This is a genomic window from Scytonema sp. PRP1 (assembly GCF_036697665.2).
GTDB classification, from domain to species: domain Bacteria; phylum Cyanobacteriota; class Cyanobacteriia; order Cyanobacteriales; family Nostocaceae; genus Kalymmatonema; species Kalymmatonema gypsitolerans.
In genome coordinates this window covers 1-93,234 of the sequence record NZ_JBAHYJ020000044.1, presented here as the reverse complement: position 1 = coordinate 93,234, position 93,234 = coordinate 1, and the positions used below count along the sequence as shown (strand labels likewise).

Sequence of the window (93,234 nt, the reverse complement as noted above, 5' to 3'; positions counted from 1 at the left end):
AGACATACCAGCAGCGCTCAAAGAGTAATCCATTCGCCGTTGTGGTTATCTACAGCGGCTGCTCATAAAAAAGTATTAGACCTCTCGGAAAATAAATTTGAGACCATTATGCTGTTTGATCTAAAATCTAATTTCTAGAGAAGTCTATTGGATAAACAGGGGTTACAAGCTGTCGGTTAAAATCTTCCCAAATCTGTACAAAGCTTACAGATGAGATAGTTATTCAGCCAAGTAGTTAATCAATTAATACAGGTTACTCTGCTCTTAACCGTTTCTGCGAATCAGGAACGGTTTTTAGCTTGGATTTCAAGAGCGTTCAATGGAGCTACTACTGGTATAACATTGTTGAATTCCGTATTTTCGGCAATGTTTCAACTAGAACAGTACTCTAGTTCAGAGACATTGCTTTGGTAATAGCGATGTTCAAACTAGCCCTAATTCTTAACCACAGGCGAAGTTTGTCCCCAACCTCCAGTAAATGTATGCGCAAACCGCAGGCACTCTCGGCGCGATTGCACAGGTGCCAGTGCCGGAGGCAATCGCTCTTAAGGCCTTACCCTTGAGTCATTAGTCAAACACCAAGAACAAATGACTGCTGGACGAGTAACTCAGTATTGTTGCTAGGCTATATACAGCTGAAGAAACACAGCAATTTTGATCCAAGTAGAGGGGAACTATGCCGCACACGATTGTTACTGATGTCTGTGAAGGTGTCGCTGATTGCGTAGACGCCTGTCCGGTTGCTTGCATTCATCCTGGTCCTAGCAAAAACGTCAAAGGAACTGATTGGTACTGGATTGACTTTGCCACCTGTATTGACTGTGGTATATGTATCCAAGTTTGTCCAGTAGAAGGCGCGATCGTCCCAGAAGAACGACCCGATTTACAAAAAACACCGTAGATAAGTCGTATAAACGGTTAACATTCGTCAACTACCCACACTAACACTCCGTGTATAGTGTGGGCTTGCAAGAGTCAGCTTTTGAAAAACAGGCATCCTAAAATAAAATCTTGCCTGTTTTTACAGTAATACTACTGGATAAAGATTTAAAAAAGTAACATAAAATATTTATTGTTCGGAAATTGCAGGTGCGTTTACGTATACATAAATATAGCTGTCCTACGTAGGTAAACTCATGCAACGGTTAAGCGTACCCCTGATAGCCAATATCTTAACGTTAAGTCTGGCGACTGTAGCAATGACCCTGACGTCTGCTTACAGCGCTACAGCGGGCACACTGAATCTGAATTTTACAAAGCTACAAAGCGTAATAGATCCTGATTCTGTTCTTACTGGTGTCTACCGTGCCGATCTCTCCAATCTTGGCTCCGATATTAGTTCCATTGCTATCACTGATATCATAGGAACAGCGGGTGCACCTGGGAAATTTAGCGGTTTTGATTTGGATGCCATCAAAATTAGCAACGTCTTGGTTAACAATGCCACAGAAGCCAAAAACTTATCAGGGTTAAATGTCTTCGATTTTTCTAGTCCTTCGGGAACTGTGTTCACCCCAGGAGCCCAGCGTCCTCCGGTCGATCCAGAAGCTTTATTTGGTGTAACTGGCGGTATTGTAAACAACTCACTCGCCACGCTGGACAATTTTGATGCCAAGTCCACAGCTGACGCCAATGCTTTTGGATTCCTCAGTTTAGGTGATGGTGGAAAAATTGTGTTTAACCTCAAAAATCCCATTCCCACAACCAGTTCACTGTACTTATACATTGGAGAGGCAGGTGATAATGGTGAGACAGCCAGCGGTCAAATTACTGTCTCTGACAAACCACGTGAGGTTCCAGAACCTACAAGCTTAGCTGCTGTATCTTTACTCGGAATCTACTTTGCGGTAAGCCGTAGAAAGAAAACAAAAGCTGCTTAATTTCAAATTCACTAGCCATTAACATAAAAGTTAAGACATAAAAGTTAAGACATAGGTTTTTGACCTATGTTTTTTCATTTTGGCGCTGTGTTTGTCTTGGTATATAGTTATATCGTTTAATTTCGAGCAAAATGACTGTATTTTAAAGTAACTATATTTTGAATTTATAATAAAGGACATTATGTCTGATTCGCTCACTCATTCGTCTCCCCTCCTAGAAGTGAAAAACGTCCACGCTGGATACATCAAAGACGTGGATATTCTGCAAGGTGTGAATTTCCGGGTGGAACCGGGAGAATTGGTAACAGTAATTGGTCCTAATGGTGCTGGTAAATCTACCTTAGCGAAAACCATTTTTGGGCTTTTAACCCCACATACAGGCTCAATTACCTTCAAAGACGAGAATATCACTGGGCTAAAGTCGAATCAAATTGTTCAGCGGGGAATGTGCTACATACCGCAAATTGCCAATGTCTTCCCCTCCCTCAGCGTAGAAGAAAATTTAGAAATGGGCGCTTTAGTCCGCAATGTTCCCCTGAAACCGCTCAAAGATAAAATATACACTATGTTCCCCAAGCTTGGCGATCGCCGTCAGCAACGCGCTGGAACCCTCTCAGGTGGTGAACGCCAAATGTTAGCAATGGGCAAAGCTTTGATGTTGGAACCCAGCTTACTGCTTTTAGATGAACCTTCTGCGGCTTTGTCTCCTATCCTAGTGACGCAAGTTTTTGAGCAGATCAAACAAATTAACCAAAGTGGTACAGCGATTGTACTAGTAGAGCAAAACGCCCGTAAAGCTTTGGAAATGGCTCATCGAGGATACGTCCTAGAGTCTGGACGCGATGCTATCTCAGGTCCCGGTTTGGAATTATTGCATGATCCTAAGGTAGGCGAACTGTACTTGGGAGCAGGTAAAGCGCACTAGTCATTAGTCAAAACTCAAAGATTTTTGACTAAGGGATTTCCAAGAAATAAATTATTCAACTTGTGGGGTGGGTATCCTTACCGCCCAGATTATAGGACGGGCGCCAATCCCATCCCACAAGAAAAGTTGGATATTTTTTAATTTGGAAGTCCCTAATGACTAGTGAAAATTAAATGACTCTTAAACCGTGTCCTTGCTCACTCTTGCATCCTTCTCGAGTTTGAGAAGCTGTTGTCACCTGGGTTCCGTTAAGTGAGATAGACTGATGAGTCGAATCAATGGATTTGTAGGGCGTCGTGATTTTTTGAGGCATTGCGTTGCAAAGGTTCCCCTGATGTATACTGCCATGAAGTTTGCAGGTGTGGGAGGCTTTGCAATTGGCGGTAGCCTTCTTTGGCAAAAACAGCAAGCTGTTGCTCTACAAGCCGCAGTTGCTGATGCAAGTCCAGCAAATCCCAATCCAGTCAATGGGGACAAAGCTTTAAAACTATTATTGGATGGAAATCAACGATTTTTACACCAAAAGCGAAAATACCCCGACCAATCGTTAGAACACTTGCGATTGGTTGCTAAAGGTCAATATCCTTTTGCGTCTATACTTGGCTGTGCAGATTCTAGAGTACCAGCGGAAATTATTTTCGACCAGGGACTTGGGGATTTGTTTGTCGTGCGAGTTGCTGGTAATGTCGCCAGTGATATGGTTATAGGTAGCTTGGAATACGCTACAGCAGTATTGGGTTCTCAACTGATTGTGGTTTTGGGTCATAGAAAATGTGGTGCTGTAGCAGAGGCGCTTCAAGAACAACCTGTTCCTGGCAGAATAGGCTTTGTTGTTGAAGGGATCAAACCAGCCGTACAAAGAGTCAAGTTGAGAACAGGCGACATCCAAGACAATGCAGTTATAGCCAACATTCAATATCAGGCAGAAAAATTACAGGAAAGCTCAATGATTTTGGCTAAACTCATCCGCAAAGGTCAACTAAAAATTGTTGGTGCTTGTTACGATATTGAAACTGGTAAAGTGTCTATTCTTACCTAGGGCAACTCCAAAGGAGCATTGAAATTAGAATATCCATTAGAGGTGAACAGGAAGATTAACGGTAGCTTAAACTTGAGGAGCTACACCCTGAAATTCAGATAAGAATAGATTAAGCGTGAGCGGGAAGCAAGTCTACCATTTGACGCAGAGCTAATAAAAGCTGAAGCTCAGAAAAGACTCGCTTAAAAATACGGAAGCTGAGACATGACCAAAGAAGTCGTTGGCTGTAATGATTCCGCTTGAACAAACAGGGTACTTTGGTCGGGAAAAGGTGTCCAATTTTGGTCGGATAACGGTTCAGAGGCAATAGTAACTCGGGTCGGGTGGTTTGCATCATCGCAAGACCAATAAAGAGTAGGGGTTTGTGTGCCGTAAGCGTAGCGACTTGCCGCGATCGCTTGACCATCACTGACAATGACATTGGCACTAAAGCTGGTGTCGTGTTCTTTAGCCAGGTGCGTCAATTTTTGTAGCGTGGCACGTAAGGCTGACAACAGGGTGCTGTTTGGAGACGACTGCCACATTTCCACCAGTAGGGCAAAGATGTGCTCAGAGTCAGTCATGCCCTTAATGAGACGGTATGTGGAATCAGAAAGGCGGTCACGTATCGGTCTATACAGCGTCTGTTGAAAGTTTGTGATCTCGCCATTATGCACAAACAACAGGTTGCCACTGCGAAATGGCTGACAGTTGCTAATATCGAGCGATTCACCCGTTCCAGTGAGTCGGACATAGCCTAGCGCACAAGTAGATTGTACGTAGTGGCTCAACTCTTTCAGGTTCGGGTCGTTCCACATCGGGATAGTGTTCCGGTAAATGAATGGTTTACCCGCTTCATCATACCAGCCTACACCGCTCCCGTCTGCACAAACGACTCCTGACTTTAATTCAAGAGGGTTGTAACTTTGGTTGTACAGGGAATGCTCCTGCTTATAAAGCAACTCATCTAATTGGATGCTATTGCCAAGGTAGCCAACTAATCGACACATAAGAAAAACAGTTCTATTGAGCGGGATACACTCATTACATTAAGGTTCGTACATAAAAGTTTAGCAAACTAAATTTTTTTTAGCTTTCCGACTCTTAAGCAAGGAGCTAACGCACGAGGTTATTTAATGCGTAGATACTATAAGCGGCTGGTCAGTAATTTCTGCGTTTCCTGCATAAGTTCACTTAGATGCCTATTAATCAACTTTCGCAATCCAAAGGTAGAATTTCAACGTATCGTCCCAGATTTATAATTTTATCTGCGTCCATCTACTTCGGCGTCCATCTGCGGTTAAAAATTCTTCATGGTTCTCCAACTCCTCCCAAAACACCTGCAAACCATCTACACCCACGCCGAAACTACCTATCCAGAAGAGTGCTGTGGTATAATACTAGGCAATCTGACAAGCGAGGGCAAAACTGTGGTAGAAGTGATGCCAACAGAAAATGCCTGGAACGCAGAAACAGCGGCAGAGCTTCCAGGAGATGACACATTAGATTACAGTAAAAGGCAAAGGTATGCGATCGCACCTCAAGTCATGTTGCAGGCACAGAAAGAGGCACGCGATCGCAAACTAAATATCATCGGCATTTATCACTCTCATACTGACCATCCAGCGATTCCTTCAGAATATGACCAAAAGCTTGCTTGGCAGGAATACTCTTACATCATTGTTTCGGTACAGAATGGCAAAGCTAGTGACATGAAAAGTTGGACTTTGGATGATAGCCACCAGTTTCAGCAAGAAGCAATTGAAAAGTTAGGTTAAGAACAAGTCATACAAAAAGACACAAAGGGTATTGTTTTTCGGTAGGATTAAAAATCCGCTCTTCCTCATCAAACTGCTATGCTCAATCCTAATCTGGATGAAATCCAGTTAACCAAAGATGATTACGAACGTTACTCCCGCCACCTAATTTTGCCGGAAGTGGGCTTGGAGGGACAAAAACGCCTAAAAGCTGCCAGTGTGCTGTGTATCGGTACGGGTGGTCTAGGTTCACCTCTGCTTCTGTATCTGGCGGCGGCGGGTATCGGACGCATCGGTATTGTTGATTTCGATGTTGTCGATACTTCCAACTTGCAACGTCAAGTCATTCACGGTACATCTTGGGTGGGTAAACCTAAGATTGAATCTGCAAAGAATCGCATTCTAGAGATTAATCCGCATTGCCAGGTTGATTTGTACGAAACTCGCCTGACTTCGGAAAATGCCCTCGACATTATTAGACCTTATGATATCGTAGTGGATGGTACCGATAACTTCCCCACTCGTTATCTAGTCAACGATGCTTGCGTGTTGCTGAACAAGCCCAACGTCTACGGTTCGATTTTCCGTTTTGAAGGGCAAGCCACAGTATTTAACTACGAGGGTGGACCAAACTATCGTGATCTTTACCCCGAACCACCACCACCAGGAATGGTTCCCTCCTGTGCGGAAGGTGGGGTGCTGGGTGTGCTGTGCGGTATTATTGGCACTCTCCAGGCAACGGAAACTGTCAAAATCATTATCGGACAGGGTAACACTTTGAGTGGACGCCTGCTACTGTATGATGCTCTCAATATGAAGTTCCGAGAGTTGAAGCTGCGTCCTAACCCAGTTCGCCCTGTGATTGAAAAGTTGATAGACTACGAACAATTCTGCGGTATCCCACAAGCCAAAGCACAAGAGGAGAAACAGCAGATGGAAATGTCAGAAATCACAGTGCAGGAGTTGAAGCAATTGCTGGATAGTGGTACAGATGATTTTGTGCTGCTAGATGTCCGCAACCCGCACGAGTACGAAATTGCCCAAATTCCTGGTGCAGTCTTGATACCGTTATCGGATATTGAAAACGGTGAAGGCGTCCTTAAGGTGAAGGAATTGGTCAATGGTCATCGCCTAATTGCCCATTGTAAATCGGGTATGCGTTCTGCAAAAGCCCTCGGTATTCTCAAGGAAGCGGGAGTTGATGGCACGAATGTGAAGGGTGGAATTCTTGCTTGGAGTAAGGAAATCGACCCATCGGTACCAACATATTAGAGAACGAACCGCAAAGACGCTAAGGACGCGAAGCTTTATTTGCGTCTTTAGCGTATTTTTTTTGGAAAAGAATCTAGATTATTTGTGTATATCTAGCCTAATTAAGCAAATTTTCCTTCGGTAGATAGTTGCTTTCTTTATATTTTTATAGAGAATTTTGCTTGCTCTCGGTTTTTGCTTGACAAATCTTGAGTCCAAAAGACGTAAGTTGATTGAGAAGTTGATGACTTTCAAAGGAAATAATACTAAAGTTAGATAAGCGGAATTTCATGAACAAGTAGAACTTAAATATGCCCACTAGGCAGCTAGTTACCAGCTAGCTCCCAGCAGGACTTCCTCCGTAATTGAGCGTGCAACCAAGGAGGCTAATCTTATCGTGTCAAATACTTCCAAAAATTGTCATCATAATGACGATATAAGTAATATTCAAACCTTAGATGGTTTACGGATAGTTGTAGTAGATGATGATGCTGACAGCCTTGTCTTAACTACGTTTATTCTTGAAAGCTACGGTGTTCAAACAATGACGGCAACATGTGCGTTGGAAGCGATTGAGGTCATCAAACAATCTGTACCAGATGTTTTAATTATTGACATTGCAATGCCGGAAGTGGATGGATATTCGTTAATTCGTAAAGTCCGAACACTCAATTCTCCACAAAATCAGATTCCGGCTATTGCTCTAACAGCTATGGATTCAGAAGAAGGTCGCGACCTTGCTCTCAAAGCTGGGTTTCAATCCTACTTGATTAAACCTACTGAACCTAATGATATACTAACAGAAATTGTAAATATTGTTACTGAAAAGCGTTAATTCTAACTGTTGACAAAATAAAAGCTTCTAGCCATAGACTGGATAAAAGCTGAAATATTGATCGCAATAATCGGGTAGAATGTAGCGTGTTGATGCCCTTAATCTGGTCTTACTTAGAGAAAGAATAAACTGACCAGTGTATAAGGAGCAGCGTTTAGGTATCGATGGAATTACGACAGACTCCAATCACAGAGGAAACCCTGTGGGAAGCAATTCTCAATCGAAACCCCAGTTTTGAAGGAAAGCTTTTTTACGGTGTCCGTTCTACAGGCATCTACTGCCGACCGACTTGTTCTAGTCGAAGACCAAATAGAAAACAAGTTTGTTTCTTTGTGTCACCACAAGAGGCTGAAACTGCAGGTTTTCGACCTTGTAAGCGGTGCCAGCCACAATATGAAACAGCGCCAAATTTGACCAAGGCTAAAATCTTGGCAGTCTGTCGATACATTGAAGAACAAGTTGATCACATCCCTACTCTATCAGAACTCAGTTCTCGGTTTGAGATAAGTCCTAGCTACTTGCCACGAGTCTTTAAACAAATGATGGGCGTATCTCCTTTTGAATATGCAGATGCACTTCGTAGCGATCGCTTTAAGCAGCGTCTTCAACAAGGGGCAGAAATTGCTCATGCGCTTTACGACACAGGATATGGATCGAGTAGCCGACTGTATGAAAAAGCTTCCCAGCAATTTGGAATGACACCAAAAACTTATCGGTGCAGTGGCAAGGGAATGCATATTGCCTATACCATCGTTCCATGTTCTCTAGGATATTTGCTTGTGGCAACAACCGAGAAAGGTATCTGTGCCGTTAAATTAGGTGATGAAGTAGATGAGCTAGAACGTATTCTTGTTAGTGAATTCAATCAGGCGCAAATCCTACGTGATGACAACTTACACCGAGACTGGCTACAAACAATCCTCAATTTCATCACAGGAGACGAGCTACACCTCGATTTGCCGCTTGATATACGCGGGACAGCATTTCAAAAACAAGTTTGGCAGGCTTTGCAGAAAATTCCCTATGGGGAAACGCGCACCTATGCTGACATCGCCCGTGAAATTGGTAAACCTCACGCAGTTCGCGCTGTAGGTACTGCTTGTGGTGCCAATCCAACAGCACTCATCGTACCGTGTCACCGTGTCTTGCGAACTGATGGCACTCTCGGTGGTTATCACTGGGGAATTGAACGCAAAGAAAAACTTTTGGCAGAAGAAGTGAAACGGACGGGCGAGACGCCCATCCCACAAGAATAATGCTTAGAAAATCAGCTTTTTGGTCATTTTTTTTAACTGTCTAGTTATTTCTGCCGCCCTGTACTAGCTACTAGAAGCAACTGGCTGTTTCTGCTCCTGCTTTTTAATGTTTCGCCTTCCCCAAGGCTTTAAGACTGAAATGCCAATGATTGCTAAAACGCATGAGGTCTGAATAATAGCACCCACAAGTACTCCGTTCTGGTCAAATACATACAGCGGATTTTGCAGTGCTTGTATCCTTTCTGCTGCAGAGATGGCGGTTATTGCATTTGTCCAAGGACCAAGCCAAATTGTGCCAGTGACAATGAGTGCTACAGTTGCTATCCACTTGACGATCACCCAGTAGTGTTTGAAAAATCCCCAAATGGTAAGCCAGCAAAGCAATCCACCTGTTATCAGCGATAAGGTGGCAGAGGGGATGATTACAAAGTCATCCAGCAGCTTCATGACTGAGTTGATAGCGTACAGTTCATCACCATTGGGAGTGTTTCGGTTGCTTAAAGCAATTGCAATCATGCATAAAGCAGTACCAAACCAAATTCCTCCAAAGGCGACATGAGAAGCCAGCAACCAGTTTTTTTGCTTGACGCTTAGCTTGTTCATATTAGTTTTTCCAAATTTTAATTAGGCACCTTATAGTTAGGTTCCTAACTATAAGCTTACACTAGGTAGCAATCATCCACAAGCATTTTATTTAGGGGTCAAGCATTGCTGAGGTTCCAGTGCGTACTTTGTTTAAAAGCTTGATGAGTGTCTTTTTTTCACTGTCAGTGAGATTCCCCATCAAGTCGGTGGTGCGGCAAAAATGGTCTGGAAGCATTTGAGAAAGCAAGTCCCGTCCTTTGTCTGTTAATTGCAAGCGCAGCATTCGCCTATCTGTTATGTCAGGAAGGCGTCTTACCAATCCATCTCGTTCAAGTCCGTCAAGGAGTCCTGTGATTGTTGCTTTAGTCACACCGGCTCGTTGAGCACATTCAGAAGGTGTTAGCCCTTTCTCGTCCGTCAAATACAATTGCATCAACAAAGTAAATTTCCCCGCGAAAGACCGTAGCGGGCAAAATGAACATCTAAGGCTTGATAAACATCAGCCGTGGTGTGTAGAAAAGCCAAACAAGTTTCTATTGAAGCAACATCTAACTCTGGGTAGCACTTGGCAAAATTCAGTATTGTTTGTTTATCAACAAAGGGACGCAGTATGACCACAGTTAAAAACGAATTTGATTAGCTTGCTAATTATAAGGTAGCCTGAAAGTCGAATTTTCTATTGTTGTGTCTATGTTGATCTCAGAATCACTCACACAAGAAACTCTTACTTATGCTTTGATGGAGCTAGCCAATCGCGACAGCGATTTTGCCGAATTTTACAAACTTTCGGACCTCCCCCTTTGTGGGAAAGAGAAGCGGGTTTCCCAACACTCCTGCGTATCATTTTGGAACAACAAGTATCTTTAGCTGCTGCAAAGGCTGTATTTAACCGTCTGTGTGCAGTGGCGGTACCGCTGACACCAGAAAATTTTCTTACTCTGGATGATGTTCAATTGAAGACAATTGGGTTTAGTCGGCAAAAGATTTTATATGGTCGTGCATTGGCGATCGCAATCACAAGTGGTCAGCTTAACCTCACCAACCTAGAGACAATGGACGAAACAGCTATCCGGACTGAGTTAAAGCGCATCAAAGGTATTGGAGATTGGACAGTAGATATTTACTTATTGATGGCGCTGCTACGCCCTGATGTTTTTCCCAAAGGCGATTTAGGACTGGCGATCGCCACCCAAAAACTCAAGCAATTGACGCTACGTCCAACACCTGAAGAACTGGCAGCAATTGCAGACAACTGGCGTCCTTGGCGTGCTGTTGCTGCCAGAATTTTATGGCACTACTACCTAAGCGATCGTAAAGGTTTTGAAAAAAGTACGCGATCGCTGACTTAATTCTGCTGAGAAAACTTAATAGGAACACTCTTTCTCGTTGAGAGCAAAAAATTAGAATGCACCCCTCAACAGGCGTTGGCTGATATCGCACTCTCTAAGCTAGCTACTTTAGTTCGTCGGGAGTTTTTGGCTTCATGAATTAAATCTGTTGAAAAAACCCAAGGGTTCAAATCAGCAGGAAAAATAAAAAATTCTATCCCATAGGAGTCCTTTACGGTGAAGTGAGATAGCCTCTGTCAGGCGTAAAAACATAATTGGAGTCCATAAGCATAATCTGCTGCTGTAAAAGTAGACAACGACTCGGCTCGTTGTGTACTCAGACTGCGGGAGTGGATTTTGCAAAGGCGAAATCATACTAAATAACAGTCATCTGTCAAAAGGTAGAAGAGGATCTATCTATCATTTGACGCATTATTGGGAATGATAACAACTAGCTAAAGATAGTTGTTTAGTATGATTTTTTACGTATACTTTATTCGCTTTTCTGTGAAAATAAGAGACAATACTGCTGCGACTCACCTAATTTCTGCATAAGTCAACTTTAGTTGCGTCTATAAGAATATGTAAAAAAGTTCTCTTTACTTGACCAGAAAGAAAAAGGTACAAGCCCCTAAATTTATTTATGGAAAAAGAAAAAATGTATTTCATCGAGTAGGCGCAAGCGTCTACGGTCTCTGCTTGACTCAAGCCCCCAACTTCGGTTATGGGGTTCTTACTTTTGAATGCGTGAATGCGTGAATGCGTGACTTCCCCGTAAGCGGAGCGTGTCCGTAAGGACTCAGGGGCTGACCTTATTGGGAGATAATTCCGGAATATCTCAGCATATGCAGCGTCAAATGATACTTATAAGGTCAGTTGCTCGCTGATGTTATTTTTTACTCAGATTATACTAATTTTGTCAAGAATAAATATACAAAACTTCTTTTAGACTCTTTTATAAGTAATAATATGCATGTCAAAACAATTTTGATTCTGGCAGCGAATCCTACCAATACCTCAAGGCTACGACTGGATGAAGAGGTACGGGAAATTGATGAGGGATTACGACGCGCAAACAAACGAGAGCAGTTTAACCTAGAGCAGAAATGGGCAGTTCGTTCACGAGACTTTTACCGAGCAATCCTCGATTATCAGCCCCAGATTGTACACTTGTGCGGGCACGGTGCAGGCAAAGATGGTATTGTCCTGGAAGATGAGACGGGACAGGCAGCATTGATCCGGGCAGATGCATTGGCGAGTATGTTTAAGCTGTTTGCCAGCAAAGGTGTCGATTGTGTCCTTTTAAACGCTTGTTACTCAGAAGTGCAAGCTTCGGCAATTAGCCAACACGTCAACTATGTGATTGGCATGAATAACACAGTTGGGGATAAAGCAGCCGTTGCCTTTGCTGTAGCGTTTTACGATGCAATGGCTGCTGGGGAAGGTGTGGAGTTTGCCTATGAGTTGGGCTGCTCTCAAATGGTAACTTTTGTGGAGCAGCAAACTCCGATACTAAGAAAAAAAGAGTTAATCACTGTCACCACACAGCCAGAAACGGAAGTTATTCCCCCAACCCTTACCAAGGATTGTCTGCATTTGGGGAGGAGGATGCAGCGTTCTTTTTTGGAAGAGAAACGTTTGTGAATGGCTTAGTTCAAGCGGTTCACAAACAGCCCTTGATAGCAGTGATTGGTCCTAGTGGGAGTGGCAAATCTTCTGTAGTGTTTGCGGGACTGATTTCACAGTTGCGGGAACAGGGAAGTTGGCTGATTGAATCTTTCCGTCCTGGGAACCAACCGTTTTATCAGCTTGCTTCTGCATTGGTGAGTCAATTAGAACCGAAAATGGGTGACACTCAACAACTGCGGGAAGCCGCTGGACTAGCAGCAGATATGCAACAAGGCAAAGTCACTTTGCAGCAAGTGGTGTCTCGCATCACAGAACGCAATCCGGATAAACGTCTGTTGCTGTTTGCAGATCAGTTTGAGGAACTCTACACTCTTTGTCAGGTGAAGGAAGAACAAGAGCGCTTTGCTGATACGTTGCTCGAAGCGATTCACCAGAAAAGTTTAACACTGGTTTTCACTTTACGGGCTGACTTTTACGGCTATGTGCTTTCCCACCGTCCGCTTCGGGATGCATTGCACGAGTTTACACCACAACTGCTGAGTTCCATGAATCAGGAGGAACTACAGGCGGCAATTGAGCAACCGACACAAAAGCTGGAAGTACAACTAGAGGATGGATTGACTCAACGAATTCTCGATGATGTGGGGCAAGAACCTGGTAACTTGCCATTGTTGGAATTTGCCCTCACCCGACTGTGGGAGAAGCAGGTTAACCGTGTGTTAACTCACCAAGCCTACGATGAAATTGGCGGTGTCAAAAAAGCTATAGCCAATCATGCTGAACAGATTTATCAACAACTGAGTGAGGCACAACAGAAGCAAACACAGCGAATTTTTCTGCAATTAGTGCGTCCAGGGGAAGGAACAGAGGATACTCGGCGGCTAGCAACCCGTGCCGAAGTTGGGCAAGATAATTGGGGATTGGTGAGTTATTTAGCAGGATATCAAGCACGTTTGGTTGTGACGGGACGCCATGAACAGGAAGATACGGTAGAGGTGGTGCATGAAGCGCTGATTCGGGAATGGGGAACCCTACGCGAGTGGATAAATGCTAACCGTCAGTTTCGCGTTTGGCAGGAACGGTTGAAGGTAGCATTACGTGAGTGGAAAAATAGCAACCATGACTCAGGGGCGTTGTTGCGAGGCGTGCCATTGACGGTGGCGGAAGATTGGTTGCACAAACGCGTGGATGAAATGACGCAGGAGGAACGAGACTTTATTCAAGCTAGCGCCCAACAACGGGATAGGGAGAAGCAGCAGCGCGATCGCAGACGGCAGCTGACAATCATCGAACTAGGTAGCTTCTCTGTGGTAGCTCTAAGTTTGGCAGCGGTAGCTGGCGTAGGCTGGAGGAGTGCGGCAATCAGTCAAATTAATTCTCTTACTAATACTTCAGATGCGCTTTTGAACTCAAATGGGCGAGAAGCCTTTAAACTAACTTTCTTATTGCTTGGTGGGAGAATCTGCTTCAAACAGATATTGGCGTTCTTACGTTAAGCTGTTGAGAGAAAACTTTTCGGTCTACTGAATATCGCTTCTTAACTTAAAAAGAGCAAACACTCAGAAAGCGCCCATCCCAATAATGCCATAACCATCATGCAGAAAAGGATGTACTCCGACATTTTGACACCTCAATGAACACTAACCCTTGTCAGTAGGTGATAGTTATAAATAAACATTTTCAAATTAAAGATAAAACATCGCCCTACTCACAACTTCTATCAGAAGTCAAAGCATTCCTTTTCGCAATTCATAACTTTGGGTGAAAATCTACTCCCATATTTCCTACTTCTTTAGAATTATTTTCTATACCTTAGAGCAGTTTTCAATTGGTAGAATACAGGCTGGCTGTAGGGACACTTAGCCTTGCTCATTAGTGTTAACTTAAGCCAAAACCCTCTAAAATCTCGTTTCCAGGTTCTACCTGGAAATGCAGTTTAAGCGGCTCTGCCGCAAGTAAGGCAGGCAGAGCCTGTGCCAGTAGGCATTCCCAGCCTCAGGCTGGGAACGAGGCGCCTCCCTCCCCGAGCTTGCGGGGAGGGGATTAAGGGGAGCCAGCGCTGCAGGAGGGTTTCCCGACAGAGGCGACTGGCGTGTGGGGTAAATCAACGTGGAATAAAGGGTTGAACATGATTGTTGACACCAATGAGCAAAGCTTCGTGCCCCTACCATGTGGTTTAAAGTTTATCCTTTTAAAAGCGCTGTAAGAAGGTGAGTGTCTGAGAAAAGTTTTGATAAAGTATAGGACTCCTCCGCAGATTTTTGAACGGCACGTAAGGTGGGCAGTGCTTAGCAAAACCCGGATGTTCTCGGAAAATACGGTAAGCACTGCCCACCCTACAATACTTAAGATTTTTCTGAGAAAACTTTTGATAAACTGCCTAAGCTATTTCAACTTAAGCGTATACTCTCCGTAAACAGCAATTTTTTCAAATCCCAATCTTTGATAACTGGATATTGCACCTGTATTGTCAGCTTTGACATTCAAACCAATATAATCCACGCTGTCTAATAATGACTGGCACAATTTTGCACAAACCTTTGTTGCCAAACCTTGTTTACGAAAGTCTGGGTGTGTTGTGACATTGCCTAGTGCAGCAACTTTATATTGTGGTGAATATACATGCACACCAGCCACACTTACCAATACCGCTCCTTGACGGACACCATAATAATGTCCTGTTTCCAGCATTCTTGGGTCAAACCAGTTGCCTGGATAGCTCACATGATACAGCGCCTTTAGCTCCTGCAAATCTGATTGAGATATCTGTTGTACACAAGATGTATCTACTTTGTTTAAATATGAATTTAAATACAAGAGATTGGTTAAACCCATTTTGTTATAAATTCCATGAGATTGGATTTGGTAGTTTTTGGCAAAAATTTCTACTGTTTTACTATTTAAATGGGCGTAAAACCGCTTTGGCAGAAGATGTGAGATAGAGTGCAGCAACTCACTCATCTCTTCTCCAGAACCTTCAGTCAAACCTAGTAAAACAGGAAGTTCAGCACCAAGGTACAACAGTACGATTTGGCGGATACTGTCACTATCCTGACAGGCGTACCAGATAGTATATGACCAAAAAAAGTCATCTAAATCTCCAAGCTCATACAAATGCAAAAAAGGATGACGGCGCAGAAACGCTTCTATTTTTTCCTTGTCGTGGAGACAAACTGGCTTGATAAATTGCATATGTTGGTAGTTGCTTTAGCGTACTTTTTGAGAGTTTCCAAAAACGCGAAGACTGCAGGAGTGTGTAAAGCATCTGCCAAAATCGCTACAGCAATCACTCTTTCAAAGGGGACTGGCAAAGTATATACCTGCACTTCTTTTGGAACAGGTTCAGCCGCTAGACGTGCTATAATTGCAGCCCCCAATCCTTTTAAAACCATAGTGACGATTGTTGAATCTTCTACAATAGAGGAATTAGTACACATCGGCGGTGCTTTAGCCTTGAGATGATTATGTAGTGCAAGACCACAAGGTAAACAAGGTAGCAAAACCAAGGGATAAGCGGCTATATCTTCCCATGTAATTTGGTCATTACTGATTTTTGTGTTTGGAGGTAAGAGAACAATATATTCATCACGTAGCAGTTCCCAAGCCTCAAATTCTGCAGATGTTGGTAAATAAGTAAACCCAATATCAGCTTGCCCATCACGAAGAGCTTGCTCAACTTCAATATAGCTAAGTCGTTCCGCTATGCTGACAGTAATTTCAGGATAACGGGAACGAAAATCAGCAATCACTTCTGGTAAAATGTGGGTTGCCACGCTACGAAAAGAAGCTATTCGCACGCTTCCACCGTGTAAACTTTTGTGCAAATCTGCTTCCTTTCGCATTGTTTCTATATTTTGCAGCGCCAAACGGGCATAAGGAACAATTTTTTCTCCTGCTGGTGTCAGTACTGCACCATGCCGACCTCTAACAAACAACTGTACGCCCAGTTCCTCTTCAAGTGTGGCGATCGCATGACTTACAGCTGGCTGAGACAGGTTCAATTCCAAGGCTGCTTCACTGAAGTTACCATTATCTGCCACTGCAACAGCGGCTAGAAGCTGGGAAAGTTTCATGGCAAATCCGGGAGTTCAATGTAGTACTTATTGTAATCCAAGTGTCGTACCTTGAGAGTATGGGGAGTAGAGGGAGTATTTTCTTCCCTATCTTCCCCCACTTCCTCCACTTTCTTTCACCCCTACCCCTAAGTCATTTATAAATGCCATTTATAGAAGCTATGCACGTCATGTTTTGAATACCAACACAAAAGTTGTTACCGTCATGGTTGCAATACAAATATTAAGGCTGCTGTGATGAAAGGTATCAATTTGAAGTCAGACAACTCCTGCATTGCTATTAGTCAAAACGCACAAACAAAAGCGAACTGGCAAACCTCGTTCTCTTTCTCATGGCTGTATAAAGTTTGGCAAAAATTCATTTATGCGCTAACAAGTCCTGAAGAATTGCAAGTTTGGCAAAAACGCGATCGCTTCGGTAACACCTATTGGGAAGCTTACGACCCTCAGACAGGGGGATATTTCTCCTCTGGTTCTGAAGCTGATATCCTTGCATGGGTTGAACAGCGTTATCGAAGATAGAGATTGCTGCAAAAAATTTTGGCGATATTGCTTCTTATTCTGTGTAGTCACATTAGTGGTAGAGGTAGATTAATATGACACAGCTTATTCTCGTGATTGGCAACAAGAATTACTCATCATGGTCACTGCGTCCTTGGTTGGCAATGAAGCAATTCGGATTGAATTTCAACGAAATTCGCATCGCTCTTTACACACCAGAATCCTCTTCACAAATTAGGCAATACTCACCATCAGGAAAAGTGCCTGTACTATTGCACGACAATCTAACGATATGGGATTCTCTTGCTATTTTCGAGTATCTAGCTGAAGAATTTTCCAACATATACTGGTTACCTGAAGATAAAGCTGCACGAGCTGTAGCCCGTTCTATCAGCGCTGAAATGCACTCAGGCTTTCAGAGTTTGCGGCAAAATATGCCTATGAACTGCCGTGCTAGATTTCCTGGAAAGGGAATGACTCCGGAAGTCCAAAAAGATATTGACCGAATTACTGCAATCTGGAGAGAATGCCGTCAAAACTTTGGCACAAGTGGTAATATGTTGTTTGGCAAATTTACGATTGCAGATGCGATGTATGCACCTGTTGTTTCCCGGTTTGTAACATATGGTGTTCAACTAGATGCAATCTGCAAAGAATATGCTGAAGCTGTCTTTGCATTACCAGCAATGCAAGAGTGGCTAAACGCAGCCTCTAATGAGTAGGAAATTATCTCTAGTTATGAGCTTATTGTTTAATTACCCACTCATCACAAGTTTAGGTGATTATACCATTCTTCGCGCCTAGCCTTTCACAAACTCAATAGACTTCTTGCAAAAGTATGATTAATTGATATTTAGAAACAGATGGACACCGATATTTATCTGTGTCCCATGAGTGTCCATCTGTGGTTTAATCTCAAAAACATTGAATCAGTGCAAGAGTTGTAATCTCTTCTGTGCGCGTGCTACTCAAGCATTTCTTTACCCTGCCATAAATCCTTAATGTTTTCCTGAACGCAAAAGTAAAAAATAAATGTAAGCTTAAACATAACAAGCTTTCTAGAATATGTAGCGTAACTAGCACCTGTGTTGTAATACAAAACGTTGAATAACACAAGGAATTGCATCATGAGTACAATCAATTTTGTCAACGAGAATCAGGAAGTTGTAGCAGCATATGGTGCTAACTTAAGGCTAAAAGCTTTAGAAAACCGCATCCCCATTTACAAAATGCTGGCAAAACTGGCTAACTGTGGGGGTTCCGGTCAATGTGGCACCTGCATTGTGGAAATTGTTGAAGGGCTGGAAAACCTTTCTACCCGGACAGAAGTAGAAAAGGTGATGCTTAAGAGAAAGCCGGAAAACTACCGCTTGGCGTGTCAGACTTCTGTCTATGGTCCTGTCAGCGTCAAAACCAAACCTTAGTTTTGGTCAAAACTTACTTACTATCGGCGACTTGCTTCATCTAAATAGTAGTGGTAGAAGCTGGGGAAAAGCTTACTTTTTTCTATTGCTCGCTAACTAACCCAAATTTAGCAGTGTAGGGGCGTAACGCATTACGCCCCTACACTGCTAATGAACTTCTACCTTATACTTTGGGCGTTAAAGTTTTCCTCCAGATGACTCTTAAAGTGAACTTAACTTTGCTTTTATCTTCACCAATTATGATGATAGTCTAGGAAATAAGTAATAACACGGAATCCACTTGATAAAACTGAAATTAATTTGACATTGTATTTTATTAGAGTAATTTATAAGTAATGCTATAGAGAGCAACTTCATACTTCTCTAAAGCCAAACAACAGTGCAATCTACCTGCTCAACAACATCAAAATTCCATCATTAGATTAGTTAATGACCGCAAAATCCACGCTAAAAAATGTAGTAATATACACCTTGTCCCAGGGAATCAAAAAACAGTGGATTTAAAATGGCCAGGGTAAGGTTAAGCATCTACATTCACATCTACCCTCGTCCAAATTTAGTAGAGAAATTTTAATAGCTAGTAACAACCTTCTCCTAGTGTCCCTAATTAATATGTGTCAATTTAGATACATATAAAAAATTAGGACTCGCTTTTGGCTGAGCGACAGCTAGCAGGCGGACGAGTCGAAATTGTCGTTCTTAACTTCATCCTTACTTTTTCGACTGAAACTATTCGTTTCGTTTTTATCTTTAGAGTAAATGAGGAGCTTCCATGCCCGCAATTAACCTGAACAGTCCTTATTCTCAAAACTTTGATTCGTTAGCCAATTCAGGCACTAACAATATATGGAATGATGATTCCACTATTCCTGGTTGGTACTCCACCAGACCAACCTACACAGCAAATAATGGCTCAAGCAATACAGGGTCACTCTACAGCTTTGGTACTACTGGTAGCACAGAGCGAGCTTTAGGATCTGTGGCATCTGGCACCACAGGTACTATTTATTATGGAAGTCGTTTTGTCAACAATACCAGCAGCACCATCACCTCCCTCAATATTGGCTACACGGGTGAACAGTGGCGTAATGGTGGCAATACTACCCCTCAAAAACTAGATTTTCAATATCTAATAGGCGCAACAAGTATAGATTCAGGTACCTATGTGGATTTCGATGCGCTGGACTTTACAAGTCCAGTTGCGACAGCAACTACTGCTGCCCTAGATGGCAACACAACAGCAAATCGCACTGCTTTGTCTTCAACTTTAAGTGGTCTGAACCTTGCTCCAGATCAAGAAATTTGGCTTCGCTGGCAAGACACCAATGACGCAGGAAATGACCACGGTTTGGGAATCGATGACTTTAGTATTTCGCCAGGAGGAGTGACTCCATCACCTGTTACAATTGTCTCAATTCAAGCAACAGATGCAGCAGCAGCAGAAGCAGGATCTGATCCAGGAATTTTCCGAATTACACGCACGGGTGACACCAGCGCAGCCTTATCTGTTAATTACACCGTTGCTACAGGTGCAGGTCAGGCAACAAATGGTACTGATTACACACCTAACTTAACTGGCACTGCCGCGATCGCAGCAAGTCAAGCGTTTGTAGATATCACCATTACACCTGTTGATGATACTACAGTAGAAGGGAATGAGACAGTAACACTAACACTGGTTGATACTGCTGACTATGACTTGGCTGGTTCCAGCACAGCAACTGTAACTATTGCAGATAACGACATTGGTCCTGGAGCTATCCGCATCCATGATATTCAAGGTGCAGCGCACATCTCACCCCTCAACAATCAAAGTGTAACCAACGTCCCCGGTATCGTGACAGTCGTGCGGAACAATGGTTTCTACTTAGAAGATCCCAACCCAGATAGCAATGATGCCACCTCAGAAGGTATTTTTGTTTTCACCTCCTCTGCACCAACAGTAGCTATTGGAGACTCGGTGTTGGTTTCTGGTACGGTAAACGAATTCCGTCCTGGCGGTGCTGCTACCAACCTGAGCATCACTCAAATTGTCAGCCCATCAATCTCTACACTGTCGAGTGGCAATACTCTGCCCGCTCCAACGGTGATTAGCGCTGCACCAGGCAGTGGTGTTCGGACGATTCCTACTCAAGTTATTTATAACGATGCGGCAAGCGATGTAGAAAACGCTCCATTTGAACCATCTCAAGAAGGCATTGATTTCTACGAAAGCTTAGAAGGAATGCAGGTGCAAATCAACAACCCAGTCACATCTGGGCTGAGAAATCAGTTTGGGGAACTCTATGTCTTAGCAGACAATGGTGCAGGAGTGACGGGAAGAAATTCTCGCGGTGGGATCACAATTAGTGGCGAGAACTCGACTGATATTGGCAATGCACTGCGTAACAGCGATTTTAACCCAGAACGCATTCAAATTGATGACACCTTTCTACCCACTGGCTCTTCGATCCCTAATGAGAATGTTGGCACTCAATTAAGTACAATTGTCGGAGTCGTTAACTATGACTTTGGTAGCTACGAAGTTCTTCCCACAACAGCACCAACTGTTGTGACACCGAGCTCAATAGCCAAAGAAGTCACTACGCTAACTTCTGATAGCAATCAGCTCACGCTTGCAACCTTCAACGTAGAAAACCTTGATCCTGGTGACGGTTCAGCCAGATTTAACGCCCTCGCCGATGCTATTATCAACAATCTCAAGTCCCCTGACATCATCAGTTTAGAAGAGATTCAGGATAATACTGGACCAACAAACAATGGTGTAGTGGATGCTAGCGTAACTTTCCAAACATTGATTGATGCGATCGCTACGGCTGGAGGTCCTAGATATGAATTCCGCCAGATCGATCCCGTTAACAATACTAATGGCGGTGAACCTGGTGGTAATATCCGAGTGGGATTCATTTTCAATCCCAACCGGGTGTCTTTTGTAGATCGTCCTGGTGGTGGCTCTACTGTTAACACTACAGTCACCAACGTCAACGATTTTCCCCAGCTTTCTGATAGTCCCGGTCTCGTTGACCCCACCAACCCTGCCTTCAATAGCAGTCGCAAGCCTTTAGTTGGCGAATTTATTTTCAATGGTCAGACTGTATTTGCTATTGGCAACCACTTCACCTCTCGAGGCGGGAGTCAGACTCTTTTTGGGCGTAACCAGCCGCCAACCCAGGGGGGTCAAAGTGCGCGTGAAAACCAAGCTGCCATAGTCAACGCATTTGTGGATCAAGTTTTGGCAGTAGATCCCAATGCCAATGTTGCTGTTCTGGGTGACTTTAACGAATTTCAGTTCTTCCCTGCATTACAAATCCTTAAAGGGAACGTAAATGGTGAACAGCCTGTACTCAATAACCTGACTGAGACGCTACCTATCAACGAGCAATATACTTATAACTTTGAAGGTAATGCTCAAGCGCTAGATCATATTCTGGTGACAGGCAATTTATTCAACAGCCGGAGTGGGTATGATGTAGTTCACATTAACTCAGAGTTTACAGATCAGCTGAGTGACCATGACCCCATCGTTTCTCGTTTCAATCTATCACCGAATTTGAATAATGGCACATCAGGTGCTGATACCTTAGTCGGTAGTGCCAACCAAATTATCACCGGCTTTGAAGGGGCAGACACCCTTATCGGTAGTTCTGGCAGAAATATCTTTGCATATAACAGCATCCGTGAGGCAGGCGATACCATCCAAAACTTCCAACCTGGTGTAGACATTCTCGACTTCGGGCAGTTATTTGACAGTCTTCGTTTAAGTAATTTAAACTACAACAGCGCTACTACGGGAGGATACTTAGGCTTTAGTTCTCAAAACAACAATACGAACGTCTTGATTGACCCTGATGGTTCAGCTGGTCGCGCTCCTTCTACATTGCTTGCTACTGTTCTAGGAGTATCTACTGAAGACTTAAATATCTCTGCCAACTTCTTAATTTAAGCTGGCGAATTTCTAATAACGTTTCTGAGGGTAAGTGTTGTCTAACTCATCAAGTTATAGTATATACACTTAGCTTCAGAAATACTGTGATACAGTAAATGACACAGTAACAACCTCATTTTTATCCGTATCAGGGATACAGGCAAACCATTAGTGGCTTTGAAGCTAGCGCAGACGCAATCTTTCCTCACGTAGCTATTTCAAAGCCAGTCAATCCCAATTATACGAGTGCAACTACCTAGGGTTACTTGAGTTTAGAAGGCTCTAACAATTGTGCGATTTACAGTTTCTCCTCTGTTGTTCTTTCTTAAGAAAAACCATGAGGTTGGCTGAACATCTCTCAGTTGTATTTCTCCTACAAAATTTCACCCAGTAACAAAGGTAATAACTTTATGACAATTTCTCATTTCATCAAACGTTGCGCTCTCAAGACAATTGTTGTTAGTTTTGCTAGTTTTGGTGGTTTAGCTACAGTTGCTTTCCCTTCTTTTGCTGCTCAAGTCAATTTCAGTGGTTGGCAGGTTTCGGGTGATGTTACAACCCCTGGTGTAGGTCAGGCTAATCTTTCTAATAACGCTTTGCTAAATGATGATCGTCCTCAATCTGATACATTATTCAATTTTTCAGGTAATCCAGCAACAGAAGCGCTACAAACCCCAGCATTACAAAATTTCTTAGGCGTAGCCGAGAATTTTTTAGATCGTTCTGGCATAGCATTTGAAGGATCTGCAATCAGAAATACAATTGCCGCTCAAGCTGGTGATGTCTTCCGCTTTAGCTATAACTTCCTGACTAATGAAACAGCACAACCTGTTCCCTTTGATGACTATGCCTTCTTCTTTGTAAGAAATGCAGACACCAATGAAGTTGTTAACTTTAACGCTTTGGCTTTCCCAAATGCTCCATCTAATCCCTCTAGCCCGTATAACACTCAAACAGGGTTTTTAACCAAAAGTTTTACTTTCTCTGCTCCTGGAAACTACACTCTAGCTCTTGGGGTTGTGGATGTAAACGACTATAATGTCTCCTCTGCCCTACAGATACGCGACGCCAACTTAGAACCTGTTCCCGAACCTATCACCATTGTGGGTTCACTCACAGCGCTTGGCTTCGGCGTAGGTCTGCGTCGGCGCTTCCGGAAGCAAGCGTAAGTATTGAGCCTTAATCCTTTTTTGAGACGGGCGTCTCGCCCGTCTTTTCCATATTATAGGCGGGCAATATGCCCACCCCACAAGAGCCATATCCCTGAGCGGGCAAGATGCCCACCCCACAAGAGCTTTTAGCTAATTTTCCCAGTAAAAACCCGCTCGGCTGGTCCTGTCATGTAAAGGCGTTGGTCGATTTCTAACCATTCAATTTGCAAAGGTCCTCCCGGAAGCTCAACTGTAGCTTTCCGCTCGCACTTCCCTGTCAATACACCCGCGACTAACGACGCACACGCACCAGTTCCACAAGCTAAAGTAATACCAGCCCCTCGTTCCCATACCCGCATTTTTACGTAATCAGGACGCACCACTTGAATAAATTCTGTATTTATCCTTTGCGGAAAAGCTGGGTGATGCTCAAACTCGGGACCAATGGCTTCCAGAGGAATTGCTGCAACGTCATCTACAAAGGTAATACAGTGAGGATTCCCCATACTGACACAGGTGACATCCCAAGTTTTCCCTGCTACCTCTAGCGGTTGATTAATCACTTTTTCGTTTGCTGGGCGTATAGTGGTAGGAATTTCACCAGCGAGTAGCTTGGGGATACCCATATCTACTTTAACTTGACCATCCGCCATGAGTTGGGGTGTAATCACACCAGCTAGCGTATGAATGCGATATTGGTCGCTCTTTTTGGCGTCACCTTCTAAATCAGCTAAAAAAGCAGCGAGACAGCGAATGCCATTACCACACATTTCTGGTTCTGAGCCATCGGAATTGAAAATCCGCATGGTATAATCAGTACCGTTTTCGCCAGGCAAGGCAAAAATAACACCATCAGCACCGATACCAAAGTGGCGATCGCACAACTTAACTGCTTGTTCGGGAGTGATGACGGGCGTTGATGACGAGCGATTGTCAATCAAGATGAAATCATTGCCCAGACCGTGATACTTAGTAAATTCGATTGCCATTGCCAAAATCGATCAAGTATATTTAAGTTTCTATGTCATTAGTGTATTGTGCTTTGTCAGTTGTGAGTTACCGAAAACTTGGGTTTAAAGCCCCGTCCTAAAGGAGCAGCTTTTTCTTTGTCTTTAAAGATCTAACGAGTTCTCGAAGTACGTCGCTTTTTGTTCTGCCAACAGATGCGCAGTAATCTTCAAGGATTTCAAGTTCATATTCTTCTAGTCTAAAATCTAATCGTTTCTTCATAAGATTGTACAGATTATTGGTGTACAATATTAGCATGAAAACCCTCAAGTTTAAATTGTACGAACACAAGCGAAATAGATTTCTTAAGCGGTCAATTAACGCCGCAGGAGTGATCTATAACCATTGTATTGCCTTGCATAAACGGTACTACCGGATATGGGGCAAGCACTTGAGTTGTGCAAAACTTCAGGCTCATATTGCCAAAATGCGGAAACGTAACCCTTTCTGGCAGTTGATTGGTTCTCAAGCAGTACAGGATATCTGCCAACGTATTGAAAAGGCATACCAACTGTTTTTTAAACATCACAAAAATGGGGTTAGACCACCAGGATTTAAAAAGGTCAAAAAGTACAAATCATTCACATTAAAACAAGCAGGATACAAATTTCTTGGCAGCAATCGAGTCAAAATAGGAAGTCGGGTATATCAGTACTGGAATTCTAGAGAGATAGAAGGAACGGTTAAGACTTTAACTATTAAGCGCACCCCACTAGGTGAGTTATTTATAGTTATTGTTGTTGACAATGTGGTTGACCCAGAAATCAAGTTTAAGACAGGTAAAATCGCTGGATTTGATTTTGGATTGAAAACATTCCTCACTTGCTCTGACGGTTCTAGTATTGAATCACCTCAATTCCTTAAGCAGTCTATTAACGCCATCAAAAAAGCCAGCAAGCTTCACTCCAAGAAGCAGAAACGTTCGGCGAATCGGGAGCGGGCAAGGTTGAATCTTGTTCGTCGCTACGAAGATGTCGTTAATCGTCGCGCTGATTGGTTTTGGAAGCTAGCACATTTACTAACCAATAAGTTCGACGTGCTATGTTTCGAGACTTTAAGCCTCAAGGGAATGCAACGTTTATGGGGACGCAAAGTCTCAGACCTCGCCTTTGGCGACTTTCTACGGATTTTAGAATGGGTTGCCAAGAAAAAGAATAAGCAAGTCGTGTACATAGATAGATGGATACCATCTAGTAAAACTTGCTTTCATTGCGGACATATTTTAGATGATTTAGATTTGTCGATTAGAGAATGGCGTTGCCCGTCCTGTCGGTTAGTTAATGCAAGGGACGAAAACGCAGCTAAAAATATTCTTGCAGTTGGGGCAACAAAAACGCTGGGTTAGGTGATGTCAGACAGGGTATGCCTGCAATCACTGCTTGACCCCAGAATCCCCACGCATGGACGGCTGGGGAGTATGTCAAGACTAAATTAATGACTAATAACTAATGACTAATAAGTAATAAGTATGATTACGGAATTTGACACCTCACTGCCTAGCGTTCGGCAAATACAAAACCTGATTCAACAAGCAGCGACAATCCAGTTAAAACTGCTAACTGGCGACACATTGACTGGGAAAGTTATATGGCAAGACGCACAATGTGTGTGTCTTATAGATGAAAACAGCGAGCAAACGACTGTGTGGAAGCAAGCCATTGCATACATCAAGCCCAAACAATAGTCCTTTGTTGATTGTCCTTTGTGCTAATGACTAATGACTAATGACTAATCCAGCACAGTATCCATCGGTAAAAACTCTTTGAGTGCTTCTGCTTCGCCTGCTTTCACCACTGGGATAGATAGCGGTATTTCCCGACCTGGGGTAAGCAAGTGTACAAGTTGATTCAGACAAAGCAAGTTACCGCACAATAAAACTTGGTCGCGGACTTGCAAGTCGAAGCTAGGATCAGGAAAGCGGATAAACTTGCTATCTCGCCGTATTGCCTGCACCATGACCCCATATTGGTTGCGGATGTCCAAATCTGCAAGAGTTTTCCCAACAACTGGACTGTCGGCTGAGATAGTTACCCATTGACAAGCGCTATTTTCACCGGGAACAGCAGCTTGACCTTTAGCGAATTCATCCAAAGCCGCCAATTCATCATCAGAACCAACAACCAAAAGGCGATCGCCCTCTTCCAAAGTAGTCTCAGCCGGAGGATAATCTATTTCTTCACCTCCTTCGCGACGAATTGCCATCAAACTCGCCCCTGTTAAGTAGCGCATATCCGCTTCCTCTATGGTCATACCGACGAGAGGTGAACCAGCTGGTAAAGGATACCAACGCTTGTTAAGGTCTTGAGTTGCTTGTTGCAAATCACGGGAAACCTCAGACGCTGATTGTTCTGGTCGCAAATCCAAATAATGACGATTGCGGATTTCCTGCATTTCTCGCTGCACCACAGCAGTATTGAAACCCAAGTCAGTTAATATGTAAGCCACCATTTCCAAACTCGCTTCAAACTCTGGTTGCACAACTTCCCGCGCCCCAAGTTGATAAAGCGCCTCAATACTTTTATCATTGGTAGCGCGAACAACGACATCCAAATTAGGAGACAATTCCAAAGCGCGTTTCAGGCAAAGACGTGTACTCATGGGGTCAGGAAGTGCGATCGCCATTCCCCGTGCGGTGTTGACTCCAGCGGTTTCTAAAACGTGAAAACTCACGCAATTACCATAGACATATGGAATCTCAGCTTCCCGCAACTGCTGAATTCGACTTTCTGCCTGATCAATCACCACCACTGGCAAATCGTGCTGCTGTAGCAACTTCACCAAATTTCGTCCCACTCGTCCATAACCGCAAACAACCACATGGTTTTTCGTCGGTAGTTCGTCAGCAACCGCCAACGGCTGACCTTCCCCGCTTAAATAGGGCTTCAGCCAAGGTATTGATTCTACCCAGTCAAATAAAATCGGAACCAAACGCAGCACAAAAGGGGTTAGCACCAATGTTACTGCTGTCGTTCCCAAAATCAGTGAATACACTCGTCGAGAAACCAGTCCCAGCGCCTGTCCTTCACTGGCAAGAACAAAGGAAAATTCCCCAATTTGAGCTAGTCCCAACCCAGCGATTAACGCTGTTTTCAAGGGGTACCGAAACAATTTCACCAGTGGCGTAATAATCAAAAATTTACCAACAAACACCAGTGTCACCAGTCCTAGAATTAATTCCAGGTTGTTCCACAAAAACACTGGGTCAATCAACATCCCAATAGAGGCAAAAAATAAACTGGCAAAAATATCTCGTAGTGGCTCCACATATGTTAAGGTTTGGTCGGCGTATTCCACCTCTGAAATCATCAAACCAGCGACAAACGCCCCCATTTCAATAGAAAGCCCCATATACTCTGTCAGTAAGGCAATACCTAAACACAGCGCCACCACGCCTAATAAAAATAATTCTCGGCTTTCAGTACGGGCTAGCAGTCGCAACAAAGGAGGTATCAGCCAAATGCCTGTGGCAACTGCACCACCAGCAAATAAACTAATCCGCAACAGCGCCAACAGCACTGCTATGACTAGTGATTCTGCTGGTTGGTGAAGCGCTGGCAGAACCGCGATCATCAGTCCCAGCGCTAAATCCTGCACAACCAAAATTCCCAGCATCACCTGTCCGTGGGGCGTTTCTGTTTCATTACGCTCCATCAAACACTTGAGGACAACTGCTGTGGAAGACAAAGACAAAATTCCTCCTAAAAATACTCCTTTAGCAGGAAGATATGCCCAAGCTCCTGTGACTCCACACACCAAAACTGTAGTCAGAATCGTTAGGGCAATTTGTAGTCCTCCTCCCCCAAGAGCGATCGCCTGGACTTTTTTAAGTTCTGTAAAGGAAAACTCAACTCCCAAGGCAAATAATAAAAAGGCGACTCCGAACTGAGCCAAAGTTTCTACTTGAATCAATTCTTTAATCAGTCCTAGTCCGGCTGGTCCTACGACCATCCCACCAATGAGATACCCCAGTAAAACTGGTTGTCGCAAAAGCGCCGCCAGAAGTCCACCACAGGCAGCTACCGCGAAAACTGAAACTAAATCAACTATTAGCCTAAAATCTTCCTGCACAAGCTTATAAAAGTACTATTAAAACGTATTAACATTCAGCATACAAAGTTTTTCATTAGTGTGGGAAGTCAGTTGGTTACAGTTGTCAACGTTATTAGTATGGGGTGGGCTAAACTTAAGGAGTACCAAAAAATAAATTATCCATAATGTACGGTGGATCTAGGGTGGGTTAGGCGCACGACAGTTGAGGTTTTACATGATAACTAAAGTACGCCGTAACCCAGCGTTGTTTCGGTGCATCACTACAAATTGGAGAGTTTTGTAATTGGAAGTCCCTTAGAATCAGTGGTTTCAAGGTATCACAATTGTGGCTTCGGTAAATTTGAGTCATCCGCTTATGGCTACCACATCCGTAAAATTAACATGATATTTTGGTAGCATATGATTTCAATACTGTTTCAACTACAGCAAATTTAGGAAACTCAAACTATACTTTAGTCTGTCTTTCAAAAGAAGAAGATTTTAAGTAGCTCCTGTATGACGATCAAATATTACGCTAGTAGTTTTGGGAAAAAGTTACTGGATTTAAGCGTGACAGCTTTCAAAACCAACGTACGTGCAACCACTGTCGTACTTGGGATATTTGCCCTACCCTTTACATTGGCAGCACCCGCAAAAGCGTTAGAAGTACAAGTCAATCCAGCAACTCCCCAACTTGGCGATACCATATCAGTTGTAGTCAGTCTAGATAATCCAGCTAATGGTAGCAATGTCACAGTTACTAATGGTTCGGAGACTTACCCAGCATATGAAATAGCACCACGACAGTACCGGGCTTTGATCCCAACAACGCCTTTGGAAAAAGCTGGAACCAGAACTCTTACGATTGCAGGCGAAGGTCAAGTGCAGAACTTGTCAGTACAAGTACGAAATCGCAAATTCCCCGTACAGCGCATTAATCTACCCCCAGGAAAAGCTGGGGTACAAGCGACAGAGTATGAACTCAAGCGTGCAACAGAGTTTAAGGCGGTAAAAACACCAGAAAAATTTTGGGATGGTCCTTTTATCGCACCGAATAAAGGACGTGTCAGTACAATTTATGGTGTACGTAGGTACTATAATGGAAAATTCGCAGATGATTACTATCATCGCGGTATTGACTATGCTGGTGGTGCGGGTTCGCCTGTTGTTGCTCCAGCAGCTGGACGGGTTGCTTTGGTAGGCAAGGTATCGCAAGGATTTCGGGTTCACGGTAATGTTGTTGGCATTGACCACGGGCAAGGAGTGGCAAGTATTTTTATGCACCTCAGCCGCATTAATGTTAAAGAAGGTGATTTTGTCAAACCCGGTGAATTAATTGGCGCAGTCGGTTCAACAGGCGCATCCACAGGTCCGCATTTACACTGGGGGCTTTATGTCAATGGCAAATCTGTTGACCCGGTACCCTGGCGAAATCAAGGAGTAAAATAATAACTTTTTGCGTATTATGCGTATTATTGGCTCATGACTGGGCAAAATAAATAGGATTGATTGGTACCGTACCCACCTTGCTTGGATAGCTGAAAGATAATGAGCGTTATGAGTATTGAAAAAATCGTGGATCAGGCTCTCCAGGATGGTTATCTTACACCAGCAATGGAAGCAGAAGTCGGGCGAATCTGTGATAGCGCTAGTGAACTCTCAATAGAGGAGTACAAAGCGTTGGATCGGCTGATGGTGTCGCTGTTGAGTGGGGATGTGGTGGCGGTACCACGCAAACAATTTATCAACGTTATGGAAGAGTTGGTACTGACAGAAGCAATATCTCGTGTAGCAGAAATTGAAGCGACTAGCGAAAGTTCTCTGGATGTTGGAGATATTGCCGCTTACGCCCTCAACCGCCTACCACCTCTATATGCTACTACAGAAGAAGGTGCCAACTACCAGCGCCAACGCGCAAGGGCAGAACTTGAGAAATTGATTGCCCAGCAAGTTGGCGAGGCGATCGCCCGTAACCTACACCGACCAAATGATGATAGAACGCCTGTCGGAACTAAAAACACTGGCAATGAAATTCTGCGCCAAGTCAGTACCTTACTCCAAGCATACGCACCCCATTTTGAGCAAAAATCAGAGTATTGAGCAGTCATTAGTCATTAGTCATTAGTCATTAGTCATTAGTTTACAAACCAAGCATTGTTTTCTAAGTGTTGAGTGTTGAGTATTGAGTGTTGACTCCTGACTCCTGACTATTGACGTACTTCCACTGGTGTCCCCAAACTCACCTGCTTGTAAAGCAGGCGGACATCAGGATTACGCATCCGTAAGCAACCGTGGGATATTGCACTCCCTATGACTTCATCATCTGGTGTGCCATGAAAGCCAATTTGATTGCGTCCATCTGACCAAAAACCAATCCATCGGTCTCCTAAAGGACTATCAGGACCCGACGCAAATATTTTGCCAGTAATCGGGTGACGCCAGGTAGGATTGAGTTGCCTATACATAACTTGGAAAGAACCAGTGGGCGTTTCCCAACCTTTCTTACCCACAGCAATTGGGTAGCTTGCTATAACGAGATCCCCACGTTGAACGTAAACACGGCGATCGCTCAAATCAACTATCAATTGATTCTTTCCAGATGCCACGCTTTGAGATAATTTCTGTTGAGCAGATCCTTGACCCGAGAGCAAACTTGATATATGATACGCAATTGCATTGTGCCTTTTTTCCTGCGTCACTTGCCCCGGTTTTTCTGCTGCCCAAGCTTGCCCAGATAAAACGTTTCCACCTGCTGTTCCTAACTGGGTATGAGGGATCATAGTCTTCATGCGCCAATGGACAGCCAGAGATAGGATTGCTGTACCAAAACAGAGCAACATCACTACACGCGTTAATGAGTCGTTTCTTACTATCGCCATCGTCTCTCTCCAGCAGACCCAGATCTTCCATTTAGCTATCAGCTTACCCTAGCTTACTCTACCCTAAAGCAGAAAGCGGCTCTACTAATAGTGCAGAATCCAAATGACGCGTGAGGGCTATGGTGTAAGGAATGCTCTCATGCTTCGGTCACTAAAAATTCATAAATACTTATCAGTTCCCTCATGAATTTGTCAATAGTCGCAGGCAAACTAGGGCTATGGAGATTGCGCTACTGCAATGACGATGAAAAAGTCTAGGTGAGAAACCTTGAAAAGCAAGGAACTCTTCACTAAATGTAGCAATCAATCATTATTGGTGTGGGGGAGAGAAAAACCATGTTGGAAAAACTATTACTAGCGATTACGATTACTTTTTCCTTAAATCTGTTTTTGCAAGTTCAGGTCAGCGAGCAAACAAATACAAATAACAAAATTTACCCACAAGAAGCTGAAACAGCACCAAACCTCGTAGTAACGTTGCCACGGGAATAAAGTTTTATGAAGCAGTAGTGGGGAGCCAATGCCTGCTTGTATCTTTGTCCTTATTGCGTAGCTTAAATATGTCAAGGGTAGATGGTCAGTTCTTAATATTGCACAAGTATAAGTAACATTGCCGTGTCCCGATTACGTAATGACTCAAGGGTGAAGGAGGCAAGTTTCTATGCAAAAAACTCACCGAAGGAGTTGTTTGTGCCGCCGGGTATCTACCACTCGTTAGTATACCCTAGTGTTCCAGTCATAAATCCGTCACTCAATAAAGGAACTTCCTGCTCATTAGCAGGTCTAATAGATAGGGATGATTTACAGCCAGTACGATCTATGAGTCAATCGATTACTGTATCCTGGTCAACGGTTGATACGAGACTTCCAGAAGTTTCGGTGCAAGTTGACAAAATCTCAAACCACGACCTAATTTTGCGTTGTCAAGCAGGACTACGCCCTGATCGTGTGGCATTTGCCGAATTATTGCGCCGTTATCAATCCCAGGTTGATAGAGTTCTATACCATCTGGCTCCTGATTGGCCTGACAGAGCTGATTTGGCTCAAGAGGTTTGGATTCGCGTGTATCGGAATATTAACCGATTACAAGAACCCGCCAAATTTCGGGGTTGGTTAAGCCGCATCGCTACCAACTTATTTTACGATGAGTTGCGCAAGCGCAAGCGGGTTGTTAGTCCCTTGTCACTGGATGCTCCCCGTGCGGTAGACGATGGCGAAATGGATTGGGAAATTGCTGGAGATACTCCCGGACCTGAGGAAGAACTGACCACTAGAGAGTTTTACGAGCAATTGCGGGAGGCGATCGCTGATTTGCCAGAGGTGTTCCGTACTACAATTGTTCTTAGAGAAATCGAGGGATTGGCATATGAAGAAATTGCTGAAATCACTGGTGTTTCTTTGGGAACAGTCAAGTCGAGAATAGCCAGAGCAAGAGCGAGATTGCAATCTCAGTTGCAAACTTATCTAGATTCCTAATGAACAGTTTCCGTCCTTTGGTCAATGGCAGATATGATAATTCATTAAGAATATTAAAGAAATTACAGAGTGCTTCTGCCAACAGGAGAAGAATTGATTAAGTTCTCATGCTTGTCCGCTGTGTTTACCCGTGTAGGAATTGGTAATAATGTTAAGATGACTACTGATTCTCAGTTTGATGACCGTTCCCAATTGCAAGATCATAAAGATTTGCCAGATGGTTCGGCAAAGCATACCAATGAATCAACGGGTGCTGCTATGGATATGGTGAAGCGCGATCGCTTCGAGTTATTGAGTGCTTACCTCGATGGTGAGGTGACGGCTGCTGAACGCAAGCAAGTTGAACAATGGCTTGCAGACGATCCCACAGTTCAGCGTTTGTATGCCCGACTGTTAAAGCTACGGCAAGGTCTACGGACTCTTCCAGTACCGGAACCACAACAGTCATTAGAAGAAACAGTTGAGCAGGTGATGGCGCGTTTGCGCCGTCGTTCTAGGCTAGTATGGTTCGGTGGAGGCGCTGCTGTTGCTGCTTGCGTCATTGGTGCATTGTCTGGTTTACTAGGCGGCGAATCAAGGCTGCCTCAAATGGCTCAAAACCAACCAATACAACAGGCACAATCAGCAATGCCCACTCCTACGGTTGTCAGTTCACCGCTCATGGTTGCCATAAATAACCCGGTGATCCCAATTCCGAAAACAGCAAAAGCCTCTGGTGAAAATCCAGTGAATCAGGTGGAACCTCAATCGCATGATGTCGAGCACGACCTAAATATTGAATACGATATAAACTAAACTTATGAATTATGAATTATTTTTTAAAAATTTCATAATTCATAATCTATACCTCATAAATTTCAGAGCCACTCCACCAACCATTAGGTAGGTGGACGCCTCCTAATTGAAGCGCTAGCTCTTGTGTCATTATGTAAACCCAAGCCCAGCCAAGCGAATTGCCTTGTGGGTTATACGTCTCAATTTGTTTTCTATTGTAAAGATTTTCTGACGCGGCTCGGGCGGGGTGGTAATCTTCCAACTCGTCGAGAGCCTTCAAAACATCTAAATTCGTTAACGAAAGTAAGTAGCCGTGGATGGTGCTATTTCCTGGTGTCATCGCCGGATAGCCCATTGGTAAGGCAAACAATTTTCCTTGTGCGATCGCTTTAGTGGCATTGAGCACCTTACCAGCACAATATCTTTGATAATTTGCTTCACCTGGTTTAAGCGTGCCATAGACAAAGACTTTTAGCACCAAGAATCCTCAATACTAATATCCTACTTTTTGATTTTAGAAAATAGGGTTCGTAGCAGTAACTCTAGAGTATGCCACAATAGCGAAACAGAAGCGACCACTAGATTCAGTTAGGAGTTCTCATTGTGGAGTCCCGATACAACCCAGCAGCGATTGAGGAAAAATGGCAAAAAACATGGACTGAACAAGGCTTAGATAAAACTGTTACAGATAGCAGTAAGCCAAAATACTACGCTCTGTCCATGTTCCCTTATCCTTCGGGCAGCCTGCACATGGGTCACGTCCGTAATTATACGATTACTGATGTGATTGCCCGCCTCAAACGGATGCAAGGATATCGGGTACTACATCCAATGGGTTGGGATGCGTTTGGCTTACCTGCAGAAAACGCCGCAATTGACCGAGGGGTTCCGCCATCGAAGTGGACTTATGAAAATATCGCCCAGATGCGCCAGCAATTAAAGCGTCTTGGCTTTTCTATCGACTGGGATTGCGAAGTTGCCACGTGTTCCCCAGACTATTACAAGTGGACGCAGTGGATTTTCTTGCAGTTTTTTAAAGCGGGGTTAGCTTACCAAAAAGAAGCTGCTGTGAACTGGGACCCTGTTGACCAAACTGTCGTGGCAAATGAGCAAGTTGATAGCGAAGGACGTTCTTGGCGCAGTGGTGCTAAAGTTGAACGTAAACTCCTGCGGCAGTGGTTTTTGAAGATTACCGACTATGCCGAAGAATTATTGAATGACCTCGACAAGTTACCAGGTTGGCCTGAACGCGTCAAGTTGATGCAGGCAAACTGGATTGGTAAGTCAACAGGGGCTTACTTGGAATTCCCCGTTGTCGGGATGGAAGAAAAAATCGGCGTGTACACCACTCGCCCAGATACTGTTTATGGCGTCAGCTATGTTGTGTTAGCGCCAGAACATCCCTTGACAAAGCGCGTCACCACACCAGAACGGGAAGCGGCGGTAGAAGCTTTTATTCAAGAAGTTTCCAATCAAAGCGAGTTGGAACGCACTGCGGAAGATAAACCGAAGCGTGGTATTCCGACTGGCGGTAAGGCAATTAACCCGTTTACTGGAGAAGAAATTCCCATCTGGATTGCTGATTACGTGCTGTATGAATACGGTACGGGTGCAGTGATGGGTGTTCCGGCACATGATGCACGCGATTTCAAGTTTGCGAAGGAACAGAATTTGCCTATCAAAGTGGTGATTGTGCCACCAGATACAGATAATGTACAGACGGGGGATGCCACGTCTCTGCAACAGGCATACACAGAACCGGGATTTGTGATTAATTCCGGTCAATTCGATGGAATGGCTTCAACAGATGCCAAGCAAGCGATAGTGGAATACGCTGAAAAACAAGGTTTTGGCAAAGTGCGGGTGCAATATCGTCTGCGGGATTGGTTGATTTCGCGGCAGAGGTACTGGGGCGCGCCCATTCCAGTGATTCGCTGCCCTAACTGTGGTGTGGTGCCAGTTCCAGACGAAGATTTGCCTGTGCAGTTGCCAGAAAATGTGGAATTTACAGGGCGTGGCGGTTCACCCTTGGCTAAGTTGGAAAACTGGGTGAATGTTCCTTGCCCAACTTGCGGCACTGGGGCAAAGCGTGAAACCGATACGATGGATACTTTTATTGATTCCTCGTGGTATTTCTTGCGGTTTACTGATGCTAAGAATGAGCAACAAGTTTTTGACCCTGCAAAGACAAATGACTGGATGGCGGTGGATCAGTACGTGGGCGGGATTGAACACGCGATTTTGCACTTGTTGTATTCGCGGTTCTTTACTAAGGTACTGCGAGACAGAGGTTTGTTGAATTTTGACGAACCTTTCCAACGCCTGTTGACTCAAGGCATGGTGCAGGGTTTAACGTATATGAATCCCAACAAATCTGGAAAAGATAAATGGATTCCTTCCTATCTCGTCACCAATCCAGATGATCCTCGCGATCCGCAGACAGGTGAAGTGTTGCAACGCCTTTACGCTACCATGTCTAAGTCTAAGGGGAACGGTGTTGCACCGGAAGATGTCATTAAGAAATACGGTGTAGACACTGCCCGGATGTTCATCCTGTTCAAAGCGCCGCCAGAAAAAGACCTCGAATGGGATGAGGCTGACGTGGAAGGGCAATTCCGCTTCTTAAACCGCGTTTGGCGATTGGTGACAGATTTTACTAACCAGCCAAGAGTAGCCCACAATCAGCAAGGACAACTGAGTAAAGCGCAAAAAGACTTGCGGCGGGCAATTCACATTGCTATCAAAGAAGTCACGGAAGACGTGGAAGGCGAATATCAATTCAACACGGCTGTGTCAGAATTGATGAAGTTGAGTAACGCTTTGGCTGAAGCTAGCTGCAAAGATTCAGCGATTTATGTAGAAGGGATTGAGACTTTGATAGTGTTGCTGGCACCTTTGGCACCGCATATTGCTGAAGAATTGTGGCATCAATTGGGTAACAGCGAATCAGTCCACAAACAAGCTTGGCCCAAGTATGATGAATCTGCCTTGGTTGCTGATGAAATCACTTTGGTAATTCAAGTCAACGGCAAAAAGCGTGCAGATCTCCAAGTTCCGGCACAAGCAGATAAAGCAGAGTTGGAAAAGTATGCCCGTGAGTCAGAAGTTGTTCAGCGTTACCTTGAGGGTAAGGAAATTAAAAAGGTGATTGTGGTGCCGGGGAAGTTAGTCAATTTTGTGGTTGGTTAGAACCTTGTAAACACTGACTTATGAGTTCCAAACACTCGCCCATGAGTTCCAAACACTCGCGGGCGAGTTGTAAATACTCGTTCATGAGTTTCAAACACTCGCGGGCGAGTTGTAAATACTCGTTCATGAGTTCCAAACACTCGCGGGCGAGTTGTAAATACTCGTTCATGAGTTCCAAATACTCGCGGACGAGTTTTTAAGACTCGTGGACGACAAAAAACACCTCGTTATCATTGGTAACAACTTAAGCCTGTATGGCAATATGCCCCTACGTTCCGGCATAAATGCAGTAGAAAGCTCATTATATGAGTACTAACCCATACTCATTGCAGTTGAATATTATAGTTAGCTCTCTGCGTTATAATCCCCTGTGGCTTGGGAACACTACATGATAGGTAGCCACTAGAGAGCAATTACCGTGACCAAGAGTAATAAGGTTAAGGTCAAAGTTGTTGATGTTGGTCGCTCTGGTCGTCCAGAGTATACTTACTTTGATCGCCAAGAACTTAGCAGGTTGAGATCAACAGTTGTTCAAGTTCTTACATGGAATCTCATGCCAACTGCGAATGATCTTGTTGAAAAGGTTTTAGAGGCTTCTCTAGCCTGTCACTATTGGCGGCAAGATCTCGACTTCGAGCAGGCAGTTGAGCATCGCCTGTTTTGATTAATTTATATAAAAATTAACTCTCACTCATCAGCGCAGCCAGCAAAATCCTGAGTACCACTTCCAATTCTTCAGTCACTCGGTAGAGATTAATCGCTTGTTCTATACTTTGTGTCTGTCGGTATAATATACCAAATTGCCAAACATTACCTGTCGTTACTGCTCCCAATATTTCTGCTTGAGTCGAATCAGTCCATCTATCAAGGGCTATCATTTCAGTCGCCAGTTGTGTAAATCCCTTGTTGATATCTGCGTGCTTGGCTTCAATTACAATTAAATTAGTCTTTGTTCGCAGGTATAGCCGTAGCCGTATGAGTTAGGACGCTGCTTGCTTGAGAACGCTCTCTATTGCATCACGTAAATTATCGGATTTGGGTAACAACTTACGAACCCTAGTTTTCAGCCATGCCCAACACTTTTCAATCCGATTGAGGTCAGGGGAGTAGGGCGGGAGGTAGACTAGCTGACAAGAAAGCGGCTTCAATTAATGAAGCAATCCGACCACCATGATGAAATGTCGCATTATCGACAATTACCCATTCACCCGGACGCAAGACCGGAATCAAACACGTTTCTAGCCATGTCTCAAACACGGTTCGGTTACACGCCCCTTCGACGGTAAATGGTGCAATCAATTGCCCCTCTCGATACAAGCGCAATCATATTAATGCGACCTTGCCGCCGACCTGATTTGAGGTCGTAGAAGCGTTCTCCAATAGGAGAGTAACCGTAGCCATAGCTATCGCGTTCATCCATACCAGACTCATCAACATAGACTAAGTGAGACCCTTTCGGGTTATCCAGTTGCGCTAAGAACGCTGCCCTTTTAGCTTCATCTCGTTGACTATACCCATATGTTTTTTTTTACGTGTATGCCCTATCTTTTGTAAAGCCCTGGAAATCGTGCGTTGGCTAATCTCCCCGTCCCATAGTTCTGCCATTTCGCTTTGGGTTTTATCCCCATGCTCTTTAACAAAGGTCTGAAACTTCTCCCAATCGTTGATTTTGCCCTTCTGCTGCGATGCTTTCCTTGGTTTGGGTTTGACATCACCCGTTTGGGCTTTGCGTTGGCACCACAAGTTAATCGTGTTGCGACTGATATTGAATAGTTGGCTTGCCTCACACTTCTTGACACCGTCCAACTCAATCGCTTGCATCACTTTTTGCCGGAAATCCTCACTGTAAGCTTTAGCCATTGAAAAGGGGTAGACGCTCTCGCAACTCTTTTAGTTTACGTCCTAATCTTGTTGGCTATAGCTATAATAATCCAAATTCCCTGGAAGTCTATCGTCAACTTTAATACTGTATTCTATTCGTAATTTAGCGCGGGAATAGTGGATTAAATCAGCGATAATCGGCGCAATTAGCATTTCCCGGCGTGTCGCTTCGTTCTCTAAATCCACATACGGTAACACTTCTTCAATCCGCTGTTTTAAATCGACAAGTCGGTCTAATGTACCTGAATCTTGAGGCAAATCGAGAAATTTACGCTCGAACGAATAGCCAAATTCAGCTACTAAATCGTCAACCGGAAACCCTAACTCAAAGTAATTGCTAAAACTATACGAGCGATTTGCATCTAGCAATGATTGGCGGCTCATTTGACTGCTCACTTCTGGGCTGAAATGCTTTCAGATAAACTGAAGGTGAGGTGGTCTTCTCAATCAGGATTCTTTTTAGCATGCTAGTCATGAAGCTCCCACCTAACCCCATATTCAGTTTATTTCAAACTTTCTAGAGCTATGTTAAAGCTGCTAGTTGGTGTTAGCTTGCTTAACCCTGCTCCTGTTTTTGCTCGTTAGATGGAGTTGATTCTGTCTTTTCTGGTTGCTTCTCACCCGTTTGTTGTTCTTGCAGTTGGTTGAGATGAATGTTATTCACTTGAATAATAAAGTATTCTAATGCCTGGCTTGCCTTTTGTTGCTGTTGGGTTTCGTCAGACACATCGTAGCAACGATAAGGCGGAGTAACTCCCAATATAAATTTCTCTTGTTCAGCCTCTAATAATTCAACGGCTGTGTTAGCAGCAACCGAATTCTTCTGAAAAGGAAAAGAGGTAACTATACTGGCGATTATAGAAGCAATAGCTGGGCAAAGTACAGGGAGCCACTTGAGCCAGGCTTGTCCTGCTTCTAATTTGTCTACCAAAACTAATATTGGCGTGACTCCTGATAAAATAACTGTCGCAATTTGCAAACTATAATAAAGGTTTCTCGATACACTCCGAATTCTTTTATAATCATCAATTAAGTCTTGGCAGTACTGTAAAGCCTTTCCTCTTGCCAAAGTCAGTGTATTTTTACTCCAGGAATTATGATTAGTTAATAGATAACTATACAGCTCAGCTTTTTGGGTGAGATCAGATTCCTTAACAGACTTCTTAGAGTCTTCAAACACTTGTCTATTAATGAGCAACAAAAAAAACAAAATAGTTAGAGATACTGCTCCTGCTATGACAATTTTCTTATCATCTGGATAAAATATCACAATTATACCAGAAGAGAAAAAAGCAGCAAGTAATAAATACTCAATTACCTTCAAGGTAAACAAATTTTTCTGCTTTGAGGGAGAGGAGAAGCTTTCAACAGTCTCGAAAACTTCCCTTTGGTTTTTCTGGTCAATCTTAGTCAATTCAGAAGTAGCCATTTGCTTTTACTCAATTCGGTACGGGTCAAATGTAGCACACAAATTATGCTGAACACACTCGCCTCTACTTCGTTAGTCATTAATTAGGGAAATAATCAATCATTACAATACAATTATTTACTTAATATGGCAACACATTTTTTATCATTTTTTTTATCATTAGTCATTAGTCATCAATTAGTTATGTATGGTGATCCAATTTATATATTCAATGGCTTGTGATGATTAATTTTGATTATATATTGAGACGCGATAGTCTTTTTTTTGTAATCCTTTTTTATAACTAAAGACAATTTTACAACCAAGAAGCAAAATTAAGATGCGATCGCCCTGGTTCAGTACCCAATATACAAAAAAAATTAGTAGGAGACAGTTAAGACAGTTAAGACAGTTAAGACAATTAAGACAGTTAAGACAGTTAAGACAATTAAGACAGTTAAGACAATTAAGACAGTTAAGACAGTTAAGACAGTTAAGACAATTAAGATCAAAACACGCAGATACTAGCTTAGCTCTAGATGAGACAATTCAAAGCCAAACGAAGACGGGCTATTTTGCTGACCAATGAAGCGTTACAGCGGTTGCAAGCAGCAATTTTGGCTATGGAGATGGCATAGAACAATGACGATCGCTTCACATTACCCAAGCAATAAAACCATTCCCCCTTAACCAAACTTAGTGCCATTTGGTGAAAGGGAAAAGGGAGAAAACACGCTCTCATGATTTCCTTTACCCTTTACCCATTCCCCCTTAACCAAACTTAGTGCCATTCGTTTATAAGTACTGGGTGCGGAATCTGGATCAGTCCTCAAACAGGCGATCGCCTTTATGCAATCGATGTGCAATTTGATATGTTTGGACTTGCGATCGCATTGTGGGTGAGTGTGCTGCTAAATACCTAGTCACAGCAACTAATACATGAATACCAGCAGGAGTTTGACCCAAAAAAGAATACTGACGGAAAGCCGCTTCGACTTCTTGAATGACATGAAATTCCCGATTTTCTCGTAGCATTAATTTACCAAGCATTGCTAGCAGTTTCTGCGAGTTGCCGCCACCATAAAGATATTGAGCAACTAACTGCCCTGCTTCATTCACCTGCTGTTGACGATTCAACAACTCTGGTAGTTGTTGAAGCAATTCCTCGGGATTTTCAACTGGTTGTTTTGGTTCTGGAAGTCGGGCGGGCGGCACATTCAAAAAGCGGTTGAGGTACACACTCATTGCAGCATCAAATACACCCCGAAGTAACTCTAATGACGGCACCCGGCGCAACCCTTGATGAACTGCATTTTTAATTCTTTGTTTTTCATGCGTACCCAATGACAAACAGTTGTAAAATTTTATCCTGGATAGAAAAACAGTGCGGTATATCTAGAACATGAAAAAATTTTTGGTGTCAGGTGCGTTACTACTCTTGCTCCCTTTAACAGCTTGTTCTTCCAGCACAACTGGAACTTCTGGTACAGGTGCAAAAGAAGTAAAACCTTTGGTCACAGGGGCAATTCCCGATCAAGATCCGGAGAAGTTGCAGCGACAGTACACCAAACTAGCCTCTTATTTACAAAAAGAACTGAATGTTCCTGTAGAATATAAACCCGTCACAGATTATACAGCAGCAGTCACAGCATTTAAAGTCGGAGATTTAGATTTAGTTTGGTTTGGGGGATTAACTGGCGTTCAAGCAAGGTTGCAAGTCCCAGGTGCAGAGGCGATCGCCCAACGTGACGTAGACGAAAAATTCCACAGCGTTTTCATCGCCAACAAAAAAACGAATCTCAAAGCATTCAAAGACACCGCCGACCTCAAACAACTCAAAGGGCGTACCTTCACCTTTGGTAGCGAGTCTTCCACATCTGGACGTTTAATGCCACAATACTTTCTCCAACAAGCAGGTGTAAACTTAACAGATTTTAAAGGACAAGCTGGCTTTTCTGGCGACCATGATAAAACCATCAAACTTGTAGAAGCAGGAACCTATGAAGTCGGTGCTTTAAACGAAAAAGTTTGGCAAAAGCGCGTCAACGCTAAAGAAGTAGACTTAAATAAAGTAGAAGTTCTCTGGCGCACCCCTGCATACTACGATTATCACTGGGTCATGAACCCCCAACTCAAACAGCGCTACGGCGAAGATTTCGGCAAAAGAGTGCAAAATGCATTGTTCAAATTAGATCCCAAAGTCCCAGAACAAAAAGAAATTCTCGACCTCTTACAAGCAGAAAAATTCATTCCCACGAAGAACGAAAACTACACTCAAATCGAAAAAATTGGTCGAGAAATAGGCAAGATTAAGTAGTTACCACACTGTAAATAACAGATGGAAACGACGTTTAAATTTGCGGAGAATTCAGATACTGAACTTCTTATTCAGTTTATCCAAGAGTTTTACAAGTATGATGATCATCCATTTGATGAAGCAAGTATTCGCGCTGCCTTAGCAAAAATTTTAGAGGATAACTCTCTAGGGCGAGTGTGGCTAATCCAACAGGATAACCAAGCAATTGGATATATTGTCCTAACGTTTGGCTATAGTTTGGAATATCGAGGACGCGATGCGTTCATTGATGAATTTTATATCCGAGAAACTCATCGAGGACAAGGAGTGGGCGTGAAAACCATACAGTTTATAGAAAGTGTATGTCCTTCTTTAGAGATTAAAGCACTGCATCTAGAAGTTGAACGGGAAAATACAATTGCACAAAGCTTTTATCGAAAGGTTGGTTTTGCAGACCAAAATCGCTACTTAATGACAAAATGGATAGCAACCTGATCCCGCCGACGACTCCGTATAAATTTCTCTGCTCCCTCTGCGTCCTCTGCGGTTCCATTATGCATTTTCTGAGCAAAGCAGCAGGGGTGGTTCATATATAGCGGATTTCAACAGCGTGAGGTACAAACTTAGAACAGCTCCTATCTTGTGGGGTGGGCGTCCTCGCCCGCCCGAATGTACCTCATTGAATTGCAAATCGCTATAAGTTTCTCAAACATTCATATAGCCGCCATCAATTACAAGATCAGCCGCTGTCATGTAGGACGATTCATCACTAGCAAGAAATAGAGCAGCATTGGCAATTTCTTCCGGTTGCCCTAAACGCGCCAGTGGTGAAGTCTGCATGACATAGTTAGCAAAACCATCAACTGCTTCCTGTGGAAGGTTAAGCTTCTCTTGAAAAGAAGTCCTCACTAGCCCTGGACTTAGGGCATTCACCCGAATTTTGCGTGGTGCCAGTTCAGCTGCTAAGGAACGAGCAAATGACCGTACAGCAGCCTTGGTGGCAAAATAGACACTACCTGTTGATGCACCTTTCTCATTCACAGCTGAAGCATTTACAATCACACTTGCACCTTCTTTCAACAACCCAGCTAACTTTTGCACTGTGAAGAACACACCCTTCACATTGATGTCAAACTGGTTATCGTATAGTGCCTCATCAACTTGCTCCAGAGGGGAAAAGTAGCCAATACCAGCGTTAGCAAACAAAATATCTAGATCACCAAATTCTTCCTTTACACGCACAGCTAACGCCTCCAAATCAGCAAGCGATCGCACATCGACAAGCACTGGAATAACTTGCTGATCCCATTCCTTTGCCGCCGCAGCCAGCCGTTCTTCATTTTGTCCAGTAATTATCACACGACATCCCTCTGCTACAAACCGCCGCGCTGTTGCTAAACCTATACCTGTTGTGCCACCAGTAATCAAAGCCCTTTTGCCTGCTAGTTTTGCCACGATTCCATCTCCTTTCTAATTGGTTTATTTGACTGAACGGTCAAAAATTGAAGAAAAAAAATTGCTTGATTTTACTTCAGCACTGACAATGCTACTTTGAGAATGTCATCAATAGATGAACAACTGAGACTCGCTTTACCTCTGACATTGATGCCTAAAACAACATGGTAGAGAAAACAAGCTAGTTCTCTAGGATTGGTAGAAGCAGATAATTCACCAGCTACCACCGCTTTTTTTAAAGCTCGCTCAAAGGCTTGCTCCAATCGCCTGACAACTATCCCAACAGCTTCTTCTACAGCTTTGTCATGAGGGGCTAACTCCATAATGGTATTCGCTACTAAACATCCTCGATATTCAGGACGAGCAGCATTCTCAGCCAATGTCTTGAGCAAATTGCGGATGTTTTCTAAAGGTTCACCAGGAGCATCCAACTGTTGTTCAAGACTCCTCACTACAGTATCGCTATAGTATCTAATAGCCTCCAAAAATAGAGCGTGTTTACTACCAAAGGTATTGTACAAGCTCTGGCGTTGGATACCCATATGGTTAAGCAGGTCATTCAGCCCAGTCGCGTTATAGCCTTTAAACCAAAAAAGGTTCATTGCTTTCTCTAAGGCTTCTTCCCTGTCAAACTCTAACTTTCTTCCAACCATGTCATCACACTATATCAAAACTTGACCATTCAGTCAAGTTTTCGGCGCAAAATTTTTTTGTTACTGACTGCCACGCTTTTTGTGTTACCCGTGCTATGGTGCGATCGCTCTGTTGTTCAATCAGGCATTTTCGTAACAGTAGATTGAAAAGCGAAATACTTGGAAAAGTGACTTCTACAAAGCTGCTGATAAGAGCCGTTATGAGAAGTTTTTAGCCTGCAATGCTTCTAATAATGTGCTCTTAGGACTGGCTTAACAGTGCATGCATCGACTTCTGTTCTGCTACTAAGGAAGCGTTTTAAATGCTGCCTTAGTAGCAGAAGTCTCTGTAATGTCAAAACAGATACTTCTTAAGCATTACGGCTTAACGACGTTTATTGTTTTTGTGCTACGAAAACGCCCATTATTACTATGAACTCACCTACACCAATTTTTGAACTCAAAAACGTCACCAAACAATTTGGAACCTTCCAATCTCTAACTGACATCAACTTGCAAATTTATCCAGGTGAACGAGTTGCCCTTGTTGGTTCCAGTGGTGCAGGAAAAAGTACCTTAATTAGCTTACTCAACGGTACACTGCAACCCACACAAGGGAGAAGTTCTGGGTTATCGGTCGCAACCTTGCATATTTACGTCCCAAGTCTCTACTACAAATACAGCGGCAAATTGGTACAATTTACCGGCGATTTCATCTAGTGGACAACCTGCGAGTCATTCACAATGTCAACGCTGGACATTTGGGATGCTGGTCATTTTTTAAAGCTGCTGCTTCACTCATTTATCCCCTAGAGGTGGAAACAGCTGCAAAAGCATTAGCGCAGGTAGGAATTCCGGAAAAACTCTCAACATGCAGCCCGCCTTTCTGGTGGACAGCGACAACGGGTGGCGATCGCCCGTGTTCTCGTGCAAGATCCCGCTGCTATCCTTGCTGATGAACCTATCTCTAGCCTCGATCCAGAACGCAGCCGCGAGGTGATGAATTTGTTATGTTTTTTAAGTGACAATACGGGGAAAACACTAGTTATTAGTCTGCACGCAATTGAATATGCCCGCAGTCACTTTCAGCGCCTTGTTGGTTTGCAACAGGGACGAGTTTTGTTTGATGCACCTGTTGAGAAGGTGTCAGCGGGAATGGTGGAAAAATTGTATAGAATTTAACTGTATAAGCACAGAGGACGCGGAGGAGGAGATGGGGAGAAGAAGGACACGGGGACACAAAGACGCGGGAACACGGAAAATAACTAATGACTAATGACTAATGACTAATTCAATATTGCCTAAACGACCTTCACCTGTGAACTGGCAGACTTTTTGGGGATTGCTGTTTATTTTGTCGGTGGTTTGGTCGTTGTCTGTGGCTGGTGTGTTTGAGCAAGATTTGATAAATCAGGGAGGTTGGAATCTTGTTGTCCGCTTTCTTGTTGCTGCACTTTCACCGGATTTAAGTCCAGAATTTTTGCTGCTGACTCTGGATGCAACGCTGAAAACTCTTGCTTATGCTGTTTGTGGCACGTTTTTCTGTGTGATTATTGGGTTGGCGGGTGGTGTTTTATCCACACAGGTGTGGTGGAAGTCAGTTTCATTCAGAGGTTCTCAAGCACCTTGGCTGATAGTACGGGCAATTTTAGCAATCCCTAGAGGAATTCACGAACTGATTTGGGGATTGTTTTTCGTGAATATTTTTGGACTTGATCCACTGGTGGCGGTGCTAGCGATCGCCATTCCTTTTGGTGCTATCACCGCTAAGGTATTTTCTGAAATTTTAGACGAAACTCCCCGTGGTCCTTTACTTGCACTACTCAATAGTGGTGTTCCGACCCTAAGTGCTTTTGCTTACACCCTGATTCCTCAAGCTTTCCCCAATCTACTTTCTTACAGCTTTTATCGGCTTGAATGTTCAATTCGTTCTGCTGCTGTCCTGGGTATCATTGGTGCTGGTGGATTAGGTTATCAAATTTTCCTTAGTCTCCAGTCACTGCGTTATGAGCAAATGTGGACTTTGATGTTTGCGTTGCTGTTGTTGAGTGGTGGAACAGATTTTTTGAGTGGGTTATTGCGTCAGCGCTTAGGTGTCCCTAGTCGTTTGGATTTGAATGTTCTGAATTTAAACCAGCAAAAGTTACTTCGAGAGCGCGATCCAGTGGTAACTTTTTCAGTACTGGGTGCTGTTGCTTTATTAATATTCTCGTTCTGGTACGTCAAAGCCGATTTTACAAAACTCTGGGCACCACGAAGCGCCCAACTGTTGGCGTCCGTGTTTCACGACTTGTTCCCTCCGGATGTAAGCCAGTTGAATCAGATGTTGACCCTTTCGGCGCAGACTTTAGCTATGTCAATTTTGGCAAGCACAGGCGCGGGTTTAGGAGGAATTTTGCTTTCTTTCGTAGCAGCAAGGGAGGTGGGGAAGATGGGGAGATCGGGAGATGGGGGGACAAGGGGATTAATGAAATCTGCCTTTACTCGGTTTCTTCTGCTGTTTGCCCGTGCTGTTCCAGAACCAATTTGGGCGTTGATCTTTCTGTTTGTATTGTTTCCGGGGATTTTGCCAGGTGCGATCGCCCTTGCTATCCACAATTTAGGTATTTTAGGGCGTTTGATGGCAGAGGTGATAGAAAATTTGGATGAGCGACCTTTGCGTTCCTTGAAAGCTTTGGGCGCAACTCAATCTCAAGTCTTCCTCTATGGTATTCTTCCTCTGACTCTTCCGCGCTTCCTCGCTTACATCCTCTACCGCTGGGAAGTCTGCATTCGCGCTACAGTCATTGTCGGGTTGGTGGGTGCTGGTGGTTTGGGGCGTCTCCTCACAGAGCAACTAAGTAGCTTTGATTACAAAGGTTTGCTGGCAACCTTAATCGTTTTTCTTAGTCTTACCTTTGTGGTAGACATAATTAGCGCTTCAGTACGGCGGTCTTTGAGGTGATATATATAAATATTATTACGTATTATCACGCTTAACCCCACTCCGCACGCGAGGTGGGGTTAAGCGTGATCGTTGATTTAACTAGCAGTCAGGTAAGCTTCTAATGCTTCGGAACCACCGATGAGTTTGCCATCAACAAACACTTGGGGAACAGTTGATGCACCAGTGACAGCTTTTAACGTGCGAGGTGTCACACCTTTACCCAAAACAATTTCTTCGTAATCAATGCCACGTTCTGTCAGCATTTCTTTAGCATGGGCACAGAAGGGACAACCAACTTTTGTAAACAGGGAAACTAAGTTAGGTTTCACTGCTTCAGGGTTGATGTATTGAAGCATTGTCTCTGCATCAGATACTTTAAAGGGATCGCCTGGTTCTTCTGGCTCAATGAACATCTTGTCAATCACGCCATCTTTCACCAACATCGAATAGCGCCAAGAGCGTTTGCCAAACCCTAGGTCTGTTTTATCCACAAGCATTCCCATGCCTTCTGTGAATTCAGCATTACCATCGGGTATAAAAGTTATATTTTGTGCTTCTTGGTCTTTCGCCCATTCATTCATCACAAAAGTATCATTAACGGAGATACAGACGATATCGTCCACGCCATTGTCTTTAAAAACTTTTGCCAACTGGTTATAGCCAGGAACATGAGTTGATGAGCAAGTGGGAGTAAACGCACCTGGCAGGGAAAAAACTATTACGGTTTTACCTGCGAATAAATCATCGGTTGTTACATTTACCCACTTATTATCCTGACGCAAGCGAAAGGTAACATTGGGAACTCTTTGTCCTTCTCGATTAGACAACATTGGGTTTGCCTCCTTGGTGAATCTCCTGATTAATCATACTCATAACGAATATGACTTTTCAATAGCAAATTTACTACGTCATTCTAATGCAACATACGCGCGATTGCCCTGCATAGCACAGGCATTGCCAATCGCACAAAGTACATGCCCCAAGGGAGCGATTGCCCAGCCGTAGCACTGCGCAGAGCGCGATGGCACGGAGTGCCCGCATAATAGCGATCGCGCCAAACATCAAGTTTCTTGAGTACGCTTTCGTACTGATCTTAATGCGGGTTGGAGTTATCTTGAAAGAATATGAAAAATAAATTCCATTTGTCTTTGGACACAAAGGCAGGCGAATCTTGTCTGCTCCATTTAGCAACAATCTTTACATTAAAACAAGGTATTTGCTAGTAGCTATGTATAATCATTCTTTGCCGCTCAACGGTCTGCGAGTGCTCGTTGTTGATAGTGACCTTGATTCTAGAGTTTTGTTGACAATGGTGTTTGAAGAGTATGGTGTCGAGACGATCGCCGCAACATCGGCTTTTGAAGCTCTAGAAATCGTCAAACAAGTTAAACCAGACCTCCTGATCAGCGAAATTAGCTTGCCCAATGAAGATGGCTACTCGCTAATGCGGAAGGTGAAAGCCCTTGAGAACGCGCGACAAGTTGAGATCCCAGCGATGGCTCTGACGACATACGACGGGGAGGACGATCGCGCCCACGCTCTATCGGTCGGCTTTGAGAAGCACTTACCTAAACCTTTCGACATTGACGAGTTAATCATAACAGTTGCTTGCCTAACTAAACAAGTTCAATGGGAGCTTACAGTATGAATGCCACTGCCTTTACTCAACAAATGAAAGCGATGTCTGATCGCTTAGTGAACCTGTATCAAGGAATCGACATATCCTCTTCACTACCGCCATCGGCTCTTTCTGAACTCGGCATTGCCTCTGAGCGACTTGAGGTAGCGGCAAAGATGCTGTACCAGCAGAATCAGAAGTTATCATTGGCTGACCAAACTGTGGAAGCTGAGCGCCAGCGCTACCAGGAGTTGTTGGAGTTTATCCCCGATGCTTGTCTGTTGACAGATGCAGCAGGAAGGATTCAGGAAGCGAATCAGGCGGCTGCCAAGTTGCTTAACCGCCAGCAATCCTTCTTAATTGGTCGGTCTCTAACCGCTTTGCTCACTCATGAAACTCGGCAACACTTTCAGACTCAGTTGCAGCGGCTGCAGCAAAGACCTGGGAAACAGGAGTGGCAGGTCCGTTTGCAGCCTGCTCAAGGTGTAGCGTTTGATGTCAGTGTCCTCGTAGAGGTCAACCGCCAAGAAGCAAACCAACCGCTTACCCTGCGCTGGCTGTTGCGCCACGCGAGCGATTGCAACCAGGTCGAAGCACAAAAACAGCCTGACAGCAATACCGATTTGGGCTACCCTTTGCAGGTTTATCACAAGGGGGAAACAATTCCTTTAAACCCTGAGACGATTTGGCAGGTTCATTCAGGACTAGTGAAGCTAACAACGTTTTCTGATAGCGGTCAAGAGGTGTTGGTTGGGTTAGCAGGTGCAAAAGCCCCCTTTGGTTCTAGCTTGACTGCCCTGCCGCTCTATCAGGCAACTGCCCTCGCCGATACTCAGCTATGGTGCATTCCACTCACCGATTTCGCGACTTCTCCTGAACTCAAGCAGCAACTTTTACCTCAAATTAGCCAACGACTCAGACAAACCGAATTGCTACTAGCGGTTTACGGACAACCACGAGTCGCAGACCGCTTGCATAATTTATTACAGTTGTTAAAACAGGAAATTGGGCAGCCTGTAGCGGATGGCACTCGGCTTTTGGTTCGTCTCACGCATGAAGACCTTGCTACTGCTTGCTGCACAACGAGAGTCACCATCACCCGGTTGCTTAAAAAACTACAGCAGCAAAAGAAGCTGAGGGTAGACTCCAAGCATCACCTGATTTTAAACAATTTGTAGCAGACATTTCAGAAATTAGTATCGCTCAACACATTCTTTTGTTAAGAAAGCTGTTTTGCATTAGTTTTGTGGCATATCCATTTTGCTAGTTGATCACGTTATAAATAATTGACATGATTGAGAATCAATGGAGTTCTTGCACAAATACTCGAATGAGGTTGCGCGAATCGATTTTTGCGTAGCAAAAATCGATTCGCGCAAGAGGTCCATTCAGTTGTGTACTTATTCCTGACCTCTATATGGCTACTGAAAACCGCCTGCTTGCCGCCCTGCCCCGTGAGCTATATGAAAAGCTCGCCCCCAACCTGAAACGAGTCTCGCTGGAACTGGGCACGATACTTCATCATCCTGGCGAGACTATCGAGGATCTCTATTTCCCTATCGATTGCCTCCTCTCGATCACCGTCACGATGAGTGACGGCTCGACGGCTGAAGCGGGTATGGTCGGCAACCGTGAAGTGATCGGCGTCAATGCCTTCATGGGCGGAAGGGAGACTACGCAGACGGAGTACATCGTACAGATGGCGGGCAGCGCGATCAAGGTGGATGCAGGGATTCTGCTAGAGGAGTTTGATCGCAATAAGCAGCTGCGCGACGTGCTGCTACGCTACACACAAGCACTGATCGCGCAGATCTCGCAGACCACCGGCTGCAACAGCCTCCACGTTCTAGAACAACGCTTGGCACGCTGGCTGCTGGAGGCGCAAGACCGCGTTGACTCAGATGACCTTAAGCTTACCCAGGAGTTCCTCGGCCACATGCTAGGCGTGCGCCGCGCTGGCGTCACCCAAGCTGCCCAAAAGTTTCAGGAGAGCGGTCTCATCCGATACCAGCGAGGTCGCGTCCAGATCCTGGATCAGCGGAGGCTGGAAGCGACTTCGTGCGAGTGTTTCAGAGTTCTCAGAGAAGAATACGATCGCTTGCTCGGAGGAAAGGAGAGAGATGGCTGATGAGCTGGTTCTCACCTTCTATCGTGCGGCACAGAGTGAAGCACCAAGCTGAGGCTCCCCGTCTGATTACGTACAAATTAAGTTTCTTCAGGTTGTAAGATTTCCCTTCTCCTCAGTCTGCAACTAACAGTTCTAAAGAGGAGCAAACGGAGAACAAATGAGCGAGAAAAAAGATGCGCCACCGACAATCCTGATGATCGAACTGGATGACGATACGCGCCCGCTCCTGAAGCTAAACCTCAGTAACTGGGGCTACCGCGTGATTTCAGCGCTACAAGAAGAAGACGCGATCGCCTTGGCGCGTGGTGTGCGCGATTGCGCGGAGCGCAGTGCCAAAGGCAATCGCCCTAACTTAATTTTGCTCAACCAAGTCGATCTGCCGATAGACGAGGTCATTAACATGGGACGGCGCATACGTCACGGCGCGGAACTCAAGAGCAGCACGCCGATTGTCGTTATGGCTGAGCAGTACGGGGAGGATATGGAAGGCAAGGACGTTAAGGTGGGCGAAAGTGAGTACGTCACCTACCTGGAAGATGGGGAACAGTTGATGAATCTGCTACACCGTCTTTGCCCGGTCTAGAAGCAGTTTAATCAGCTTGCGTGGGTTCGGTGATTAACGACCACTTTTAAAAGGATTGGTATAAAGCTTGCCCTGGCACTCGACACCAACGTCAAACTTGCAATTTGAACGAGGATATGCTATGCACAGGAGTACATAGCCAATCGTCTCCTGCGCGGGTTTGAGGGCAACTCCTTTAGACTGATCCACCTCACCCTGAATCAAACGTGCTGCACAAGTGATACAAGCACCATACCGACAACCAACGGGCAACCGCAAACCTGCTGCTTCCACAGCATCTAAAATATATTGGTTTTCTGCAACTTCAACAACAAAGTTATTGCGATTCACAAGTTCAACTTTGTATGTTTTCATACATATCTTGTAGGGCAGGCATCTTGCCTGCCATATTTTCTTTTATATCCAAATATCAGAGGTGCAATCGCCACCAGGATAACGTATCTCATGAGCGCGAGATGGACCTGCTGGTTCTTTGCCAAAGTCAACAAAGAAGTTTTCGTTAATTTTCAATCCCCCGTTTTCAGTGTCACAGTCTATTTGCAATAAATATGAGCCAGTCTTGGATAACTCAGGGTAAAACTGATTGTCCCAAGTGCTAAACAGGGAATTGGTGACATAAAGCCGCTTGCCATCAAGACTGAGTTGCAGCATCTGCGGTCCACCAGCCAATTTTTTGCCCTTACTTTCCTCACTCTTGCCCAACAAGCCACCAACCCAAACTTGACCTGTCAGTTTGGGATGGGAGGGATCGCTAATATCATACTGGCGAATGTCTCCGTGTAACCAGTTGGAGAAATAGACATAGCGATCGTCCATTGAAAGTAGGATATCGGTAATTAAGGATGGTACAGGGATGGGCCAGCCTTCCACTTCAACTGATGGGATATCAATCACTTTCTCGACTTGCCAATGACCGTTGGGCTTGTGCCAATGCCAAACATTGCTGCTGAGTGCGGCACCAACAAACCCGTGAGTACTGTCGGGGTTATGGTGAAAGCGCACTTCTAAGGGGATGAGTCCTTCGTCACCTAAGTCAAAACTTTGGATAATTTCGTGTTTCGACCAATCCCAAAAATGCAGTTGACTACCGTAATTTCCAGCCGCCACATCCTTGAGGTCAAAGCCGGGATAGTAGGTTTTGGGTGCGCCCCACTCGCTACTCACCATGATATTATGACGCGGCTGGTACCAAAAGTCGTAATTAAAGCGCATACCGTTGGCTTTGCGTTCCCAGCGTCCAGCAATGTCAAAATTCTCATCAAGTAACAAAAAGCCACCAGGACCATTCCCTTCGCTGTCACCCAGCATGGAAATCATCACATGACTATCAGCTAGGCAGTGTACGGTATGCGGAGCGGTGAGGTTAGTTTTTTCCTTGATTTCTTCAGGTTCAATGATTTTATGAAGTTTCGGGGCTTTTGCATCCGCTGTATCTACAATGTGAATTCTGCTGGAACGTTGACCGGGAATAACCATAAAACGCCGAGATTTGCTGGCATCCCCATGACAAGAACTGCAAGCATTCCAGCCAAAATGATGCAGTTCATCACCAATATAAGGCATTGGCAGGCGGTGAATCACTTGCGAGTACGTTGGAGAGTTGGGGTCAACGTCTACGGTGGCAAGATAATCCGGCTCTTCGATACCTGTACCCGTATAGAGTGCAACTGTATATAGTACCTTTTCGCGTTCTGCTTTTATCGCTGCTTCTGGGGAAGCGTAGCCGGGACCGCAGCAAGCATGAGCCATATTTTTATATCTCCAACAACTTCTGAATCACAATACACAATCCTAATTTATATAGCGGTTTGCAACCCGGAGTAAGGTATAGAAAGAAATAATGAACCACAGATGGACACAGATGGACACAGATAAATTTGTACTTCATTCAATTGAGTTGCGCTATATAAAAACTACAGCCAAATTTGTAAGCCCAATTGTTTTAAATATCTTAAGCCCGACACAATCTGCTCACGCCTACCCCAAAGCTCTAAATCAAACCAGCCGTCATTTTCAGTATTGTTATCTAACATCGCTCCGGTAATGTTAACAGTTAATCCATAACAAGAAACTAGCCCTCCAATGACCGGATAAGAACTATAGTTTTTAGGAATACAAACTTGAAATTTAGCACGAGTGGTTTGTCCTTCTACCATAGTCAAAGCAGCTTTTTTTTCATCGTCTTCAATGTCGTCACTTGAATTGACAGAAGCACATAAAAGCTGTAGCTTATCTCTGTTTTTTTCTGGAAGGCTTTTGAGGTCTAACTGCAAAATTTCTATATTAAGTTCTTGAAGATAGGCAAGACCTGCTTCTACTTGTTGAGAAATTCCTTGAATTTCAAGATTAAACCAACCATCGTCTTCTGTATGAGCTTCTAAAACAGCTGCTGCAATGTTGATTGTTAAATCGTAACGAGAAATCAATCGCGAGACAATGGGTTGGCGATGGTAGTGCTGAGGAACCGTAATGTAGATATGACCTAATGTGGTATGAAAAATTGTAGATAATGCCATCACCCTAATTCCTCAAATTATCAGCAGTTTCACGAGCTGATATAAATCAAAAACTCCCCTAGCCTTTGAAATTTCCAACGGCAGAGTTATAAAATCCAGTTAATCTATAAAAATACTGTAGTTTATCATAACTCATTTTGCTTTTTAGGAGGTAGAGGAAATTGCAGCCATTACGACTTTAGGAAGAGAGTCTTAAGGTAGATGAGTTTTAGTCGCAGTTATTTCACCTTGGTGTAGAAGGGATGCTGCACAGAGGTAGGCGCGATGGCTAATTACCGACGAGACAAGTCTGGCTTAAGACAGCAGTTTGAGAAACTCAAGCAACAAGTCTCCATCAGTTTAACTCCAACAGCGATCGCTATCCTATACCAGACAGCAATGCTACTAGACCTTAAACTTCCACAATGGGGGTTTGAAGTTTTTGTTTGGATAAGGCAACAATCTTATGCGAAACATCTACCGATAGTGGTGTTAACTTCTTATAAGCAGCTGGACATTAATCGAGCCTATGCTCTTAGAGCAAACTCCTATTTATTTCAATCCATGACAAGATTTTTTTGTAATATCTAATACAGAATCGAGTCAAAGAGTGTACAACAGATGACAAGGAGAGCTTTGCAACAGAAAACAATTTTAGTCGTTGACGACGAATCGTCCGACCAATTTCTGATTCAAAGGGCGTTTAGTCACCTTAGTCCAGAATTTGATCTCCAAGTCGTGGAAACCGCAGAAGATGCGGTTCGTTATTTAGAAGGTAAGGAACCGTATCAGGATCGGGGAAAATACCCCTTACCCGTTTTGGTTCTGCTGGACTTAAGACTTCCTGGAATGTCAGGTTTGGATTTGCTCAAATGGATACGACAACAATCGTATTTAAAGGAGTTAGCAATTATAGCTTTGACGGCTTACGGTAACCGTGAGTTACCCGCGCGTATGACTTGGGTATCGATTTTTATTTGCTTAAACCAATACAAGCTAATAGTTTGGCTGAAATCTTATATGGACTTGGCTTATATGATAATAGTAATCAAATACAGTAGGCTTTCTGCTTTTATAGCTCTAAAGCTAAACTTTTAGCGTCGATTCCATGACGACGCCCAAAAGCTAATACGATTCAGTTAAGGATTTTGGTGAGAGTGGGTGATGTGTAGAGACGAGAGGTGGGGCGTCTCTACATTGTCGTCCTCATAAGGGTTCTGGTCTTATCACCAACCGTATTGCACTATAGTTGCTTTATGCTTGTGCTGCAGAATCAGAATGATTCAAGGCAGAACGAGCATTCAATGACAGCATTATGCGTGAAATACCGGTGGAGAGAATGCTGACACTTACCAATGTCCCAATCACCCAGGGTGCATTGAAGGGCCATTGGAACCAAATCATTGCGCCTAAGAGCAGGGTAATAACGCCGTTACCTAGTGCCCAAGTCCAGTTCTGTTGCGGACGTAACCGGAATGCCAGAACAAGCTCAAATACGCCTTCTGTAAGCAGAAAGCTACCTAACAATAGAGTCAGTGTGAGAACTCCTGTTAAAGGATAAACAAACAACATCACGCCCGTTGCAAAGTAGAGGATACTAAGCAGGAGTTTCCAAACAAAGCCTCCTTCATTACGGGTTTGAAACGCATAACTCAGTTTGGCTGCTGCAGAAGAAATCAGAATTAAAGCAATCCAAGTTTCAGCAAAGATTGTTGTAACTCTAGGCACAGCAAATGCTGCAATTCCTAGGACAGTCAGGAGAATGCCAATCAACAGTGAGTTATTGCTACCCTTGTTGATACCACCCTTGTTGATATCACTCTTGTTGATATCATTGATATCACCAGAAACGTTGGTTGTCATAAAAATCTTTTCCTTGTAGTTTATTGAACTCTATGATTAAGGCTAGAAAATTTCTCAAGAACTTTGTAGAACCCTAAGATATAAGCTGTACGAGGCTCTACCTCTCGCAAAACAGATGTATGAAAACGCAAGAGGAAGTATGTTATTCCTCCACTTTCCTACCTAGCCATATTTCCAGGATGAATTCTCCCCATTCTTCTGATGTCATTTATAGGGACGAAACGGCACGATCGCAACATATGGAAAAGTTACTCCTAATTTTTCCATCAAAAAACGGAGGAATGGAATGTCTTCACCTGGATTCGATACGTCTAACGCCTTAGTGGCTTTGTCCAACAATTTAGCTGACACTGTAGAGCAAGTTGGGGGTGCTGTTGTTGCGGTGAATGCTGGTACGCGTATTTCTCCTAGTGGTATTCACTGGCGCAATGGTATCATTGTTACTTCTGACGAGTCACTCCAGCGCTATGACGAAATCACAGTCACTCTATCAAATGGTAGTACTGTACCTGTCACAGTTATAGGGCATGACTCTAGCACCGATGTCGCTGTCTTCAAAATAGAAAATGCAGACATCCCGGTGGCGAACATAGGCGACGCCAAAACACTAAAAGTTGGTAATTTGGTACTGGGGTTAGGAAGAAGTAGCGAAGGTGACATCCGAGCAGCGATAGGTGCAGTCAGTGTTGTTAGTGGTGCTTGGCGGAGTATGAGCGGTGGTAATATAGACCAGTTCATTCGTCCAGACATCAGGCTTTATCCTGGCTTGGCAGGTGGACCACTCATCGATGCTGCGGGTTCTGTGGTAGGCATGAACACATCGGGGCGACGCGGTACTGCTCTTACTATACCCGCTTCTACAGTTAATCGAGTGGTTGACCAACTGTTGGCAAAAGGACACATTGCACGCGGTTACTTGGGTTTAGGGATGCAACCCGTACGCTTACCAAAAAACCTGAAAACAGCACTCAATTTAAGTTCTGCTGCTGGAGTGATTGTCGTTAATGTAGAGCCAAATGGACCTGCTGACAATGCTGGTGTGCTGATTGGGGATGTTTTGGTAACTTTGGATGGGACTCTTGTGAATGATACGGGTGATGTGTTGGCGCTTTTGAACAGTGGCGATCGCGTTGGCAAAACTATCAAAGTGCAGCTGATCCGAGCTGGTGCGTTAGTTGAGTTACCAATCTTCATTGGCGAAAGACCGGTGCTTTGAAGAGTAATACCAATTCAAAATTCACCCATTCAAAATTCACTCATCGGAACATGAGTATTGCAACAATGACACGCATAACTGATGAATTGGCTACAGTGGCTGAAAATCTACGCAAAGTGACTGTGAAAGTCCAAAGTAGCTCTTATGGAGGTGGTTCCGGCGTTATCTGGCAATCTTCCCTTCACCCCCTCCAACTCCCCCGCCAGCAGGGGAGAGATAAGGATAAACTTTTATTGCCGGGAACTGAGGGGGGTAGTTTAATTATCACGAATGCTCATGTTGCTACCAACAACCGAGCAACTGTGGAATTGTGGGATGGACGGGTATTTGAAGCTGTACGTACCAATATAGACCCCACAAAAGATTTAGCTGCTCTTAAAATTGATGCGACTGACTTACCGACTGCAACTATCGGCAATTCGGATGCTTTGCGAGTGGGTGAATTCGTCTTGGCTGTCGGGAATCCTTTTGGTGATAGCGGTGCTGTGACAAGCGGGATTATCCACGCTAGCCATCAACGTATGGTTATGGCTGATATTCGGCTGTTTCCTGGCAATTCTGGTGGTCTACTTGCTGACTGTCTTGGACGAGTCATCGGGATTAACACCATGATTGTAAACGGTTTGGGTGTGGCGATACCAAGCCTTGCTGTAGAAGGTTTTTTGCGTGGAAATCGTCAAAAGCTTGGTGTCACTGTGCAACCTGTGGTGGTAGATGCAACCAACAAACGCACCTTAGGTTTATTGGTGTTGTCTGTCAATTCTGGAAGTGCTGCTGAAGCTGCTGGTGTGCTTGTTGGTGATGTCCTCATGGGAGTTTCAGGACAAAGTTTTACCAGACTTGATGATTTAAGCAAGTATCTTGAGCGCACCGACAGCAGCGAACCATTACCGTTGCAGATTCTGCGTGGCGGACGGCAATTAGTTTGTCAGGTGGCGGAGGTGGTATGATACGTCGGGTGTTTGTAGTTGCTGCTTCCCCAGTGGTGCGGGCTGGATTGTCAGCTGTAGTGGCAAGCAGTTCCAAACTCACAGTCGTAGGCAGTGCATCAGATTTGGATGCATTTACAACGGAATTTGAGCAATTACAACCCGATGTTGTGCTGCTGGATGTGAGTGGCAACTTTCAGGAATTAGTCTGGGAATTGCTTTCCTCACAACAGCAGCAAGACCCAGTTGCAATGATTGTTCTTGCTGATGTCGATAGTATAGACTTTCAAGCAGCACTGCGTGCTGGTGTACGCGGCATATTACCAAGTACTAGCACAGAGTCAGAAATTGTCGCGGCTGTTGAGGCGATCGCTCTTGGGTTAGTGGTGATGCATTCTGATACTATCGAGTCTCTGCTTGCTTTAAAAGAGTCGAGTGTGCGGCAAAAAGAAACCGCAAATCCTGTGCAAGCACTGACACCACGAGAAATAGAGGTTTTAAATATGCTTGGTTCTGGATTGGGTAATAAGGCGATCGCCAAACGTTTAAACATCTCAGATCATACTGTTAAGTTTCATGTCTCATCTATTTTTCAAAAGCTGGGTGTCTCGACACGTACAGAAGCTGTTGCTGTTGGTGTAAGGCTGGGTTTGATTATGCTGTGAGACTACTGTGAACTACCACACACTCATCGGAGTACCGATTGAGTGTGGGCTTCCAACTTCACGGAGGAATGCCGCATCTTAGGCTTACGCCCGCGAATTGGTCTTACTTCCTCTCCATTGGCGTTAGCCTCCCCCGTCCCAGAGGAGGACAGCATTCTGATACCTTCTGCTCTAATATTTATTGCAGCATTGCCGTCCCGGTCATGATGAGTACCGCAACTGGGGCAAGTCCAACTTCTCACGTCTAGTGGTAATTCCGAGATTTGGTAATGACAATTAGAGCAAAGTTTGGAGCTAGGAAACCATCGATTAATTTCTATCAATGTCCCACCACTACGTTCTAGTTTGTAGGACAAGAAGTTGACGAAAGTTCCCCACCCCGTATCAGATATAGCATGAGCTAGTTTATGATTACGAACCATGCCCTTGACGTTTAGGTTTTCAACTACCACAACTTGATTGTTATCAACTATCTTTCTAGATAACTTGTGTAAGTAGTCTTGACGGACATTGCTAACTTGTTCGTATACCCTAGCGACAATCTTATTAGCCTTTCTACGACGATTACTACCTTTAACTTTACGTGCAGCAGTACGCTGTTTCTTGGCTAGTTTTTTCTCATATTTAGCTAAGTGTTTAGGATTCGGATATTTGGATACTTTTTCCCCATCATAGGTAATTGCAAAATCCTTTATTCCCAAATCAATACCAACTACATTCCCCTCTGATTTTGACGCCGGGTAGTCCCCCTCATACTCCATCAAGACAGAAGCATAGTACTTACCAGACGGGCATTTACTCACAGTGACTGTTTTGATGGTTCCGTCAAGTGGTCGATGTAGTTTAGCTTTGACAACACCTAATTTACCTGGAAATTTCAAACATTCATCAACCTGTTTTATTTTCTGTGGATACTGAATTGATTGACGGTGATGTTTTGATTTGAATCTAGGATATTTTGCTCTACCTTCAAAAAAGTTTTGATATGCACGGCTAAGGTTGAGACTCACAGACTGCAAAACTTGTGAGTAACACTCTCCTAACCATTCAGTATCTTTGTCTTTTTTAAGTGCTGGTAACAAAGAATTGAGTCCAGATTGAGACAAGCCTTTGCCTGTTGCTTTATAGGTTTCAATGCATTTATTCAACCCATAATTCCAGAACCATCTAGCACAACCAAAGTGCTGTGCAAGTATTTGAACTTGCTCCTCAGTAGGATACAAGCGAACTTTTACAGCTTGTCTTCTCATCTCAACTATTCCAAATATCGACCTGTTACTATTATATACATATTTCAGTAACAACACTCCGGAAATATTTGGCTATTCCTCATACATCTTCTTCCTCTCTTACCTGTGGTAAGAATTGGTCGAAGATGCAATCGTCATAGCCCGCCTTATATCCCGCCACTGAATGGAGTACCATTTCAGTGGGGGGGCGCGAAAAAGTTAACCGCAACTTGAGCCTAGAAAACACTTGCGCAACTGTCAACCGCAAGTTTAGAAATTCTCCTACTGGCACTTTTGGATAAAAAACTAACAGATACTTCTTAAGACATATCTTAATTCTAATTACCTATGTCTTAAGGGGTATTTTCATCATATCTATTATTAACCTAAGGTTAAGGATACTTCGGTTTTCATGGAGAACAGTTCATTTTTGAAAGTTGTGGATGAGGAGTGCGATAGAGCCCAAAGTTGGAGATAAAGTGCTGATTTTACGTCCAGCATATGTAGCTGGACGAGTTGGGAAAATCTGTGCCAAAGAAGTACTATCAGGCGCTCACCCTAGTGAACGCTGGCTAATTCAGGTAGATTCAGAAGACATTGTGCTGTCTTTGAGCCCAAAAGAATTTGAGCTAGTCAACGATGATTTTGAGATACTTTAGGTTATGTCTTTAGTTATGTCTGATGATCCGTTGCCAATTCCCAATTCTTTTTTGCTGCGTTTGAGCTGTTTCCAAAGTGCCTTAATCTTGTCATAAGCTTCTTGTGGTGCTAATTTCCCTGATGTTTCTAAACAACTGATATAGCTTACCTTCTGAGAAAATTCTTGGAGATTGGCGTTAAATACTAGATTTTCTGGCTTTATTTGACCGTAGTAGCGAGCGTGAGGGTAGAGAAGTTTTTCCTTGTCTCTTTGATTAGAGTTTTCCATTAATCTACCTCCTATTTATAATTTACTTTAATTGTATTTAATTTGAATTTAACTTCTGTAAATTTTATAACAACGTAAACCAGTAATAATTACGTTGCATCCTCCGAAAGATATATTTTTATCTACTAAATAGATAAAAATATGAAAAATGAGAGCGACAAATAATTTCTTCTCTACATCTTGTTTTGATTAACCTGTATTCTAAATTAACCGTTTGTGTATAAGCTTTTCCGATTATTTCACCACAGATTCGTTTCTTAACCTAAAGTTAATAATTAAAATACAATAAGTCGGCAGATTTACCGTATTATCATAAAGTTCTTAAGACTATAACATGCCAGCGTCAAACACAATCTAGCTACCTTTAGCTTGTTTCCACCCAAGGCGCTGGTCAATTGAAAGAAAATATACCACCAAAGATGATTTGGAGAATAGGCTTTGTTAAGGCTGGGTAGGTAGGGGTCACCTTGTGACGAACCGTAACCGAACTGTATTAGATGAACGCCACCCAGTGGAGAGAATACCTGAGAAAATGGTAATCGCAACCGCTTTCAGTGATACCTCATCATGAATCCTACAACTCCAGCAGCAACCCAATCGCGCAAAGCCGACCATATCCGCATCTGTTTAGAAGAAGATGTACAATTCCAGCAAACCACAAATGGACTAGAACGCTATCGTTTCACCCATTGTTGCTTACCCGAACTCAACCTTGATGAGATTGACATCAGTACTACCTTCTTGGGGAAACAGCTTCTTGCACCAATGCTGATTTCTTCTATGACAGGAGGAACTGAACAGGCGGGAATCATTAACCATCGTTTAGCGGAAGTTGCCCAGCATTATAAAATAGCGATGGGTGTTGGTTCCCAGCGTGTGGCGGTGGAAAAACCCCAAGTTGCTGATACCTTTGCCGTTCGCAAGTACGCCCCTGATGTTCTGTTGTTTGCCAATTTGGGTGCAGTCCAACTGAACTACAGTTATGGTTTGGATCAGTGTTTGCGAATTATTGATATTTTAGAGGCTGATGCCTTGATTTTGCACCTCAACCCGCTACAAGAATGTATTCAACCTAAAGGTGATAAAAATTTTAAAGGCTTGCTTGACAAAATTAGCATTCTATGCTGCAAATTATCAGTACCCGTAATTGCTAAAGAAGTGGGCAATGGCATCTCCTCGGCAATGGCAGAGAAACTCATTGCTGCTGGAGTCAAGGCGATTGACGTGGCTGGTGCTGGTGGGACATCTTGGGCAAAGGTGGAAAGCGAACGGGCAGAAAATTCTTTGCAACGCCGTCTGGGAAGCACATTTGCAGACTGGGGTTTGCCAACGGCGGAGTGTATTACTAGTATTCGTGCGATCGCTCCTGATGTACCTTTGATTGCCTCGGGCGGATTACGTCATGGATTGGACATAGCAAAAGCGCTGGCACTGGGAGCAGACATTGCTGGGTTGGCAATGCCTTTTCTGCAAGCTGCTGCTGTTTCCGAAGCTGCTGTTTACGACTTAGCTGAGGTGTTACTTGCCGAAATCACGACTGTGTTATTTTGCACTGGTAACGCTACACTAGAACAACTGAAGTGTTCCAAAAGTTTACAAGAAATAAAATAATAATAAGAACCCTTAGTTTTTAGGTTGTTGGGTGATAGATGTGAACAATTGAGTTTAATAGAGTGGAAATATTAAGAAGATACAGAGTCAAGTCATTAGTTCTCAATTTCTAAGTCTAAGCACTAATGACAAAGTAGAGACGCTTCAAACAGCGCGTCTCTACAATAACAAATGACTAATGACTAACAACAAATATGCCTAATTTTCTCAAACAAACTTTTGCCAGCTTAATCGGAAGCCTACTGGGGCTGTTCATTTTCTGCGGTCTGGGAACGACTGGACTATTGTTGCTAATATTTGCAGCAGCTTCATCCAAAGATACGGGTCCTGTTGTCAAAGATAAGTCAGTGCTGGTTTTTGACTTGTCAACAAACATCACTGATGGGGAGCCAAGTTCTAGCGAATTTCTTGAGAACGCATTATCAGGTGAAGAGAACAAAAGGATGTCACTCCGCACTGTTTTGAACACGTTGGAAAAAGCACAACGTGACAAACGAATTGTGGGAATATATTTAGATGCTAGCCGCGCGACAGAAGGTAGAAGCACTGGCTTTGCCACTCTTAAGGAAGTCCGTCAAGCGTTGGAGAAGTGCCGCGCTGCTGGGAAAAAGATTGTGGCATATGGCGTGGATTGGGGGGAAAGAGAATATTATTTAAGTTCGGTAGCTGATAATATTGTTGTTAATCCGTTAGGAGCAATAGAAATTAACGGTTTTAGCACGCAACCGTTATTTTTTGCAGGAGCATTAGAGAAGTACGGTATTGGGGTTCAGGTCATACGAGTTGGCAAGTTTAAAGGAGCAGTTGAACCGTATTTACTTACAAAGCTGAGTCCAGAAAACCGTGCACAAACTCAGCAATTGTTGAATGATGTTTGGGGTGAGTGGCGTGCTACGGTAGGAGCAAGTCGCAAAATGAAGCCGCAACAATTGCAGGCGATCGCAGATAGTCAGGCTTTGTTGTTGGCAGATGAAGCGAAAACCAATCGTTTGGTGGATAAGGTAGCGCATTTCGATCAGGTAGTTGCTGAACTCAAGCAGTTGACCAACAGCGACAAGGAAGATAAAACATTTCGTCAAATCAGCTTGAGAGAGTATGCTCAAGTTCCTGGGAAGTCCTTTGGTGTAGAACGCGACTCCAAAAATAAAATAGCAGTGGTTTATGCAGAAGGTGAGATTGTCGAGGGTCTAGGAGATGGTGGAGATGTAGGAGGCGATCGCTTTGCCAAAATCTTCCGCCGACTGCGACAGGACAAAGATGTTAAGGCTGTCGTCTTGCGGATCAACAGCCCAGGTGGTAGCGTCACGGGTTCTGAACAAATGCAACGGGAAGTCCGGCTGACGAATCAGGAAAAACCGGTTGTGGTATCGATGGGTAATGTCGCCGCCTCTGGTGGCTATTGGATTGCAACAGACTCCAAACGGATTTTTGCTGAACCAAACACAATTACAGGTTCCATAGGTGTGTTTGGACTACTCATGAATGCCCAAAAGCTAGCCAATAACAACGGTATCACCTGGGATTCAGTGAAAACAGCCCGTTATGCTGATAATCAAACAGTTGCTCGTCCCAAATCACCGGAAGAATTGGCACTATACCAGCGCAATGTTAACCGCATCTACAGTCTATTTTTGAATAAAGTAGCACAAGGTCGTAAACTCCCACAGCAAAAAGTGGCTGAAATTGCTCAAGGACGAGTTTGGTCTGGTGCAGCGGCGAAGCAAATAGGTTTGGTGGATGAAATTGGCGGTTTGGATGCTGCTATTAAATACGCTTCTGGTGCGGCGAATCTGGGAGAAAATTGGGAATTGCAGGAACATCCCAAAGGAGGCACTCTTAAAGAACGCCTGTTTGGACGAGTTAGTGAAGAAGCGCGAACTGCTTTAGGAGTGAATAAAGCGCAACTCAAAGCACCAGATCCGTTAATGGCTGAATTCCAAAAACTGCAACAGGAATTAGCAATATTGCAAAAGATGAACGACCCACAGGGTATGTATGTTCGCTTACCCTTTAACTTACGGATTGAGTGATATCTAGAGATTGGAGGGCAAGGGAACAAAGGGAAAAGGAGGAATTTTCTCCCTCATCCCCCTCATCTCCCTCATCTCTCTACTCTCGATAAAGAATGAACACCCAGCTGACAAGAGCCGCGTGGATGTGTAAAGTAGTTGTGGACTACTTACCATGCACAACAATTTATGCAACTGCCTAAAGACATAAAAACTAAACGCCTTTTGCTTCTCGTTGTTTCCTGTAGTTTAGCTGGTGTGATTGTAGGAGGCACCACAAGTTGGGCAGAGAGCAATTCGTGTTTACAAGCCAGTACAGTGACGAGTGAATGTCTGACCCAAGACCAAACGAGTAGAACTATAGAGGGAATGAGTACCGGCTTGATAGTTGGGGCTGGGGCGGCTTTTGGTGCTGCATGGCAACATCGGCATGAAGATTAAAAGTGCTTATTATACTTCTTAACTTGTAGCTGCGCCCAAGCGCAACTACAAATTCATTACTAATGACTCAATTGATTGACACTCCCACGGCTTGAAGCCGTGGGGTTCTTGGTTCATCCACTTGAAGCAAATTACATGCGTTTACCCTGACGCTGAATATTGGTATCCCTTAATTCCAAGTCTTTGCGTAGCTTCTCGTTTTCTTTTGCTAGCTGATTAATGAATACTTGGTCAATTAGGTCGATGTTAGCGGTGGTGTAGACGTTGACGCCGCGCTGTTGAGGTGGTTTCTCGTTATATCGGCTTACGTACAACTGCTCTAACTTGCGCCCGACGTCTAACAGCTTAGACTGAGTACAGTTTAACTGTAACTGCTGACACCTTTCACTAATAGTGATGCGAGGAGCTACAGTACTTACTTCTGCATAGGATTTTTCGGCTACAAAAGCTGATGTGCAGGTGATAAGTAAAGTTGCAAATATCACAATGACGGTTTTCATATCTCAGTGCAATGAGAAAACTTATTTTCATCACCTACTGTAACTTAGGAAAGCACTTTGAGTGCGTGGTAGCCGTAATCGCTTTGGGGACACCTTTATTAACTAAAAGACTATTAGGGCTATAAGTACGTGGGCTGAATTAAATATAAAACCACTGTAGGATGCGTTAGCGTTAGCGTAACGCATCAAATTGGCGGGTTTAGTGCGTTACGGCTTCGCCTAACTCACCCTACACTATCTTCAATTTGTTTTCGCCTACTTACTTATTGACAACAATTTATGGAGAAAGCTTCTAATTTATTACTTAAAGTTTCGCGCCGTTTATTTAAAAATCTAGATGAACAAGAGAAATTTGTTGATGCTTTAATTCATCCCAAACCTTTCCATCCCTGCATTCTTTGGTGTCAGGAAAAGCCGGAGCAATCTCCCTTTTCTGTGGAAATGCCCACGGCTTGGCAACCACAATTCATAGACCGTTTATCCTTTGGAGAAAAACCCGGTCAACATCCGCTGCACGCACAGGGATATTTTTATTGTCTAGATTTTTCTTCTGTATTTGCGGCTTCTATTTTGTTAACAATTCCTAGTCCTCTCAAGTTAGTTTTTGATATGTGTGCTGCACCTGGAGGAAAGAGTGTCTTTGCTTGGAAAGGCTTGCAGCCTGAATTGCTCATAAGTAATGAAGTCATTGGCAAACGCTTAGGAATGTTAATTTCTAATTTAAAGCGTTGTCATATTAACCCCTCTGCTGTGGTTAATAAAGATTCTAGTATTTTAGCTGAAAAGATATCTTTATCTAGTGATTTAGTAATAGTAGATGCGCCTTGTACTGGGCAATCATTACTTGCTAAAGGGGAGAAGGCACCAGGATGTTTTCATCCAACAGCTATTAATAAAAGTGCGAATCGGCAAAAGAGGATTATAGCCAATTCTGCTCAAATTGTGGCACCGCAAGGGTATCTTGCTTATATGACTTGCACCTATTCTCCTGAGGAAAATGAGGAAGTTTGTGAATGGTTTTTAGAAAGGTTTCCTGAGTTTCAAGCGGTGGAGATTAGTCATTTACAAAGTTATCAATCGCATTTAACTTCTGTGCCTTGTTATCGGATGTTTCCTCAGGATAGGTTGGGTGCAGGTGCGTTTACAGTGCTGTTTAAAAATACTCAAGAGGGTGAGAGAAAGGAGATAGATGTAGAGGTTTTATCTACGATTTGGATGAACACAAACCGCGAGGACATTAACGAGTAATATCATGTCTGGAAGTTCATAGTGAGGAATGCGCGTCCTCTCGACTAAAGCAACGTGAGTTCGACGAAACCTAACCCCAACCCCTTCCCTACAAGGGAAGGGGCAAAAATCCGCAACGCACGTACGAGCATAATAGGCTTTTTAAGCCTCTCCCCGCTTCGGGGAGAGGTTTGGAGAGGGGTCAAATCAGGATATATCGAACTCACGTTAAAGCAAGGACTAAAGTCCTTACTACAAAAAGAAATCACAGATAAATACAGAAAAACACAGATATGTGAGATTTATCTGTGTCTATCTGTCAGAAGCACTTTGCACGGGGCTTCGGCTTCTGTAAAATTTTTAGCTAGCTACAACTTGAATGTTGACTGTTGCTGTCACGTCAGAATACAGCTTAATTTCAGCCTCATAAGTACCTAACTGACCAATATCGGGTATGGTAATACCACGCCGATCTATTTCCAGTCCTGTGCTTTGTTGAATGACATCTGCCACGTCTTGGCTGGTAACAGTACCGAAAATAGCTTCGCCTTCACCAGCCTGCTTAGCAATTTTGAAGCTTTCAACTTTTTCCAAAGCTGCTTTTTGCTCTTGGGCTTGTTGCTTCAATTCTAATTGCCGCTGACGTTCTAACTCGCGGCGACGTTCGACTTGCTTAAGAATACCAGGAGTGGCACGAGTTGCCAAACTTCTGGGAATGAGATAATTACGAGCATAGCCAGGAGCAACTTCTACTAAGTCGCCAGATTTGCCTAGCTTGATGATATCTTGAGTTAAAACTAACTGTACACGTTTCGCCATCGTTGTTCTTTTTTCTGTGCTTTCTCTAAAATCTTAATTGCTTGGGCAACAGCCGGATAGTTCGCTAGGAGTGTAGCTGTCTTCCAAGGAGCTTTGCGTATAGCCCGAAACTTACAAATGATAGCGAAATGTAGGGCGCGATCGCAACTGTTCCCTACACGAAAAATAAACCTAGTGTCAGAAGTCAGAAGTCAGAACTCAGAACTCAGAACTCAGAACTCAGGAGAAAAAACTTACATCACCAAGGTTTGAACCTATTTCTAACTGTCTAGTTATTTTTGTTGTCCCATACTACTTTCTGAGCATCCTTGTATTGTATCGTTTAGCAAAGACTAATGACAAAGATGTAGAGACGCGCTCTCATGAAAGCGTCTCTACAATGACTAATGACTAATGACTAATGACTAAAATTTATCTTTCATTCCTCGTATCCACGCAAAGGTTTGCACGGAGTCACGATTGTTAGCAGCTGATTGTAATGCTGGCTGATCCCAACGTAAAAACGGATTTGTATGCTTTTCCACGCCCAAAAGCGAGGGAACAGTCGCTTCTTTCCGACTCCGGGACGCCTTCACCTCGTCGTAACGAGTTTGTAAGTCGGCGTTTTGTGCATCTACGGTGAGGGCGAATTTTAGATTGTTCAGAGTGTATTCGTGGGCGCACCAGACGCGGGTATCATCAGGTAATGAGCGGAGTTTGCTTAAGGAGTCTACCATTTGCGTTGGTGTCCCTTCAAACAAGCGACCACAACCACCTGCAAACAGAGTATCGCCGCAGAATAACTCACCCGTCTCACCTGGGTTTTCTGGAGGAAAATAATAGGCAATATGAGCGCGAGTATGTCCCGGAACGAAGATCACCTCAGCTGTTCTTTGTGCAAATTCGACGCGATCGCCTTGTTGTAAAAACACCTGCTGTCCTGGTATTCTCCCTTTATCTTCAGCCCCACCATAAACTGTCACATCAGGGAATTGTTGCATCAGTTCGCGGTTCCCTCCTACATGGTCATTATGATGGTGCGTGTTAAAAATCGCCACCAACGACGCTTTTAATTCGTTCAGTTTCTGCAAAACTGGTTTTGCTTCGGCTGGATCGACAACAGCAGCAATATTTTGGTTTGGATCGTGCAGCACAAAGATGTAATTATCTGAAAGTGCTGCTAAACGGATGACCTGCATTTCCTCTGCCTCCCTATTGAAACACTTGTCTTGCTGATAAAGTCTCGTTCGGACGCAAATTCCATTCGCCTAGGCAATCTTGCACAAGTGTCATCTATCATATTTTTTCTTTGACGAGAGCTTGAACAGCCCATGATCCATCATAATTTATGACCGTACTTTTACTGAAAACCTATTTATCCCTGGTACTAGTGCAGCGCGGTGAAAATAACTATCCAGTTGAAAAAGGTTAAAAAGCTTACTGTACAAGCAATATTCCTACTAAGGCAAGGGCAAAGCCCTACAGCTCCCGCTGACGAATTGCACTACTACCATCAATTTATGAGTAAAATTTCTCTGGGAGTAACAGCAAATACAAAGTTATAGTTATTTCGTTTATTTTGTCTTTTAAAGATACTCAAATTTTGCAGAATTAGGAACCCAATACCAAAAAGCAATATGCAATGAATTATACTCTATAATAATGCAAAAATACTATGTTATACCTTGAATGTACAAAAAAAGTTCATGAAATCTTAACTAAATAGGTTTCCGGTTAGAAATATGTTAGTCATATCTGCAAAATCTGGACAATTAGGCAATAGGCTGCTACTTTTTGCTAACTTTATAGCTTTCGCTAGAGAAAATAAATACACAGTATTGAATCCAGCATTTGAAGAATATGCTGAGTTTTTTCAGTCAACAGCTAAAGATTTTCTCTGTTGCTATCCTGCTCCTCTATTGTCAATGCCAGGAAATAAAAAAATACGCCAATACTACTATAATTTCAATCGTTCTCTAGCTGAAAGCGGACGCTTCAATACCATTGACATTAAGCGAGATAAACCATTTAATTGGAGTCGGTCTAATATAGTTGAACAGTTAAAACCGAAGTCACTCAACTTCTTCAAAGGTTGGCTATTTCGAGATGGATGGTTTGTCGATGAGACAGCAAATCTCCGGAAACACGGTGATGCTATTCGTGCATACTTCCAACCTCTAAAAAAATATCAAGAAAATATTGCAAAACTGATATCCAGTATTAGGAATGGAACCGATATCCTCATAGGAGTTCATATTCGTCAAGGAGATTATCGACAGCATCAAGATGGCAGGTATTTTTATCAAGCTGAACAGTATTTAAAGGTTATGGAGTCAGCGCGATCGCTATTTCCTCATAAAAAAGTCACTTTTTTGATTTGCTCTAATGAGAAGCAAGACGCGGATTCTTTCCAACATTTATCTTATGTCTATGGAAATAATCATATTATTGAGGATATGTATGCCTTAGCAGAATGCGACTATATTATCGGTCCTCCCAGTAGTTATACTATGTGGGCGTCTTTTTATGGAGAGCGACCACTTTATATGATTAGGGATGTGAATAAAGCTTTAGAACTTAAAGATTTTGTTCATTATTATCAATGGCAAGGGGTGTTTCACTATAACGATGACTGGAGCAAAAGTTTTTGGGAATGGACGCATTAACAATTCAAAATATGTCCTGCGGACACGCTGCGCGTTAGCGCAGCTCCTCCGGAGGGGGCACAAAGTTCAAAATTATCTAGATAAATATTAAGTGGCTAAAATTTTTATGGCAAAAGAAAGGCGAGGATTTATTACAATCTTAACAGGTATGTACTCTTTTCAAGATTGTGTTCATTTTTTAGCTTCAGTCAGGAAATTTCATCAAGAACCAATCATTATTTTAATTGACCGTGTACCCAAAGTTCTATATCCTTCCCTGCTCGCTTTTAAAAATGTCATCTTGAAACCTGCTCCTACCAATGAAAATACAGTTTTGGCATCACGGCTAGCAAAATTAGCTTTGTATGAATCTTCGGAATTTGACAAAACAATCTACTTAGATTCCGATATTTGCTTACTGACAGATATTAATGATGTCTTTGAGTATTTGGATGATTATGATTTTTTATTAACTGAAGATGTACAACCTTATATTGTTAAAGCTACAAATTTGTTAAGAGGTAATCAACAAGAAAATTTACCCTATGTTTTGCCAACCCTACAATCTGTTGGTCTACCGCTCAAGGAAGATAGCATTCAGTATAATGGGGGTTTTATGGCTTTTCGGAAAACAGAAACGACCAAGGTATTTTTTGAGGAATTTAAAGGTTATTTTGAAGTCGTGAAAAACAATCAAGAGAAATTGTTACTAAAAGACCAAGGGGCTTTTGCTTCAGCTATTGAAACTGTCCGGCCTAAAATGAAAATACTACCACCTACATACAACTATCTAAGTAAATGGAAGGATTATTATAAAATTGAAGGACAAATTAAGGTGCTTCACTGTACTTATCCTTACAGACCTCAGTACGCTAAAGATATTACTCGTTCTTTTTATACTCGAGTGTTCGACAAATTGGCAAAAGTTTTTTTACCCAATCAAGTGAGAAATCCTTGGCGTGTTAAATAAAAATAAGTATTCTCACCGGAATGCACCCCACCCCCCAACCCCCTCCCCGCAAGCGAGGAGGGGGCAAAAATAAGGCTTTTAAAGCGGGCGTGCAAGATGTGAATATTGCCATGCAATATTTTTTTTGATTACGTAAATATAATGAGAACAAAAGTTTCACTAGTTGTGAGCGACTTGTCCGGAGGTGGAAGTGTTCGGGCATTTTTACTAGCTCAAGTACTTAAAAGTCTTAATTATCAAGTAGAAATTGTCGGTTTTCTTTACGGGAAAGAATTGTATGCAATTCCTCCTTCTGGAATTGAGATTATTTCCATTCCTGGTACAAATTATCCTAAGTTTTTTGGCTCCATTCCGAAGCTTTTAGAAAAATTAGATGGAGATATTATTTATGCAGTAAAACCCAAGCCTACGAGTTTTGGTGTATCTTTACTTAAAAAATTCAGGAGTCGTCGTCCTCTGTTATTAGATATGGATGACTGGGAACTGAGTTGGTATGGTGGTTTTGAATGGAAGTATCATCCTAGTCTCAAGCAATTTTATCGGGACATTTTCAAAAAAAATGGTGCATTGAGATTTCCCGATCATCCTTTGTATCTACAGTGGATGGAAGCAAGAGTGCAAAATGCAGATGCAGTAACCATAGATACTGCGTTTCTTAAAGAACGTTTTGGCGGTGCTTATTTGCCTAATGGCAAAGATACTGCAATGTTTGATCCTGATAAATATAACCCAGAAGCAAGCAGAGAACGTTATGGTCTTTCTGATTACCGAGTTCTCATGTTTCCTGGCGCACCACGACCTCATAAGGGGGTTGAAGATGTTTTAATAGCATTGGATCAGTTGAATCAGCCAGATATAAGACTCGTCATTGTCGGTGGTAGCCCTTACGATGATTATGACGATAAACTCATTCAAAAATGGGGACGTTGGATTATAAAATTACCAAAATTCCCTGTGGAGGTTATGCCTGAGATTGTAGCAGCTGCTCATATCGTGGTTGTTCCTCAGCGAGATACTCTGACTGCTCGCGCCCAGTTTCCGCTAAAGTTGACAGATGGGATGGCAATGGCTAAACCTGTATTGTCAACACGAGTTGGAGATATTCCAGAAATTTTAGGCGAAACTGGTTATTTGGTTGACCCTAGTTCTCCGGAACAAATTGCACAGCAAATTCAGTGTATATTTCAGGATTTAGAGTCAGCTAACGAGCGAGGCTCAAAGGCAAGGGCGAGATGCATAGAAAAATATAGCATAGAGACTATGGCATCTACTTTAAAGTCGGTGATTGCTAAGTTGTGAGCTAAAAGATAAGTCCTGTTTTTCATTTGAGATGAAATGATTGAAAATAAGTTTACAAATAATAAGTAAATTGTGATAAACATTCCTGATGTCAACCAGTAAGCTACTACTAAGATTTGCTAAACCTTATCCAGTTGTAATTTTCCTAACAATTCTATTAGGATTTTCTGGAGCTTTATTTAATGGTGTGAGTACGGCTCTGATTGTGCCAGTCATTCTCAGGATTGTGGGACAAGAAGTAGATTTAAGCGGTGCTCCTAACATTATCAAAAAAATCATGTATCCCTTTGATAATGTTCCAGAAAATTACCGTTTATTGGTCATGGCGGGGGCAATTATATTCACGATTTTCTTGAAAAATTTAGCGAGTTACGCGAGTACGTTGGCTTCTAGTAATTTAACACGTCGGCTGACTTCTGATATGCGCGAAGCAGGCTTACAGTTATTGCTAGAAATAGATATAGATTATTACACCAAGATGAAAGTTGGTGATTTAATTAACAGCCTTGGTGGAGAAATTGGTCGTGCCGCCACTGCTATAGGTAGTATAGTTAAGTTAATTATTCTTGGAATAACAATTATAGTTTTCGTCGGGTTGCTGCTGTCAATTTCTTGGGAATTAACAATTGCTTCTACAATTTTGCTGTCTGTTGTAACGTTAGTCAACCAATATGCTATTTCTCGTTCTAAGAACTTTGGCAAGCAGTTGAGCGATATGTCTAAAGCATATTCAATCTCTGTGCTAGAAACCCTCAACGGAATTCGTTTGGTGAAGGCAACGGGTAATGAACAAAAAGAATTTTATCGGATTAAGAAGCTGATTCGCGATCGCGAAAAAGCAGATTTTCAGTCTCAGATCAATTCTGAGGCAATAGCACCCGTGAGTGAAGTCATGGGTATTACAGCAATACTCCTGATTGTCTTTTTAAGTCGCACGTTCTTTGCACAGCAAATTACGTCGCTTTCCGCTGTCATGCTCACATATTTATTAGTCCTGTTGCGAGTACTACCTTTGATTTCTCAGCTTAATACCATTCGTAGTAGCTTTGCCAGTACCGCTAGCAGCGTGGAAGTTGTTGCTGACTTTTTACGTCTGGATAATAAGCCGTTGATGGGTAACGGTAAAATACCGTACACAAAATTACAAAACGGAATACATTTCAAGTGGCTTTCCTTTGCCTACCCTGGTCATGATAAGTTAGTGATAAAAGATGTAAATTTATACATAGCACGCGGTACAACACTGGCTTTGGTAGGAAGTTCTGGTGCAGGGAAATCTACACTGGTAGACCTTTTACCCAGATTTTATGACCCCACATCTGGCTGTATTACTATCGACGGCGTGGATTTACGCGATTTCGAGTTGAAATCGTTGCGAAAGGCAATGGGAATTGTCAGCCAAGATACCTTCCTGTTCAATGATACAGTGCGGAAAAACATTGGGTATGGACGACCGGAGGCGACAGACGAAGAAATCATGATTGCAGCGAAGCGGGCGAATGCTTATGAGTTTATTATCAAATTGCCTCAGGGATTTGATACCTTGATTGGCGATCGCGGTGTGATGTTGTCTGGAGGACAAAGACAACGCCTTGCTATAGCCCGTGCTTTGCTACAAGACCCAGAAATTCTGATTCTAGACGAAGCAACCAGCGCTTTAGATACCGTTTCTGAACGTTTAGTGCAAAGTGCGCTGGATGATTTGAGCCGCGATCGCACAACCTTAGTGATTGCTCACCGCCTTTCCACAGTGCAAAAAGCCGACCAAATCGCCGTACTCGATCAAGGACGCGTGGTAGAGGTGGGAAACCATAAAGAACTTTTACAAAAGGGTGGTTTCTACTCGCGCCTGTACGCAATGCAATTTGCCGACAAGTCAGAAACAACTAGCAAACGTAAGCAAAGCTTAATCCGCGTTTCTCATGAAATTCGCACGCGGCTTAACTCAATGCTTGGCTTTTTACGCTTATTAATTGATGATATGGCAGACAATTCCCAAGAGCGGCAGGAATTAATTGAAGAATCCTACAAATCTGCCTTGAGAATTCTCAATACTCTAGATGTTTTTGATGATATTGTTAACCTAGAGAAAAACTGGCAATTTTCAGCAACAGAAGAAAATAACGGCGTCGCTCCCGGACATGAAACTTTGAAGGTTGTAACTGAGGATCTGAGAACAAACCTTAATCCTATGGTTGGCTCTCTCCGCTCCCTTGCCGATAATTTAGTAGACACGCCCCAAAAACAAAATCAAATCCTTTCAGAAGCTTATCACTATGCGATGCATCTACTTGATAAATTAGAGCATTTTGAGGATAGTGTTAAAGTCTAAAATTATGAAAAATATTGCTTTTAAAAAATACTATATTTTTTTTATTAGAGAAGAGTTACCAAAACCAGAAGCTCACTTAGTTCAGTCTACAAATTCGGCAAACGCTGCTGCAAACTTGGGTTACTTAACAATTTTGGTCTATCCCTACAAAGGATTAGCAGCATTCAACCCAATTGATTTAGTTCTGCCTTTTCGACCAAGAAAAACACCAAAAAATTTGGTGAAATATTACAACCTCCAGGACAAACTAAAAGTTGCTCCCCTACCGATGCCTTGGCCAATTGATTATTTGCCAAGCAAATTTACAGACTCTAACACCATCGCTTCCAAGTATTATTTCCCGTTTCACATATTGCCCCAAACCAAAATTGTCCATAGTCGGGACTGGAACTTTGTGAAAGCTGCTGTTCAAAATGGAGTTCCAGCAATTTACGAACACCACCACCACGAAGAAAAGTTATTTGAACCAGAAATAGTTAATAGTCCGCTGTTTCAAATTTCTATCACAGTTGCAGATACAATCCGGGAAACCATGATTCAAAATGGTATGCCACCGGAAAAAGTCATAAAGCTGCACAATGGCTTCAATCGCCTGTTTATGATGAGACAGCCTCAAAAAGCAGCCCAATGGCGTCAAAAACTTTTGGTCGATGGGCGATCGCATCTAATCGTGTATTCAGGAGCACTACAGCAATTTAAAGGCATCGAAATCCTGATTGATGTAGCTCGTGAAATGCCAAATGTTCAATTTGCTTGTGCAGGAGGTAAGGAAAACGAGGTAGCACACTATCAGCAATTAGCAAAACAAAAGCAGGTGAACAATCTTATATTCTTGGGGTACATCTTACAAGAAGATTTGGCATCTTTGCTCCAAGCAGCCGATGTTTTAGCTCACCCTCATTGTTCGGGAAAAGCAGCGACATTCACCTCTCCTCTAAAATTGTTTGACTACTTTGCCTCTGGAACTCCGATTGTGGCGACAGAAATTCCCTCGTTAATCGAGTTTAGAAATACGAAGGCGATCGCTGCTTGGTGTGAACCAGATAATCCCAGCAAATTTGCCGAAGCAGTGGCGCAGGTTTTAAAAACTCATCCTAGGAAAATACAAGGTTACGAAGATAGTGTCAATTTTGTGAAACAATTTTCTTGGGAAAACCGAGCCGCAAAAATTTTGAGTTACGTTGATGAATCTTTTCGTCCTCCTCTTATTGCATAAACAATTCCTAACAAATAACAGACGTGCCATGGCGCGTCTCTACAACTAACACCTAACAACTAAAAAAATGGCTATAAAAACTGTTGGCATGATTAGCAGCTATCAAAATCTTGATAAAAGATGCGATTGGCTGTGGCAACAAACGCCTCATCAATTTGGTGTTTGGGGCAATATACAAATGCAGGCGCTTGCACCCAAGCCAGATTTTTTGCTGATGTATCAATTTGATTTTCCCGAACCTACACAGCAGAAATCTTGGTTAAATTCGTTTCGTAAACAACAGCAAAAATCTCAATTAAACATCGATTCTCTACTACGCGGCGTCAGCAAAGAACAAGGAATTTATCTGCTGCGAGAACCACCATTAGATGAAGTTGTTGAAAGAAACAAACAGAATTATCAGCAAGCGCAGAAATATTGTGGCTACGTTTCCGGACCCGATGATTTTGCTCCCACGCCTGATTATATGCCTGCAATTTGGTATCACAGCAACTCATTTCGTGAATTAAATGAAATGCCACCTCCCGAAAAGGTTGCATCTTGCAGTTGGATTACCTCCGGAATCAGCCGCACAGCTAAGCATCGCCAACGGTTACAGTTTTTACAATCCTTACAAGCCAGTGGAATTAAGTTTGATTTGTACGGGCGCGGCTTACCTGCATGGGCGACAACACCACGAGAGTTGGGCAACAAATGGTACGGCATGGCACCCTATTATTACAATCTGGCAATTGAAAACTATGCTGACAATGATTGGTATGTCAGTGAAAAACTTTGGGATGCGATTCTTGCATGGTGTCTGCCAATTTACTATGGTGGACCAGCTGCTGATAAACTATTGCCACCAGGAAGTTTTCTGCGGTTACCCAGCTTGGATGAAAAAGGCATTGCCTACATACAAGAGGTGACTGCTACCCCTGATGCTTGGTATGCAGCAAAGGAAGCGATAAGCGAAGCCAGACAAATTATCCTCCACAAACTAAATCTGCTCAACTGGCTTTCAGAATTTGTTGCCAAATTCTCGTAACTTATTCTTACTTCCTTCCCAGTATTTCTTGGCGTCCTTGGCGTCTTGGCGGTTTATTTAATTCAATATTCTACCCTGTGGGTTCTCCTACGGGGTACAGGCAGGATAGGAGTAGTTATTTAGCAAATTTTCCCCTTGTTCCCTTCCCTAGAAAAATATGGATGGTATTTGTACCCTCGCTAATGACCGAGTTTACGACCAACTCGTTGCCCTACTCAATAGCATCGAGGCAATTTATGGGCAAAAAATGCCTGTTTGCGTCTATCCCTACGACGACAACACAGCCGGAATTGCTGCGGAAATTGCTCGCCGCCCTAATGTACAACTTTACGATCATCAAGATTCAATTCAGCAATGGGATGAGTTTGTCCGCAATATTTGGGATGCTCATCCTACCGCGCAAGAGCATTGGCGGCAAATTGGTAGTGACAAATATTATCGAGTCGGCACCCATAGGCGTTACTGTGCCTTTGATGCTCCTTTTGACCGCTTTGTATACATGGATGCTGATACTTTATTAATGAGTTCCTTAGAGCAAGTTTTTGCTCAACTCAATCAATATGACTGGGTGGTGTATGACTTCCAGTTCAAGGATTTATCTCATGTTTATAATGCCTCATCGACTAAATTAAAAGAATTATTTACACCAGAAAGACTGCAAACAGAAATATTTTGTTCAGGCTTTTATGCCTCCAAAAAAGATATATTTGATACTCACAAGCGTTCATGGCTCCTAGAGCAACTACGGCAAGGAGAAGCAGAAATTCTTTATGATATGGCTCCTGACCAAACAATTCTTAACTACATGGTCATGCGGTCAGGCATCTCTAGCTATAATTTTGCTCACTCTCTTCCTGAAAGTGAAAAAACTGGCTGTTGCGTTACTTCTTCTCATTTTCAAGCAAAAGACAATATCTTGTATGACAAAGGTAATCGGTTAACTTATATTCACTATATAGGTTTGTCGTCTAAGTTATTTAGCCGCGTTTGTGCTGGAGAAAATATTGATTTTCCTTACCGGAAAATTTTCTTGCACTATCGCTATCTGCACGAACCAGACAAGCGACCAAAGTTCAAGAGTAAGCCGAAAGCTTACAATGCACCTCCAAGTTTAGCTACGCGAATTTTAAGAAAGATAGGATTAGCAGGTTGAGGATTATTCAATGACTAGGGGAATTTATATTATTGCTAACGATAAGGTGACTGACCATGCGATCGCACTACTTAATAGTATCCGATTGCATGATGCAGAAACACCAATTGTCATGATTCCTTACGATGACAATTATCATAGCATTGCAGATACAGTTAACCAGCATTATGGAGTAAAAATATACGAAGACTTAGATTTTATCGATAGATTATCAAAAAAATTACATGATGTTTTTGGAAGTAAGTTTTTTGCCCGTCCCAATCAATTTCGCAAGCAAGCTTGTTGGTTCGGACCGTTTGATGAGTTTTTGTACATAGATACAGATATAGTTGTCTTTGAAAAAATTATTGACAATCTTAACTATCTAGGAAAATACGATTTTCTTTGTTGTGATTATCAACACGCAGGAGGCATTAAAAATGTCTTTACACAGAAAGTTTTAGAAGAACAAGTATTTACTGAAACTGAAGTTAAAGATATTTTCAACGGTGGTTTTTGGGCTTCAAAGAAAAACATCATCTCAGAACAGGATTTGTATGAAACCTTTGCCGAGTGCGCCGCCCATCCAGAATACTTTGATTTTTCCCAAAAAACTTCCGACCAACCGATTATTAATTATATGCTCCTCAAACGGATTCCACGCCGCTTCAACATTGTCCGCAGAGAGGGTAAAGCACCAGGAAATTGGGGAGGAAGTCCTCATTTTCAGACTCAGGGAAATATATTGATTGACCCTTCAGTTAATCAACCCCTGCAATACCTTCACTGGGCTGGTATTCGGATTGAACCTGGTTGTCCCTACTGGAATATTTGGGAATATTACCGCAATCTTAATCCTGCACTCCCACCTGCAGTGTTTCCACCAAAAGCTAAGAAAAGTCAGTGGGAGCAAACATTGGATAATCTGAAGAATCAATTAAGGCAAATCAAAGCTAAGTTTTAGCTATTTTCATAACAAGCCAAAATTGTTCTAATTGTGGCGAAAAGGTGAAGAAGTCTCTATCCACTAGGACTCACATCTGTCCGCATTGCGGATTTGTGGAAGATAGGGACGTAAACGCAGCCATCAACATCTTGCAAAAAGGACTCAGTACCGTGGGCACCAAAGTTATTGAGCCATTGCGCTGTGAGCGAAGTGGCGTGCCAATTTATGAGTTTTACCTGGATGATACCAATGCTCAAATCATCGCTGCAACTGCTTGGAATTAACTTCTGCATTCTAAAAATCCTGACCACCGACTTGAATGAGCGCTTTTTGTTTGGTGCAACTGTCCAGAGCGCTCCGCTCAGAAGTGCTAAAAGGCAGCTATGCTGGCATTACAAATGAACTGGACTATGAGCAATATTTTTCATATGCCTTTTGATGCTCGTTTTTAATTTCTTTTGCTAAAAATTCTGGAGTTAAAACCTGAACATTTGCCCCATATTGCAACATTCGCTGTCGAAACCAGAACCAATAATCTTCTAAGGTCGCAATATCAACAAATTTTCCTTCCGAATCGCGGTTAATGACACGTTCTCCCTCGCGCCGGGGTTGGTAATTTGCTAAGTCACCACTCATGCGATAGTAGATTTCCAGCTTAGGGAACTCGCAAGATAGCCAGTGTACATCAGAAGCAGGACCGACATTAGCTATCCGATCTACCCGAAACAGATGGTTTTGGTCAATGTTGGGAAAAGTTTGAAATCGCCACGACTTCCAGTCGGGAATAAAGGCGAACAGGTAAAGAACACCGTTATGAAAGCGCAATTCTGAGCGATCAACATCCCAAATCCGTTGCCCCCCTTTACGGCTCTGGTAAGTAATAGTGTAACGGCGTTGTTGCTCAAACCTTTGCTGAAGGTGACGAACAATAACATCAAGTTTGTCTTCGGTGTAATCTACGGGAGGGCTAAAATTAACTTTGACAAATGCGGGAATGTCAGATTCTTTCAAATTACCAATCCGCAAAATCTGGCTTGCTTGTGCAGAAAAGCCCATCCCCGCGAAGAAATAAGCTGCTAATGCTAACGCCTGTCGCTGTTCGGTGGAGAGAATTACGGGGAAATTCGACTCCACCAGTTCGTAAGGATGGTGAGGCGCACTTTTAATTTCAATACCGCAGTCTCTCAGCTTGCGAATTGTACGCGTGAGTTTTTGCTTGATGTCCATTTCGTCTGATGACTTGCCGTGTGCTTCCACAAAAGGAGATAGCAAATCAGCCAATTCATCTCGATTCCGTGGCTTCTGTGCTAGCTGTTTGAGGATTTCCAGGGCAAAGGCTATTTGGTTGTAGTTGGTGTCGGTTTTGGAAGACATAGCTTGGGATAACGCGTCTCAAAAAGATATTATCAAAAAATGATAATATCTTTTTTTTTTTGGTGATAGCCTTTCATTGAGATTGGTGCTATATTAATTGACACCAAAGCAAACAGCGCCACAGGAACTGGTACTTCCCATGACGCTTACTTGCAACGTTAATCGCAGAAGCAGCTGCACAAACACGTATCGTGCTGCTTCATCTTTTGGTGTTGTTTACTAAAAGGAGTTGCCTCCCATGTCTAAGAATTATAGTCCAACCAACAGACACCCGCGCCTAAACTTGGATCTTTATCAAGCTCAGTTAGCTGAGGAGCTTACAACTACAGAAACTAAGGGTCTTATCGTAACAGTTGCTAGACAAGACTTTTCTGTAACAACTGTCAGAGACCGCTTGTTGAAAGAAGGAGGGTTTGTAGTTCCTTACTTATATGGGGAGTTGATTATTAGTCCTTCAAAAAAAGTAAAGCGAGGAAATCATTATCTATTGGATGTGAAGTTTTCGCCTACAAGTTTCATTAATATGTAGCTTGTGAACTTACAATGACATAGCCAAAGCTTTACTTTTCAATATCTTGCACCAGACACTACCTGCCAGCGATTTTAATTGAATCGCTGGACATAAGCTATAGATGGGTGATCGCTTGATCAAAGATTATAGTCATTTTTTGACTACAACTTTTCCAAAATGGGTATTATGCTGGGTGCAATCGAGATACTCAGACTGTCGTGAAAGTTTTCTTACACCCTCTCTACTCCCAACTTAATCCGGGAGTTGGGAACTGTCCGCTTGGCTGTAAAAAAGAATGCCAAGTATACCAACAGGCTCCCAGCCTCTACCCGCCGGAAGGTTGCACCTGTCCCCTCTCCTCTCACCAAGCAAAAACCTGTGCTGCGGTCGTGCAAGGAGAAGCTGACATTATTTTTAATGAGTCTGCGACCGGAGATGGGAAATCTCTTGGTGCTTCTTTACCGGGGCTGCTGAATCCTAGTTTTCGCATTATGGGTTTATACCCCACTATCGAACTGGTAGAAGACCAGACTGAACAACAAAAAGATTATCACAAAAAATTTGGTTTGGATGCTTCTCAACGAGTTGACCGCCTGTTTGGTGCAGAGTTAAGTCGCCGGGTAAAACAAGCAGAACAAAGTAACAAGTTTCAAGAACTGCTATTGGCTATCGAACATAAACCATTTCTGCTGACTAATCCTGATATTTTTCATTACATCACACACTTCCAGTATCGAGATTCCGCTTATGGTAGCGACTTGCTACCTCTAGCATTGGCAGAATTTCCTGATTTATGGGTGTTTGATGAGTTTCATATTTTTGGACCGCATCAAGAAGCAGCAGTTTTGAACAGCATGACACTCATCCGCCGTAGCCAGGAAAATCAGTCACGTCCAAGGCGGTTCTTGTTTACTTCGGCGACACCCAAATTAGATTTCATTGAACAACTGCGCTCCTCTGGGTTCAATGTTGCAGAAATTGAAGGAGTTTATTCTAGTGAAAGTACTCCTGGCTATCGGCAAATTCTTCAAGGTGTTGAACTAGAGTTTGTGGAATTAAAAGATACAGATACACTGTCATGGCTTACTGAAATGGTTCCTCGCATTCAAGAAATTTTGGATGCAGAAGCAAAAGGCAGAGGATTAATTATCGTCAATTCTGTTGCCAAAGCAGGTCTCATAACTCAGAAACTTCAGAAATTACTACCAGGAGTCATCGTCAAAGAAATTAGCGGACGAATTGACCGCCAGGAAAGGTTACAAACCCAAACTCAACTAAAAAATGCTGACCAACCAGTTTTGGTTGTTGGGACATCTGCTGTAGATGTTGGCGTTGACTTTAGAATTCATCTGTTAATTTTTGAGAGTAGCGATTCAGCAACTATAGTGCAACGATTGGGTCGCTTGGGACGACATCCTGGTTGTTCTGCGTACAAAGCTTTTATTTTGGTTCCCGGTCATACGCCTTGGGTAATGGCGAGACTGCAAGAAAAACTCAGCCCCGACCAAAGGGTGGAACGAAGTGAATTAACAGATGCGATCGCCTATGCTTTTGACGCACCCAAAGAATTCGATGAATATCGTCAGCGTTGGGGTGCATTGCAAGCACAGGGAATGCTAACACGCATGAGTCGGGAAAACGCCAAGGTAAGCCAACAGGTGCGCGATCGCATGACTGAAGATTTGCAACGTGTCTACCCGCAAAACCTGGAATGTGCACGCAAGCAGTGGTTTGCTTTACAGAATCATGACGTTGGTAAAGCGACTCAAAACGAACTTTTGCGTTTTCGGGGTGGTTCAACTCTCCAAGCTGCTGTTTGGGACAATAATCGCTTTTACACTTATGACCTGCTGAGATTTTTACCCTATGCAATGGTAGAAGTCACAGACCGAGAAACATACTTGAAAGCAGCATCTAAATCTGGTCATGGAGAAGAAGAATTTCCAGATGAGTATATTAATGTTTATCTTCGCGTTCAAAGTTGGGTAGATGAACGATTTAATATCAGCTTGCATTGCAACCGTAAGAGTAGCGAATTGAAAGTTGGTGAACTTTCTTTAGTAGACAAGCTGAGTTTAGCGGGACATCCTCAATCTGGCGTTATCACTTGCTTGAAACAAAAGAAATTCCTTGGATTTTTGGTTTCTGTTCGTAAAGGTTCACCTACTAGCCATTGGCATGTCAGCAAAACTCTCAAACTCAACCCTTTATTTGGTCTATATCGACTTACGGATGCTTCAGAACAACCCTACGGCTGTGCTTTTAATCAAGATGCGTTGCTATTAGAAGCTCTTAAGTGGCGGTTGAAAAAGTTTAACAGCAACCGATTTGAATCATCAATCTTTTAGGTAAATCCTCATGACAACTCTACTGCAAACTCTGCTGATTGAAACTTTACCAGCAGATACAGACCCCATTCTGCTTTCATATATTGAGACTATACTGCCAGCATTGGAACGAGAATTTTCTCTAGCTACTGCATTAGGAGGTTCTGAAGAAGCGCACTATCAAATATTATGCAAAATTGGCGATCAATATGCCAGGGAACGGTCTAAAGAATGGTCGCAAAATCCAGACCAAAGTTTAATGGTGCACGTGTTGAATGCCTTACTAACATCTTGGAATTTAATTCCTTATTTGAGCCAATATTTATCGTTGTCAAATATTGAAAAGCGGCTTTTGTGCTTAGGAATTACCCTCCATGATTATGACAAACATTGTCGTAGTAAAGGTAAGAAACCTCCTCACGCTTCTGAGATTCCGGCAATTCTGGAAGTTTGTCAAGAGTTAGGAGAAAAACTTGATTTTGACTTATTTTGGTCCGAATGGCGGGAATATCTTTCAGATATTGCTTTTCTGGCACAAAACACCCAATTTAAACAAGGAACAAATCTTTACTGGGAAACATTTAAAATTAACGATTCCCGTCGCCTGAAGCTACCTTTGCGCCATCTTCTCGGCTTTGGAGACATTGCTGTTCATCTTAAAGATCCAGGAGAGATTGATACGAAATCTGGAGGCGATCGCCTGCGCGAACACCTACGTTTTCTAGGTATTCAGAAAAAATTAGTGTATCACCGCCTGCGGGATACTTTAGGTATTCTAACTAACGGTATCCACAACGCTACAGTGAATTTTGCCAAAGAATTAGGATGGGAACCAATTTTATTTTTTGCTCAAGGTGTCGTTTATCTCGCACCTAATAATAGCGAAACTCCCGACCGATTAGAACTCCAAGATTTTATTTGGCGTCAGGTTAGCGGAGTTTTAGGTAGCAGAATGCTGGGTGGAGATATCGGCTTTAAACGAGATGGTAAGGGACTAAAAGTTGCTCCCCAAACATTAGAATTATTTTCTGCTGCTGAACTGATTCCTCAACTTCCAAATGTCATCACAGCGCGTGTCAATAATCAAAAAGACCCTGCAACACCTAAACGTTTGGAGAAGTTATCTTTAACTGAATCTGAAAAAGAATTTCTCACTCAAGGTGCAGATATTCGTGCTGACCGCATCGCTGAATTTATCTTTTTGACTCAAAAAGAATTTTTTGGTAACTCCCCAGAATATATCACTTGGATGCTAAATAATTTAGAAATCCAAGACAAAATATTACCAGAACAAACACAAGTACAGTCAGGAGGAGTCAATTATGGTTGGTATCAAGCAGCAGCTTATTATATTGCCAATCATCCCACGTTAAAACCTGAAGATGTTTCAGAAAAACTCAATCAATGGGCAGAAGATTTAGCAACTTGGGCAAGTGATAACAACTTACTACCTGAACATCATAGCCCCATCCGTGAAATCTTTGACCGTTATTTGATTCAATACTTAGAAGTCAAAGGATGGGAAACAGAACAACCAGCGTTTGCAGGTGAATTTGCTGCATATATCGATGCTAAGACGAAAGCTGCTAAACAACCAATTTGTTCTCTGAGTTCTGGGGAATTTGAGTCAGAAGACCAGATGGACTCTGTTGTATTATTTAAACCCCAGCAGTACAGCAATAAAAATGCCCTTGGCGGTCGGCAAATCAAACGAGGAATTTCCAAAATATGGGCTTTGGAAATGCTACTGCGTCAAGCTTTCTGGTCAGTACCAGCAGGTAAACTCGAAGAACAGCAACCAATATTTTTGTACATCTTCCCCGCCTACGTTTATTCACCTCAAACTGCTGCTGCTATCAAATTGCTAGTCAACAATATGAAGCAGGTCAATCTTTGGGATGTACGTAAAAAATGGCTAGAAGCAGGAATGAATTACAGTGGATTGCAATCTGTTAATTGGCTATCAGAAGAAGCACAATTAGGTCGTTTTGAGAAAGATAAGCATAAATATGAAGAGTTACCATTTATGGCAATGAGTTACACAACAACACGTGGTAAAACCTTGACAGATGCTTGGGTACAACCTGCTTTTTTAGCCTTAACACTTCCCATGTTGCTAGGAGTGAAAGTCATAGCTACCAGCAGTTATGTACCACTTTACAACAGCGACAGCGACTTTAAAGAATCCATAATTGTTGATGGACCTGCTGGGTTTTGGAACTTATTAGGTTTATCAACTTCCTTGCGAATTCAAGATTTTACTAACGCAACGCAACGGCTTTTAATTGCTTACAGCTTGCATTTAGATACGCGTAGTTCGCCGCCTGATGCAAAGTGGCGAGATTTCATTAAAACTGTGAGAGAAGTTAGCACCAATGTACTTAATATTTTCGCTTTAGCTGAAGAACAATTGCGTCGTGATAAAAAACAACGTCCTACTAAAGAACGTCCCACAAATGAAGAAGTTCAACATTATTGGCAATATGCCCAAGTCTGGGTAGGAGCAGAGAATGAGAATTCAAAAAATGAGACAGAAAAAACAGGAGGAATTTATTTGATGAAACTCATGGAAAAGTTAGTGCGGCAATATCGCACATTCTATCAAGCTAAATTGAGCGAATCAAGCCACACAATATTACTACCAATATCTAAGGCTTTGGAAGTCATTCTTACTGTACCGCAACAAGTTGATGAGGATGATTTGATTTTACAAGCCGCCGGACAAATCAAAGATGCCTTACAACGTCAAGAAGTCTACAAACGTCCGTTAATAATGGATAAATCTGTAGATATTGCCACAAGAGAAGCACGAGAATTAACGGCAATTCACACTTTTATGACTACCTGCGTTAAAGAGTTATTTCTTGAGCTTTATAAAGGTGACAGAGCCTTGTTACAAGAAAACCGCAATCGGATAAAGTCTGGTGCTGAATTTGCTTATCGTTGGTTAGCTTTGCAAGAAAATTCATCAAAATCTGAATCATAAGGAGAAAAATCATGAAAGTTTTAGAAAGCTTAAAGCCACAATTTCAAACAAATTTCCCTCGCTTGGCTACAGGGAAATACATCCACTTTATTATGGTGCGACATAGCCAATCATTTCCAGTATTTCAAACTGATGGAATTCTTAACACTGCACGGACGCAAGCCGGACTGGAGAACAAAGAGCAAATTAGCCGTTTGGTGATGTTTAAGCGCAAGCAAACCACCCCCGAACGCCTTGCAGGACGCGAATTACTTCGCGCACTTAATCTCACCACTGCTGAGGAATCAAATAAAGATAAATACTGCGAATACAACGGCGAAAAATCTTGTAAAAAATGTCCTGACTGCATTATTTATGGATTTGCAATTGGTGATAGCGGTTCGGAACGTTCCAAAGTTTACTCTGATTCTGCATTTTCTCTTAGCACCTACGAACAATCACACCGCAGTTTTACTTTCAATGCACCCTTTGAAGGCGGAACGATGAGCGAAGCAGGAGAAATGCGAAGTTCTATTAACGAATTAGATCATGTGATTCCAGAAGTGACATTTCCTACTATTGAAACCTTGCGGGATACTACCTATGAAGGTTTTATATATGTGTTGGGGAACTTGTTGCGAACCAAACGATATGGCGCTCAAGAGTCGCGCACTGGAACAATGAAGAACTATATTGCTGGAATTGCCTTCTGTGATGGTGAAATCTTCAGCAACCTGCATTACACGCAGGCTCTCTACGACGCATTAAAAGGTGATATAAATGCTCCAATTGACGAGATTTTACATCAAGTGGAAACAGTGGCAAAGACTTTACTGAATGACGAACCTGTTCGGAAAAGCAAGATGATTTTTGGTTCTGAATTAGAAGAACTGCTTAATGAAGTAAGCGCGTTATACCAAGACGAAACACGCCTGAGCGAAACTATAACCTCACTATACGGGCAAACCAAAGCCTATGCAGAATCTTTTGGTGCGCTGAAGAAAAAAGGCAAGAAAGATTAACTTTGGTTTCGAGGTATTGATTAATCCTTACAGGTGGGTATCACCCACCTCAACCTACACTCCTAACTCAAAATCTAGGACTTTCTATGCCGCTTTATCATTGCACTCTCACACTGCATGACAATGTATTTTTTGCCACGCGAGAGATGGGAATTCTCTACGAAACCGAAAAATATTTGCACAATTGGGCACTGAGTTTTGCATTATTCGGAATCAAATATATTCCCCAACCATACCGCCTCCAAGGAGAAATGGCGCAGAAACCTACATATTTGGATAGCAAAGCTGAGCAAAATCTTCTGCATTTAAATAAAGCTGGAATTTATGTATTTCCAGCACAACCGATGACTTGGTCTTACCAAATTAATACTTTTAAAGCTGCCCAAGTTGCTTACTATGGTAAGTCCAAACAGTTTGGCGATAAAGGAGCAGATAAAAATTATCCCATTAACTACGGACGTGCCAAAGAATTAGCTGTCGGCAGCTTATATCGCACATATATTATTGCACCCGAAGCGATGAACTTCCCGCGTTGGATACGTCTGGGTAAATGGGCTGCCAAAACCCATGTTGATTTCGTAAAAATTCCAGATTCGCTCATTCAAGTTAAGTCGGGGGAATATGTATGCTTACACCCATTAAACCCACTGGACTTACCAAGCGATACCCAAATCCTGCTGTACAACCGCATTGTTATGCCGCCAGTCAGTTTAGTGAGCCAAGCTCAATTGCGTGGTGAATATTGCGAAGCAACAGGTGATGCTTGGAAAGAGTTCAAATCGCAATTTCCCCAGTTACCCGAACAGATTCGTTTACCACTACGGACATCTTATGGAGCAGGAAATGTTGCTGCAACCGCATAACTCCCCAACATTACATTCAGTCGTAGTCGAACTTGCGGCTGCCGATGCTGGAGATATACCACCAACTTTATCGCGTGCGCTACATGCTTTAGTTTTAAAATGGCTAGCGTTAGGAAATTCTGAGGCAGCGTCCATTGTTCATGCCAGCCAGAATTCACCTTTGAGTATTTCGGGTTTATTGGGAAATCGCCGCCCATCAGGCACGCAGATAGGAGATTATTTTTATTTTCGCATTGGGATTTTAGATGGTAGTTTAATCGAACCGTTATTACGCGGGTTTGAGCAATCGGAAACCCAAACGCTGATCTTGGCAGATTTCCCCTTTGTGTTACGCAATATGTATGCCATACCGGGTACCCATCGACTTGCAGGTGCCGCAGATTATGGGCTGCTGTCACATCCTCCTCAAGTTTTAACCGACATCGAATTGCACTTTCTCTCACCCACCAGCTTCAAACAAAACCAAGGCGTTCAGACATTTCCGCTGCCGGAATTAGTGTTTAACTCGCTGCATCGACGCTGGAACGCATTTGCTCCACCCCAATATCAACTTGCACCGATGGAATGGAATGCATTGGTATCAGCATACGACCTCAAAACCCACGCGCTCAAACTTGAAGGAGGTGCGGAAATTGGTACCCAGGGTTGGGTGCGCTATCGCTTCCACGAAGTAGAAGCGGCGAAGATGGCAACTATCCTCGCCAATTTTGCGTTTTTTTCGGGGGTAGGGCGCAAAACCTCGATGGGCATGGGACAAACGCAACTAGCGATGACAAGCGCACTACGCCAAACCTCCAAACCAAAAAAACGAAACAGCGAAAACCAGCATCAAAGCACCATTTAACTCCGAAGTAATCACGAATAGCTGATCAATGAACAACACGGAACTTTATTCACTCCCCTTAGCATACTTAAATGCTTGGGAATACTGCCCTCGCCGCTTTTATCTAGAATACCAACTTGGAGAAAATGCCGATAACGAACACATGATTATTGGTCGTCATTTACACCGCAATGTAGACACCGATGGTCAATACACTGAGAGTGATAAGGTAATTTATCGTCATCAGTGGGTGTGGAGCGATCGCCTGTACGTTCACGGAATTATCGACGCAGTTGAGGAAAAAGATAACCAACTGGTTCCAGTGGAATTCAAAAAAGGTCGAATGGCGAATCATCTAAGCGACCACTTTCAGCTTTGTGGTGCGGCATTGTGCCTTGAAGAACGCACGGGGCGAACGATTAGTTATGGCGAAATTTTCTATTATGCCAATCGCCGTCGCCAGCGAGTAGATTTTACACCCGCATTGCGGCAAGCAACACAACAAGCAATTAACGCGGCGCGTACAACTATCGACTGTGCCATGCCCCTACCTATCGACAATCCTAAGAAATGCCGTGACTGTAGCCTAAAAAACATTTGTTTACCGAATGAAATCAAACAATTACATCGTGAGGAATAACCATGTCTGTACTTTATGTTACGCAACCAGATGCCGTTTTAAGTAAAACCGCAGAAGCCTTTAAGGTGGCATTAAAACAAGAAGATGGTTCTTGGGCAAAGCATTCGGTTCCAGCGCAAACCGTCGAGCAAGTCGTATTGATGGGAAATCCCCAAATAACGGGTGATGCATTGACGTATGCATTAGAACTGGGAATGCCAGTGCATTACCTTTCTAGCTTTGGCAAATATTTGGGTTCGGCGCTTCCTGGCTACTCACGTAACGGTCAATTGCGGTTGGCACAATACGCTGTCTATCATGATGAAAAACGACGGTTAGAACTTGTTAAAACTATAGTCACTGGCAAAATCCACAACCAGTACGCTGTTCTCTACCGCCACGCTCAAAAAGATAACCCCCTTAAATCCCGCAAACAACTGGTCAAAGAACAAACAACGCTCAATGAAGTCAGGGGTATCGAAGGTTTAGCCGCGCGGGAATATTTCACTTGTTGGTCAGCGATGCTCAACGAACAGTGGTCTTTCAACGGTAGAAATCGCCGTCCGCCTACTGATGCGGTCAATGCATTGCTGGGGTTTGCTTATGGACTTTTGCAAGTGCAAGTCACAGCAGCAATACACATGGCAGGTTTAGACCCTTACATAGGTTATTTGCACGAAACCACGCGGGGACAACCTGCAATGGTTTTGGATTTGATGGAGGAATTTCGTCCGCTGATTGCCGATAATCTCATTCTCTCAGTTATTAGTCATAAAGAACTACAGTTCGATGATTTTACCGAAAGTCTTGGTGCTTATCGACTTTGCGAAAGCGGTCGCAAGAAATTCCTTAACTGCTGGGAACGCAAAATGAATGATGAGTTTAAGCATCCGACCTTTGGCTATCGCTGTCACTATCGACGTGCAATTGAACTGCAAGCACGATTATTAAGCCGCCACCTACAGGAAGGAGTTGTTTACAAACCACTGGCACTACGATGAGTACGTTGTTTTACTTGGTCATTTACGATATTCCTGATACCAGGACTGGTAACAAACGTCGAAAAAAGCTGCATAATCTGCTTTCTGGTTATGGCAAGTGGACGCAGTACAGCATATTTGAGTGTTTTCTCAACGCCATGCAGTTTGCTAAGCTGAAAATTAAAATCGAGGATTTAATTAAACCGACTGAGGATTCGGTTCGCATCTATGTTCTAGATGCTGGTGCCGTGAAAAAAACCATTACTTATGGTTCAGATAAGCCCAGACAGGAGGAAACTATCATATTATAATGTTGATTGCTGAAAGATTTTTTGGCGGCTCAAAGCACGGGCAAAAATACCGGGGGTCCCGCCAAATTGCTCAGAACCTTGAAAAATCAATACTTTACAAGTTTTGATACTTGTCAATTTTCCCATTGATGAATCCTGGAAACGGACTTTCAAAACAGACCTGCCAAAAGGGGCTGTACAAAGCCCTATATGACTGGGTTTTACCTGGCGGACTTTCAAATTAATGAAACCCGGCAACGGGATTGAAACCGTTCTCAGCTTCCTCAGCTTCGATTGCTTCCTTGATAGCTTTCAAATTAATGAAACCCGGCAACGGGATTGAAACAATTCAATTAACTTGTACTCAGTATCGCCAGTGGTTCTTTCAAATTAATGAAACCCGGCAACGGGATTGAAACAATTCTCCGACGATAAATCACGTTGGTCTGTTCTGCTTTCAAATTAATGAAACCCGGCAACGGGATTGAAACATTTCCAGTTCTGACAAGTTCTAGTACTGAGTTATACTTTCAAATTAATGAAACCCGGCAACGGGATTGAAACGGTTTTCAGCTTGACTTGCTCGTCGCGATCTCCTAGCTTTCAAATTAATGAAACCCGGCAACGGGATTGAAACAACGTATATTTAATTGTGAAAAAAAAACCTTTAGCACTTTCAAATTAATGAAACCCGGCAACGGGATTGAAACGAGAATATCTAAATAGTTGCTCATTGTGTGACTGTATTCTTTCAAATTAATGAAACCCGGCAACGGGATTGAAACAATCTAATCGCTAATCAACTAGACCAAAAGATTAACTTTCAAATTAATGAAACCCGGCAACGGGATTGAAACAATCCAATCGACTTAACAGAAATTAATTGGGGTGCTTTCAAATTAATGAAACCCGGCAACGGGATTGAAACATTGTTACCAACTTTTTATAAAACTATGCAAAACTTTCAAATTAATGAAACCCGGCAACGGGATTGAAACTCTCACGTTAACGCAGCACAGTGCAAATCCCCCGACTTTCAAATTAATGAAACCCGGCAACGGGATTGAAACCAAGTATGGCGATAGCTCCGAGTAGTGCGATTCCACTTTCAAATTAATGAAACCCGGCAACGGGATTGAAACGAGATAATGGCTATGTTCAGTTTCCTAAATTAGGAACTTTCAAATTAATGAAACCCGGCAACGGGATTGAAACTAACAAAATTTTAGTTGAACAAGAAAAGATGACAGAACTTTCAAATTAATGAAACCCGGCAACGGGATTGAAACAACGAAAAATATATATTTGACAACCACCCCAAAACTACTTTCAAATTAATGAAACCCGGCAACGGGATTGAAACCAGAGTTCTTGCCACCTCCAGACAGCTATGAAGACTTTCAAATTAATGAAACCCGGCAACGGGATTGAAACCGAAACTGTCAAGACAAACGCTCCAGGCTTGCGGCCTTTCAAATTAATGAAACCCGGCAACGGGATTGAAACTTTCGTTCTGCCTTTGGAGCATGAATGATTCTAGGCTTTCAAATTAATGAAACCCGGCAACGGGATTGAAACGAAAGTTTTATTGACACCGGGGATATAGGGCTAAAAACTTTCAAATTAATGAAACCCGGCAACGGGATTGAAACTACTAGGGAGCGTCCATATAATGAGTGAAGGTTCTTTCAAATTAATGAAACCCGGCAACGGGATTGAAACAGTATTATGCTTTTTGATTTGCACATCAAACTCAGCTTTCAAATTAATGAAACCCGGCAACGGGATTGAAACCTAAACTGTAGCCGAGCATCCTTGGCAATCATGTCAGGACTTTCAAATTAATGAAACCCGGCAACGGGATTGAAACGTGTCTGGATGAGGGGAAACTCCGGGCATTCCTCCTTTCAAATTAATGAAACCCGGCAACGGGATTGAAACACAACTTAGAGATAGAGTACAGTGGACTCCGACGGGGAGCTTTCAAATTAATGAAACCCGGCAACGGGATTGAAACTTTCAAGACCAAGGAAATCCCCCTTTAGATTACAACTTTCAAATTAATGAAACCCGGCAACGGGATTGAAACATAATGGGAAGCTCCTTTACTACCAGACTGACAATACTTTCAAATTAATGAAACCCGGCAACGGGATTGAAAC

The 93,234-nt window shown here is 43.1% G+C and carries 89 protein-coding genes, 3 pseudogenes and 1 CRISPR repeat array; of the genes and pseudogenes, 63 read left to right on the top strand and 29 right to left on the bottom strand.

The genetic code is table 11. The features are described from left to right. Nucleotides 1-676 precede the first annotated feature (676 nt). The 4 genes from V5G28_RS08770 to V5G28_RS08755 all read left to right on the top strand — a co-directional run bounded on the left by V5G28_RS08770 (nucleotide 677) and on the right by V5G28_RS08755 (nucleotide 3,844). Nucleotides 677-901 (top strand): indolepyruvate ferredoxin oxidoreductase subunit alpha, encoded by a 225-nt coding sequence (locus tag V5G28_RS08770; RefSeq protein ID WP_041032559.1) that lies wholly within the window; start codon nucleotides 677-679, stop codon nucleotides 899-901. 235 nt (nucleotides 902-1,136) lie between these two features. Beyond that, the gene (locus tag V5G28_RS08765; RefSeq protein ID WP_332995049.1) at nucleotides 1,137-1,880 is read left to right on the top strand and encodes a PEP-CTERM sorting domain-containing protein; all 744 of its coding nucleotides are present in this window, start codon (nucleotides 1,137-1,139) and stop codon (nucleotides 1,878-1,880) included. A 181-nt stretch (nucleotides 1,881-2,061) separates the two neighbouring features. Next, the gene (locus V5G28_RS08760; protein ID WP_332995047.1) at nucleotides 2,062-2,805 is read left to right on the top strand and encodes an ABC transporter ATP-binding protein; all 744 of its coding nucleotides are present in this window, start codon (nucleotides 2,062-2,064) and stop codon (nucleotides 2,803-2,805) included. 265 nt (nucleotides 2,806-3,070) lie between these two features. Continuing rightward, nucleotides 3,071-3,844: a carbonic anhydrase gene (locus V5G28_RS08755; protein WP_332995044.1), complete on the top strand. Its 774-nt coding sequence runs from the start codon at nucleotides 3,071-3,073 to the stop codon at nucleotides 3,842-3,844. 182 nt (nucleotides 3,845-4,026) lie between these two features. Here V5G28_RS08755 and egtC read toward each other — a convergent pair whose 3' ends face one another. Continuing rightward, nucleotides 4,027-4,833 (bottom strand): ergothioneine biosynthesis protein EgtC, encoded by an 807-nt coding sequence (gene egtC / locus V5G28_RS08750; RefSeq protein WP_332995042.1) that lies wholly within the window; start codon nucleotides 4,831-4,833, stop codon nucleotides 4,027-4,029. A 303-nt stretch (nucleotides 4,834-5,136) separates the two neighbouring features. Between egtC and V5G28_RS08745 the strand changes: the two genes are divergently transcribed. The 4 genes from V5G28_RS08745 to ada all read left to right on the top strand — a co-directional run bounded on the left by V5G28_RS08745 (nucleotide 5,137) and on the right by ada (nucleotide 8,922). Beyond that, nucleotides 5,137-5,601 (top strand): M67 family metallopeptidase, encoded by a 465-nt coding sequence (locus tag V5G28_RS08745; protein ID WP_332995040.1) that lies wholly within the window; start codon nucleotides 5,137-5,139, stop codon nucleotides 5,599-5,601. 78 nt (nucleotides 5,602-5,679) lie between these two features. Further along, nucleotides 5,680-6,852, top strand: a complete 1,173-nt coding sequence (gene moeB / locus V5G28_RS08740; RefSeq protein WP_096563623.1) for a molybdopterin-synthase adenylyltransferase MoeB — start codon at nucleotides 5,680-5,682, stop codon at nucleotides 6,850-6,852. Between the two features lie 376 nt (nucleotides 6,853-7,228). Beyond that, complete coding sequence (locus V5G28_RS08735) at nucleotides 7,229-7,666, top strand: response regulator (RefSeq protein WP_096563624.1); 438 nt, start codon at nucleotides 7,229-7,231, stop codon at nucleotides 7,664-7,666. A 164-nt stretch (nucleotides 7,667-7,830) separates the two neighbouring features. Then, complete coding sequence (ada, locus tag V5G28_RS08730) at nucleotides 7,831-8,922, top strand: bifunctional DNA-binding transcriptional regulator/O6-methylguanine-DNA methyltransferase Ada (protein WP_332995035.1); 1,092 nt, start codon at nucleotides 7,831-7,833, stop codon at nucleotides 8,920-8,922. 63 nt (nucleotides 8,923-8,985) lie between these two features. Here ada and V5G28_RS08725 read toward each other — a convergent pair whose 3' ends face one another. From V5G28_RS08725 to V5G28_RS08715, 3 genes are all read right to left on the bottom strand, one after another. Then, nucleotides 8,986-9,525, bottom strand: a complete 540-nt coding sequence (locus V5G28_RS08725; RefSeq protein ID WP_332995031.1) for a hypothetical protein — start codon at nucleotides 9,523-9,525, stop codon at nucleotides 8,986-8,988. A 91-nt stretch (nucleotides 9,526-9,616) separates the two neighbouring features. After that, complete coding sequence (locus V5G28_RS08720; protein ID WP_336230132.1) at nucleotides 9,617-9,940, bottom strand: MarR family winged helix-turn-helix transcriptional regulator; 324 nt, start codon at nucleotides 9,938-9,940, stop codon at nucleotides 9,617-9,619. Further along, nucleotides 9,940-10,125, bottom strand: a complete 186-nt coding sequence (locus tag V5G28_RS08715; RefSeq protein ID WP_336230131.1) for a hypothetical protein — start codon at nucleotides 10,123-10,125, stop codon at nucleotides 9,940-9,942. Before V5G28_RS08715 ends, V5G28_RS08720 begins: the two co-directional genes overlap by 1 nt. A gap of 182 nt (nucleotides 10,126-10,307) precedes the next feature. Here V5G28_RS08715 and V5G28_RS08710 point away from each other — a divergent pair, with 182 nt between their 5' ends. The 3 genes from V5G28_RS08710 to V5G28_RS08700 all read left to right on the top strand — a co-directional run bounded on the left by V5G28_RS08710 (nucleotide 10,308) and on the right by V5G28_RS08700 (nucleotide 13,960). Then, on the top strand, nucleotides 10,308-10,856 hold the full coding sequence (locus V5G28_RS08710) for a DNA-3-methyladenine glycosylase family protein (RefSeq protein ID WP_336230130.1): 549 nt from the start codon (nucleotides 10,308-10,310) through the stop codon (nucleotides 10,854-10,856). 948 nt (nucleotides 10,857-11,804) lie between these two features. Next, entirely contained in the window at nucleotides 11,805-12,479 is a 675-nt protein-coding gene (locus V5G28_RS08705; protein WP_336230128.1) for a CHAT domain-containing protein, read from the top strand. Continuing rightward, nucleotides 12,422-13,960 (top strand): ATP-binding protein, encoded by a 1,539-nt coding sequence (locus V5G28_RS08700; protein WP_332995023.1) that lies wholly within the window; start codon nucleotides 12,422-12,424, stop codon nucleotides 13,958-13,960. The genes V5G28_RS08705 and V5G28_RS08700 overlap by 58 nt, the downstream gene beginning before the upstream one ends. Nucleotides 13,961-14,849: 889 nt before the next feature. Here V5G28_RS08700 and V5G28_RS08695 read toward each other — a convergent pair. Next, nucleotides 14,850-15,656: a GNAT family N-acetyltransferase gene (locus V5G28_RS08695; protein WP_332995020.1), complete on the bottom strand. Its 807-nt coding sequence runs from the start codon at nucleotides 15,654-15,656 to the stop codon at nucleotides 14,850-14,852. After that, nucleotides 15,611-16,537 carry a LysR family transcriptional regulator gene (locus V5G28_RS08690; protein WP_096563633.1) on the bottom strand — a complete coding sequence of 309 codons (927 nt, stop codon included), beginning with the start codon at nucleotides 16,535-16,537 and terminating at the stop codon, nucleotides 15,611-15,613. The genes V5G28_RS08695 and V5G28_RS08690 overlap by 46 nt, the downstream gene beginning before the upstream one ends. Nucleotides 16,538-16,774: 237 nt before the next feature. Between V5G28_RS08690 and V5G28_RS08685 the strand changes: the two genes are divergently transcribed. The 5 genes from V5G28_RS08685 to V5G28_RS08665 all read left to right on the top strand — a co-directional run bounded on the left by V5G28_RS08685 (nucleotide 16,775) and on the right by V5G28_RS08665 (nucleotide 23,556). Continuing rightward, the gene (locus tag V5G28_RS08685) at nucleotides 16,775-17,059 is read left to right on the top strand and encodes a hypothetical protein (RefSeq protein WP_096563634.1); all 285 of its coding nucleotides are present in this window, start codon (nucleotides 16,775-16,777) and stop codon (nucleotides 17,057-17,059) included. Between the two features lie 74 nt (nucleotides 17,060-17,133). Then, nucleotides 17,134-17,760: a glutathione S-transferase family protein gene (locus V5G28_RS08680; RefSeq protein WP_096563635.1), complete on the top strand. Its 627-nt coding sequence runs from the start codon at nucleotides 17,134-17,136 to the stop codon at nucleotides 17,758-17,760. 405 nt (nucleotides 17,761-18,165) lie between these two features. Further along, nucleotides 18,166-18,462, top strand: coding sequence for a 2Fe-2S iron-sulfur cluster-binding protein (locus tag V5G28_RS08675; RefSeq protein ID WP_096563636.1), 297 nt, complete (start codon nucleotides 18,166-18,168; stop codon nucleotides 18,460-18,462). 772 nt (nucleotides 18,463-19,234) lie between these two features. Then, nucleotides 19,235-22,405 (top strand): endonuclease/exonuclease/phosphatase family protein, encoded by a 3,171-nt coding sequence (locus V5G28_RS08670; RefSeq protein WP_332995013.1) that lies wholly within the window; start codon nucleotides 19,235-19,237, stop codon nucleotides 22,403-22,405. 392 nt (nucleotides 22,406-22,797) lie between these two features. After that, nucleotides 22,798-23,556 carry a PEP-CTERM sorting domain-containing protein gene (locus tag V5G28_RS08665; protein WP_332995010.1) on the top strand — a complete coding sequence of 253 codons (759 nt, stop codon included), beginning with the start codon at nucleotides 22,798-22,800 and terminating at the stop codon, nucleotides 23,554-23,556. 128 nt (nucleotides 23,557-23,684) lie between these two features. On the opposite strand, the gene dapF is transcribed toward V5G28_RS08665, so the two are convergent. Continuing rightward, nucleotides 23,685-24,527, bottom strand: a complete 843-nt coding sequence (dapF, locus tag V5G28_RS08660) for a diaminopimelate epimerase (RefSeq protein WP_332995007.1) — start codon at nucleotides 24,525-24,527, stop codon at nucleotides 23,685-23,687. A gap of 275 nt (nucleotides 24,528-24,802) precedes the next feature. Here dapF and V5G28_RS08655 point away from each other — a divergent pair. Together V5G28_RS08655 and V5G28_RS08650 are read left to right on the top strand one after the other, a co-directional pair. Continuing rightward, nucleotides 24,803-25,929 (top strand): annotated as a pseudogene (locus V5G28_RS08655) (RNA-guided endonuclease InsQ/TnpB family protein). Between the two features lie 85 nt (nucleotides 25,930-26,014). Next, nucleotides 26,015-26,230, top strand: coding sequence for an Hfq-related RNA-binding protein (locus V5G28_RS08650; protein WP_332995005.1), 216 nt, complete (start codon nucleotides 26,015-26,017; stop codon nucleotides 26,228-26,230). Nucleotides 26,231-26,274: 44 nt separating this feature from the next. Here V5G28_RS08650 and V5G28_RS08645 read toward each other — a convergent pair whose 3' ends face one another. Beyond that, nucleotides 26,275-28,614, bottom strand: a complete 2,340-nt coding sequence (locus tag V5G28_RS08645) for a cation:proton antiporter (protein ID WP_332995003.1) — start codon at nucleotides 28,612-28,614, stop codon at nucleotides 26,275-26,277. A gap of 477 nt (nucleotides 28,615-29,091) precedes the next feature. Here V5G28_RS08645 and V5G28_RS08640 point away from each other — a divergent pair, with 477 nt between their 5' ends. Beyond that, nucleotides 29,092-30,024, top strand: coding sequence for a M23 family metallopeptidase (locus tag V5G28_RS08640; protein ID WP_332995002.1), 933 nt, complete (start codon nucleotides 29,092-29,094; stop codon nucleotides 30,022-30,024). 108 nt (nucleotides 30,025-30,132) lie between these two features. Further along, nucleotides 30,133-30,675: a late competence development ComFB family protein gene (locus V5G28_RS08635; protein ID WP_096570873.1), complete on the top strand. Its 543-nt coding sequence runs from the start codon at nucleotides 30,133-30,135 to the stop codon at nucleotides 30,673-30,675. A gap of 107 nt (nucleotides 30,676-30,782) precedes the next feature. On the opposite strand, the gene V5G28_RS08630 is transcribed toward V5G28_RS08635, so the two are convergent. Beyond that, the gene (locus tag V5G28_RS08630; protein WP_332994999.1) at nucleotides 30,783-31,454 is read right to left on the bottom strand and encodes a L,D-transpeptidase; all 672 of its coding nucleotides are present in this window, start codon (nucleotides 31,452-31,454) and stop codon (nucleotides 30,783-30,785) included. 336 nt (nucleotides 31,455-31,790) lie between these two features. On the opposite strand from V5G28_RS08630, the gene V5G28_RS08625 reads away from it, so the two are divergent. From V5G28_RS08625 to V5G28_RS08615, 3 genes are all read left to right on the top strand, one after another. Next, on the top strand, nucleotides 31,791-31,946 hold the full coding sequence (locus V5G28_RS08625; RefSeq protein WP_332994996.1) for a hypothetical protein: 156 nt from the start codon (nucleotides 31,791-31,793) through the stop codon (nucleotides 31,944-31,946). 327 nt (nucleotides 31,947-32,273) lie between these two features. After that, nucleotides 32,274-32,930 (top strand): sigma-70 family RNA polymerase sigma factor, encoded by a 657-nt coding sequence (locus V5G28_RS08620; protein WP_096563644.1) that lies wholly within the window; start codon nucleotides 32,274-32,276, stop codon nucleotides 32,928-32,930. A 156-nt stretch (nucleotides 32,931-33,086) separates the two neighbouring features. After that, entirely contained in the window at nucleotides 33,087-33,725 is a 639-nt protein-coding gene (locus V5G28_RS08615) for an anti-sigma factor family protein (protein WP_332994993.1), read from the top strand. 46 nt (nucleotides 33,726-33,771) lie between these two features. Here the strand turns inward: V5G28_RS08615 and V5G28_RS08610 are convergent, their stop codons facing one another. Then, the gene (locus tag V5G28_RS08610; protein WP_332994991.1) at nucleotides 33,772-34,182 is read right to left on the bottom strand and encodes a gamma-glutamylcyclotransferase family protein; all 411 of its coding nucleotides are present in this window, start codon (nucleotides 34,180-34,182) and stop codon (nucleotides 33,772-33,774) included. A 125-nt stretch (nucleotides 34,183-34,307) separates the two neighbouring features. Between V5G28_RS08610 and leuS the strand changes: the two genes are divergently transcribed. Further along, nucleotides 34,308-36,893, top strand: coding sequence for a leucine--tRNA ligase (gene leuS / locus V5G28_RS08605; protein ID WP_332994989.1), 2,586 nt, complete (start codon nucleotides 34,308-34,310; stop codon nucleotides 36,891-36,893). Here the strand turns inward: leuS and V5G28_RS08600 are convergent. Continuing rightward, nucleotides 36,874-37,062 carry a hypothetical protein gene (locus tag V5G28_RS08600; protein ID WP_332994987.1) on the bottom strand — a complete coding sequence of 63 codons (189 nt, stop codon included), beginning with the start codon at nucleotides 37,060-37,062 and terminating at the stop codon, nucleotides 36,874-36,876. The genes leuS and V5G28_RS08600 overlap by 20 nt on opposite strands. 249 nt (nucleotides 37,063-37,311) lie before the next feature. On the opposite strand from V5G28_RS08600, the gene V5G28_RS08595 reads away from it, so the two are divergent. Further along, the gene (locus V5G28_RS08595; RefSeq protein WP_332994985.1) at nucleotides 37,312-37,557 is read left to right on the top strand and encodes a hypothetical protein; all 246 of its coding nucleotides are present in this window, start codon (nucleotides 37,312-37,314) and stop codon (nucleotides 37,555-37,557) included. 16 nt (nucleotides 37,558-37,573) lie between these two features. On the opposite strand, the gene V5G28_RS08590 is transcribed toward V5G28_RS08595, so the two are convergent. The 5 genes and pseudogenes from V5G28_RS08590 to V5G28_RS08570 all read right to left on the bottom strand — a co-directional run bounded on the left by V5G28_RS08590 (nucleotide 37,574) and on the right by V5G28_RS08570 (nucleotide 41,532). Then, nucleotides 37,574-37,771, bottom strand: coding sequence for a hypothetical protein (locus V5G28_RS08590; RefSeq protein ID WP_332994983.1), 198 nt, complete (start codon nucleotides 37,769-37,771; stop codon nucleotides 37,574-37,576). Nucleotides 37,772-37,873: 102 nt separating this feature from the next. Continuing rightward, nucleotides 37,874-38,753, bottom strand: a pseudogene (locus V5G28_RS08585) (IS630 family transposase). Between the two features lie 42 nt (nucleotides 38,754-38,795). Beyond that, nucleotides 38,796-39,158, bottom strand: coding sequence for a hypothetical protein (locus V5G28_RS08580; RefSeq protein ID WP_332994981.1), 363 nt, complete (start codon nucleotides 39,156-39,158; stop codon nucleotides 38,796-38,798). Between the two features lie 172 nt (nucleotides 39,159-39,330). After that, nucleotides 39,331-40,203 carry a DUF4231 domain-containing protein gene (locus tag V5G28_RS08575; RefSeq protein ID WP_332994979.1) on the bottom strand — a complete coding sequence of 291 codons (873 nt, stop codon included), beginning with the start codon at nucleotides 40,201-40,203 and terminating at the stop codon, nucleotides 39,331-39,333. 801 nt (nucleotides 40,204-41,004) lie between these two features. Further along, nucleotides 41,005-41,532: a hypothetical protein gene (locus V5G28_RS08570; RefSeq protein WP_332994977.1), complete on the bottom strand. Its 528-nt coding sequence runs from the start codon at nucleotides 41,530-41,532 to the stop codon at nucleotides 41,005-41,007. A gap of 52 nt (nucleotides 41,533-41,584) precedes the next feature. Between V5G28_RS08570 and V5G28_RS08565 the strand changes: the two genes are divergently transcribed. Both V5G28_RS08565 and V5G28_RS08560 read left to right on the top strand, forming a co-directional pair. Then, nucleotides 41,585-42,499: a putative selenate ABC transporter substrate-binding protein gene (locus tag V5G28_RS08565; RefSeq protein WP_332994975.1), complete on the top strand. Its 915-nt coding sequence runs from the start codon at nucleotides 41,585-41,587 to the stop codon at nucleotides 42,497-42,499. A gap of 21 nt (nucleotides 42,500-42,520) precedes the next feature. Beyond that, entirely contained in the window at nucleotides 42,521-42,973 is a 453-nt protein-coding gene (locus V5G28_RS08560; protein WP_332994973.1) for a GNAT family N-acetyltransferase, read from the top strand. A 210-nt stretch (nucleotides 42,974-43,183) separates the two neighbouring features. Here V5G28_RS08560 and V5G28_RS08555 read toward each other — a convergent pair whose 3' ends face one another. Beyond that, a complete protein-coding gene (locus V5G28_RS08555) occupies nucleotides 43,184-43,933 on the bottom strand; it encodes a glucose 1-dehydrogenase (RefSeq protein ID WP_332994971.1) in 750 nt (249 codons plus the stop codon). A 71-nt stretch (nucleotides 43,934-44,004) separates the two neighbouring features. Next, on the bottom strand, nucleotides 44,005-44,586 hold the full coding sequence (locus tag V5G28_RS08550; RefSeq protein ID WP_096563656.1) for a TetR/AcrR family transcriptional regulator: 582 nt from the start codon (nucleotides 44,584-44,586) through the stop codon (nucleotides 44,005-44,007). A 411-nt stretch (nucleotides 44,587-44,997) separates the two neighbouring features. On the opposite strand from V5G28_RS08550, the gene V5G28_RS08545 reads away from it, so the two are divergent. The 4 genes from V5G28_RS08545 (at nucleotide 44,998) to V5G28_RS08530 (ending at nucleotide 47,509) form a co-directional block, all read left to right on the top strand. Further along, on the top strand, nucleotides 44,998-45,285 hold the full coding sequence (locus tag V5G28_RS08545; RefSeq protein WP_332994966.1) for an ATP-binding cassette domain-containing protein: 288 nt from the start codon (nucleotides 44,998-45,000) through the stop codon (nucleotides 45,283-45,285). Next, entirely contained in the window at nucleotides 45,285-45,521 is a 237-nt protein-coding gene (locus V5G28_RS08540; protein WP_332994963.1) for a hypothetical protein, read from the top strand. The genes V5G28_RS08545 and V5G28_RS08540 overlap by 1 nt, the downstream gene beginning before the upstream one ends. Continuing rightward, entirely contained in the window at nucleotides 45,472-45,747 is a 276-nt protein-coding gene (locus tag V5G28_RS08535; RefSeq protein ID WP_332994961.1) for a hypothetical protein, read from the top strand. The genes V5G28_RS08540 and V5G28_RS08535 overlap by 50 nt, the downstream gene beginning before the upstream one ends. Nucleotides 45,748-45,847: 100 nt before the next feature. After that, nucleotides 45,848-47,509: a PhnE/PtxC family ABC transporter permease gene (locus tag V5G28_RS08530; protein ID WP_332994958.1), complete on the top strand. Its 1,662-nt coding sequence runs from the start codon at nucleotides 45,848-45,850 to the stop codon at nucleotides 47,507-47,509. 77 nt (nucleotides 47,510-47,586) lie between these two features. Here V5G28_RS08530 and V5G28_RS08525 read toward each other — a convergent pair whose 3' ends face one another. Beyond that, complete coding sequence (locus tag V5G28_RS08525; RefSeq protein ID WP_332994956.1) at nucleotides 47,587-48,321, bottom strand: glutathione peroxidase; 735 nt, start codon at nucleotides 48,319-48,321, stop codon at nucleotides 47,587-47,589. Nucleotides 48,322-48,719: 398 nt separating this feature from the next. Between V5G28_RS08525 and V5G28_RS08520 the strand changes: the two genes are divergently transcribed. The 4 genes from V5G28_RS08520 (at nucleotide 48,720) to V5G28_RS08505 (ending at nucleotide 51,820) form a co-directional block, all read left to right on the top strand. Next, nucleotides 48,720-49,139 (top strand): response regulator, encoded by a 420-nt coding sequence (locus V5G28_RS08520; protein WP_332994954.1) that lies wholly within the window; start codon nucleotides 48,720-48,722, stop codon nucleotides 49,137-49,139. Next, a complete protein-coding gene (locus V5G28_RS08515) occupies nucleotides 49,136-50,287 on the top strand; it encodes a PAS domain-containing protein (protein ID WP_332994953.1) in 1,152 nt (383 codons plus the stop codon). Before V5G28_RS08520 ends, V5G28_RS08515 begins: the two co-directional genes overlap by 4 nt. Nucleotides 50,288-50,526: 239 nt before the next feature. Then, nucleotides 50,527-51,237, top strand: coding sequence for a Crp/Fnr family transcriptional regulator (locus V5G28_RS08510; protein WP_332994951.1), 711 nt, complete (start codon nucleotides 50,527-50,529; stop codon nucleotides 51,235-51,237). A gap of 157 nt (nucleotides 51,238-51,394) precedes the next feature. Then, a complete protein-coding gene (locus tag V5G28_RS08505) occupies nucleotides 51,395-51,820 on the top strand; it encodes a hypothetical protein (RefSeq protein ID WP_332994950.1) in 426 nt (141 codons plus the stop codon). A 33-nt stretch (nucleotides 51,821-51,853) separates the two neighbouring features. Here the strand turns inward: V5G28_RS08505 and V5G28_RS08500 are convergent, their stop codons facing one another. From V5G28_RS08500 to V5G28_RS08490, 3 genes are all read right to left on the bottom strand, one after another. After that, nucleotides 51,854-52,174, bottom strand: coding sequence for a 2Fe-2S iron-sulfur cluster-binding protein (locus V5G28_RS08500; protein ID WP_332994947.1), 321 nt, complete (start codon nucleotides 52,172-52,174; stop codon nucleotides 51,854-51,856). A 42-nt stretch (nucleotides 52,175-52,216) separates the two neighbouring features. After that, on the bottom strand, nucleotides 52,217-53,569 hold the full coding sequence (locus V5G28_RS08495) for a selenium-binding family protein (protein ID WP_332994945.1): 1,353 nt from the start codon (nucleotides 53,567-53,569) through the stop codon (nucleotides 52,217-52,219). A gap of 164 nt (nucleotides 53,570-53,733) precedes the next feature. Then, nucleotides 53,734-54,336: an NIL domain-containing protein gene (locus tag V5G28_RS08490; protein ID WP_332994942.1), complete on the bottom strand. Its 603-nt coding sequence runs from the start codon at nucleotides 54,334-54,336 to the stop codon at nucleotides 53,734-53,736. Between the two features lie 264 nt (nucleotides 54,337-54,600). Between V5G28_RS08490 and V5G28_RS08485 the strand changes: the two genes are divergently transcribed. Next, nucleotides 54,601-54,906, top strand: a complete 306-nt coding sequence (locus V5G28_RS08485) for a hypothetical protein (protein WP_332994939.1) — start codon at nucleotides 54,601-54,603, stop codon at nucleotides 54,904-54,906. Between the two features lie 30 nt (nucleotides 54,907-54,936). Next, the gene (locus V5G28_RS08480) at nucleotides 54,937-55,413 is read left to right on the top strand and encodes a response regulator (RefSeq protein ID WP_336230119.1); all 477 of its coding nucleotides are present in this window, start codon (nucleotides 54,937-54,939) and stop codon (nucleotides 55,411-55,413) included. A gap of 156 nt (nucleotides 55,414-55,569) precedes the next feature. Here V5G28_RS08480 and V5G28_RS08475 read toward each other — a convergent pair whose 3' ends face one another. Then, on the bottom strand, nucleotides 55,570-56,178 hold the full coding sequence (locus V5G28_RS08475) for an HdeD family acid-resistance protein (protein ID WP_332994935.1): 609 nt from the start codon (nucleotides 56,176-56,178) through the stop codon (nucleotides 55,570-55,572). A 286-nt stretch (nucleotides 56,179-56,464) separates the two neighbouring features. Here V5G28_RS08475 and V5G28_RS08470 point away from each other — a divergent pair, with 286 nt between their 5' ends. From V5G28_RS08470 to V5G28_RS08460, 3 genes are all read left to right on the top strand, one after another. After that, nucleotides 56,465-57,394 carry a S1C family serine protease gene (locus tag V5G28_RS08470; RefSeq protein WP_332994932.1) on the top strand — a complete coding sequence of 310 codons (930 nt, stop codon included), beginning with the start codon at nucleotides 56,465-56,467 and terminating at the stop codon, nucleotides 57,392-57,394. A 65-nt stretch (nucleotides 57,395-57,459) separates the two neighbouring features. Further along, complete coding sequence (locus V5G28_RS08465) at nucleotides 57,460-58,344, top strand: S1C family serine protease (protein WP_332994930.1); 885 nt, start codon at nucleotides 57,460-57,462, stop codon at nucleotides 58,342-58,344. Beyond that, complete coding sequence (locus tag V5G28_RS08460) at nucleotides 58,344-58,988, top strand: response regulator transcription factor (protein WP_332995055.1); 645 nt, start codon at nucleotides 58,344-58,346, stop codon at nucleotides 58,986-58,988. Before V5G28_RS08465 ends, V5G28_RS08460 begins: the two co-directional genes overlap by 1 nt. Before the next feature lie 23 nt (nucleotides 58,989-59,011). Here the strand turns inward: V5G28_RS08460 and V5G28_RS08455 are convergent, their stop codons facing one another. Beyond that, a complete protein-coding gene (locus V5G28_RS08455) occupies nucleotides 59,012-60,238 on the bottom strand; it encodes an RNA-guided endonuclease InsQ/TnpB family protein (protein WP_096563672.1) in 1,227 nt (408 codons plus the stop codon). Nucleotides 60,239-60,696: 458 nt separating this feature from the next. On the opposite strand from V5G28_RS08455, the gene V5G28_RS08450 reads away from it, so the two are divergent. Beyond that, complete coding sequence (locus V5G28_RS08450) at nucleotides 60,697-60,876, top strand: hypothetical protein (protein WP_332994926.1); 180 nt, start codon at nucleotides 60,697-60,699, stop codon at nucleotides 60,874-60,876. On the opposite strand, the gene V5G28_RS08445 is transcribed toward V5G28_RS08450, so the two are convergent. Beyond that, nucleotides 60,873-61,145, bottom strand: a complete 273-nt coding sequence (locus V5G28_RS08445; RefSeq protein WP_332994924.1) for a DUF7219 family protein — start codon at nucleotides 61,143-61,145, stop codon at nucleotides 60,873-60,875. The two genes, V5G28_RS08450 and V5G28_RS08445, sit on opposite strands and share 4 nt — an antisense overlap. A gap of 567 nt (nucleotides 61,146-61,712) precedes the next feature. Here V5G28_RS08445 and fni point away from each other — a divergent pair. The 3 genes from fni (at nucleotide 61,713) to V5G28_RS08430 (ending at nucleotide 65,206) form a co-directional block, all read left to right on the top strand. Beyond that, nucleotides 61,713-62,756: a type 2 isopentenyl-diphosphate Delta-isomerase gene (gene fni, locus V5G28_RS08440; RefSeq protein ID WP_332994922.1), complete on the top strand. Its 1,044-nt coding sequence runs from the start codon at nucleotides 61,713-61,715 to the stop codon at nucleotides 62,754-62,756. A 194-nt stretch (nucleotides 62,757-62,950) separates the two neighbouring features. Then, nucleotides 62,951-64,786, top strand: a complete 1,836-nt coding sequence (gene sppA, locus V5G28_RS08435) for a signal peptide peptidase SppA (protein ID WP_332994920.1) — start codon at nucleotides 62,951-62,953, stop codon at nucleotides 64,784-64,786. A 168-nt stretch (nucleotides 64,787-64,954) separates the two neighbouring features. Then, on the top strand, nucleotides 64,955-65,206 hold the full coding sequence (locus V5G28_RS08430) for a hypothetical protein (protein ID WP_096563678.1): 252 nt from the start codon (nucleotides 64,955-64,957) through the stop codon (nucleotides 65,204-65,206). Between the two features lie 131 nt (nucleotides 65,207-65,337). On the opposite strand, the gene V5G28_RS08425 is transcribed toward V5G28_RS08430, so the two are convergent. After that, nucleotides 65,338-65,706: a hypothetical protein gene (locus V5G28_RS08425; protein WP_332994917.1), complete on the bottom strand. Its 369-nt coding sequence runs from the start codon at nucleotides 65,704-65,706 to the stop codon at nucleotides 65,338-65,340. A 279-nt stretch (nucleotides 65,707-65,985) separates the two neighbouring features. On the opposite strand from V5G28_RS08425, the gene V5G28_RS08420 reads away from it, so the two are divergent. After that, entirely contained in the window at nucleotides 65,986-66,954 is a 969-nt protein-coding gene (locus V5G28_RS08420; RefSeq protein ID WP_332994915.1) for an RsmB/NOP family class I SAM-dependent RNA methyltransferase, read from the top strand. Between the two features lie 339 nt (nucleotides 66,955-67,293). On the opposite strand, the gene rplI is transcribed toward V5G28_RS08420, so the two are convergent. Together rplI and gloB are read right to left on the bottom strand one after the other, a co-directional pair. Continuing rightward, nucleotides 67,294-67,752: a 50S ribosomal protein L9 gene (gene rplI / locus V5G28_RS08415; RefSeq protein ID WP_096563681.1), complete on the bottom strand. Its 459-nt coding sequence runs from the start codon at nucleotides 67,750-67,752 to the stop codon at nucleotides 67,294-67,296. A 404-nt stretch (nucleotides 67,753-68,156) separates the two neighbouring features. Beyond that, entirely contained in the window at nucleotides 68,157-68,930 is a 774-nt protein-coding gene (gene gloB, locus V5G28_RS08410) for a hydroxyacylglutathione hydrolase (RefSeq protein WP_332994911.1), read from the bottom strand. Nucleotides 68,931-69,473: 543 nt separating this feature from the next. Between gloB and V5G28_RS08405 the strand changes: the two genes are divergently transcribed. From V5G28_RS08405 to V5G28_RS08365, 9 genes and pseudogenes are all read left to right on the top strand, one after another. Further along, a complete protein-coding gene (locus V5G28_RS08405) occupies nucleotides 69,474-70,397 on the top strand; it encodes an alpha-1,2-fucosyltransferase (RefSeq protein ID WP_332994909.1) in 924 nt (307 codons plus the stop codon). A gap of 106 nt (nucleotides 70,398-70,503) precedes the next feature. After that, complete coding sequence (locus tag V5G28_RS08400) at nucleotides 70,504-71,346, top strand: putative nucleotide-diphospho-sugar transferase (protein ID WP_332995053.1); 843 nt, start codon at nucleotides 70,504-70,506, stop codon at nucleotides 71,344-71,346. Nucleotides 71,347-71,487: 141 nt separating this feature from the next. Beyond that, nucleotides 71,488-72,645, top strand: a complete 1,158-nt coding sequence (locus V5G28_RS08395; protein WP_332994906.1) for a glycosyltransferase family 4 protein — start codon at nucleotides 71,488-71,490, stop codon at nucleotides 72,643-72,645. Nucleotides 72,646-72,733: 88 nt separating this feature from the next. Beyond that, nucleotides 72,734-74,977, top strand: a complete 2,244-nt coding sequence (locus V5G28_RS08390) for an ATP-binding cassette domain-containing protein (protein ID WP_332994904.1) — start codon at nucleotides 72,734-72,736, stop codon at nucleotides 74,975-74,977. 4 nt (nucleotides 74,978-74,981) lie between these two features. After that, the gene (locus V5G28_RS08385; protein WP_332994901.1) at nucleotides 74,982-76,193 is read left to right on the top strand and encodes a glycosyltransferase family 4 protein; all 1,212 of its coding nucleotides are present in this window, start codon (nucleotides 74,982-74,984) and stop codon (nucleotides 76,191-76,193) included. A 67-nt stretch (nucleotides 76,194-76,260) separates the two neighbouring features. Continuing rightward, nucleotides 76,261-77,220 carry a glycosyltransferase family 10 domain-containing protein gene (locus V5G28_RS08380; RefSeq protein WP_332994899.1) on the top strand — a complete coding sequence of 320 codons (960 nt, stop codon included), beginning with the start codon at nucleotides 76,261-76,263 and terminating at the stop codon, nucleotides 77,218-77,220. 157 nt (nucleotides 77,221-77,377) lie between these two features. Continuing rightward, entirely contained in the window at nucleotides 77,378-78,373 is a 996-nt protein-coding gene (locus tag V5G28_RS08375) for an Npun_R2821/Npun_R2822 family protein (RefSeq protein WP_332994897.1), read from the top strand. A 10-nt stretch (nucleotides 78,374-78,383) separates the two neighbouring features. Then, nucleotides 78,384-79,316, top strand: coding sequence for an Npun_R2821/Npun_R2822 family protein (locus V5G28_RS08370; RefSeq protein ID WP_332994896.1), 933 nt, complete (start codon nucleotides 78,384-78,386; stop codon nucleotides 79,314-79,316). Between the two features lie 11 nt (nucleotides 79,317-79,327). Next, nucleotides 79,328-79,582, top strand: a pseudogene (locus tag V5G28_RS08365) (zinc ribbon domain-containing protein); the annotation flags it as partial. 124 nt (nucleotides 79,583-79,706) lie between these two features. Here V5G28_RS08365 and V5G28_RS08360 read toward each other — a convergent pair. Next, nucleotides 79,707-80,672 (bottom strand): helix-turn-helix transcriptional regulator, encoded by a 966-nt coding sequence (locus tag V5G28_RS08360; RefSeq protein ID WP_332994894.1) that lies wholly within the window; start codon nucleotides 80,670-80,672, stop codon nucleotides 79,707-79,709. A gap of 238 nt (nucleotides 80,673-80,910) precedes the next feature. Between V5G28_RS08360 and V5G28_RS08355 the strand changes: the two genes are divergently transcribed. The 9 genes from V5G28_RS08355 (at nucleotide 80,911) to cas2 (ending at nucleotide 91,093) form a co-directional block, all read left to right on the top strand. Next, complete coding sequence (locus V5G28_RS08355) at nucleotides 80,911-81,201, top strand: hypothetical protein (protein ID WP_332994893.1); 291 nt, start codon at nucleotides 80,911-80,913, stop codon at nucleotides 81,199-81,201. Nucleotides 81,202-81,401: 200 nt separating this feature from the next. After that, nucleotides 81,402-83,531 (top strand): type I-D CRISPR-associated helicase Cas3', encoded by a 2,130-nt coding sequence (cas3, locus tag V5G28_RS08350; protein WP_332994891.1) that lies wholly within the window; start codon nucleotides 81,402-81,404, stop codon nucleotides 83,529-83,531. A 10-nt stretch (nucleotides 83,532-83,541) separates the two neighbouring features. Continuing rightward, nucleotides 83,542-86,496: a type I-D CRISPR-associated protein Cas10d/Csc3 gene (cas10d, locus tag V5G28_RS08345; protein ID WP_332994888.1), complete on the top strand. Its 2,955-nt coding sequence runs from the start codon at nucleotides 83,542-83,544 to the stop codon at nucleotides 86,494-86,496. 11 nt (nucleotides 86,497-86,507) lie between these two features. Continuing rightward, a complete protein-coding gene (cas7d, locus tag V5G28_RS08340) occupies nucleotides 86,508-87,497 on the top strand; it encodes a type I-D CRISPR-associated protein Cas7/Csc2 (protein ID WP_332994886.1) in 990 nt (329 codons plus the stop codon). Nucleotides 87,498-87,583: 86 nt separating this feature from the next. Continuing rightward, nucleotides 87,584-88,360 (top strand): type I-D CRISPR-associated protein Cas5/Csc1, encoded by a 777-nt coding sequence (gene cas5d, locus V5G28_RS08335; RefSeq protein ID WP_332994884.1) that lies wholly within the window; start codon nucleotides 87,584-87,586, stop codon nucleotides 88,358-88,360. Further along, the gene (gene cas6, locus V5G28_RS08330; RefSeq protein WP_336230111.1) at nucleotides 88,341-89,204 is read left to right on the top strand and encodes a CRISPR system precrRNA processing endoribonuclease RAMP protein Cas6; all 864 of its coding nucleotides are present in this window, start codon (nucleotides 88,341-88,343) and stop codon (nucleotides 89,202-89,204) included. Before cas5d ends, cas6 begins: the two co-directional genes overlap by 20 nt. A 28-nt stretch (nucleotides 89,205-89,232) precedes the next feature. Continuing rightward, nucleotides 89,233-89,823: a CRISPR-associated protein Cas4 gene (gene cas4, locus V5G28_RS08325; RefSeq protein WP_332994879.1), complete on the top strand. Its 591-nt coding sequence runs from the start codon at nucleotides 89,233-89,235 to the stop codon at nucleotides 89,821-89,823. 2 nt (nucleotides 89,824-89,825) lie between these two features. Next, on the top strand, nucleotides 89,826-90,803 hold the full coding sequence (gene cas1d / locus V5G28_RS08320; RefSeq protein ID WP_332994876.1) for a type I-D CRISPR-associated endonuclease Cas1d: 978 nt from the start codon (nucleotides 89,826-89,828) through the stop codon (nucleotides 90,801-90,803). Next, a complete protein-coding gene (gene cas2 / locus V5G28_RS08315) occupies nucleotides 90,800-91,093 on the top strand; it encodes a CRISPR-associated endonuclease Cas2 (protein WP_332994873.1) in 294 nt (97 codons plus the stop codon). The genes cas1d and cas2 overlap by 4 nt, the downstream gene beginning before the upstream one ends. Before the next feature lie 212 nt (nucleotides 91,094-91,305). Continuing rightward, nucleotides 91,306-93,234: direct repeats of the CRISPR family, unit length 37 nt; unit sequence CTTTCAAATTAATGAAACCCGGCAACGGGATTGAAAC.

Excerpts from the sequence above, each read along its gene's own strand:
- V5G28_RS08770 (WP_041032559.1), top strand. The coding sequence starts at position 677 with ATGCCGCACACGATTGTTACTGATGTCTGTGAAGGTGTCGCTGATTGC.
- V5G28_RS08765 (WP_332995049.1), top strand. The coding sequence starts at position 1,137 with ATGCAACGGTTAAGCGTACCCCTGATAGCCAATATCTTAACGTTAAGT.
- V5G28_RS08760 (WP_332995047.1), top strand. The coding sequence starts at position 2,062 with ATGTCTGATTCGCTCACTCATTCGTCTCCCCTCCTAGAAGTGAAAAAC.
- V5G28_RS08755 (WP_332995044.1), top strand. The coding sequence starts at position 3,071 with ATGAGTCGAATCAATGGATTTGTAGGGCGTCGTGATTTTTTGAGGCAT.
- egtC (WP_332995042.1), bottom strand. The coding sequence starts at position 4,833 with ATGTGTCGATTAGTTGGCTACCTTGGCAATAGCATCCAATTAGATGAG.
- V5G28_RS08745 (WP_332995040.1), top strand. The coding sequence starts at position 5,137 with ATGGTTCTCCAACTCCTCCCAAAACACCTGCAAACCATCTACACCCAC.
- moeB (WP_096563623.1), top strand. The coding sequence starts at position 5,680 with ATGCTCAATCCTAATCTGGATGAAATCCAGTTAACCAAAGATGATTAC.
- ada (WP_332995035.1), top strand. The coding sequence starts at position 7,831 with ATGGAATTACGACAGACTCCAATCACAGAGGAAACCCTGTGGGAAGCA.
- V5G28_RS08725 (WP_332995031.1), bottom strand. The coding sequence starts at position 9,525 with ATGAACAAGCTAAGCGTCAAGCAAAAAAACTGGTTGCTGGCTTCTCAT.
- V5G28_RS08720 (WP_336230132.1), bottom strand. The coding sequence starts at position 9,940 with ATGCAATTGTATTTGACGGACGAGAAAGGGCTAACACCTTCTGAATGT.
- V5G28_RS08705 (WP_336230128.1), top strand. The coding sequence starts at position 11,805 with ATGCATGTCAAAACAATTTTGATTCTGGCAGCGAATCCTACCAATACC.
- V5G28_RS08695 (WP_332995020.1), bottom strand. The coding sequence starts at position 15,656 with ATGCAATTTATCAAGCCAGTTTGTCTCCACGACAAGGAAAAAATAGAA.
- V5G28_RS08690 (WP_096563633.1), bottom strand. The coding sequence starts at position 16,537 with ATGAAACTTTCCCAGCTTCTAGCCGCTGTTGCAGTGGCAGATAATGGT.
- V5G28_RS08685 (WP_096563634.1), top strand. The coding sequence starts at position 16,775 with ATGAAAGGTATCAATTTGAAGTCAGACAACTCCTGCATTGCTATTAGT.
- V5G28_RS08680 (WP_096563635.1), top strand. The coding sequence starts at position 17,134 with ATGACACAGCTTATTCTCGTGATTGGCAACAAGAATTACTCATCATGG.
- V5G28_RS08675 (WP_096563636.1), top strand. The coding sequence starts at position 18,166 with ATGAGTACAATCAATTTTGTCAACGAGAATCAGGAAGTTGTAGCAGCA.
- V5G28_RS08670 (WP_332995013.1), top strand. The coding sequence starts at position 19,235 with ATGCCCGCAATTAACCTGAACAGTCCTTATTCTCAAAACTTTGATTCG.
- V5G28_RS08665 (WP_332995010.1), top strand. The coding sequence starts at position 22,798 with ATGACAATTTCTCATTTCATCAAACGTTGCGCTCTCAAGACAATTGTT.
- dapF (WP_332995007.1), bottom strand. The coding sequence starts at position 24,527 with ATGGCAATCGAATTTACTAAGTATCACGGTCTGGGCAATGATTTCATC.
- V5G28_RS08650 (WP_332995005.1), top strand. The coding sequence starts at position 26,015 with ATGATTACGGAATTTGACACCTCACTGCCTAGCGTTCGGCAAATACAA.
- V5G28_RS08640 (WP_332995002.1), top strand. The coding sequence starts at position 29,092 with ATGACGATCAAATATTACGCTAGTAGTTTTGGGAAAAAGTTACTGGAT.
- V5G28_RS08635 (WP_096570873.1), top strand. The coding sequence starts at position 30,133 with ATGAGTATTGAAAAAATCGTGGATCAGGCTCTCCAGGATGGTTATCTT.
- V5G28_RS08630 (WP_332994999.1), bottom strand. The coding sequence starts at position 31,454 with ATGGCGATAGTAAGAAACGACTCATTAACGCGTGTAGTGATGTTGCTC.
- V5G28_RS08625 (WP_332994996.1), top strand. The coding sequence starts at position 31,791 with ATGTTGGAAAAACTATTACTAGCGATTACGATTACTTTTTCCTTAAAT.
- V5G28_RS08620 (WP_096563644.1), top strand. The coding sequence starts at position 32,274 with ATGAGTCAATCGATTACTGTATCCTGGTCAACGGTTGATACGAGACTT.
- V5G28_RS08615 (WP_332994993.1), top strand. The coding sequence starts at position 33,087 with ATGACTACTGATTCTCAGTTTGATGACCGTTCCCAATTGCAAGATCAT.
- V5G28_RS08600 (WP_332994987.1), bottom strand. The coding sequence starts at position 37,062 with ATGAACGAGTATTTACAACTCGCCCGCGAGTGTTTGGAACTCATGAAC.
- V5G28_RS08590 (WP_332994983.1), bottom strand. The coding sequence starts at position 37,771 with ATGATAGCCCTTGATAGATGGACTGATTCGACTCAAGCAGAAATATTG.
- V5G28_RS08580 (WP_332994981.1), bottom strand. The coding sequence starts at position 39,158 with ATGAGCCGCCAATCATTGCTAGATGCAAATCGCTCGTATAGTTTTAGC.
- V5G28_RS08575 (WP_332994979.1), bottom strand. The coding sequence starts at position 40,203 with ATGGCTACTTCTGAATTGACTAAGATTGACCAGAAAAACCAAAGGGAA.
- V5G28_RS08565 (WP_332994975.1), top strand. The coding sequence starts at position 41,585 with ATGAAAAAATTTTTGGTGTCAGGTGCGTTACTACTCTTGCTCCCTTTA.
- V5G28_RS08560 (WP_332994973.1), top strand. The coding sequence starts at position 42,521 with ATGGAAACGACGTTTAAATTTGCGGAGAATTCAGATACTGAACTTCTT.
- V5G28_RS08550 (WP_096563656.1), bottom strand. The coding sequence starts at position 44,586 with ATGGTTGGAAGAAAGTTAGAGTTTGACAGGGAAGAAGCCTTAGAGAAA.
- V5G28_RS08545 (WP_332994966.1), top strand. The coding sequence starts at position 44,998 with ATGAACTCACCTACACCAATTTTTGAACTCAAAAACGTCACCAAACAA.
- V5G28_RS08530 (WP_332994958.1), top strand. The coding sequence starts at position 45,848 with ATGACTAATTCAATATTGCCTAAACGACCTTCACCTGTGAACTGGCAG.
- V5G28_RS08525 (WP_332994956.1), bottom strand. The coding sequence starts at position 48,321 with ATGTTGTCTAATCGAGAAGGACAAAGAGTTCCCAATGTTACCTTTCGC.
- V5G28_RS08520 (WP_332994954.1), top strand. The coding sequence starts at position 48,720 with ATGTATAATCATTCTTTGCCGCTCAACGGTCTGCGAGTGCTCGTTGTT.
- V5G28_RS08515 (WP_332994953.1), top strand. The coding sequence starts at position 49,136 with ATGAATGCCACTGCCTTTACTCAACAAATGAAAGCGATGTCTGATCGC.
- V5G28_RS08510 (WP_332994951.1), top strand. The coding sequence starts at position 50,527 with ATGGCTACTGAAAACCGCCTGCTTGCCGCCCTGCCCCGTGAGCTATAT.
- V5G28_RS08505 (WP_332994950.1), top strand. The coding sequence starts at position 51,395 with ATGAGCGAGAAAAAAGATGCGCCACCGACAATCCTGATGATCGAACTG.
- V5G28_RS08500 (WP_332994947.1), bottom strand. The coding sequence starts at position 52,174 with ATGAAAACATACAAAGTTGAACTTGTGAATCGCAATAACTTTGTTGTT.
- V5G28_RS08495 (WP_332994945.1), bottom strand. The coding sequence starts at position 53,569 with ATGGCTCATGCTTGCTGCGGTCCCGGCTACGCTTCCCCAGAAGCAGCG.
- V5G28_RS08490 (WP_332994942.1), bottom strand. The coding sequence starts at position 54,336 with ATGGCATTATCTACAATTTTTCATACCACATTAGGTCATATCTACATT.
- V5G28_RS08485 (WP_332994939.1), top strand. The coding sequence starts at position 54,601 with ATGGCTAATTACCGACGAGACAAGTCTGGCTTAAGACAGCAGTTTGAG.
- V5G28_RS08480 (WP_336230119.1), top strand. The coding sequence starts at position 54,937 with ATGACAAGGAGAGCTTTGCAACAGAAAACAATTTTAGTCGTTGACGAC.
- V5G28_RS08475 (WP_332994935.1), bottom strand. The coding sequence starts at position 56,178 with ATGACAACCAACGTTTCTGGTGATATCAATGATATCAACAAGAGTGAT.
- V5G28_RS08470 (WP_332994932.1), top strand. The coding sequence starts at position 56,465 with ATGTCTTCACCTGGATTCGATACGTCTAACGCCTTAGTGGCTTTGTCC.
- V5G28_RS08465 (WP_332994930.1), top strand. The coding sequence starts at position 57,460 with ATGACACGCATAACTGATGAATTGGCTACAGTGGCTGAAAATCTACGC.
- V5G28_RS08455 (WP_096563672.1), bottom strand. The coding sequence starts at position 60,238 with ATGAGAAGACAAGCTGTAAAAGTTCGCTTGTATCCTACTGAGGAGCAA.
- V5G28_RS08445 (WP_332994924.1), bottom strand. The coding sequence starts at position 61,145 with ATGGAAAACTCTAATCAAAGAGACAAGGAAAAACTTCTCTACCCTCAC.
- fni (WP_332994922.1), top strand. The coding sequence starts at position 61,713 with ATGAATCCTACAACTCCAGCAGCAACCCAATCGCGCAAAGCCGACCAT.
- sppA (WP_332994920.1), top strand. The coding sequence starts at position 62,951 with ATGCCTAATTTTCTCAAACAAACTTTTGCCAGCTTAATCGGAAGCCTA.
- V5G28_RS08430 (WP_096563678.1), top strand. The coding sequence starts at position 64,955 with ATGCAACTGCCTAAAGACATAAAAACTAAACGCCTTTTGCTTCTCGTT.
- V5G28_RS08425 (WP_332994917.1), bottom strand. The coding sequence starts at position 65,706 with ATGAAAACCGTCATTGTGATATTTGCAACTTTACTTATCACCTGCACA.
- V5G28_RS08420 (WP_332994915.1), top strand. The coding sequence starts at position 65,986 with ATGGAGAAAGCTTCTAATTTATTACTTAAAGTTTCGCGCCGTTTATTT.
- rplI (WP_096563681.1), bottom strand. The coding sequence starts at position 67,752 with ATGGCGAAACGTGTACAGTTAGTTTTAACTCAAGATATCATCAAGCTA.
- gloB (WP_332994911.1), bottom strand. The coding sequence starts at position 68,930 with ATGCAGGTCATCCGTTTAGCAGCACTTTCAGATAATTACATCTTTGTG.
- V5G28_RS08405 (WP_332994909.1), top strand. The coding sequence starts at position 69,474 with ATGTTAGTCATATCTGCAAAATCTGGACAATTAGGCAATAGGCTGCTA.
- V5G28_RS08400 (WP_332995053.1), top strand. The coding sequence starts at position 70,504 with ATGGCAAAAGAAAGGCGAGGATTTATTACAATCTTAACAGGTATGTAC.
- V5G28_RS08395 (WP_332994906.1), top strand. The coding sequence starts at position 71,488 with ATGAGAACAAAAGTTTCACTAGTTGTGAGCGACTTGTCCGGAGGTGGA.
- V5G28_RS08390 (WP_332994904.1), top strand. The coding sequence starts at position 72,734 with ATGTCAACCAGTAAGCTACTACTAAGATTTGCTAAACCTTATCCAGTT.
- V5G28_RS08385 (WP_332994901.1), top strand. The coding sequence starts at position 74,982 with ATGAAAAATATTGCTTTTAAAAAATACTATATTTTTTTTATTAGAGAA.
- V5G28_RS08380 (WP_332994899.1), top strand. The coding sequence starts at position 76,261 with ATGGCTATAAAAACTGTTGGCATGATTAGCAGCTATCAAAATCTTGAT.
- V5G28_RS08375 (WP_332994897.1), top strand. The coding sequence starts at position 77,378 with ATGGATGGTATTTGTACCCTCGCTAATGACCGAGTTTACGACCAACTC.
- V5G28_RS08370 (WP_332994896.1), top strand. The coding sequence starts at position 78,384 with ATGACTAGGGGAATTTATATTATTGCTAACGATAAGGTGACTGACCAT.
- V5G28_RS08360 (WP_332994894.1), bottom strand. The coding sequence starts at position 80,672 with ATGTCTTCCAAAACCGACACCAACTACAACCAAATAGCCTTTGCCCTG.
- V5G28_RS08355 (WP_332994893.1), top strand. The coding sequence starts at position 80,911 with ATGTCTAAGAATTATAGTCCAACCAACAGACACCCGCGCCTAAACTTG.
- cas10d (WP_332994888.1), top strand. The coding sequence starts at position 83,542 with ATGACAACTCTACTGCAAACTCTGCTGATTGAAACTTTACCAGCAGAT.
- cas7d (WP_332994886.1), top strand. The coding sequence starts at position 86,508 with ATGAAAGTTTTAGAAAGCTTAAAGCCACAATTTCAAACAAATTTCCCT.
- cas5d (WP_332994884.1), top strand. The coding sequence starts at position 87,584 with ATGCCGCTTTATCATTGCACTCTCACACTGCATGACAATGTATTTTTT.
- cas6 (WP_336230111.1), top strand. The coding sequence starts at position 88,341 with ATGTTGCTGCAACCGCATAACTCCCCAACATTACATTCAGTCGTAGTC.
- cas4 (WP_332994879.1), top strand. The coding sequence starts at position 89,233 with ATGAACAACACGGAACTTTATTCACTCCCCTTAGCATACTTAAATGCT.
- cas1d (WP_332994876.1), top strand. The coding sequence starts at position 89,826 with ATGTCTGTACTTTATGTTACGCAACCAGATGCCGTTTTAAGTAAAACC.
- cas2 (WP_332994873.1), top strand. The coding sequence starts at position 90,800 with ATGAGTACGTTGTTTTACTTGGTCATTTACGATATTCCTGATACCAGG.